This is a genomic window from Streptococcus sp. VTCC 12905 (assembly GCF_049893385.1).
GTDB lineage: Bacteria > Bacillota > Bacilli > Lactobacillales > Streptococcaceae > Streptococcus > Streptococcus suis_AA.
The window spans coordinates 57672-147922 of sequence record NZ_JBMVJC010000002.1 but is presented as its reverse complement, the minus strand read 5'-3'; the positions used below and the strand labels follow the sequence as shown (position 1 = coordinate 147922).

Below are 90251 nucleotides of genomic sequence, written 5' to 3'. Positions count from 1 at the left end.
AAAATCTAAAAAATTCCTCCTTAATGACAGATTGTAGAACGCTCAAATCCTTGATTTAACAGCGTTTTAAGCACCTGTCATTATTATGACACAATCCCCGCCAGGCAAAGACCAAAGTCCATCATTTTCCTGAACCAACAAGATTTTGTTATCCTGAAAAATGGCTGCGCGAGTATCAAGTTTCGGGGTCTGATAGCCAGATTCATTACAAAATAGCTCTTTCACTACTTCCAAAGGTTGCCCCGAAGGCTCCACTAACATTTCTGCCGCAATTTGCCGCACTTCTTCAAAACGTTCAATATCATAAACATCTTTCCCATAGGCTAAACCTGTTTGAGCGATGGCTTGTAGACGCACAGCCCAGTCCAACCACTTATCTTGCGTCATCTCTTTTCCTCCATTCAATTGTAGCTTGTGCATGAATATGCCCCTCTACAACGATTTCATGTTGGCTATGTAATGCTGTTGTAACCAATCGAGAACTCACTTGACTTGTAGGAGCTACTTCCTTGATGTATTTTAATTGAATTTTTTTAGGAACATGGCAGAGCAGAAAATCGTATCCTAGCGATTCATACATCCATTCTAAGTACTTACTATTGTTGACATGACCATTCATATCCAAATCAAAATAACGAACCGAAAACTCCTGAACAAATGGTGCATCCAGCTCATGGTATTTGGGTGCCCGTGGTAATTTTTTGACCTGTTCAGATTGAAATGGCTCAATCAATACTTCTGGAACTGGAGCTACCTTTCGAGTTTCAAAATCAATCAACACAAAATAGCAGAGAATATCGAGTAAAAGATTGCCATTTTCATCATAAATATAGAACATCCGATGGCAGAAAAATTTATTATAAGCAATCGCTTCTGTCACAATGGTGATGGTCTCATTATAAGTTGGTAAGCGATGAATGTTCAGCTCATAATCAGTCACTACCCAGATTAATCCAAATTCTTCAAAAATAAATACATCACTTCTTCCAACTGACTCTGATTGACGTCCTGACACTCCCAGACAATATGAGATAAAAGCTGGTAATTTAATTTCATGTTGCACATCACACATATCAAATGGAATAGTTACATTTTCTTGGTATTTTAATCCCATTTAGTTCACCCCACTACAACTCTTCAATAATAAACCGTTCAGCTACTGTATCGCCAAGAAATAATCCTTTTTTCGTCATTCTAAGCCAATGGTTCTCCTCCTGTAAGAGACCTTCATTTATTAAGTCTCTAACAACCTGACCATATTGTTCTTCAAATGAGATGCCAAATTTTTCTTCAAATCGTTCAATCGAGACACCCGTTTTCTTTCTCAGGCCTAAAAACATCTCTTCTTCCATCTGCTCCGTTTTACTGAGAAATTCCTCATGTAAACGTGAATGACCTTTCTCACGAATTGATTTGAGATAGTGCTGAATCGGGCCTCGGTTACGATAACGCATGCCATCCAAATAGCCTGAAGCCCCTGCCCCTAATCCATAATACTCCGCATTATCCCAGTACATGAGATTATGACGACTTTCAAATCCTGGTTTGGTAAAATTAGAAATCTCATAGTGCTCAAAACCATTTTTTTCTAACTCCCGAAGGATGTAATCAAACATATCAGATTCTACGTCCTCATTGGGCAGATGAAGATTTCCACGGCGTTGGCGATTCATAAAGACCGTATGATTTTCCAAAATCAAGCTATAGAGACTCATATGGGGTATATCCAACTCTAAGGCCTTTGCAACATTGTCTTTGACTTGCTCCATGGTCTGACCAGGTAACGCATAGATAAGATCTATGGAAATATTATGAAAACCAGCTGCTTTTAGTGAAGCAATAGTTTCATAAATTTGGGCTTGATTATGACTACGACCAATTTTTTTTAACATACGGTCATCAAAGGTTTGAACCCCCAGTGATACACGGTTACACTTAGATTTTTTTAGAACTTCAATTTTGTCTGCTGTCAGGTCACCAGGGTTAGCCTCAATAGTAAATTCCTCCAGTTGAGATAAATCCAACAAATTCTCAAGATTGGTCAAGAGATAGTCTAATTGATCTGCTGATAGAGCCGAAGGTGTTCCGCCACCAATATATAGGGTCCGAAGGGCTGGGAGGTCGTAAAACTTGACCTCTTCCATGAGGCTGGACAAATACTCATCGACAGGTTGGTTTTTGATAAATACCTTGGAAAAGTCACAATAGTAACAAATTTGAGTGCAAAATGGAATGTGAATGTAGGCTGATGTCGGTCGTTTATTCATAAAATCTATTATAGCACATTGTCAATGAAAACTTTTTTTGGAGCCACACTTTACTTCACTCTAAAATATTCGTATAATAAAGATGAAAGGAGACTTTTAATGAACAAAGACAGAATATACGATAGCATCAATCTCATCCTGTCATTTTTAGTCTGCCGCTGGATTTTTATGACTTTTCTTTTTTTCCAGTTTTCGACTATATTTATGACCTATGATGTCATTCCTACACTTGCGGCAATCCTGTTAATGACTGCGTTTTGCTTTAACATATTTCGATTAATTTATCGACCAAAAATTTCTAGACCAATTCTCTACTTTTTCTATTGTAGCTATTTTCTTATCCTCATTTATCTCCTATTTTTCAAAAGTATTGGCGTCAAAGGTTTCAACTGGAATCTCTTTTCCACCGTCACACAAGACCTTTTTCTCAACCCAGCTGTCTTAGTCTTTAACCTCTTATTATTTTTACCCCTAGGATTGCTCGTTCCTTTTTCTTGGAAAAAATTAACTCTTTTTATTGGTGCAATTCTGATAATTGAAGTCTGCCAGTACACTTTCTCATTAGGTTTCTTTGATCTTGGTGATATCCTGCTCAATACAATCGGTTTTGTCCTTGGAAATTTCCTTGGACGATCAGTAATTGGTCGATTCTTCAAAAATATAGTCATTTGAATTAGCTTTGATACATCGTCGCTTTCGCCTTGCCGTACTCGAGTACAGCCTGCGTCTCAGCTCCTTGTCTGAAAGTTAATTCATTCGACTATAAAATTCAAAAAAATAAATCTGGATAACTAGTCTTTAACATAAAAAATAGCTTAGAAGGACGTCATCAGCAACGTTGATTCTAAGCTATTTTTTTCTAATGTTGTTCAGAGTGAGATTTTTTTAGATTATCTGTCCACATTTATGCTATTTAGCTTCCAAATGCCAGATATCTTCATTGTACTGTTGAATCGTACGGTCTGATGAGAAGAATCCAGATTTGGCAATGTTGACAATCACTTTTTCAAGCCAGCTATTACGGTCTTCATAATCTGTCAACATGCGTTCCTTGGTTAAAATGTAATCTTCCAAGTCTAAGAGGGTCATAAAGTGGTCATTGTGTTTCAAATTATCTTGTAAGCGCCATAGACGTTCATCGATACCACCCGCATGACGAACGACATCACTAGTAATGAAATCAATCAATGGACGGATTGTATCGCGTTCGTAGTAAGCGGATGGGTGGTAGGTTCCATTTGCATAATGATTAATAACAGTTTGACTATCTTGACCAAAAATGTAGATGTTTTCATCACCAACCAATTCATGGATTTCTACATTGGCACCATCATCCGTACCAATTGTCAACGCACCATTCAACATGAATTTCATATTGCCAGTACCAGATGCTTCCTTAGATGCAAGAGAAATCTGTTCGGAAATATCTGCTGCTGGGATAATATAACTCGCCTCGGTTACATTGTAGTTTTCAATCATCACCACTTGCAAATGCGGGGCAACATCTAGGTCATTTTGAATAACTTGTGACAATACTAATATTAAGTGAATAATATCTTGGGCAGTTGTATAGGCTGGTGCCGCTTTTCCTCCGAAGAATACGGTTAATGGTCGGGTTGGAATATTTCCAGCTTTGATATCCAGATATTTGTAAATGACATATAATACGTTCATTTGTTGTCGCTTGTACTCATGCATGCGCTTGATTTGCACATCAAAAATGGATTCAGGGTTAACCTCTACACCTTGAGTTTTCGCAATATGACGTTGCAATTTACGTTTATTATGTTGTTTGGTTTCTTCTAACCAGTCTTTAAGTTCCTTGTTTCCCTTGAAATCCAAAAGTTTTTCCAATTCACTCGCATCATGGTGATAGCCATGTCCGATTAAGCCATCAAAGTAGCTTGCCAGACTTGGATTCGCATGCATCAGCCAACGTCGGAAGGTAATCCCGTTTGTTTTGTTGTTGAATTTCTCAGGATAAAGCTCGTAAAAAGCCTTCAATTCTGAAGTCTTCAGGATTTCTGTGTGAAGGGCCGCCACTCCATTGATGGAATAGCCATAATGAATATCCATGTGAGCCATATGAACACGGCCTTGTTCATCAATAATGTTCACCGTTGGATCGTTCTTGACAGCTTTCGCACGACGGTCCAATTCTTCGATAAATGGTACCAGATGTGGCACAACACGGTTTAAGAAATCAAGTGGCCATTTTTCCAAAGCCTCTGACAAAATGGTGTGGTTGGTATAGGCTGTCATCTTTTTCACGATCTCAACCGCTTCATCAAATGAAATGCCACGAAGTTCTAACAAACGAATCAATTCAGGAATGACCAATGAAGGATGGGTATCATTGATTTGAACGACAGCGTAATCAGGCAAATCATGCAGATTTGAACCTTTGGCAATCGCCTCATCAATCAAGAGTTGCGCAGCATTGGACACCATGAAATATTGTTGAAAAATCCGAAGGACTTTTCCTTCATCCGTCGAATCATCTGGGTAAAGGAAGAGAGTCAAATTGCGGAAAATGTCTTCTTTATCAAATTCTATACCATCATAAATGATATTATCATCTACTGAGCCTAGGTCAAACAAGCGCAAACGGTTTTTCCGTTCCATTTTATAACCTGGTACATCAATATCATAGAGCTTTGAAGTCAGTGTGAAGTGAGCAAATGGCACCTGATAAGAAATCGGTGATTCCTTTAACCATGAATGTGGAGTAATCCACTCATTTGGAACGGCAGTCTGTTGATGGTAGACAAATAATTGACGAAAGAGACCAAAATGATAGTTGAGGCCAACACCATCACCATTTAAACCAAGACTTGCAATCGAGTCTAAGAAACAGGCAGCTAAACGACCTAAACCACCATTGCCAAGTGACGGTTCTAGTTCCATATCTTCAATGGTAATCAAATCTTTGCCAGCTGCAATCAACTGACTTTTCACTTCATCATAAAGTCCAAGATTGATTAGGTTATTAGATAATAATTTACCAATCAAGAATTCAGCTGAAATGTAGTAAACTTTTTTCTTCTGATCGTTGGTATACTTGGCTTCACTTTGTTGTTTAGTAAAGGCTAATAAAGCATAATAGAGTTCTTGGTCTGTGCAATCTTCGATACGTTTGGCATACATAGACTGGACAAAGTTTTGTAAGTTGATCATTCTTATCCTCCTTTTGGAAACTTATTTTTGTAAGTATCCACGAATGTTTCTGTTAAAAAACGTAACCGCTTTCTGTATTATACCTTATTCAACAAAAAAAAGACAAGCCAAGTTCCGTACAAATAGAAATTGGTTCGCCTTTCAAACGATTGCGTTTTATAGCAATCTAGATTTTTTATCATTCATCAGCAATCAGAGTTTCCAAACCAACCTTCATCATATCAGTGAATGTGTTTTGACGCTCTTCAGCTGTAGTGTCTTCTTCTGGATTCACCAAACTATCAGAAATTGTCATAATGGCAAGGGTTTGAACACCAAACTTAGCACCCAAATAGTAAAGTGCGGCTGCTTCCATTTCTACAGCTTTCACACCCAATTTCCCTAATTCTAAGTTCCGACTGAATAGCTTTGGAGAATAGAAACTATCTGATGACAAGACATTGCCGACATGGATTGTCAAGTTAAGTTCCTTAGCAATATGATAAGCCTTATCCAACAATTCAAAATCGGCAATTTGGGGCAAATCATATTCTGGCCAGTCAATATTAATCATTTTTGAATTAGTAGCTGCCCCTTGAGCAAGTACCAATTCACGGACATGAACATCCTTATTTAAAGAACCGGCTGTTCCCACACGTATCAATTTTTTTACGCCATATTCGGTAATCAGTTCATGTGCATAAATAGAAATAGATGGCATACCCATTCCTGTTCCCATCACAGAAACACGATGACCTTTGTACGTACCTGTATAGCCAAACATATTGCGGACTTCATTGAAACAAACAGCATCTTCAAGGAAGTTTTCAGCGATAAATTTAGCACGAAGTGGATCACCAGGCAGTAAAATCTTATCAGCGATTTCATCTGGTTTTGCGGAGATATGGATAGACATGTAGAGCCTTACCTTTCTTGATAATTATTCTTCTTATTAGATTGGAAAACGATAAAAGTACTGAAGTAAGAGTGTGAAATGTGATCATTGTACTCTCACTTACACCAATTTACAACTCAGCCAAGATAGCTTTCACCAAGCCCTTGAAGTTGTCCTTGATTTGCTCGGTTACTTCTACAACTTCTTCGTGATTGAGTTCAGATTGGAAACCAGCCGCAAAGTTTGTAATAGCAGAAATTCCCAAGACTTTCATACCTGAGTGAGCAGCCACGATAACTTCTGGTACTGTCGACATACCGACTGCATGTGCACCCATAGTCTTGAAGGCCAAGATTTCAGCAGGTGTTTCATAGGTAGGACCTGTCACACCTAGATAGACACCATCGTCCAACTTGATGCCCAATTTTTCCGCAATGGCATGCGCTTTTTCACGGTATTCTTTAGTGTAGGCATTGGACATATCTGGGAAACGTGGACCAAATTCTTCCAAGTTTGCACCAATCAATGGGTTTTGACCTGTCATGTTGATGTGGTCAGTAATTGCCATCAAGGTACCTGGACCATAGCCGATACCGCCTGCGGCATTTGTCACAATCACTCCTTCGCAACCGAGAGCTTTCATGACACGGACAGGGAAGGTCACGACCTCCATAGGATTTCCTTCATAAAAGTGGAAACGACCTTGAAGAGCTAAGACCTTACGTCCTGCCAAATCACCGTAAACCAACTTACCAGCATGACCAACAACCGTTGATTTGCCCCAGTTCGGAATATCTGCATAGTCGATGACAATGGCGTTTTCAACTTCTTGAGCTAATTCACCCAAGCCAGATCCCAAGATCAAACCGAATTCAGGTTTCACTAGACCTTTTTCTTCCAAAAACGCTTTTGTTTCATAAATTTTTTCTACTAATGTCATAAGTTCAATGATACTGGACTGTCGTCCAAATTCAATTAGCCTAGCTAATTAAACTTCCTTTCTATAATCTTTAAAAAACCCATAGAATATAAACTTTTATAGAGGCAAAACTACTTCACCATCTTCTTTAACATAGGGTGTTTTCATTGGTGGCAATAATTCCAAAACTGTCTCTGAAGGACGACATAATTTAACACCCTTTGAGCTTACAACAATTGGTCGATTGATAAGAATTGGTTCAACAACCATTGCCGAAATGATAGTATCCTCAGATGCACTCTCCCAATCAATCCCCATTTCATGATATGGTGGTACATTGGTTCGTAACAAATCTCTAGCTGTTATTCCCATTTTGGACAATAAATCATGCAATTCTTCCTCACTCGGTGGGGTATCCAAATAATGAACAATTTCAGGTTCAATTCCAACATGTCGGATAATAGCAAGGACGTTGCGCGATGTTCCACATGCAGGATTATGATAAATCACAACTTTTTCCATTAAACTAAAGCTCCTAAGAAACTTTCACCTATCATGGCTGTCTCCACACCAAAGTTTTCAGCAACAGTGGCTGAAATATCCGCAAAGTGACCGACTGGCAAGACACCATTTCCTTTGAAAGCCTTGCTGTATGCCAAGAGAGGCACATATTCACGTGTATGGTCTGTCCCAACATAAGATGGATCATTGCCGTGGTCTGCAGTAATCAAGAGCAGGTCATCTTCACGCATATTGTCAATAATCTCTGGAATACGTGCATCAAACTCTTGCAAGCAGTCGCGGTAACCTTCTATATTGCGACGGTGACCATAGACAGCATCAAAGTCAACTAAGTTTGTGAAGGAGAAACCTTCCTCGAAGTCTGATAACTTCAGAGTATCAATCAACACATCGACACCGTGCTTGTTGGACTTGGTGTGACCCATATCATTTGTAATACCTGAACCATTGAAAATATCACTGATTTTACCAACTGAGTAAGTTGGTACACCCGCATCTGCCAGTTTGTTGAGGACTGTTGCTTCAAACGGTGACACCGCATAGTCATGACGGTTTGCAGTCCGTGAGAAATTCCCTGGTTCACCAACATATGGACGTGCGATTATACGACCTAGAAGAGCAGGGCGTTCAAGGGTAATCGAGCGAGCATATTCACAGATACGATACAACTCATCAAGTGGAATAATGTCTTCATGGGCTGCAATCTGAAGCACAGGATCTGCGGAGGTATAGACGATTAACTCCCCTGTTTCCATTTGGCGAGGTCCAAAGTCATCAATAACAGCTGTACCTGAATACGGCTTGTTTGCTTCGCGAATGATTTTACGACCTGAGAATTCTTCGATTTTTGTCAAAATCTCTTCAGGGAAACCATCCCAGAATGTATCAAATGGCTCAGTAATATTGAGACCCATAATTTCCCAGTGTCCTGTCATGGTGTCTTTCCCAAGCGAAACCTCTTCCAATTTGGTTACATAACCAGTTGGATGGCTTTCAGCAGGAACTGTCGCAAGCGGTGTATCACGAGGAATATTGCCAAGACCAATTTTTGCCATGTTTGGCACATCAAGCCCAGCTTTTTCAGAAATGTGACCGAGTGTATCAGACTCTGTATCTGCTACACCTGCATTGAAAAATTTATCTGAGTCTGGTGCTGCGCCGATTCCGACAGAATCCATGACAACCAAGTGAACACGTTTAAATTTAGGCATAATTGTCTCCTTTTTTGAATCATGAGTTACAGAAAATTAATTTCCAACCATAATACCAGTAAAATATCTGGAATTTCATCTTTTAATAAATGCATTATCTGCTACCTTCTTCGAGCTCGGATCATCCCCAAACACCTAGAGCATAGATCCCATTCTAGAAAATCTATACTCATTCATAGGGTTTGAAAGCAATGGATAGCAAAGACAACTATAAAATTGGAAATGAATTCTCATTAACTTCAAACGTTCGTGTTTTCATTATACCATAAAAACGCCTCTCATTGTTAGTAATTGAGAAGCGTTTTCACTTTACTTATTTTTCAACTATTTGAGGACCGTCAGGCGTACCAACGATTACCTTGGAAATCAAACCAATAAAGAGACCATGTTCAACAACTCCCACTGTCCGATCCAATTCTTCCGCCAATGCAACTGAATCTTCAATCCGATGTAAATCGAGGTCAATAATATAATTTTTCATATCCGTCACAAGTTTTTCACCATCACTCATTCGGAAACTTGGGCGATATCCTTTTGATTCGAACAAGCGAAATAGATTTTCAGAACCGTATTGAACCACTTCTACTGGCAATTTAAATGCTCCTAGCGTTTCAACTACTTTGGATTCATCAACAATCCAGATGCAATCTTTACTATTGACCGCAACAATTTTCTCCATTAATAAGGCTGCACCGCCACCTTTGATTCCATTAAAGGCTCCATCTACTTCATCAGCCCCATCTACCGTTAAGTCTACGTACTCAACTTCATCAATATTTTTTAGTGGAATCCCAAGGGACGCAGCATGCTCTGCCGTAGCATTCGAGGTCGTTACACCAATAATTTGTAACCCCTCCTCCGCAACCCGACGGCCAATTTCTTTAACAAAATAGTAGGCTGTAGACCCAGTCCCTAGACCAACAACCATACCATCCTTTACAAATTCCGCCGCCTTAATACCAACCTGCTCTTTTAAGTTTGACATTTCATGCTCCTTTTAAAAACTCATATAACTATTATAGCATGAAGTGGGGAAGTTATTATAAGAAAATTTAAAAAAAAGGGGAAGAAAAATTAGAAAATATTACCGAAAATAATAGAAGAATCATATATTTTTCTCTGAGGTCTCTGACAAAAGATTTTATTGAGGAAACGATTATTAGATTATCACTTTATAATCCACGCACCCATGTGGGGTGCGACTCAAATCACCAACTGAGGTTAGCTGTGACTTATAATTTCAATCCACGCACCCATGTGGGGTGCGACGAGCTATCTATCAAGAATGGCTGGCATGACAAAATTTCAATCCACGCACCCATGTGGGGTGCGACGGTTGAACAAAATCTTTTAAAAAAGGTCACGCAAATTTCAATCCACGCACCCATGTGGGGTGCGACCAAATGGTTTAGTTGGATATTTTGCTGTTTCAAATTTCAATCCACGCACCCATGTGGGGTGCGACATGTGTTGACCACCGTTTACACTGTCACGAATAATTTCAATCCACGCACCCATGTGGGGTGCGACCTTTCAACTCTTTTGGTATCATGCTCTTCTTGGTATTTCAATCCACGCACCCATGTGGGGTGCGACTGGCTTAGACTATGTGATTTGCTACAAGGGTAGGATTTCAATCCACGCACCCATGTGGGGTGCGACTAGACGTGAATTATTTCTATTAGTATCAAGATAAATTTCAATCCACGCACCCATGTGGGGTGCGACAAGCTAGACTAGATGCAGAAAAGCAAAAGCAAGCTATTTCAATCCACGCACCCATGTGGGGTGCGACTTACAATTGCTGATGCTTGTTCAGACAGTGTCAATATTTCAATCCACGCACCCATGTGGGGTGCGACCAAATGTACGCCAGAGATAGAGAATAGAGATAAGAATTTCAATCCACGCACCCATGTGGGGTGCGACGAGACATCGTTTAGACTTGGCGGCGTGTCCGGGAAATTTCAATCCACGCACCCATGTGGGGTGCGACACGCTATCAATGCGATAAAAGGTTTCTTTAACTTTATTTCAATCCACGCACCCATGTGGGGTGCGACTGTCTATCTGGGGTACATTGGTTGCCTGGTGGACCATTTCAATCCACGCACCCATGTGGGGTGCGACATTGACGTTCGAGATTTCGGATTTGCAGATTTAATTTCAATCCACGCACCCATGTGGGGTGCGACTTTTCCAGAAATACTGTGGAGCATCCACAATCTTATTTCAATCCACGCACCCATGTGGGGTGCGACAACAGACCCAGACAAACATGATTACGCTTTGGATATTTCAATCCACGCACCCATGTGGGGTGCGACTGAGGACACTCTGAGCCAAACGAGGACCCAATACATTTCAATCCACGCACCCATGTGGGGTGCGACGAAATGGCTAGGAATGGAGATAGTCATGCTGGTATTTCAATCCACGCACCCATGTGGGGTGCGACCAAACCAACAATGACCAACAGCAAGGCAGCGAAATTTCAATCCACGCACCCATGTGGGGTGCGACAAAGCCGTCAAGGTAAAAACAAGCCTATCACTCGTATTTCAATCCACGCACCCATGTGGGGTGCGACGCTACGCTTTCTAGTGCAGTTACTGCTCCTTTTATTTCAATCCACGCACCCATGTGGGGTGCGACGGGCCTGGCAGAGCTTGACACGGTGCCCGTTATATTTCAATCCACGCACCCATGTGGGGTGCGACAGTAGGCCGAGGCTTTAACAAAGGCGGAGTCCACGATTTCAATCCACGCACCCATGTGGGGTGCGACCTGTCACTCGTGAAAGGGCCTATCAGATTATTCATCACGATTTCAATCCACGCACCCATGTGGGGTGCGACCAGACTGTCATGAGTATACTTGGTCCGCTTATTATTTCAATCCACGCACCCATGTGGGGTGCGACTCAAGGTTGATTATGTGCCAATGGTTGACATCAATTTCAATCCACGCACCCATGTGGGGTGCGACACAAAGCCGTCAGCAAGTAAAACATGCCACTAATATTTCAATCCACGCACCCATGTGGGGTGCGACAGTATAGACTCCGAGCTATACAGGGCTTTAATCATTTCAATCCACGCACCCATGTGGGGTGCGACCTTGAGAAAATTGACCGTCAAATAAAGCAAAATATTTCAATCCACGCACCCATGTGGGGTGCGACTCTACCAGTTATGCTACGTGTGTCAAATTCAAAACGATTTCAATCCACGCACCCATGTGGGGTGCGACGTTTTTATTAGTGTATAATAAGATTATAAAATAAAATTTCAATCCACGCACCCATGTGGGGTGCGACAAAGTCATCCAATGAGTTGTTCCTCGTTGTTGTCCATTTCAATCCACGCACCCATGTGGGGTGCGACGCCACTTCTCCGAACTCATTCAACGATTCTTCAAACATTTCAATCCACGCACCCATGTGGGGTGCGACATTCGAATGTATTTAACCAATCTTGCACTTCAAATTTCAATCCACGCACCCATGTGGGGTGCGACCAGGGCTGTTCGATGTCAACGGCAAGGAGATTTTTATTTCAATCCACGCACCCATGTGGGGTGCGACAAATGTTTCGTAGCTTTTTTCTTGTCCAATAAATATTTCAATCCACGCACCCATGTGGGGTGCGACGAGGCTCTGATATTGACTTAGGAGCAGACATGTAATTTCAATCCACGCACCCATGTGGGGTGCGACCGTTTGTTTTCTCACTTATGGAGCTAGAGGAGGACATTTCAATCCACGCACCCATGTGGGGTGCGACCAGACGCCGGGCCAAGATAGCCCCGTTGAAAGTATTTCAATCCACGCACCCATGTGGGGTGCGACCAAAAGGGGACCAAGGTTTGCCAGGTCCAAAAGATTTCAATCCACGCACCCATGTGGGGTGCGACGCAGTTAAGTTCACTACACCAGCTGGTTAAATAATTTCAATCCACGCACCCATGTGGGGTGCGACCCTTCGGATAAGTCATTTTTATCATCAGAAGTATATTTCAATCCACGCACCCATGTGGGGTGCGACAACTGGAATACCTGTCAATTCACTGACTATTTCTATTTCAATCCACGCACCCATGTGGGGTGCGACCATCCGTGACGGTCTGTTTATCAAACTTATCCAATATTTCAATCCACGCACCCATGTGGGGTGCGACAGTGCCATTTGACACTGTTTTGTAAAAATAAAGTTTCTATAGATATAGAATATATCACAAATTCGCTGTATTTTCACTGTTTTTCATAAGTTTTTCAGGCGAATCTCCCCACATTTAATGAGTAAGCCCGATTCGCAGAGATAATCTATAACAGGAGGACTCCTTGATCAGGATCATAACTAGTATCTCGTCCAATCGTTTCCACACGATTTTGCCAGTTTTTTCCTAGCAAATAAAAGCGGATACTATCCTGTTCCTTGTCAATGATTTCCAGCAACTTATTCTTTAACTCAACAAATTCTGCTGGAGCGACTGAACATTCGAAGACAGAATGTTGCACACGTTGACCAAAGTCAACGCACAGCTTGGCTACTTGTCTCAATCGCTTTCGTCCAGTTACTGTTTCTGTATTGACATCATAGGTCACTAATACCATCATAATATAGCCCCTATATCATAAACGGAGGATAACTGTCCAACTCGCCTCGAACAGCCTTTGCAAGCAATTGTGCCTGAACGTAAGGCAATAACATCAATTTGACTTTTTCCTGCGTAAATGGATGTTCAACTTCTGTATGTTTTCGCTTTTGCCAGGCTTCAATGAAAACTGCTCTGCCTTTTTCAGTCAACAAAACACTTCCATTTTCTTTGATATCAAAATGCTTTTTCGTTAACTGTCCTCTATTGATTAAGGAAAATACAAACCGATCAACAATGAAGGAACGAAATTCCTCAACTAAATCCAATGCCAGACTCGCACGACCAGGACGGTCTGTGTGGAAAAATCCAACATAACTATCCAGACCAACCGTTTCAAGTGCTGATTGGCATTCATAGGTCAACAGACTGTAGCCGAAGGAAAGTAAGGCATTCACACAATCCAACGGAGGCCTTCTACTGCGACCATTGAATTGAAACGTCTCCTTATCAGTCAAAACCATTTCGTTGAATAGGCGGAAATAGTGATTTGCTGCCTGCCCCTCAATTCCAAGTAGCGTCTCCTTATCTGAAGCTGTTTGAACCATTTCCACTGCCCAAGTCAGCTCTGTATTGACCTCTTCAAACAGATTCCCATCCACCCTATCTTTATGATCTCTACGAAATCGCAATAGGTATTTTCTGGAATTAGAGATTTTAGACAGAATAAAACGTTTGGCAAATTCCAGAGACAAAGCATCATCAGCTAAGCGATACTGCTGCCGTCTTAACAGAACATTTCCATTCGTCGGACCTACAAACCGGCCACAAAATCGCCCTTGAGGTGTATGGAAGGAAAGGTTAATCTGATGTTCCGCACACAGTTCAATTAATGACGGAGAGGCTCCTAGATAGGAAAAACACACAATACCGTCTATAATGCGATAGGGAAAGCGGTGAACAGCAACGCCATTTTGCTTAATGACAATGTTGTCCCGCTCTCTAGTCAAATAAAAATCTTCCTGAGTCAGATAGAGTGTATTCAGCAGTTTCTTCATAACCCCTCCTCGCTTGCCATGGATTGTTGGATATAATGAGCAACACTACGCGATTTTTTACTCAATCTAGGCATACAAATATCTACCAGTGAGCAAAGTTGGCAGTTCTTAAAATACTCAGCCTTTGGCAAATCTCTTTTCTGATACAATTCATGCATTTGTCTAGCTAATTCAACAACCAGCTGCCTTAATTCAGCACTAATGCTAATTTCTACTTTTTTATTGACACTATGATAGTACAGATAGCCCTTATCAATTTTGCAAGCCAGTGTTTCCTCTAAACACATGGTCTGTGCCACCAATTGAACAATATCCCGTTCATCTTTCTTCGGCTTACCACGCTTGTATTCAACGATAGTTGGAATCCATTTACCACGTTTTCCACTCAGTGAAATACCTTCCTCATCTTTATGGAATTCCACAACATCCAAAATCCCGTAAAGCCCTAACTCCTTAGACGATACCTGCATCGCCCTAGAAATCAAGAAATCCTTACGTTTTTCTTTGATATAGGGATTGTCAGCTTTTTGATGAAGAAACTGACCGTGAGTGGTAGCCTCATTTTCAGCCCATTCTTGATAAATATGGATTAAGGCCCATTGACGTTTGCAGAACTGAAAATGTTGAATACCAGACAACATCAAATAATCATCTTCTGCATAGGCCATCTTACAATCCTTCTAAAATCTCAACTTTCAATCCCTTAGCCTGAAACTCAGCCAGCTCTTTCTGCTTCAGTCCAATCGCATACTCTTCATAGCTTGACTTGTCTTGCTTTTTCTTATCAAATTCTAACAAGTCGAAGATGCGTGCACTAGAAACATTGCCCAGTTTATTGGAATGAGTGAACCAGAAAACTTCACGAACACGCATTGAACCTTCTGGGCGAGCTGATGATGCATCATTTTCAAACAGGGTAATTAGAGTTTCTTTCAAGACCTCCGCATCTTCTGCCGTAAAGCCTGTCTTCTCTGCAAAATAAGCATTGATAGAACCTTTGACAACATATACACCATAGTCTACAAAATGCTTGGTCCCCATGGTATCAGAAGAACGACCTCCTGCTTTCTTAGGTTCCACACCATTTGTACTTCTAGTAATCTGCAAACTAGAAATGATAATAGGTTCTAACGAATGAGCCATGCTAACAGAAACTGGTCCACGGATAGCAAAAGAGCGATCCTTCAAATACGTGAAGACCTGACCAAATGAGCGTACATCTAGCCAGATTTGATTAGCTTTTTCATTGATTTCCTCATCTGATTCTTTTCCAGAAAATTGAGCTTTGAAGCGTTTTTCTAAAGAATTTAAGCCATCATCAATCCGATCATTTGCCTGGACAAAAATAGAATGCCCCATATCCTGCATACGATTGCGAATTTTTCGCTTAATCGCAACATCACTAATAATCCCTTGGTTATTTGCATTCGTACGTGGCATATTTCCTGATAAGGGATCGCCATTAGCATTGGCCTCACGCACCTCAATGGTTACCATAAAATCAATTTTCTGTTCCAACATTCTTTATTCCTCACTTTCAATTTTTTCTTGTTTTGTGTAGAAGTATTGCTTCTCAGCATAATAACCAAATATAAAGCGATAGTCTAATGGGTCATTGATTCCACGTTCTTGCATCAAAGGCCCTAATAACACCATGATTTCTTCCCGTTCTTTTTCCAATTTATTAAAAATACCAGGTCTGTTTAACTTTACTGCTTCTTCGTAAGGTTTGATTTTATTGGTTAAATTCATCATCAGCTTAGCTGGCTGACTTGTATAGGCAGTCCAATAACGTTCCGCATTCGTGATGCGATCATTTTTTGAACCGTCTAACTGATACCGTTGAAGCTCTAACAATTCAAAAATCGCCAATAATCGTCCAAATAAATAGGAACGATCCTTATTCTCGTGGTCTAACATCGGTGTAAACTCCTCCTTATTGGTTTTATGTAAAAGGGCCAAGGAAACAAATAATACCTTGTTCCATGTGTTCCCATATCTCTGACGTTGCTTGATATTGTCTTTTAATTTACCAAGAATCGTATCCGAAATATCTTTCCCATCAATCATGCTAGTAGCTAACTTTTGGAACTGATCACTCTTGAACTTGTCGTTGTCTAGTTCCAAGAATCGACCTCTATCTACACCATAGGCCGCTAAAACAATATCCTGGTAACTCGGTGGACACTCCGCATACTCTCCATTTTGCTTCTTAAATTGCCAAGAATACCTGCCCTGCCATTTATTGAGATTATCTAGTAGTTGAGAGGCAGCTAGCTGTCTAAAGTATTTAAGGGCAACACGACCATCATTGGTCTTGTTAACGATAGCAACATAGTAAGTCGCTCCGTCACCAAATTCTTTTTTACCATGGATAAAGGCAGAGCGGATTTTCTTATTTACCTCTGTTACTTGAAATTTTGGGCTATCATCTGAAGACGTTTCTCCAAAATCAAACATTCCATTATCTTCCACTTTTGGAGTGGTGATATCTAATTGTGTCTCATTGGTCAAATCATCACTAAACCAGTTGATTAAATACTGTCCTGACCCTAGCCATGCGTGGGTATGTTCATTCTCCAACAAAAATTTTGCCATTAAATGAATTTTTTCCGAAGTCTGATTCCCAACGGTAAAGACATCCTCTCGTTCCTTGAAGCGTCCTTTATAGGTTTCAATGTTATTGCTGACGGAAATCAGTTTGGCATTTCCTATCAATCCGCGGTGCTTGGCCGCCAGCACTTCTTGTTTCCCACTAATATTACAGATGATATCTGCTTGCTGATTCGATTCCACATAGGAAATGTAAACCTTATGTAAGTCCAAATAGTTGGTAACAGAAACGGTTTGATACCCTATGAATTGATCAATTTTAAATTCCAGAAAAGCAGTCGATAGGTCAATAGTCTTTTCACTATCATCACTGTCCAGAAAAGTTACTTTTAATCCCTCTCTACTGGTTACTCTACCATAGAGGGACTGGACAATCTTCTCTATAAAGTCATCCTGTAACAGAAAACGCTGGATATGACTCAAAAATCTTTTAACTTCTTGTTCCTGACACTGGGAAATCCATTCATCTAACTGACGATGATAGGCATCATACTGTCCTTGGTCTATTTCTGAAAGATAGTAAGTCAATTTATCAACCAACGGGTGCGGAGCTGGATTTTTCCCCGAACGAGCCACCGAGTCAGAAGTCACAGGAAAAATAATGCTCTCACCATCAGCCATAAAATCTGCCTTCATGAAGTTTCCTTCATTGTCTAGTAGAACAGCTATCGTGTTCTTCCCATTTGAACGACGACTAGTATGGTAAATCGGTAGGAGGGGACTGGTTGATTTTTGAGCATTGTCTACCCAACCTGTGTCCTCAGCTGCTTCATAAGCCCGTAAAAGTGCTGTAAAGAAATCCATTAGCGACCTCCTTCCTCATTTTCTTGATCTCGTGAGTATATCTCAAATTCTTCTTCTACTAACTTGATATCTCCCGAAGTCTTGAAAACATAATTTGAAAGTGTGTTCACAATCTCGCAGTCTTCTTGCTCCTTAAACCTTATGACACTGTTTTCCATAACGGTCTTTGTAAAGTAGGAACGAAGCGGTTGATTAGACTCTGTTGGATAGGCAAATGAATGAAACATAATTCCAAGGTCAATGGTGACATCTCCATATTTGACATCAGCTGTTTCATAATCTTCCTGGCTAATGGCTTCAACTAAACCAAGACATTCTCTGGTTCCAAGAAAGACATCTCGTCGCCCGCCTTTTTTGATAGACCTTTCCATAATCGCCTCATGTTTATTGGGCAGACGATCATGCACTAAATCTGGGCGATTTTCATTCCAGATAAAGTGAAATTTGACCAGGTATTCCACATTGCTGAGGTAAGAGACATAACTTATGTCAGCTCCATAATTAGCCAACAAGGCTCGGACTCCATGAAGTTCCGTTTGAATTTGATTGACAATCTTCACTTCTGTCACAACATTTGTGATGGTTGGTTTATAGTAAACCGCATCCACCACACCTTTTAAAGCCTGTCGAGTAGGAACGGCATAGCTTGACCTCTCTCCACCACCCTTGGTCGCAGGATTCGTAAAGAGAGCCAGATCACCCTTCACCCGCAGGTAAAAATTCCTTGAACGATACAAAATCGAGTTCCTCCTTTTCTTTTTTTATCATAGTAAAGATAGACTACAACAGAAATGAACAACCTAACTAACAGGATAGCTAGCTGTGGTCACCATAGCATTCAACTACAGTAACCACTGACTAACTCGTAAAAGTAGTTTTTTAATGACAAAAACTACTTGTTCTTATTTCCTGATTGAAAGGCAACAACCATATAAGCTCCGGCCGTTAGAATATCAGGTAATCGCTCCAACAATTTGTCTATTAGTTGAATCATATACTTCTATAAAAGTTCCTCCTTAATGTTATATCTATATCTTACCACTTTTACTATTCATAGTAAAGTGTTATTTTTATTATTAAAGGTCTTTATTTTTTGAAAGGGACTATTATCTGTGGTATAATCAAGTCATCATGGTATGTGTCCATGTGGATTGAAATATAGTTAAGTGTTATAGCACAAAGACTGGCAGATCTTTCTATCTTACCTTACAAGATAGGAAGGTTTGCCTCTTTTTTTAATCCAAGCTTTTCGTCATCATAACACTCTTCTTGCAGTATTAAGACCTTTCCCTCCAAATAATATCGGATAGCTTGTAGCCGACTGTCATACTTTCTCAGATTGACTGTAAAAGGCTGCAAACTCTTGAGAATTTGTTTAATCTCAACTAAATCCTGGCCTCTTGGATAGGGAGTATCTACCAAACGTTCTTCCAAGTCAGCGATTATACCCACTCCGTCACCATATGGAACTAGGACACCAATACTATCATCTTTGATTAAATCCATTTTCTGCCCTGCCGTCTTGAACGACTGTCTGACTTTGCAGTTCGGACTTCCTTTGAAGCTACTTAAGCTGAGATAGTCATAGACAGATTCATTGGTAGACAGTGGGTAATCAAATTGTTTTGTATTGTCGGCATAGTAACGTTCAAAAAATAGACGATTTAAGGCCCCAACATCAATTGGTGACATTTCTTTTATCAAAATATTCTCAGTCGCCTCTTTTTTATGCTTAATTTCTTTAAGATAGGTGAGGCTTTCTTCTTCCTTGGATAAATTTATCAATGTTACCTGACCTAAATCACGTTTGCCTTCACGGTTACAACGGCCAGCTGCTTGAACAATCGAGTCTAAACCTGCATAAGATCGAACCACTCGCTCAAAATCAACATCCACTCCTGCTTCAATCAATTGCGTACTAATACAAATTATAGGAACATCGTCTTTCAACTGCTTTTTGATTTCTTGGATAACATCGAGACGGTGCTGGGCACACATATTGGTTGAGAGGTGATAAAGTGGTCTGTCTGTTTGGAATTCTAATAGGCTATATAGTTTTTCTACTGCTGGTTTGGTATTGAGAATGACAAGCGTAGAAGTTTCTTCTTCCAAGATAAAACTTGCCAGGTCAGTCAATCGGGAAACTGCATTGCTTTCATCGAACTTGCGGAGTTCTGTCCTCTTAAAGACCTCTTGTTCTTCAGCGGTTAAGGTGACAATGTCTGCCTGCTCTGCTATTTCCCCACCATATAATAGTCGGTGGCTTATGGAAACCGAATCATAGGCAGGTTGAGTCGCAGTACAGAGAACAACTGTAGCCCCCATGACACGACTCAAAAAATTCATGGTCAGATTAAAAAGCGTAGTGACCTCAATGGGGAGGGATTGGACTTCATCTAAAATCAAGACGCTGTTTGCTAAGTTGGAGAAGCGTCTGATATTAGCTGACTTGGTCTTAAAGAGGGTTTGAAAGAACTGAACCATGGTGGTAAGGACAACTGGGCTATCCCAGGTATCAATCAGGTAATCTGTCATTAGACTATTGACAGTTTCCTCTCCATACTCCTCATTTTGAGGTGTGGCATCTTGTTGTTCTCTGACTAGATTAGAATGGTGCTCCAAGACACCTTCTTTGCCAATAATCTCCTGAATCGCTGCTGCATTTTGTTCTAAAACGGACAAAAAGGGCGTCATGTAGAAGAAACGATTTTTACCTTTCTGTGTCAGTTGATGAACAGCGTAACGAAGGGACAGATTAGTTTTACCTGCACCCGTCGGAAGATTGAGACGATAAATGCCTGAAGAATCCGTAGCACCACGATGTTTAACACGCTCTCCCAAGGCCGTTCGAATACGGTTAAGTTCGGTGGTTGGATTTCCAAAACCTGCATAAACTTCTTCTACTGATTGAAAATACTTCTGAACAAGTTCACTATTTTCCTCAGTAGTTTTTGGCTCGATAACAAGGTCATAGGCATTAATCGTATCCAAAATATCCGCATTCTTCAAATAAGACAGGTAGAGCCGAATAAAACAAGAACTATAAAAAGCCGATTCGCTATCATCATTGATGCATAACTTCGCCCAAGCGGTTTGAAAATTTTCAAATGATTTCATCACTAAATCATCTACATTTTGATAGCCAAAGCTAGGTAGCTGTTCTTCCAATAACTTGGCATAGGCCTTTATATCTTCTTCATAATGATAGTCTGCTCGTGGCTGGCCAATCCGATAGAATAACTTACTATACCGATATCTACCTGCTCCTTCCATATCCTCAGGTAGAGGGACGTCATACACACCGTGGTGGGCAGATATAATGTAGGCTATTATTTCACGAAAAAGCTGGGCATCGTTTGTGTTTCTCCCCGAGCGTTGAAAGACTTGCTCAATCTCTTGAAATAGGTAACGGGCTCCTGCATACGAATGATCGACGTGTAGACTTGGCTTCTCTTTCATTTTTTTCTGAAAAAGTCTTTCACTCTTGCCCAAATCATGATAAAGTCCTAGTAAGAACAAAATATCCCCTTGGCCAATCGTATCTGTAAGGACTTTGGCCCCCATCGCAACATTGAACAGGTGGTCCTCTAGATATTGAAACCGACTTTCTATTTCTCTTTTTTCAAGATGTGCTAACCTCATCTATTACCTCCTGTTTTTAGTAATATTCTACCATTTTTCAATAGCTTTAGAAAGCGTTTTCTGTCTTTTTTTGTCTCATTTTTACCATCGAATATTACACAACATGCTATAATAGTTTTATTATAATCCTACAGAAAGCCAAACTCTATGATCACAAAAGAATTCGATACAATAACTGCTATTTCTACTCCTCTCGGAGAGGGGGCAATTGGGATTGTTCGTCTGTCTGGTACAGATGCATTTTCCATTGCAAGCAAAGTTTTTAAAGGAAAGGACTTAGCGACTGTGCCAAGTCATAGTCTGAACTATGGCCATATTATTGATCCAGCAACTGGACAGGTACTGGATGAAGTGATGCTAGGTGCCATGCGATCTCCAAAGACCTTTACGCGCGAAGATGTGATTGAAATCAATACACATGGGGGTATCGCCGTCACGAATGAAATTCTTCAATTGTTGATTAGACAAGGTGCCCGAATGGCTGAGCCTGGTGAGTTTACCAAGCGGGCCTTTCTCAACGGACGTGTGGATTTGACCCAGGCAGAGGCTGTCATGGATGTCATCCGTGCCAAGACCGACAAGGCTATGCACAACGCAGTCCGTCAGTTGGATGGCTCTCTCTCCCAACTGATTAATGAAACACGTCAGGAAATCCTCAATACTTTGGCTCAAGTCGAAGTGAATATTGATTATCCAGAGTATGATGATGTCGAAGAGGCAACCACAGACTTAGTCCGTGAGAAGACTCTCCAGTTTCAAGCTCTTTTGGAAAATCTCCTCCGAACCGCTCGTCGAGGTAAGATTTTACGTGAAGGTATCGCAACAGCTATTATCGGTCGACCAAATGTGGGAAAATCCAGCCTACTCAATAATCTCCTCCGTGAGGAAAAAGCCATCGTTACAGATATAGCAGGGACAACTCGCGACGTTATCGAAGAATACGTCAACATCAAAGGCGTCCCCCTCAAGCTGATTGATACCGCTGGTATCCGTGAAACAGATGACATCGTTGAAAAAATCGGTGTGGAACGGTCTAAAAAAGCGCTTGAGGAGGCCGACCTGATCCTACTTGTCCTCAACGCATCTGAGCCACTTACCGAACAAGACCGAAATCTATTAGCCATTTCAAACATGGCTAATCGAATTATCTTGCTCAATAAAACAGACCTAGAAGAAAAAATTGAAGCTGATCAACTACCTGAGGATGTCATTCGCATCTCTGTCTTAGAAAACCAAAACATTGATCAAATCGAAGAAAAAATCAATCAACTTTTCTTTGAAAATGCAGGTTTGGTGGAACAAGATGCTACCTACTTATCTAATTCACGACATATATCCTTGATTGAACAAGCTGTCCAAAGTCTTCAGGCAGTTAATGATGGATTGGAAATGGGTATGCCTGTCGACTTGTTACAGGTAGACCTAACACGTTGTTGGCAAATACTGGGCGAAATCACAGGAGATGCCGCTCCAGATGAATTAATCACACAACTCTTTAGCCAATTTTGTCTTGGAAAATAAATATAGTCATGCAAAAATATTTGCATGACTTTTATATACAAAAAATCAAAAAATACTTGTTGATTGCTGTAAATTATATTATGCTAAAAAATAGAAAGGAGACACTACGATGAAAAATTGAAAGAATGTCTCAACTCCTGACCTTTGACACATCAAAACGGACATTTTCATCAATTACATTAGAACATTCTTCACCGAGCGCAATCTATCCACTAAAAGATAAAAATTTGCTTTTTATCGAACACACTGATTACCAATTCAGTCCCATCTCATTTACCATTTACAATACAGAAACTGGTGAACAAGTTTTTCATTCATTGACGGAGTTAAATCCTCGACCCCACTATCTTGAACATGTCCGCCAAATGGACAATCGTCGTCTGATGATGATTCTTCGGATACTCTTATCATTTATGATTTGCAGACTAAGAAGATAACCAATAAAACGACCTTATCAGAAGATTATGTGAGTGGTATTTGGGTCAATCCATAACAAAATAGAACTCGGTTTTTTGCCGAGTTCTATTTTGTTATTTCTAATCTAATGAAAACAAGAATCTTATTCTACTCTTCGTCACTCAAATCAACACTTGGCACAGTCGTTGCTGCATCATTTGTTGCTTGGAAGAGTTCAACTTTTTCATATCCGAATAGACCTGCATAGATTGATGTTGGAAAGCGTTTGATTTTTTTATTGTAAGATGTTGCCACTGCGTTATAATCTTTACGGGCAACTAAGATTCGATTCTCGGTACCTTCAAGCTCTGTAATCAAGTTTGAAACCTGTTGATTAGCTGTCAATTGTGGATAGTTTTCTGCCACTACCAATAGTCGAGAAACTGCAGAATCCAACTGACTTTGAGCTTGGTTATATTCATCCGTTCCCTGTTGACTGGAGCCAATTTTAGCACGCGCTTCTGCAATAGCAGTAAATATTTCTTCCTCGTGTTCCATGGCTCCTTTGACAGCTGCGACTACATTAGGTATCAAGTCATAGCGTCGTTGCAACTGTGTGTCTACATTGGCTTGCGCCTTTTCAACTTCAGCATAACTGTCCACCAAGCCATTGTATTGCCCGACTGCTCCCAATCCTAAAAATAGCAGAGCTAGGACTGGAATGAGGAGAACCAACCATTTCTTTTTCATATGATTTCCTTTCTAACAATGATTAAACATTCTAAAAAACGAATAGCTATCAGAATCATTACAAGATTCCTTACCAATCGGAAGAGGCACCTCCACCTCCTCCGCCACCACCGGACCAATCACCGCCACCGAAGCCGGACGATGAGGAATTAGACGAGTGATGATTGCGGTAGTGATACTGATTATCCACCAACATCCATAGCAAATTGCCTGGTCCACCACCTCCACGACTGGATTTTTCAATTATCACAAAAATAATAATCACAACGACAACAGTTAAGAAAGCGAAAAAGCCCTCCTCCTCTTCAGATGTTCTCTCTTCTAAGGTGGCTAACTGGCGCTGACCAACGCTGGTACCATAAAACTGATCACCAATGGATTGAACAATATAGGTCACACCGCCATTGTAATCTTCCTGTCGAAAGAATTCTCTTGCATTTTCGAGAATTTCTTTTGCTTCTACATCTGTCAAGACTGTCGCAGCATTATCTGACGTTTCAATCCGAAATTCCCTATCTTCTATTGCAATAACCAGAAGTATCCCATTATTTGTGCCTGATAATCCAACTTGCCACTGACGAAATATCTCATTGGCCAAACTTTCGATATCTGTCCACAGCCTATTCGTCATATAGACACCGACCTGTAAACCTTGTTCCGTTGTTGACCAATTGAGATTAAGCTGATCAATTTCAGCAATAGTCTCGCTAGAAAGTAATTGAGTATCATCTACTACTGTTGTATCTATCGGTCGATCGGGAATCTGGTTTGCATTTACGAAGGTAGGTGGAATTAACAACCAAACCGCTAAAATAGTTAGACAAGTGACAATCAGTGTTTTCCATTTTCTCATCAGACACCTCCTTCGATGAACAAAGATAAGAAAAATTTACTAGGTAAATATATACAATTATATCATGTTAGTTTTGCTTTATCAATATATTTATGTTGTTTTTCAGCAGTGGCAAAATCTCTTCAACAAACCATGGATGTTTAGCTTGCCATATATTGTTCCTTGGCGATGGGTGAGGTAGGGGAAAATAGGTGGGTAGGTAATCAGCTGCATTCTCCACTCTCTCGGTCAAAGTCCTATGGGATTCTCCTAAATAATAGTCCTGGGCATACTTACCGATCAACAAGGTCAGCTCAATCTGGGGTAGTTGCTTCATAATGAGTGGGTGCCATTTGGGCGCAAAATCCTTGCGAGGCGGCAAATCCCCAGACTTCCCTTTTCCTGGATAATAGAAATCCATAGGAAGAATAGCAAAATGACCAGATGCATAGAATAATTCCCTATCTACTCCCAACCATTTCCGCAGATTCTCTCCACTAGCATCATCAAATAAGCGACCTTTTTCTTGTGTTTTTAATCCCGGTGCCTGTCCAATAATAAGAATTTTTGCGGTAGACGGTGCTTGGAAAAGCGGCTTTATCCCTTTTTTCGTAAAAGCTTGATTGGTTAAATCCTCCATAATCGCCTGACGAATATCAGCAAGTTCCATGATGTCCTACTTTCTTGACCATTGTTACATCTGCTTCTAGAGCATGAAAACCACATTTTTTATACCTGAATCCGTGATAAGTCATCAGAAAATAGGTTTTCTAAGTGGATTTTTTAACATTTGCACCTCATGGTTTATTAATAGGCTTTGAGGTACTATATAATGACAGTTATACAAAGTTTTCGATGGTTTTTAAGGTATGCTTAAATACACCTGCGTCTAACTATTTTTAAAAACAGGTGTCATAGTAAGTGCTTTTCCTAATTTATGAACAAATAATCAACATAAAAAGGCTGTATAAACGCGTTTGAAAGTAAGAAACCACGGGCTATTATTACCGAATTTTAAATAGTGTTTACGTGCGTGTCTCACCATCTTCGAAGCAAGTGTAATTAAGTTTTGAATAACTGTTTTTACACGGCGTCGAAAGACTTTTTTCTTCACGGGTGCATCGTTTTTCTTAAGGCTTTCTTGACCAATAAGTCGTAAGAGATTATAGGTGAAACAACCTAAATGTAAGATTAAATCACATGCCGACACCTCTCTTTTTATAAATTATTCCTTCCTCGACTAACTGATTAATACCTTTAGCAGCTGTTGCAGGATTAATCTTGTGATATTTTGCAAATTCATTTGTTGAGGGGACTCGGCCAATTTCTGAAATAGTGTCGTTCACAATCATATCTTCAATTTGTTCTTTGATCTGTTAAAAAATTGGTATACTGTTGTCTATACTTTGCTTCACATTTCATCACCTAACTTATTTGGTTAGTTACTTATGTAATTAACTATATAACCATTAGTTAAAAAAGTCAATGTATTTTTACATATTGAAGCTGGGGCAAAGGCAAATAAGATATTAAAATAACCGAACCATAATTGACTAACGCCAATTATGGCCCGGTTATTTTTTTGCTAGGAAGCCTAAGTTAGCAACTGAAATATGCGAGACTCCTGTGGGAACAACGAAAGTTTCTGTTGGGGCGAGTAATTGCAGTCCCTTGAGCTAAAGATCCATTCAGAAAGCGAGTATATTTCAGTTACGGTGATCTTATTCTTATTTAGTGAAAAAATATTCACATTTTGAGAAAATGGATTTTTTTATCCCAGTCTCTTTCTCCCTATTATTTTTAGCTCATCTGAGTCTTGATGTATTATGCCCACCACATATCAGCTGGTTGGTCATAAATCAACACAGATTTTAAGTTCTCAACCGCACGCATAAACCCTTCATCAATCGACATAATGGGATCCTCATGTTCAATACTAATGACATGATCATACCCATACGTACGCAGAGCGCTAATAATATCACTCCATACTTTCACTGAGTGACCATAGCCAACAGAACGGAATGTCCAAGCGCGTGATTGCACCTCACTATATGGCTGCATATCCGTTAAACCGTACATATTCACATGTTCCTGGTCAATATACGTATCTTTTGCGTGGAAGTGATGAATCGCATTGGCTTTTCCAAGGATCTTAATGGCCGCGACAGGGTCAATCCCTTGCCACCATAAGTGACTTGGGTCAAGGTTGGCTCCAATCGCATTCCCTGTCTGTTCACGTAATTTTAACATCGTATGCGGCGTATGAACTAAGAAGCCCGCATGCAGTTCTAATCCAATCTTAACGTTATTTTCTTCTGCAATCGTGTTTATTTCTTTCCAGTAAGGCACGAGTTTTTCTTCCCATTGCCACTTAAGTACGGTACTGTATTCTTCTGGCCACGGTGTTACGGGCCAGTTTGGATATTTACCATCTTCCGAATCTCCCGGTGTACCAGAGAAGGTATTGACCACTGGAATGTTTAATAGTCCTGCAAGTTTTATCGTTTTGACTAACGTTTCGTGTGAGTCTTTTCTAAAAGCTTCATCTGGTGAGACGGGATTCCCGTGGCAACTAAGGGCACTGATTGTTAAACCACGTGAATTGACCTTTTCTAAAAAGGTTTGTCTTTCTGCTTCGCTATTTAGTAACACATCGAGTTTTAAGTGCGCATCACCTGGATAGCCACCTGTACCAATTTCAACCGCATCTAACCCTGCATTTTTCACATAATCTAACATCTCTTCGAAATTTTTATCCGCAAATAATACGGTAAAGACACCTAATTTCATTCTATTCGCTCCTTTTCATTCACTATTCATAATCATCACACCGATTCTAATCATACACAATCTGATTATTTAGTTTAATTTAATCGTTCGACCTGTTTGACTTGATTCCATCGCCGCAAGAATAATACCTAATGACTTCTTACCTTCCACACCATCGATTAAAGGCTTTGTATTCGTTCTCACCGATTCAACAAAGTGACTTACGACACCCGTAGATGTTTGTTGACCTTCTTCGTTCGTTTGGATTTTTCCAAGTTCATAGTTGACTTTACTGCCATCCGTATACGTGGCAATCAAGCTATAATTTGGATCATCTTCAAGACGTAACACACCTTTTTCCCCGTAAATAACAGTGGCATTACTTTCGTTAACTTTATATGCCCAACTCGCTGTTAATGTGCCAATCACACCTGAAGTACTCTTTAAGAGACACACAGCGTTATCATCGACACTGATATTCTCTTTCGCATTCGTTTCAACCATCGCTGATACTTCAGTAAACTCTTCACCTAAAATATAGCGAATCAGGTCGGCCTTATGGACACCTAAGTCACCCATTGCCCCGATTACCGCATCGTCTTTTCTAAAGAACCATGAGTTTTCGCCGTCAACACTCCAGCCTTCTGGTCCACCATGACCAAATGTCGTACGGAAGCTATATACTTTTCCGATTGCTCCTTCTGCGATCAATTCTTTTGCCTTTTGGTGTGAACGTACAAACCGCTGATTATGCGCGATCATTAACGTTTTTCCGCTTTTTTCGCTTGCTTCAATCATCGCTTCTGCTTCAGCTTGTGTTGTTGCCATCGGCTTTTCACATAACACGTGAGCACCACTTTCAAGTGCAGCAATTGAGACCGGCGCATGGAGCGCGTTCGGTAGGCAGACACTCACAAGGTCAACCGTTTCATTTTTTAAAAGTTCCTCATAATCTGTATAGACCGCACCACCATAAAGTTCTTGCATCGCTTCAGCACGTGAAGCGACAATATCGCACAGGGCGACAATTTCTACTGCCTCATTTTGATGATATTCAGGTAAGTGACGATATTTACTAATACTCCCACAACCAATGACTGCTACTTTTAATTTACTCATCTTAAATCACTCCTTCATTTTTTAAAAACGTCATACTTGTTTGAATCGCATCAAACGGATCACCATCGGTTTGGTCTTGTTCCACAATCCAGTAAGCAGGTGTCGCTCTATTTAGAATCGTTGATAAATCTGTACGCCCTGTCCCTAATGGCGCAAAGGTCGCTCGCTCATCTTTCGTCATATCTTTTAAGTGAACAAGTGCAAGTTGGTCTTTATACTTATTGATCCACGTAATCGGATCTTCCCCAGCTTTTTGAATCCAGTACACGTCTAACTCTAGTTTTAAACCATCAACTGTTCTGAGTAGGTACTCAAGCACATTTTCATCATCACTATAAGGTTCTAATTCAAAATCATGGTGATGATACAGTAAGTCCATTCCATGTGATTGAAGTTCTATTTGAATCGACTGTAAGACAGACGGTAAATCTTGATAAAATTCATGCGTCCGGTCTTCTGGTAAGATAAATGGACATACCACCCGTGTATTACCTAACAATTTTTGTTCGTTAATTACCTCATCTAACCGGTTAATTAAGTCTGTGAGTGGTACATGACTACCGGCGACGGTTAAATCAAGCACATCTAGGATAGCTCTAACTTCCTCCACCGTTAAATTGCCATAGCCGGCCAGTTCAACACCTTGAAAGCCGATGGCTTTCACTCGCTCTAATGTTTGTTTCATATCTTGTTGACACGCTTCACGTAAAGTGAAGAGCTGAATCGCTACTGGTATCATATCTTCATCCCTTATTTGAAATAGTTTCTAGTGGCCCGCTATTGCCGTAGGTCGGCTGATTTGTTTGGGTTACTTTTAACCAGTTAACCGCATTTTTAATCACCGTTTGAATCTCTTGATTATGATACGTTGGGTACGTTTCATGACCTGGTCTAAAGTAAAAGACTTTCCCGCGTCCGCGTTTATATGTTGCCCCACTTCTAAAGACTTCGCCGCCTTCAAACCAACTGACAAAGACCAATTCATCAGGGGCTGGAATATCAAAATGTTCCCCGTACATTTCTTCCTTTTCAAGCTCAATACAACTCCCTAACCCAGAAACAATCGGGTGAGTCGGATCAATAACCCATAAACGTTCTTTATCATCCGCTTCACGCCACTTTAAATCACAACTGGTTCCCATAAGCTTTTTAAAGATTTTAGAGAAGTGCCCTGAGTGAAGGACTAATAAGCCCATACCATCTAATACACGTTGTTGAATCTTTTCTACCCACTCATCTTTTACTTCATCGTGCGCCAGGTGGCCCCACCAAATTAATACATCGGTTTGATTTAATAAATGATCAGATAGACCATGGTTTTCTTCATCCAAGGTCGCCGTTGTCACCTCGTGACCTGCCTCTGTCAAAAAGCTTTTAATTGCCCCATGAATACCTTTTGGGTAAATCTCACTGACTTTTGGATTTTTTTGTTCATGTCTGTTTTCGTTCCACACTAAAATATTCATTCTAATAGCCTCCCTTTATCTCCTCTTGCTTAATATTGTACAAATGATTGTCTTTAGAAATGTACACGTTGTTTTTCTTTTCCTGATTGATAGACAGCATTAATCATTTGTTGGGTTTTAAGTGCTTCTTCAGCTGGGATATCAAGTGCGTCCACTTTACCTTGAAGTACGTCATAATAATTATTGATTTGTTTCGCATGACTCACACCCCAGTACCCTTTCACTCCTGAGTCATAAGTGAATGTTTCAAGCGGGTTATGATCCGCAATAAAGGTGCGCCCGTCATTTAATGTAACCGTCGCTTTGTCTGCCACCATCTTCGCCAGTCCATTTTCACAGTGTAATTCAATTTCGACTGGGGCATCATACGTATAGTAATTAATCGCATGGAAGGCCGTTACGACACCATTTTTATAAGCAATCACACCTTCGGCTGCATCTTCTACTTCAATGATTTCGTGGGCACGGTTACTGATTGAGGCATCGACATAGTTTAACTCACTATCAACGAACCAGCGCATTAAATCCATTGTATGAATTGCTTGGTCAATAATGACACCGCCGCCTTCTTTATCCCAAGTCCCTTTCCAATCACTGTTTTGATAGTATTCATCTGATCGGTCCCATGTGACTTGTAATTTACCCGACTTCACGGCGCCTAGTTCACCTGAGGTCAACATATTCTTAATTAATTGTGAACCTGGATTGTAGCGGTTTTGGAAAATAACACCTAGTGTCACGCCATTTTCCTTTGCGCCGTCAATCATCGCTTTGGCATCATCATAGTTAATCGCCATCGGTTTTTCTGTCATCACGTGAATCTGTCGTTTCGTTGCGGCCGCTGTTGCTGGTGCGTGTAAGTAGTGCGGTAAACAAATATGCACAACGTCTAGCTGTTCTGTGTCCATCATCTCTTCGTAATCATAATAAGATTTTGTATCTAATTGCTCTGCTTTTTCATCAGCACGATCTTTCTTTACGTCACAGACAGCGACGAGTTCAGCATCGTCTCTTTCCATAACACTTGCCGCGTGCATCGGAAAAATATTCCCGCAACCAATGATGCCTACTTTTAATGTTTTCATGTGTATTTGCTCCTTTTTTATTAAACGTTTTCATTATCTTATTTGACTTACGTTTTATTTGATTAACTTTATCTTACCGTCTCTTTCTCTTTTTTAAAATAGATGATATAATGAATTCATATCCTATCTTGCTACAGATGGAGGAAGCTTTTAATGAACATTGATCACTGCAATTACTCATCACATACCTATGGTTATCACGACTTACGTCGTAACGGGTTTAATCACTTTTTAATTCGTGTACAAATTGAAGGAAGAGGTAAAGCGACTATTCAAAGTAAAACATATCAATTAGAACAAGGATCGATTATCTTCGTCCCTCCAGGCACACACTATGAACTGACGATTGAACCGAATCAATTAAGCGGGGATTATCATTTACTTGTCACCGGGGATTGGTTAGAGGATTGGTGGGAAAAACTTGATTGTCCCGATTTTGCCGCGCTTTCATCAACCGATACGATTGTGACATTGTGGCGACTATTATCAACAGAAAAGCTCCGTCCCAGTCATGAACAAAACCATGACTTGAACACGCATCTATTGAAAAGCATTATGTTGATGATTGAAGCAGAAATAAATGCCCGTCACTCAATTCAACGCCCCTTCATCGTGACTCGAATGATGCGTTATATTGAAGAACATGCACTCGAGCGGCTAACACTTGAAGATGTTGCGAATGAAGTCGATTTAAGTGTCTCCCGTGCGAGTCATTTGTTTAAAGACCATACCGATAAGACGATGATTCAGTACGCTCAGCACATCAAATTAGAGGCGGCTATCAATCAAATGAAATATACCAATATGACCCTCGAACAAATCGCATTTACGTGCGGCTTCGGTAACTATCCTTATTTTCACCGCCTATTCACCCGAGAGTATCAGATGTCACCGAGTCAGTATCGTAAAATTAATTAAAAAGACATGGAGCGGGTTTTTGCTTACTCCATGTCTTTTGGTTGTTATTTTTTTATTCATCACCACACTTTACTTCACAGCACCATCGGCCACACCTTTAATAATGTGTTTTTGGGCAAAGAAGTAACTGAGAGTGACCGGAATAATCGCAATCGTTAAGCCCGCAAGTGCTAAGTGCCACTGTTTCGTATATCGTCCAAAGAAGAAGAACATACGAAGTGGAAGATGAGTGGAAATCTCCAGCGGAGGTTTCCAGCCTGTCACTTGACAATAATAAAGTGACAGAGTTCTATCTGCACCTGCGTCGCATAAACTGATTTTTATTTTCATTGACTGTAAATACAGATAAGAAGAGCTGTTTGACCATTTCCAAACCTGCAACTGTGAGTTCTCTCAGTTCCATTCCCCCTCCTAAAAAAGATGGGCGAACCCATCTTGATAAGGACCTGCATTTACAAGTAAAGTACTTTGATATATGAGATAGTTTTTCAGCTAATCAAGGCAGTTTTTTGAAGGAATACCGACTGTATTTTGAAAAAAAACGAACGATGTGTAGCTGAAAAACTAGCCTTAGATAAAAGTGCTGTACTGTAAATATGGGTTCGTACTATTTGATTAATTCATAGATAGCTTCTGCGTAAATGGCAGCTGCACGGTAGAGTTGCTCCACTTCGATAAATTCATTGGCTTGGTGCATGGTATTGACATCGCCTGGGAACATAGCTCCGTAGGCAACACCACGTTTGAGCAAGCGGCCGAATGTTCCACCACCGATTACTTGTTCGTGACCTTTCAAGCCTGTGTGTTTTTCATAAACAGACAAGAGGGTTGCGACCATTGGGTCATCGATCGGGCAATAATGTGGAGTATGACCGTGCTCAGACAGGCTAACAGCTTCCACGCCCAGTTTTTCCAAACCAGCCTTGATGGTTTCTGGGTTGGTATTTTTTGGATAACGGAAGTTGAGGGCAATGGTGTTATCAGATGAGGTTTCATCAAACTTAAAGACACCAACGTTCATAGAAAGAGCTCCCATTTGCTCATCGTAGATGGCTACGCCGAGTTTTTGTCCATCGTGGTCTTCCAGAAGGACTTGACCAGCAAGATCAAGATAAGCTTTAGCTGCTCCGTCAAAGGCGAATTGGCTGAGGAATTTTGCCAAATAGGTTGCTCCGTTGACACCTTCTTCTGGGGTTGACCCGTGGGCTGATTTTCCGATGACTTTTACTTGAACTTGACCATTTTCAAGAGTTTCCGCGTCAGCATTTAGGCCATAAGCAGCTGTGAATGCTGCTAACTTGCTGTCCAGATCTGCTAGGTCGCCAGAGATAATAGCTGTCGCAGATTCAGGCACCATGTTCTCACGCAAACCACCAGTGAAGGAATGCAGTTTAGCAGCTCCGCTATTTTCCCCCGCAAAATGAAGATAAGCTGTGATATTGCCCTTTTCCCCGTTGATAATTGGGAACTCAGCATCTGGAGAAAATCCGAAATCTGGCAAAGGAAGGCCGACGTGCTCGAAGTAGTAATCCATGTCCGCCCAGCCAGACTCTTCATCGGTACCAACGATGAAACGGACTTTTTTAGAGGTCGGAAGACCCAACTCCTTGATGATTTTCAAGCCGTAGTAACAAGCCATGGTTGGTCCCTTGTCGTCAGAAGATCCGCGAGCAAAGAGCTTACCATCGATGATTTGTGGCTCGTATGGGTTAGTATTCCAACCGCTTCCTGCTGGCACCACGTCCAAATGACCGAAAATACCAAGGACTTCGTCGCCTTCACCAAACTCAAAGTGACCTGCATAGTTATCGACATTTTTAGTCGGATAGCCGTCACGCTCTGCGATTTCAAGGAACTTGTCCAAGGCACGCACTGGTCCAGGTCCAAATGGATGCTGGGCATCTGCTTGGCTGTCGTCACGCTCAGAATTGATGCGTAAGAGGTCAAAGAGGTCCGCTAAAAACTCATCTTTGCGTTTGTCAAACTCTGCTCTAAAATCTACTGTCATATGTTCTCCTTTTCAGTATCAAAGTAAGTCTATTCTATCATATTTTCGCGAACTTCACCGATAAAAAATGACCTTTCACACAGAAAGATCATTTTCCTTATTCAAAATCTAACTGCGTCCTATCTGTAAAATAAGTCTTATAGGCCGCATATGAGGCTATAACAGATGCGAGACTGGTTGCAGATAGCAGCATGAACATGACCATAATCTGATAGCGAATGGCTTGGACAGGGTCTACTCCTGCAAAAATCAGTCCAGACATCATTCCTGGTAAACTGACTAAACCAACAGTTTTGGCTGAGTCAATTGTCGGTTGCATACCTGTCCGAATGGATTCTCGCAAAATTTCCTGTGAAGCCAATTTACTCGTTGCCCCTAGACTTAATTTTTCCAACACCTGTTGGCGGTTATCAGAAAAGGACCGGTACATTGCTCGATAGGATAGACCGATTGCTGTCATTGCATTACTAGCCAACATCCCTGAAATTGGAATGACTTGAGAAGGTATTAATTGGATGGCACCTGATAACAGTAACAATCCTAAAGTGATACTGGTGGAAGTGAGCAAAGCAAGAAAAGGATAAATCAGCTTTTTGTTCTTGTTTGGATTGCGTTTATTTGCTTGTACACTGGCATTATAAAGAATAATCAACACCATACCCAAACTGAGGAAAATATTCGAAACTTGAAAAATAAATTTTTAAATATAGCCAACAACGAATAGCTGAACAATCGTACGGACAACCGCTACCAAAATATCTTTTGTCAGCCCTAGTTTCTCTTTTTGGCTTATCCCCATCGCAAGTAGAACCAAGCCGAAAATTAAGACTAGGGATAGATTATCTACTGAAACAGAGTTCATGCTTGCATCCTCCCATCTTTCAATCTCAAAATATGCTTAGCCCCATCAATTTCTGATTGGTCATGCGTCACTTCAATTAATGTTTTTCCAGAAATGTGGTAATCAGTAAGTAATTGATTCACAATAGCTTTGGTCTCCGCATCTAACCCTGCAGTAACTTCGTCTAATAGCAAAACTTGAGGTTCAAAAAGTAAATTGCGTATAAGAGCGACACGTTGTTTTTCACCACCTGATAATTCTGTAATCCTTTGGGTAAGAAAATCTTCACCTAAATTTACATTCTTTAAGGCTGTAATCGCTTTTGATTTATCAAATTCTAACTGTCTCACTGTGAATGGAAAACGCAGATTGTCTTCGACTGTATTTCCAAAAAGTACAGGTTGTTGAAAGCAATAGGAAACCTCTCTTCGATAGGTGGGCATATCCAGCTTCTCTATTTCTTTTCCTCTAAAAAGAATCTGTCCTTGAGTCGCTGAAGTAAGCCCTGCTAATAGTTTTAAGATGCTACTTTTTCCGCTACCCGAAGGCCCAACCAAAGTTAGACGCTCACCTTCGCTAACAGAAAAATGAATATCAGTCAAAATCGACTTACCTTTATCAGATAAGCCGACGGATTTTAGTTCAAAAATCGGTGTATTAGTGACCATGTTCTTCAGCTTCTTCCGCAGCAAGTGCAATAGCTTGTGTTTCATGAACTGTACCATGAGCGTGATGGGCTGGTCCATAGATAGAATAGATTTTGAGGTCTTCTTGGCCAATATTGATGACATTATGGTAGGTACCGTTTGGAATCAAGATAACATCTTCTGGTCCAACTTCTCTATCCAAGGTAATCTTTTCAGCAGATTCTCCCATGATAACTCGGCCATGACCTTGTTCAATGCGGAGGAACTGATCATTTTCATTGTGCACTTCCGCACCAATATCTTCTCCGACTGGAATGGACATCAAGGTCACTTGAAGCAATTCACCAGTCCAAATTGCTGTTCGATAGTTTGTATTTTCTAGCGTAGCAGTTTCAATATTGGTTACAAATGGATCTTTTCCATAATCTTTCATTGTCATAGTTATCGCCTCCAATTTATAATGATTCTAATGTTTGTTTAGAATAATTCTAATTATACTCCTATCTATCAATATGTCAAGTAATTTGAAACTATCTAATAAAATTCAGACGATACTCATAATTGAGAAATAACCTACATAAGGCAGGTCATTCTTTATTATATGAAACTATTTCTTTTTGGGTTTCTTCATTGACAAAGGTTATCTTTCCTAAATTAGCAATCAAGTCAAAAATGGAGTTACTATTCTGCTCTAAATCTAAATAGTCAGAGTCAGGCATTTCAGTTACTTTCAAATAGATGATAAGCTCATATGGTTCTTCATCTGAACGTATTTCAATATGATCATACGTGTAACCTGTCGGGTAATCCTGTAAACTTGCAATCTTAATTACATTGTTATTATCTCCGATATATTCGGTCCTATACTGCTCAAGAGAATCCATTTCGTTTTTAGCTGGCTGGCATGCAGATAAGAATATGGTAGTTAGAATTGTCAACAACATAATCCGTTTAAATTGGTACTTCATGATATATCTTCCTTTCAATCCTTTATTATCAGTTACATTACTATCAAATATATAATAACATATTTTGATTAATCGGTCAAAATATCTGAGATCTCATTGTGAAACACTCAATCATCTATAAAAAAACTACCTTTCGGTAGCTTAACTCTATAATTTTATTGACAAATTCGCCAGATAATCTGAACCAAATTGGGACAGGCGATTGCGATGATCCTTTGATTCGTAAAAATCAATCATGGCAAAACCAGCTCGAAATTGCCCAGCAATCTGTTCTTCTAAGGTGTGGCTAAATTCATAGCCATATTCTGGGTCAATCGCAATTTGTCCTGCTTCTTCTAATTTTCGTGCGTTGAAAGGCAGGCTGTACTTCGGTATCAAGGTCTTGTCTGGCTGATCCCAGACCTCGTCAGCATCAAAGACATAAATCCAAGGATTCATGTAGCCCACCATGAGTAGTCCGCCCTTTTTCAAGATCCGATAGGATTCCTGCCACATATTGGTTAGGTCTTCAATATAGACATTTGAAACAGGGCAAAAAATAATGTCAAAAGTTTCATCCTCAAAAGGAAAAGCTTGTGTCATATCTGCCTGAATCGTCTGTAAATCTAAATTTTCTCGCTCTGCAACGAACCTATCTTTTTCCAACTGTTTCAGAGAAAAATCCATTATAGTCGTTTCATAACCATGAGCTGCAAAAATCGGTCCCTGTTGACCACCTCCACAAGCTAGTCCCAATAATTTTTTTCCTCTAGCCTTTTCAAACCAGTTAAGTGGAACTGTCTTTCCAACTGTCAAAGCGACGGTGAGGGAATTTGCCTTTGCATGTTCAAATTCCTCATGACTAAGAGGAATTGTATAGGGATTACCTTGTCTACTCGATACCCTATTCCATCTATCTTGATTGAAGTCTACATATTTAGTCATTCTTTTTTCCTCTGGAGAGGTCTAGCCAGTGTGACCTCGTTCTATTCTTTTCATGTTTTTACCTCCTTTACTATGCTCATTCTATTATAGTATGCATACAAAGAAAAAGCTACCTTTCGGCAGCCTATACTCTTCGAAAATCAAAATCAGACGTTGTTGACTTAATTTGATGACTGTAAAGCGCTCCTGAGGAGGTTTTCAACCTGTTCCCTTGAAATAGAAAAGGAACAGAGTTCTATCTGCATCAGAGCGAAACGAACTAGGTTCGCCTATTTCCAACCTTCAAAGGTTCTCCGGACAATTGGAGCAAGTCGGATTTTGGTTTTCATTGAGTATTACTTCTTAAGTCAGGTCATTAAAATCCCAAACATCGTCAACCCAGCCCTCATAGAAATCAGGCTCATGGCAGACCATGAGAATAGAGCCCTTGTAGGCTTTGAGAGCTCGTTTAAGTTCATCTTTGGCATCCACATCTAAATGGTTGGTCGGCTCGTCAAGTATAATTACATTGTTTTCACGGTTCATAAGCAAACAGAAACGAACCTTAGCCTGTTCTCCACCTGAAAGGACTTGAATCTGGCTTTCGATATGTTTAGTGGTTAAACCGCAGCGAGCCAAGGCAGCACGGACTTCCGCTTGATTAAGTGCAGGAAAGGCATCCCATACCGCTTCAAGTGGCGTCTGACGATTACCAGCTGCAACTTCCTGTTCAAAATAACCTAATTCTAAATACTCCCCACGCTCAACAGTTCCTCCTAGCGGTGGAATAATGCCTAGAAGACTTTTGAGAAGGGTGGATTTACCAATACCGTTGGCACCGACAATGGCAATCTTTTGGTTACGCTCAAAGGTTAAATTGAGCGGTTTACGTGTTAAAACGCGATCGTATCCTATTTCTAAATTATTGGTCTGGAAGATAAATCGACTTGGTGTGCGTGCCATTTTGAAGTCGAAGGATGGCTTTGGTTTTTCGGATTGAAGTTCAATAATCTCCATCTTATCCAACTTCTTCTGACGAGACATAGCCATATTTCGAGTAGCAACTCGAGCCTTATTTCGATTCACAAAATCCTGCAAATCAGCGATTTCTTTCTGTTGACGTTCATAGGCCGCTTCCAATTGTGCACGCTTCATGGCATGGACTTCTTGGAATTGATAATAGTCACCGGTATAGCGAGTTAAAAGTTGGTTTTCAACATGATAAACAATATTGATCACATCATTCAAGAATGCAATATCATGGGAAATTAAAACAAATGCATTTTCATAGTTCTGCAAATATCGTTTGAGCCAATCAATATGCTCAGCATCCAAGTAGTTGGTTGGTTCATCCAAGAGCAAAATATCTGGCTTCTCTAAAAGCAACTTAGCCAAGAGTACCTTGGTCCGTTGACCTCCAGACAATTCCGTCACATCCTTGTCCATACCGTATTCCATGACACCAAGAGCACGAGCTACTTCATCAATTTTAGCATCTAAAGTATAGAAATCACGACTTTCCAAGCGATCTTGGAGTTCTCCAACCTCTTCCATAAGAGCATCAATATCAACCCCATCTTCAGCCATTGACATATATATATCATTGATACGAGCTTCGGTTTTGAATAATTCATCAAAGGCTGTGCGTAAGACGTCACGGACCGATTGACCCTTTTCTAATTTAGCATGCTGGTCTAAATAACCTGCCGTTACATAACGTGACCATTCAACCTTACCTTCATCTGGCTGCAATTGACCTGTCACGATGGACATGAAGGTCGATTTCCCTTCACCATTGGCACCGACAAGTCCGATATGTTCCCCTTTCAAGAGACGGAAGGAGACATTTTCAAAAATTGCACGGTCACCAAAGCCATGGCTCAAATTCTTTACTTCTAAAATACTCATAAATTCCTCACAAAAGAGGCTGGAAATGCTTCCAGTCTCTGTTTACTCTTTTAATCTAAACCGATTTCAGCACGAACCACATCTACGATTGTATCTACATAGTAGTCAACCTCAGCATCTGTTGGGGCTTCCGCCATAACACGCAATAGTGGCTCAGTCCCACTTGGACGAACTAAGATACGGCCATTCCCTGCCATCTCTGCCTCCATCTTTTCAATGATAGCTGCGATAGCAGGAACCTCCATAGATTTATCCTTCATGCTGTTTTCAACACGAATATTGACTAATTTTTGTGGATAAATCGTAACTTCTGCTGCCAACTCTGACAAGGTTTTACCTGTTTCTTTCATGATTTTAGTCAGTTGCACAGCGGTCAATTGGCCATCACCTGTGGTATTATAATCCATAAGAATTACGTGACCAGATTGTTCACCACCAATATTGTAACCTTCTTTGCGCATTTCCTCGACCACATAACGGTCTCCAACTGCGGTCACAGCTTTTTCAATTCCTTCGCGATCCAAGGCCTTATGGAATCCGAGATTGGACATAACTGTGGTCACAATTGTATTTTTGGCCAATAGACCACGATCAGCAAGGTATTTACCAATGATATACATGATGCGATCGCCATCTACTAAATCACCATTCTCGTCTACAGCAATCAAGCGATCGCTATCTCCATCAAAGGCAAGGCCAATTTGACTACCGGTTTCCTTAACTAATTCTTGCAATTTTTCAGGATGCGTAGAACCAACGCCCTCATTAATATTCAAACCGTCTGGATTTTCAGCGATAACCGTCAAATCTGCGCCTAGGTCTGCAAAAATTTGGCGAGCAGAAGTTGCCGCTGCACCATTAGCTGTATCCAAAGCAACTTTCATACCTTCTAATTCAGTACCAGTTGATACTAAAAATTGTTGATACTTGCGTAGACCTTCTGGATACTCCACTACATCACCCAAACCTTGAGCAGACGGACGTGGTAATGTATCTTCTTCCGCATCAAGAAGAGCTTCTATCTCTGCTTCCAATGCATCATCTAATTTGAAACCATCACCAGCAAAGAACTTAATTCCATTATCCTGTGCTGGATTGTGGCTTGCAGAAATCATAACCCCTGCGCTAGCTTTTTCTGCTTTGACTAAGTGGGCAACACCAGGTGTTGCGAGCACACCAAGTTTATATACATGAATACCTACTGATAAAAGACCTGCAACCAAAGCAGACTCAAGCATTTGTCCTGAAATACGTGTGTCACGCGCCACGAAAACTCGAGGTACATCCGTTTCATGTTGACTAAGGACATAGCCACCAAAACGACCTAGTTTAAATGCCAATTCTGGCGTCAATTCTACGTTTGCTTCTCCACGGACACCGTCCGTACCAAAATATTTACCCATTTTTTTCATTCCTTATTTTGTTTTTGTAACAACGACTTGAATATTTGCTTCTGTTTCAGATAAAACCACTGGCAAGACATTTCCATCACTATCAACTGCTTGTAGCTTGGCTGTACCACTATAATTTGAGTCTAAATTACTAATATCAACTGCAACTGCTTCCACATGATCAATTTTTGCCATGGTTTCTTCATCAGTAGTCACCTTTACAGAGCTGACATCCACAGTGACTTTAGACACACTGTATCCACTTGCCAATTGATTGCTATAAATGACCCCTTCAACGGCAAAACTCTGACTAACTTTTTTCCCGATTTTAACAGTAATAGCATCTGGTGCCAATGTGGCACTGATACCCGCTGGTAGATTAGCTAATTGTAATTTAACTGTTCGCGTGCCTTCCGTATGCTCTCTTAAATCTGCAATAACTTGAAAAGTGCGAGTCGATTCATCAGATTCTCGTTGTAGAAGTACACGGTTGGATCCTCGTAACTCGACATCCACAGTTGAGGAGAAACCAGATATAAAATACTTATTCGTGTCGTATTCAATGTCAATTGGGACGCCACTTAAAGTATGAACATAGGTTTCTGATTCGGTATTACTCGCAGATGACTCTGAATTTTTATAATTGGTTGTCGTAGCATAGAAAAAGAGTAAGAGGGCTAAAAAAATAGATAGGGTGAGATGACCAACTATTCTAAACTTTTTATTCATTCTTGCCTCCCCTCAATCGTTTCCATACAGTTTGTTTGATATCAGGTTCTCGAATAAAAGTAGCCCGTAACTCTGCTTCAAACTCTTCTAAGGTCAGATCATGTTTGAAAATGCCATTATGTGCAATAGAGATACTGCCCGTTTCCTCTGAAACAATAAAGACAAAGGCGTCTGACACTTCCGATAATCCAATCGCAGCGCGGTGTCGTGTCCCAAATTCCTTGGAAATCCCTGCACTTTCTGACAAAGGCAAATAGGCACAAGCTACTGCGATTTTGTCCTCCTTAACGATTACTGCCCCATCATGCAAAGGAGTATTGGGAATAAAAATATTAATTAAAAGTTCCCTGGACACATCTGCATTTAACGGAATTCCGGTAGATCGATACTCCTGCAAGGTCTGAGCTTGCTCAACCGCCACTAAGGCTCCGATTTTCCGTGGGGACATGTAAGCAACCGACTTAAGAAAGGCAACTATTAATTTTTCTTCCGCACTGACGGTATTTGTCGTAAAAATCTGAGTTGTTCGCCCGAGCTTTTCCAACATAGCTCGAAATTCAGGAGCAAAGATAACAACTGCTGCAATGACCCCATAAGTGATGACTTGGTTAATCAACCAAGCTATCGTTTGTAAGCCAAAAATACTTGCTACAATTTGAACAATAATAAAAAGAAATACTCCTCGAATGAGGGTCATAATCTTAGTACCAGCGATGGCCTTACTAAAATTATAAATCAAATAAGCAACAATACTAATATCTATTAGGTGAAGAAGAGCAGTCCATGGACTTGCTATCAAACTTGACCAATAGCCTAAATCAAATAATTGGTTTAAGTTTAACATGTATACCTCACACTTTCTAAAGTATAACACAGTAGTGTTTCTATTATATCATAAATTAGGCACATATATGAGTCCGAGCTCTCTTTAACGGATAAAAAAAATGACATATCATTGTGAAGTATCTCATAGTTCCATAATAGATAAACAGTTTATTTTATGTTAAAATAGTTCCATGAAAATAAATACATTACTAGGGATTGCAGCAGGGAAATCCAGTCAATTTATCTTGAAAAAACTTGGACGAGGAACGACCCTTCCTGGCAAAATCGCCCTCAAATTCGATAAACATATTTTAGACAATTTAGCTAAGGATTATGAAGTTGTCGTCATTACCGGAACAAACGGCAAGACGTTGACAACCGCATTAACAGTTGGAATTCTCCAAGAAGCATTTGGAGAAATCACAACCAACACTAGTGGTGCCAATATGATTACCGGGATTACAGCCACTTTTTTATCAGCTAAGAAAAATAAGAATGGCAAAAAAATAGCTGTCTTAGAAATTGACGAAGCCAGCCTTGCTCGTATTACAGATTTTATTAAACCTAGCTTAATAGTCTTCACCAATATCTTCCGTGATCAAATGGATCGCTACGGTGAAATTTATACCACCTATCAGATGATTTTGGACGGGGCATCCAAAGCTCCTCAAGCAACTATATTGGCGAATGGTGATAGCCCGCTCTTCAATTCAACTTCTGTTATCAATCCAGTTAAATACTACGGTTTTGCAACGGAAGAACATGAACCACGACTGGCGCATTACAATACTGAAGGCATTCTTTGCCCACATTGCCACCAGACTATCCAGTACAAGCTCAATACATATGCTAACTTAGGGAGCTATATTTGTACCAACTGTGGCTTTAGCAGACCTGAGCTGGACTACAAGTTGACTGAGTTGAAGGAAATTACCAATACTTCTTCTACTTTCGTGATTGATGGCCAAGATTATAAAATCAATATCGGTGGTCTCTACAACATTTATAATGCTCTTGCAGCAGTCAGTGTCGCTGAATTCTTCGGAGTTTCACCTGAAGTAATCAAAGCCGGTTTTGATAAATCTAAGGCAGTTTTTGGTCGCCAAGAATCCTTTAAAATAGGGGATAAGAATTGCACACTTGTCCTTATCAAAAATCCAGTAGGTGCAACTCAAGCCATTGAAATGATGAAATTGGCTCCATATGACTTTAGTTTGTCAGTCCTACTTAACGCCAACTACGCTGACGGTATTGATACCAGCTGGATTTGGGATGCAGACTTTGAGCAAATAACCCAAATGGACATTCCACAAGTGTTTGCTGGTGGGGTTCGTTCATCAGAGATTGCCCGTCGCCTTCGTGTGACTGGTTTCCCTGAAAACCAGATTGTTGAAACATCTAAACTGGAGGACATCATGAGCTTAATAGAGCAATCTAGCAGCCAACACGCCTATATATTGGCTACATATACAGCTATGTTGGAATTTCGTGACTTACTCGCTCAGCGTCAAGCCGTTGGAAAGGAGATGAAATAATGGTCTATACCTGTTTAAAAAGCCCTGATAAAGACTATCAATACGATCTCCATATCGCTCACCTTTACGGCGACTTGATGAATACCTATGGTGATAATGGCAATGTCCTTATGCTCAAATATGTTGCTGAAAAGCTGGGGGCGCGAGTTCAAGTCGACATTGTTTCGCTGACAGACCGTTTTGACAAAGACTTATATGACATCGTCTTTTTCGGGGGCGGTCAAGATTATGAGCAATCTGTTCTAGCCAAAGATTTGCCAACAAAAAAAGAAAATCTAGCTGACTACATTGAAAATGGAGGTGTTATGCTAGCCATCTGTGGAGGATTCCAATTACTTGGTAAATATTATATTGAAGCAGGTGGACGTAAAATTGACGGTTTAGGCATTTTAGGTCACTATACACTCAACCAGACTAATAACCGCTATATTGGGGATATCAAAATTCACAATGATGAATTTAATGAGACCTACTATGGATTTGAAAACCACCAAGGCCGAACTTTCTTGGCTGATAATCAGAAACCGCTAGGTAATGTTGTCTATGGTAATGGGAACAACAAGGAAGATGGAGGAGAGGGTATGCACTACAAAAATACCTTTGGTAGCTACTTCCATGGTCCCATCTTGTCTCGCAATGTCAACTTAGCGTATCGGTTAGTCACAACAGCTCTCCGTAAAAAATATGGTCAAGACATCCCACTTGCAAGCTACGCAGACATTCTCAGTAAAGAAGTTGCTGAAGAATACGGCGATGTTAAAAGCAAAGCAGAATTTGAAAAGTAATGGGAGTGGGAAAGAACTCGACTAAGATAAAAAGAGTTCGTCTTCCCACCCCCGCACAGTTGATTAGGTTAGATTTGGAGTGTAAAACACGAACAAATCTGCCAATCAACCACTGCGCTGAGATGTTGACGCGAACTCTGAGAAGCGACCCTGGGCTTTATGCCCAGCCTCCTTTAGATATTAGACTCGAGAATTTTTTTCAACTAAAAAAATCAGATGCTCACATTACAATGAACATCTGATTTTTATTTCCATCAACATTCTAATACTTTTTAATACTCAATGAAAATCGAAAGCACCCTAGCTTCAACTATCTGATAGATAGTTGAAGTCTAGAAATATTGCAATCTGTCTTCGGGACATGAAGCCGAAGATATTACTATGTTACTTTCTCATTCAACTACAACAAGCTGAGGCTTGCCTCAAGCCCAGGGCCACTTCTCAGAGTTCGTGTCAAAATCTCAGATTACTCTAACAATCTGGGATATTATTAGCGGTAGGAAAAAACAAACGAAATTTGTGTCAAAATAGTCCAGTGGAGTGGATTAAAACAGTCAGGGAAGTGACTGTTTTAACCCGAGCTAAAAAATAAAAGCGAGGTTTGTTTGGGAAACTGTTTTAGCTGGCCACCGTAAAATTAGAAGGTGACCACAGAAGCCCGAACCTACATATTTGGAAGTGAGGGGAACTCTTTTTGACCTGGTCAATGTCTTTCCCACTCCACTCATCAAGGCTCTTGTCAACGGATAATTTTGATTTTCGAAAAGTGTAAGTCAAAGATTTACTACCCTACCCTAGCCTAACTTAAACATATTGGTTAACTGGAAGTAACGGAAATCAAAGATATTAATTTCTTTCGATTAGTTACCCTAAATTCACTAGTAATTGGTGATTTCTTTTCTGTCGGTTGTTTTACTTATTTTTCCTTGACGTTCAATTAATACAGCTTCTACATCTTGAGGTGATACTTCTGTTTCCACTAAAAGTACTGCTAAATGGTAGAGCAAATCAGCAACTTCTTGAGAAATTTCATCTTTATCTGCATTTTTTGCAGCGAGTACAACTTCTGTCGATTCTTCTCCGACTTTTTTCAAGATTTTATCCAAGCCTTTGGTATAAAGGTAATTGGTATAAGAACCCTCTCTGGGGTTGGTTTTACGATCTAGAGCTTCTTGATATAGGGTATTGAGCATCTTTTTTCCTTTCATTACAAAATATCATTAAAGAAACAACTGTATGCACCTGTGTGGCAGGCAGCAACTGTTTGTCGAACGGATACCAGGAGAGTATCATTGTCACAATCCGTTTTTATGGAGACTACCTCTTGAAAATGTCCACTCGTTGCGCCTTTATGCCAAAGCTCCTGGCGAGAACGACTCCAGTAGTGCATTTGCCTGGTACTTAGTGTTTTTTCATAGGCATCTTGATTCATGTAAGCGAGCATGAGGACCTGACCTGTTTGGTAGTCTGTAACAATCACAGGTATCAGTCCCCCCTGCTTTTCAAAATTTAACTGTACCATCACACTCTTACCTCTATTCCACTTTGTCGCATAGCCTGCTTAGTATCAGCAATGCTCACTTCACCATAGTGAAATATAGAAGCAGCCAACGCTCCAGTAGCAGGAGTTTGTTCAAAAACCTCTAAGATATGTTGGCTATTGCCCGCACCACCTGAAGCAATGATCGGAACCGTCACTACATTAGCCACAGCATTGAGCATTTCGATATCAAAACCAGACTTGGTGCCATCCTTATCCATGCTGGTTAAAAGGATTTCACCAGCACCAAGGGAAACTACCTTTTTGGCCCAGTCAAGTAGGTCAATACCTGTATCTTTTCTACCACCTGCTACAAAGACATGCCAGGAACCATCCTCTACTTTTTTTGCATCTATTGCCACCACTACACATTGATTACCAAACTTTTCTGCACAGTCCGCAATGAGTTGTGGATTTGCAACAGCTGATGAATTTACAGAAACCTTGTCGGCACCAGCCTTTAGCATCTTATTCATATCTTCGACCGACCGAATACCTCCACCAACTGTAAAAGGAATAAAAACCTGCTCTGCAACTCGGCGTACCATATCAACAGTCGTATCTCGTTCTTCATGGGTTGCTGTAATATCAAGGAAAACTAGTTCATCACAACCAGCTTCATAATAGGCTTTGGCAGCATCAACAGGATTCCCCACATCAGTTAAATTGACAAAATTAACACCTTTAACCACTCGGCCGTCTTTGACATCAAGGCAAGGAATAATGCGTTTCGCTAACATATTATTCCTCCACTTCAACCAGTTCAGCAAGGCTAATTCTTCCACTATAGTAAGCCTTGCCTACGATCGTACCGTAAACACCAATTGCTTTTAATTGTTCCAAATCACTGAGAGCATGAATACCACCAGAAGCAATTACTTTGGCACTTGTGAGTTTTGCAATTAACTCTTTGTAATGAGCAAAGTTGGGACCTGCTAGCGTTCCATCGCGATCTACATCTGTATAAACAAATAAGCGGACACCAATTTTTTCCATTTCTAAAGCAAGCTGAACAAAGTCTACATCACTGGTTTCAAGCCACCCTTCCGTTGCGACACGACCAAATTTTGCATCAATCCCTACAACGATTCTATCACTGCCAAACTGAGCTAGTGCCTCTTGCACAAAAGAAGGATTTTTGACAGCCATAGAACCAATAATCACACGATCAATACCAACTTCCAAATAGTCCGCAATCTGCTCAATGGTGCGAATTCCCCCACCAACTTGTATGTTCAAATCGGTCTCCTGTTTTAACTGAGCAATTAAATCACGGTTGGCAGCCCGCCCTTCCAAAGCTCCATCCAAATCCACAACATGGATAAAATCAATACCAGCTTCTTTGAATAGTTTAGCTTGTCCAATCACATCTGGATTAACAACTGTCTCTTGACGAAAGTCTCCTTTGAACAGACGAACAGCGCGACCTTCTCTTATATCTATGGCTGGATAAATCTTCATATCCCACCTCTACTTTCTAGTTGACAAACTTGAGCAAAATTCCGCAAAATGCCTAGGCCAATCTCCCCCGATTTTTCAGGGTGAAATTGCGCACCATACACTTTTTCTTTGGATATCATAGCTGGAATTTCTTGGCTATAAGAGGCAGTTACATCCAAATATTCATTGGGAATATCTGTAAAATAACTATGGACAAAATAGACAGATTCTCCATCTAAATCACTAGTGAGTGGATTCTGTTGTCTCGTTTGCAAAACATTCCATCCCATGTGGGGGACAGGAAATCCAGCCTCTGGTAGGATTGGCCGACACGTTCCAGGAATCAGTCCTAATCCTTGAGTTGGCTTGTGTTCCAATCCTTCTTCAAGAAGCAACTGCATCCCAAGACAAATTCCCAAGAGGGGTGTTCCGCCAGCTACAGCCTCCTTAATGGCTGGGATGAGTTGGCGTTTTTCCAACTCCGCCATTGCAGAAGGAAAGGCTCCTACTCCAGGCAATATTAATCCTTGGGCCTTCCGAATTTTCTCTGGATTTGCAGACAATACTGCTTCTACTCCAATACTCTTTAAAGCTCGCAATACATTTGCAGTATTGCCAGCATCATAATCAATTACAATCATCATCTTACAAGATCCCTTTTGTTGAGTTAACCCCTTGAATCTCAGGGTTTATCGTGATTGCTTCTCGTAAAGCACGACCAGTAGCCTTGAATAAACTTTCTGACTTGTGATGACTATTCTTTCCATGTAATATTTTTAAGTGGAGGTTCATTTGTAGATTGAAGGCCAACGCTTGAAAGAATTCTTCCACTAATTCAGTATCAAAATCTCCTAATTTTGGATTGTCAAAATGAGCATCAAAAACCAGGTAAGAACGACCAGAAAGATCAAGACTAGCCATTCCAAGCGTTTCATCCATGGGTACAAAGCTAGTTCCATAGCGGTTTATACCTTCTTTTTTACCTAAGGCTTCTCTTATAGCTTGTCCTAAAACAATTCCCACATCCTCAACAGTATGGTGACTATCCACCCAAGTATCTCCATCTACAGTAACAAGGAGTGAAATGCGGCTATGACGGGCGAAAAGCGTCAGCATATGGTCAAAAAAACCTACACCTGTTGCAATCTCAACAGGTTCTTGTTGATCCAGATTTACCGTCAACTTGATTTTGGTCTCAAATGTGTTACGTTCAATACTTGCTTGTCTCATGCACTTACCTCATCAATAATTTCAATTGCCTTATAGAGATTTTTTTCGGTGATACGGTAAGGAGCGGCTTGTTCAACAATTGGTTTCGCACAAAAAGCAATTCCAATACCCGCCTCCTGAATCATAGGTAGGTCATTGGCTCCATCTCCCATGGCAACCGTATCCTTCAGTTCTAAGTCATTGTCTAAAGCCCAAGCTTTCAACTGAGCTTTTTTTACATCCTTAGTCACAATTTCACCAAGAACACGACCTGTTAATTTACCATTGATAATTTCCAAGTGGTTAGCTTTAACATAATCGAGATTGAGTCGCTCCGCTAGGATATCCACCGTTTGATGGAAGCCGCCTGAAACAACTGCAACCTTATAACCTCGCTTGTGCAACTCTGCTACCAGTTCTTTTGCCCCAGGTGTGAAATGAATACGTCCTAAGATAGTATCCAGAACTGTTTCTGGCAAGCCCTTTAACAGGGCAACACGTTCCCGAAGTGCTTCTTCAAAATCTAACTCACCCCGCATGGCACGCTCGGTAATACTTGCAACCTGTTCGCCTACCCCTGCTTCCTCGCCTAATAAATCAATTCCTTCTTCCATGATCAAGGTGCTATCCACATCCATGACCAATAATCCTTTAACTTTCTTCATTTCTCACCTCAATTGCACGTGCATGAGCAGCCAAACCTTCTGAATATGCCAAGGTTGTAATGGCCTGACTGGCTGCTTGTACAGCTTCCTTACTATATTGTGTATACTGAATACGCTTGATAAAATCATGAACTCCCAATGCTGAATAAAAACGGCTGGTTCCAGATGTAGGAAGGACGTGATTGGTCCCTGCAAAATAATCTCCAATAGGCTCGCTAGTAAAATGTCCTAAAAAGATAGAGCCTGCATGTTTGACAAATGGTAGATATTCATAGGCATTTTCCATTGCAATTTCCAAATGCTCTGGAGCAACCAAATTCATCAGCTCAAACATTTCATCTACTGTTTCTGTGAGGATAATCCGTCCATTATCAGCAATTGATGCTGCTGCAATTTCCTTTCTCGGTAGTGATTCAAGCTGCCGTTCAATTTCTTGTTCTACTTGTTGAGCCAGTTTGGCCGAATTAGTCACTAAAATAGCTCGTGCCAATTTATCATGTTCAGCTTGTGATAATAAGTCCGCAGCAACATAAACAGGGTTAGCTGTTTCATCTGCGATCACCCCAATTTCGGATGGTCCAGCTATCATATCAATCCCAACCAAACCATAAACTAGTTTTTTTGCCGTTGCTACATAAATATTTCCAGGACCTGTTATCTTATCTACCTTTGGAATAGACTCCGTTCCATATGCAAGAGCAGCAATGCCATGAGCCCCACCCACCTGATAAATCTTATCTACACCAGCTAGTTTTGCTGCAACCAATATAGCTGGATGATAGGTTTCCTGTGGAGGAGTAATCATTACAATTTCTGAAACACCAGCAATTTTAGCTGGAACAACGTTCATTAGAACAGATGAAGGATAGGCAGCAGTACCACCTGGGACGTAGACACCAACCCTCTCCAATGGACGAATCAACTGACCACGGATAACACCAGGTGATGGTTGATCTTCAAATCCCTTTTCAACCTGTTGCAGATGGTAGGATTCAATATTCGCCTTCGCTTTTTGTAAGGCAGAAAGGATTTGCGAATCAATAGCCGCAAAGGCTTCATCAATCATCTCATCAGAAACAGCCAGTTGTTCCACATGAATACCATCAAACTGTTGATTGTAACGTATAAGAGCCTCATCACCATTTTGAGCAACATCGGCCACGATGTCTTTAACAACTTCCTCAACCGATACAGTTTCTGCATTTAGTGCAATCTGTTCTTCATAGAGAAGCTGTGCAATTTCTTGACTTTTTCCACTTAATCGTTTCATGTAAAGGGTACCTCCTCATTTCCAACAATAGTTTCCAATTTTTCAATAAACTCACGAATTTGGGGCTTGTTCTTAATACTTGCCTTATTAACAATCAACCTTGTCGAAATACGACAAATATCTTCGAAAACTACGAGACCATTAGCAACTAAGGTATTTCCAGTTTCCACAATATCCACAATAGCATCTGCCAACCCTAATACTGGAGCAATTTCCACACTGCCTTGTATAGAAATGATTTCAACATCTTCACCTTTTTTATTAAAATATTCCATGGCAACAGTTGGATATTTGGTTGCAATACGCTTGCGCTTATGGTCACTTGGATTGTATGTAGGAATGGAAGCTACTGAAAATTTACAAAGTCCAAAATTTAAATCTAACATTTCAAGAAAACCAGTTGGGTGCTCAATCAGCACATCCTTACCAACAATCCCTAAATCTGCCACCCCATGTCGAACATAGGTCGTTACATCAGGAGCCTTGACCAATAAAAAACGAAACTGCCCATCTGGACTTTCAAAAATCAAGTTTCTCCCTTTTTCCATCATAAAGGACATGTCAAATCCAGCTTTTTCAAGTAAAGCAAGCGTTTCTTTCTCAATCCGCCCTTTGGTTAGAGCAATGGTTACTTGTTCCACCATCTTACTGGCCCCCTTCATAATCAATATTCTTACGGATTGCTTGATAAACCGCATCAATCTCTAAAGCCCATCCAACCGCTGTCAGTTTCTGAGCACCAAATCGTTCAAACAATTTATCATATCGCCCTCCAGATAAGAAGGCATCCGGTACCTGTTGATCAAAAACCTTGAACATCATACCGGTATAGTATGGAACTGTTGGAAGTTGCGCTAAATCTACAGTTACGATACCTAAGTCTTTCTCAATCAAGGTAATCAATTCTTCTAATTGATCAAAGGTCTTGAGTAATTGAGAATTGGTCACCACTTCCCGAGCTTGTCTCAAGACCGTCTCACTCTCTCCAAATAAATAAGGAAGCCTACGAATAAAGCCATCAAATTCACTAGGGTTTCGCTTGGTAAATTCATTTAACTTAGTGATGTTTTTATCCCGAATATGGAGAGAGAGTTCATTTGCAAGTTCACCAGTCAATTCAAGATGATCGAAGATGGTCCTTAAAATTGCCGCATGAGAAAACTCAAATTTATATCCCTTTAATCCAAGCTTATCAAGAGCTTCCTTCGCACTAGAAATGGCATGCTGATATGCTACTTGAGCAGGAAAGCCAATAATTTCGATACCAGCCTGAGTTCGCTCATTTTCCAACCCCCGCATCAACTCCTGACTTTGAAAAACCTTGCCAGAGTATGAAAATTTAATTGGTGTGTGCACCCGTGTTGAGGCAATAACTCTGGCAATTTGACTGGTAATATCTGGGCGCAGGCTAAGTAATTGACCTTCTTTATCAAATAAATGGTAATTATCTCTATTTACCTGATCAGAAAAAACTTCAAAATGTTCCAATGTTGGTGTCTCAATCCGATGAAATCCTCGTTCCATTAAGAGATCACTAACAGTCCTTTCAATTTCATAAGTTGCTTTGGCCCGTTTAAACAGTTTATCATGTAAGCCCTGTGGCAATGTTCGTTTGTTCATGACAATATTCCTTTATTTTTAATAGGACAGTTTCCATTTCCTTCTGCGTTCCAATGGAAATACGAAGCCAATCCTGAATTCGTTCCTGGGAAGGAAAATAGCGAATATAAATATTTTCTTTTTCTAAATAGGCAAACAGCTCCTCCGCCTTAACCAATGAGGGTTTGACTAAAAGAAAATTTGTTGATGAAGGTAAGACATCGAAGTTTAAGCCCTCTAATTCATTTGCAAACCAATCACGTGTTTCCATAATGGCTTGGCAAGACTGTTGATAATATGACCAATCTTCCACTGCTGCAAGTGCAAGTGTTTCTGAAATCGCATCAACATTATAGGGATTGATCGAATTGCGAACGGCTTGAATCACACTTATGAGTTGCTTAGAACCTACACCGTATCCAACTCGCAATCCTGCTAGAGAAGCATCTTTAGAAAATGTACGAGTAATAAATAAATTCGGATATTTATCAAGAAGCCCCAATGCTGACTGTCCACCAAAATTGACGTAGGCTTCATCAATTATAACCACTACATGTGAATTGGCTTTCAATACAGCCTCGATCTCATCTAAGGTCTGAAAACGCCCTGTCGGTGCATTTGGATTGGTTAGAATAATACCTCCACATTCCCTCTGATAGTCAGCTACATGCCAGCTAAAATCAGTTCTCAAAGGAACCTCCTCATAAGGAACACCATAGAGTTGAGCCCATACCTTATAGAACCCATAGGTTAGATCTGGAAATAACACAGGCGATTCGGTTTGAAAAAAAGCAAGGAAAGCCATGGAAAGAATATCATCTGAACCATTTCCTATCACAAACTGCTCCGGATCCAATCCATGCTGATGCGCAAGTGCCTGACGCAAATCAGCCTGATCTAAGCTAGAGTAGCGCCGGAGGTGTTTTCCTTCAAATTTCGCCAATGCATCTATGACAGCCGGACTTGGACCATAGGCATTTTCATTTGTATTAAGCTTAATCATATTTTTTACCTTTGGCTGTTTTCCAGCTATGTAAGGTTCAATCTTTCTCAGTCCTTTTAGTTCCATTTTATCCTCCAAAATCAAAAAACCACATGCGAAGTCCTCGTATCAGGACGTTTGCACGTGGTTCCACCTTCATTCAGATATATGTCGCCACATATCCCTCAGGAAGTCTAAGACTTCAGCTCGTAACGTGAGCAGACGTCAATTGCTATTGAGTCTTTCAACCGTTCACAACTGCACTCAAGAATGTGTGCCCAAATCATTGTATCCTTTCAGCAACTAGATACTCTCTGCAAGTGATTTGGGATTGTTTCTATCTTCGATTTTCTATTTTGTACTATTTTACCAAATTTTTAAGAAATTGCAAGAATTATCAGAATTATTTATGATAATCCTAACCTTCGCCTTTAAAGTAAGTCTTGCTCAAGATTCTAGCTTCTGTTACAATAGAAAAAAAGGAGGTTTGCCATGCGAGATAACCATTTGCACACTCATCATTCCTATGACTCAGAAACAGATTTTAAAGATTATTTGGATCAGTACGATGGCGAAATTGTGACAACAGAACATTTTGACTTATCCAACCCTTACAGCAAACAGGACGATGTACCCGACTATGAAGCCTATTCTAAAGAAATAGCTGAGCTAAACAAACAATACAATAACCGCATCAAAAAAGGAATTGAAATTGGCTACTTCCAGCCACGCGAAGCAGACATTCTTTCTTATCTGGCTGATAAAGAGTTTGATCTAAAGCTACTTTCCGTCCACCATAATGGAGTAAATGACTACTTAGACGATGAAGTAGCTGACATGGATATGCATACCATCATAAGTGACTACTTAGATCGACTAGAATACGCTATCGGACGCGTTGAGGCTGATGTTCTTGCCCATTTTGACTATGGATTTCGTCTCTTCGACTTATCTGTCAAGGATTTACAGATATATGAACCACAGTTAATTCGTATTTTTCAAAAAATGATCGAGAATAATCTTGCATTTGAATTAAATGCAAAGAGTATCTACCTCTACCATCACGAAGACCTTTATCGTTATGCACTTTCTCTGGTTCAACAATTGGGGTGCCATCGCTATTCAATTGGATCTGATGGTCATAAACTGGCCCATTTCAGATTAGGCTTTGATCAGCTCGAATCCTTATTAGAAGAATACTCTATTTCTAAAGAAGAAGTCATCAATTACCGATAGGACTTACAAAAAAGACCAGTATATCGCTTTTCCTAATGCGATATACTGGTCTTTTCGTCTTTGTTTAATAGCGAATGGCTTCACGAGTTTTTTCATATGAACGAACGAAACGTTCTGTTACACCAGGCTCAACTGTCTCCAATGCAAATGAAATTTCTTCAAAAGAGGCTTGATAATCAAACTCTTTTTCAAAAATAGCTAAAGAACGATTAAAAGCTTTTTGAACATTCTCATCGAATGAGCGGTAACGGTTAGAATATTGTAAGAGTTGCTCTGTCAAAGTTGCATTTTGTACAATTAAATAAGCTAACTCTTCCAGTTGATTCATATCGTAAGTAGCATTTTCTAATAAACGGTTAACCACTTCGATGTTAATTCGTTTATAGTCCAATTCAGAAATCAATGCCTCAACATGATCGCTTGTTCTGAAGAAACTTGTTAAGAACTCACCAGGAATGCCTGGCATATTGCGTTTTTCCATGTAGCGTTTCAAGGTATGAAGCTTATTGATATAAAGTGTAGCTTTTTTACGCGCTGCATTTTCTGAAATTTCTTGTGACTTCAGATACTCTGCAAGTACCAATTGCTCTTCTTCGATTTCTTTCAATGTTGATAAAGCATGTTCTAGACGCTCTTGTAAAATTGAATAAGCAACTTGTGGAGTCTCAATCTCATCAACACTTTCAGTCACAACTATTTCAATGGACTCCAAACGTTTTTTCAATTGATTAATACGAGACAATTTACTTTCTGCCAGTAAATAACTTGCATTTAAACGAGAAGCTTCTTCGTCAAGTTTCGCAGTATTTTCTGTGACATGTGCCAAGAATTTTGGCAAGGTATTACTAATCTTCACAACTGCTTTATGTGCTTCGACTTCACGAGTGAACAATTGATAAAGGTTTTCCAGTTTAGCTTGAATCTTTTCATTTTCAACTTCAGCTGCATCCAAATCAAAAGATACAACCAAGGCTGTATTTTCACGAATAGAGACACGAATATTCTGGAATTGAGATTCTATATCATTATCTGTAAACAAATAGTTTTGTTCTACTAATTTGCGATAACCAGTCTCCAAATCATCTAATTGATCTGGGAATGATTTTTCGAGCTTTTCAATCAAATTAGGAATACGATCCATAATTTGACTCAGGGCAATCATATGCTCTTCCGTCTTATCAAGAATTTCAGACGCCTCGATTGGGTCCCCAGATGAATTTAACATGACAAACTCAGAGAATTCGACTTCAATATTCTTCAACTGTTTCTCTAATTCTGGCAAGGTTTCCCCAAAACTATCAGCATTATCTCGAACTGTTTCCTGTAAACTATCGAAGAGATTCAATGCATGTTTCACGCGACCTGAATTTTTCTCCTCTTGTTCTTTTAACTCAACAAGTCCGTGGCGAATAGCTTCAATATCTTCCTCAACCAAATTAATCTGGCTTTCAATACTATCAATTGCATTTTTTGCGCTAATGAATCGGAAAGAATTGTTAAAACCTTCAGCTTCAAAAATATGATTTTCAATATCAGCAAATGAGTTGAGTGATAAATCCACCCATTTTTGATTCCACTCACGGAATGTAACTTGGCTTTGACCAATCAAATGAAGCGCCTTAACGGCCTCCACTTCCTGATTCACTGGCAGATTAAATAAATCTTCCTTGCGCTTCTCTAATGCAACCAAAAGGTTTTCATTACGTTTGCGAACAATCAGACAGGCTACATAGGCAATGATTAAAATAATAACAATCGAAATGATTAAAATGATTGTTCCAGTAGGCATGTAAATCTCCTTAGTTTCATAATGATTACGAGTAAATATCGCTTAATTATACCATATCTTACTAGCAATTGCACTATTTTTTTCATTTTTACACATCTAGTGTTGAATACACGGCATTTTCTTCGATAAACTCTCGACGAGGTTCGACCTTATCCCCCATCAGCATATCAAATATCTTGTCAGCTTCTGCAGCATCATCAACTGAAACACGCGCCATTAAACGGTTTTCTGGATTCATAGTTGTCTCCCATAATTGATGATCATCCATCTCTCCCAAACCTTTATAACGCTGAATAGTTGGCTTAGAGCGTCCTGTACTATGTCTCTCTAAAGCTTCTTGTAATTCCTGCTCTTGATTGACACCTGGTTGAATATACTCTTTAATATCGCTTCCAACCTTAACACCATAGATAGGTGGTTGTGCAATGTAGACATATCCTGCTTCAACAATCGGACGCATGTAGCGGTAGAATAAAGTCAAAAGGAGAGTACGAATATGAGCACCATCGACATCGGCATCCGTCATGATGACTAATTTTTGGTAACGAGCCTTGGTAACATCAAAATCCGCTCCAAACCCAGTCCCCATAGCAGTAAATAAGCTACGGATTTCTTCATTAGCCAAAATCTTATCCATGCTCGCTTTTTCAACGTTCAAGATTTTACCACGAATTGGCAAGATTGCCTGAAACTCACGATTTCGTCCAGATTTTGCTGATCCACCGGCTGAATCCCCCTCAACGATAAACAACTCTGTCTTTGTTGGATCATTCGATGAACAATCAGCTAACTTACCAGGAAGGTTGGAAATCTCAAGACCTGATTTCTTACGAGTTACTTCACGCGCACGTTTGGCTGCAATACGAGCCTTGCTCGCCAGAATCCCTTTCTCAACAATCCGTCGAGCAATCTGTGGATTTTCCAACAGAAACTCTGCAAAAGCATCAGAAAAGAGGCGGTTTGTAATCTTTACAACTTCGCTATTTCCAAGTTTTGTCTTTGTTTGTCCTTCAAATTGCGGTACAGGATGCTTAACAGAAATGACTGCTGTCAAACCTTCTCGAACATCTTCACCAGTTAGATTGTCTTCATTTTCCTTTAAGATTTTGTTCTTTTTAGCGTAATCATTGATGACACGAGTCAGTGCTGTACGGAAACCTTGTTCGTGAGTACCGCCTTCATGAGTATGGATATTATTGGCGAAACTGATGACATTTTCATGATAACTTGTTGTATATTGCATAGCAACCTCAACAGTGATATCCTCCATCTCACCCTCAGTGTAAATTGGTGTCTCAAAAATCACATCTTTATTTTCATTGAGGTATTCAACATAAGAGGCAATCCCGCCTTCATAATGGTATTCCTTGGTTTGTTCCAAGCCCTCCCGTTTGTCAGTAATTGAAATATTTAAACCACGGTTTAGAAATGCAAGTTCTTGAATTCGCTTGTTTAATTTAGTAAATTCAAATTCAGTTGTTTCAGTAAAAATCTCAGGGTCTGGTGTGAAATGAACAGTTGTACCAGAACGGTCTGTTTCACCTATTACTTTCAAATCTGCAACAACTTCACCTCTTCGGTATTCTTGGTAATAAACCTGACCGTTTTTATAGACTCGTACATCCAATTGAGCAGACAAAGCATTTACAACAGAAGAACCAACGCCGTGCAAACCACCAGATACCTTGTAGCCACCTCCGCCAAATTTACCTCCGGCATGGAGCACTGTGAAGACCGTCTCAACAGCTGGGCGACCCGTTCTTTCCTGAATATCAACAGGAATACCGCGTCCATTATCAATAACGGTAATAGAATTATCTTTCTCAATGATAACTTCAATTTTATTCGCAAATCCCGCCAACGCCTCGTCAATCGAGTTATCGACAATTTCCCACACCAAATGATGTAAACCTTCTTTAGATGTGGAACCAATATACATCCCTGGACGCATACGAACAGCTTCAAGACCCTCTAGAACTTGGATTTGACTGGCATCATACTCTTGAGCTTTTTCTTGTAAATCTTTGATTTCTTCTGTCATTTTTCTTCCTTTATCGCTATTAAAAACATTCTAGTGAATACCTTTCATTATAGCATATTTTTTACTAATTTAACAGTAAAAAAGAAAGGTAGATGACTCTCATTCTACCTTTCTCGTTCTACTTAATTACGGCGATAAACCATCTTCTTAGCTAATTCATGCCCATCATTGCCAAACATATCTACCAACGTATAAGCAAATTCCAGACTAGTTCCTGCCCCACGACTTGTAACGATTGGACCATCAACTACAACTACTTCTTCAATATGATTCCCTGATTGAATATCCTGTTCCATACCTGGATAGCAAGTGTAGTTTCTATTCTCCAATAAGCCTGCTCTGTCCAGCACAATAGGAGCAGCACAGATAGCAGCAACAAATTTACCAGTGTCAACAACAGCCTGTAAGTCCGCGATCAATTCACTATGATCACGAAGGTTTGTAGCACCTGGCATCCCCCCCGGCAATACAACAAGATCATAGGAAGTTAATTGTCCCGAAAACCTTGTATCAGCTTCCACACGAATTCCATGAGAACCTTCAACGGTTCGATCCAGCAATCCTATCATATGACAGTCAAATCCAGCCCTACGAAAAATATCAACAGGTGCCAAAGCCTCGATTTCTTCAAAACCCGGCGCCAACATTACTGCAACTTTTACCATATAAAACCTATCTTTCTAAACGTTTGATCGTAATTTTTTTAAATTTACGTGAATGATCATTGTCTCTTTCATTCGACAAATGATACTGGTAACCCATGGACAAAATCAATCCTATACCAATTAAGTTGGCTACCATTGATGATCCACCTTGTGAAATAAAAGGTAAAGGAATACCTGTCAAAGGCAATAATCCAGTTGCTGCACCAATATTCTCAAAAACGTGGAACAAAAGCATCATGATATAGCCTGTAGATATGTAGGTATAGTATTTGTTGTTCGATTTCAAGGTAACCCGTAACATTCTATAAATTAACAATAAATATAGACCAATCAACACACTACTACCTATAAAACCAAAATTCTCAGCAATAACAGTAAAAATCATGTCACTTTCACGAACTGGGATGAATAAATTAGTCTGATTAAATCCAATCCCTTTCAAACCACCACTTCCAATCGCAATGAGACTTTGTGCCTGTTGATAGGTCGTACTTTGAGCATTTTTAAAAGGATCCAACCAAGCGGAAATCCGGTTGATTTGATACGTGTCCATTCCCAAATTATGCAATAGAGTTGTTCCACCAGGTGAAATAAAAATCAACATAAAGCCAGTCACCAAAATGAATGCAACAAGGCTAATGGGCACCAATATTTTCCATGATACTCCTGATAAAAGAACCATTCCGCAAAAAATAGCAATGAAAACCAAAGATGTACCCAAATCACTTTGTAAGGCCAATAATGTCAAAACAGGAATCGTAAAGAGTGTCAAATATCCTATTAATTTGAAATCATTCTTTATGGACTGTTCTTCATGGTACTTGTGAAATGTAACAATCACTCTTGCCAACATGATGATGTATGAGATTTTCACAAATTCAGAAGGTTGAAACAGCGTTGTATCTCCAATCGTAACCCAGTTCTTAGCACCTGTTGAAGCAACTAAATCCGGACTGTAGAAAAATAATGGAAGAACCATCAATCCTAAACCCAAAACATAGAGAAACGGTGTAATTTGCCATAAGAACTTGGTAGAAAAAAACATAACGATTAAGGCAGCAATAACTCCAATTCCTATCCATGCAACCTGTTGCCCAACCATCTGAAGTACAATATCAGGATAATCCTGACTAACTGCAATATACAATGAGAGTATGCCTATAACTAGTAAAAAAAAGACGGGTAGAATAAGTGAATAATCTATTCGACTATCAATTGTTCCTCTGTTATTCATGAATGACCTCATACTTTCAACTCAAATACTAACTCTTACCATTATAGCAAAAAAAGACTGGTCATTGAAATCAAAAGTTGAAATGTATAGCCAAAATCGTATAAGTACAAACTAGTTCAATCTCATCAAGGCATTATAAACAATTGATGGAACAACCACTACTTTAAATAGTAATACATCCATAAAACGAAAATACAAAAGAAAAGCGGCTGAAAAGTTTGCCCAATTTTTGGGAATGTAACGCCCAGCCGTTACTTTTTCCGTTACCATTTCCGTTACCATTTCAAAAAGAAAGCCATTCCCAAGGCTCGGGAATGGCTTAAAATCAACGTTTCTAACGGTTTTATAACGCTGATTATTTGAGACCGTATTTTTTGTTGAAACGATCCACACGTCCATCTGCTTGAGTGAACTTTTGACGTCCAGTATAGAATGGGTGTGAGTCTGATGAAATTTCCACACGGATCAATGGGTATGTTTCACCTTCGAATTCAACTGTTTCGTTTGATTTCTTAGTTGAACCACTAAGGAACTTGTAGCCAGTAGTTGTGTCCAAGAAGACAACAGTGCGATATTCTGGATGGATATCTTTTTTCATTATAAAAATTCCTTTCTGCCATGGTCTCTTTTTCGAGCCATAGATTATAACCATTTAATTCTACCAAAAATTTTTCCTTCTGGCAAGTCTTTTAAACCAATTTTTAACTATTTTAGGTTATTTCAAAAACTCCCAAAAACTAAAGTGCTGATGCACCCGAAGCTACATCAGAAGTGACCCTTGCCCCAAATCCCCCTCTTGAAGGACTGCCCAAGCTATCAGAAACCCTTTCTTTACCGGCAAGAACTTTCTCAGAAAGCCCTGAAGTCACTAGAATCCTGCCATCAAGCCCAATCAAAACCGCCTCGATACCATCAGTTTCCTCTACCATCTTATAAATCCGAGTCATTTCTTGACCAAACAGTCGAGTTGTCCAAATCTCACCATCAATGGATCGTTTGGACACAATGGTCAAACTAGCCAGCTGCGACTCGATTGGATAGCCAGTCTCAGGACTCAAAATATGATGATAGGTCTTTCCATTCACGGTTAGGGTTCTTTCGTAAATACCAGAGGTGACAACCGATTCTTCTCGTATTTTTAGGACGAGGGCATTTTCACCACGTGGTTTCTGAGGATCCTGTATACCAATTCGCCAATAACCATCTGGATTGTGAGGAGCTTGACCAAAGGTCAGGACATTGCCACCCAGGTTAATCAATCCAGCTTCCACACCTATTCTTTTCAAGAAGTCGACAATCTTATCTGCTACATATCCTTTAGCAAGAGCACCCAAATCAATCGCCATGCCTTCTTTTCTCAAATAGACTGTGTGCTCTTGGTCATCCAATTCAATGTCCCTTGGATTGATGAGTTGGAGTTTTTTACTGATCATTTCTTGAGTTGGAAGTTTGGCATCGCTAAAACCAATCCGCCAGCTTTGCACAAGGGGACCAATGGTAATATTCAAAAAAGATCCCTGAGCCAGACTATGTTCTTTGCCCAATGTAATCAATTCATACAGGTCATCGGCAACAGGAACCGCCTGAACACCAGCATTGAGGTTGACCTCCATTAATTCAGAGGTCAAGTCATTAGCAGAAAACCGATCCTTGTAGAGATAGAGAAGCTCTTCTACCTGATCCAAAATCGGTTCTGCCTGAGGATGCCATATTCTGGTTTCAATGATGGTTCCCATAAGCCGAAGGGAGCGACTACTTGCTTGCATTCCTCACTACCTCTTGGATTTCTTGGTATATTTGCTCATTTTCGGAGAGTGAATAAGAGTTAGCACCACTTGCTAGTGGGTGGCCACCGCCATCGTGGCGTTTGGCAATCTCGTTGATTGGAAGATACTTACTGCGCAAACGGACTCTGTAATTTCCGTCAGTTTGTTCCACAAAAATCCCCCAAGATTGAACGACTCCAATTCGTCCTGGTGCACCTACGATAAAGGAAGTGTCCGCATCGGTCACCCCATATTTTTCGAGAATATCCTGTGTCAAAACGACACGTGCCGCACCATGTTCATCCACTTCCAAGTTGTCGTATACGTAACCTGTCAACTTGGCAATCTTGAAATCAATGGTATCCATCTGGCGAGACATCCTTGCAAAGTCAAAATCTTCTTGGCGGAGACGAGCAACAATCTCAAAGGTGCGCGAGCTGGTTGCTGGATAGAGAAAGCGGCCTGTATCGCCCACAATTCCTGCATAGAGTAGACGTGCAATCTCTCCATCGAGTTCAAGTTGGCTTTGGATGGCTAGTTCCGTAATCATTTCACTGCATGAGCTGGCTTCCGTATTGACCCAGAGCAGGTCACCATAAGGCTCCTCATTGGGGTGATGATCGATTTTTATCAAGAAATCTCCTTGAGTATAACGGTCGTCATCCACACGCGCAGTATTGGCAGTGTCTGTCACGATTACTAAGGCTCCTTGATAGTCTTGGTCTGCAACTACGTCCATTCCTGCCATCCAAGCAAGATTTGGTTCCTCAAAACCGGTTACCTTGATAGTTTTTTCAGGAAAATTCTTCTGCAAGAGTTTCTGTAAGCCAACTTGACTACCAATCGCATCCGGATCTGGTCTTTTATGTCGATGAATAATAATCGTGTCATATTCGTGAATTTTTTCAATAATTTTACTGTAAATTGTCATAGCAACTCCTTTTCATCATTTTAGCATAAACTTCCCCTTTTGAAAATGATGGGAGTGTGGTATAATTGAATTACTATGTAATTTGGAGGAAATTATGGCACTAGCAAAAATAGTTTACGCTAGTATGACTGGTAACACAGAAGAAATTGCTGACATCGTCGCCAGTAAGCTAGAAGAGTTGGGCGTTGAAGTACAGGTACATGAATGTACGACTATTGAAACAGAAGATATTTTGGATGCAGACCTTATTGTTGTAGCTAGCTATACCTATTCGTATGGTGGTGATGGTGAACTTCCAGATGAAATTGTTGATTTCTATGCTGACCTAGCTAACTTAGATTTGACTGGTAAGGTCTACGGTGTTTGCGGTTCTGGTGATACCTTCTATGATGACTTCTGTAGTGCAGTAGATGACTTTGATGTCATGTTGGGTTCACGTGGTGCAACTAAGGGTGCTGAAAATGTCAAAGTAGACCTTGCAGCTGAAGATGAGGATATTGTTAATCTTGAGCAATTTGCAACAGACCTTGTTGCAAAATTAGATACTCTGAATTAATTGATAAACAGACTGGCTTATCAATAGGTCTGGTCTGTTTTTTTTAGCCTATTAATAAGATTGTACACCTATTGTTTGCAATCTTTATTTTTTTTAATTTAATTAACTGGTTAGGTATTAGGAAAAGGAGAATTTTATGGCTAAAAAATCAAAAATGGCCCGCTATCAGAGGTAGTTGGAACTAATCGAACGTTATGCAGATTTGCGAAAAAGTCTCAAAGAAAAAGGTGACTACCAAGCACTCAGAAAATTGCTTCGCGACTCAAATCCTAATCGACTGAAATACCGAGACCGGACAGAGATGGCCGTCCGCATGCTTATATGCGAAAATTCGGTGTGAGTCGAATTACTTTCCGTGAATCAGCTCATCTTGGTCAACTCCCTGGGGTTAAAAAAGCAAGTTGGTAAACATTCTCAACAAGGCTAGTTTTTCGCCTTGTTTTTTGCTATACTAAAAACCAACTGAAACAATCTCTGGAGGAGTAAATAATGGATTTAGACATGATTCGTTCACAAATTAATCAGCTTGATGAGGAACTTGTTGCACTATTGGAAAAACGTATGGAGCTTGTTGATCAAGTCGCAGCCTACAAACGAGCAACAGGTAAGCCTGTTTTGGATACCAGCCGAGAAAAAGCTGTTCTTGAAAGAGTTGGAAAATTAGTCCAAAAGGATGATTACCGCTCTGCTATTCAAGCGACCTTTAGTGATATGATAGCCCAATCAAGAGCATATCAATCTTCCAAGTTAGCGAATCATGAGTAATAAGATGAAACATACCATCCAACTCCTTTTCTTTTCTTGCTTAATTGGAGTCGGTGCAGGAATTATCACCACACTTTTTGGGAAAATTCTACTAGGGGTTGGAGACTTACGATCTGAATATTTTATATATCTAATCCCCTTTCTGCCACTTGTAGGGGTGTTGATTATTTTCATTTATCAAAAATGGGGGAGGGAAGTCCAAGCAGGTATGGGCTTAGTATTCAAAGCTGGACAAGGGGAGATAGTACAAATTTCTCCAGTTCTCATTCCGCTCATCATCTCTACAACTTGGATCAGTCATCTTTTTGGCGCTTCCGTTGGTCGCGAGGGGGTAGCTGTCCAACTTGGAGCCAGTCTCTCACACTGGTTAAAAAAACATGGTTTCACACACTTGCCCAAAGACATGATAACAAAGATTGGTATGGCCGCAGGTTTTGCAGGGCTATTTCAAACACCATTGGCTGCTGGTTTCTTTGCTATTGAGGTTTTAATCGTTGGCCAATATGCTTGGACTAGTCTCCCCTATTGTCTAGTTGCGGCTTTCACAGCTTCTACTACTTCCCATTTATTGGGATTAGAGAAATTTTCCCACACTATTTCATCTTTTTCATTCCAGTTTACAGATAGTTTCAAATGGCTATTTATTGCCCTTTGCTTCGGTTTCATTGGCAATTTATTCGCCTGGTTTTTGACGCAATCAAAAAGCATCTCAGCTCGATGGCTTCCAAATCCTTACATTAAAATAGCTATCATGGGAGTTGGACTGACCGTTCTACTATTTTTCTTCCATCAAGGTCGTTATACTGGTCTAGGAACCAATTTGATCGATGCAAGTTTAGCTGGGGAACAAGTGTTTGCTTACGATTGGCTACTAAAACTCCTACTCACCTGTCTTTGTTTGGCCGCAGGTTTTCAAGGGGGCGAAGTTACTCCACTCTTTGCGATTGGAGCAAGTTCTGGGGCTGTTTTAGCAGGATTACTAGGTCTACCAACTGAGCTTGTTGCAGCCCTTGGGTATTGTGCCGTATTTGGAACAGCCACCAATACCTTACTAGCTCCTATTTTTATTGGATACGAAGTATTCGGAAGTAGTATCATCCAATACGCAATACCCGTACTTATCATAGCGTATTTTGTCAATCGAAAGCAAACCATTTATGGAATGCAAGTGAGATAAATGGAAGAGAACACATATTATATGCATAAACACCAAATATGCATAAACACCAAGTTCTCAAAATAAGCTGATATTGCCATGAAAAGTAAAACGCATAAAATCGTCTTCCAAATAAGCTTGATTTTATGCGTTTTTTGTAGTTTTATTATATATATAGTATTATGAATTCGCTTCAATGGTAACCTCTAGGTGGTTAACCACTTTTTGAATATTTATTGTGCCCTTGTAAATGCCACAGCCAATGATTAGCATTCCTGAAAGACCTAGTATGACCAAAGTAATACCAACTAGTAAGGTTAAAAGTTGACCTCGTTGATAATAGAGTAGCATCCCACCAATGCCAGTTATAGCAAAAGCTAGACTCAACCATTTACCAAGATTCTGAATCATCCTTTTCTGATAGGCAATCTCAACATGATATCCGTTAATTATCTCATCATTTGACATACTAGGACTTCCTCTCCATCAATATTTTGTCATCCTAATATGATAAGCCTGGATCAAAAATTCCAAGAACAACACCGATAAAGGCAATAACAACGAGTAGCAACATAGTTTTAATCGGAGAAAGATTTTTCTTAGCCATCAGCCACCAACAAAAGACGATGACACTTGCTGTCAACAAACCCGGGTAAACAAAGTCAAGTTTTTCTTGGGGTACCAAATAAGGAGCATCTTTTGAACCAAGAAGGCATATACAACAAGCGTGCGAACATGATTGCAGTTGACACCTACTTGGATGAATTCCAACACAAGAAGGTCATCTACCACGAAATTGGCCACGAAGACCACGACCCGTCGCAATATGACCGAAGGCGTGAATAGTACGAACTGCAAGCGGATAGAAATATGATTCATTATCTGGTCAAAGAAGAATTGACCTTAGTGGACGATGTCAGAAAGTTTAATTACGTTCGCTTTATGGAAAAATACGACTTAAAAACCACAGTCAACGAGACTATTGTAATTGAGGAGTATACTAATTTAGCAGGTATATAGAATGAAAATCGGATACAGAAAACCAAGTGTGAAAAAAAGTTTGTCTGCTAGAACAACAGGCAGAGCGAAAAGAATGTTAAAAAGCTCTATCAATCCTACATATGGTAAAAATGGAATGGGGTTGATTAATAATCCAAAGAAGGCGGTTTATAATAAAATTTATAATCAAACGACTTCAGGGTACCAAGAGTTTTTGGGCCACAACAAAGAGCAGAATTTTTCGGAAACTACAGGCGGACTTTTTGCTCTTGGATGTATATCAGGTATGGTTGTCGTTGGAATACCATTCTTAATATTGTGGTATATCATTGAAGCTATTATCGGTTAAAAATAAAAAATCCCCACACTTCCAACCGACCAAAGCGAAAGCGCAGGAGTATACAATGAAAAAAATTACCACTATAAGCCTACTGATTTTATCTGCTGCAAGTCTGGCATCTTGTTCATCATCATATCCCACAACCAATGTCTCAACAACTAATTACTAACTATTTCCCTGAAACGAAACTCTCAAAGATAAATGCTACTTCCTATCAAAACATTATAAACGAACTGGCAAAATGTTATGTGAAAGATAGTGTCAAAAGGTTCAATTCGCATATAAGGGCATCAATTAAAGTTGCTTTCCATCAAGGTATTTTAAAAAAAGATTTTACCGAAATTGTCAAAGTTTTCTCCGATGTCGAATCCAAAAGAGAAGAAGACAATTATTTAGAACTAGATGAATATGAACAATTAATCACAGATTATCGAAAGACAATCAAGTACCAGTCCCACTTCTTCCTGTACACAATTGGAAAGACGGGTTTGCGATTTTCGGAAGCAGCCGGCATTACTGAACCTATCGTTGACCGCGAAAATATGTGTTTACGAATCCGCAGGACTTACAAGGTTTACGGAAAGAAGAAAGGTTGGAGACCTACTAAGAATCCGCAATCAGAACGAGATGTGCCGTTTGATAGCGAGTGGCTGAAAGCATACGACGAGTACATGAAAGTTGGATATATAGACAATCCAGATAAAAGATTATTTACCAAATTGACCGGGACTGGCGAAAATAAAATTTTAAATAAAAAGACACGTCAAACATTTAATGTACATGGCTTGCGTCATACCTACGTTAGCTGGCTAATCTATCATGATGTGGACGTTGTGACCATTGCCAAGTTAGTTGGACACAAGGATGCAACTGAAACATTGAAAACATATTCGCACTTATTTAAGGCCAAGCAAGAACAATCATTCGACAAAGTCAGAAATTTAATGGAAAAATTTGGGGCGAATTCGGGGCAAGAAAGTTAAAAACCCTTGTGTATCAAGGGTTTTTTCTGTATTTCTATCTCCCCTGCAGGAATCGAACCTGCAACTAATTCTTAGGAGGAATTTGTTATATCCATTTAACTAAGGGAAGTCTGCCTTTCTATTGTAACTCAGAAAAGGACAGAATGCAAGACTGAGACTGTTTTAGTCCGCTGCATGTTTACGGTATTTTTCCATTTTTCCTTTGAACAATTCCCCATTACTTGGGGCGGTATAGGTGATGGCATTTGCTCCAGCTGCTATAACTTGACGAATGCTTTCTTCGGTTGGTCCACCAGTTGCCATGATAGGAAAATCGGGATACTCTTTCCGAATTTTTTCTACAACTTTCGGGGTTTCAACACCACATGAAACATTCAAGATATCAATCCCCGCTTCAATCCGAGATTTGATATCAGATTTATCTGAAACGACTGTATAAATAATGGGAATATCGATGACCTTATTGATTTCCTCAATTGTTTCAACAGTTGTTGGGCCATTTACAACAACAGCATAGGCTCCCTCTGATTCAGACAATAAGCTCATATTAGCCGAACGCACACCAGTTGTTAAGCCACCACCCACGCCAGCCAGAACAGGTACAGAAGCAACTATCATGATACTCTTAATAATGGCAGGAATTGGAGTAAAGGGATAAACCGCTAGAATGGCATCCGCATCATGATTCGCAATAATTGAAACATCGGTGGTAAATAAGATGGAACGAATGCGACGACCATAAATGCGAATGCCACTACATTCTTTTATGACTTTGGGCATTTGAACAATATCTTGTCGTAAATCAGACATGACTGATGGGATATGTGGTTGAGTCATCATAATACCTCCTACGGTGGTTTAACAATTTAATTACCGTGCCAATTGGCCAGCCTGAAGCTCATACATCCGATGATAGGTTCCCTTGAGGGCTAGTAATTCTTCATGGCTACCTGATTCAATAATTTTGCCTTTATCTAAAACGTAAATGCAATCTGCATCTTGAATCGTTGATAACCTGTGCGCAATTGCAATGGTTGTACGTCCTTTTCTCATTTTTTCAAGTGAATGCTGAACAGTCTGTTCTGTTTCAGAATCAATATTAGCAGTCGCTTCGTCTAGAATCAAAATCTTGGGCTGGCTTGCCATGGTTCTTGCAAACGCAAGTAACTGCCGTTGCCCAGTTGAAAACGAAGAACCCCTCTCTGTAACAAGCTGTTGGTAACCATTAGGTAATTTTTCAATAAATGGTGCTGCATCAACAAAACGAGCAGCTTCAATGATATCATCCTGACTGATATCTTGATACATTTGAATGTTGGAAGCAATGGTTCCATGATACAAGAACGGTTCCTGCAATACAAGCCCAATATTAGAACGCAATTCGTGAGGTGCGAATTGACGTATATCTTGTCCATCAATGAGGATGCGGCCCGATTGAAATTCATAAAAACGCATAAATACATTTATTATGGAAGATTTTCCAGAACCTGTAGCCCCAACAAAAGCAATAGTTTGTCCTTTTTTTACTTCGAATGAAACATGATCCAAAATTTTCCGCTTGCCATCATAAGAAAATGACACATCTTCAAAGACAATATCACCTTTAATGATTCGCACATCCGTACTCTCTTGCCTTGGCTCCTCAATCGTTTGATCCATTAGAGTAAACACGCGCCCCGCAGACACCATAGAAGTCTGAAGGGTTGAAAAGTGTTGGGTAACTTCTAAAAGAGGATCAAATAAACGATTAACATATTGGATAAAAGCATAAATGAGGCCTGCGGAAACCGGTGCATCTGACCAATCCAAGCCAAAATAGGTCATTAGAAAAGCATAGGCTAGTATTTTTATCAGCGAAAGAGCAGGTCGCAAAAACAGGCTATCCAAAGCCATTGACCGACTGGCAAAGGCTAGATGTTCTTGATTAATAGCTTCAAACTCATCAGATAAACGTTCCTCTTGTCTAAAGGCCTGAATAATCCGAATTCCCTCAATACTCTCAGCAAGTTTACTATTGATTTGACTCAATAAACTCCGTGTTTTTTCCACAACGGGTGCTGATTTTTTTCGATACATATTCACCAATATAAAAATGATTGGTAAAAAGAGGACAATGAGGCTGGTTAATTTCCACTCAAGAGCAAACATGGTATACAAAGTGACAGCTACGACAAAAATAGCGGAAATGAAGCTGGACAGAATCCCAGAAAACATCTCTGAAATACTCTCCGTATCATTTGTCAATCGAGATACAATCGAACCACTCGGTGTTTGATCAAAATAGGCCATCCCCAAAGATTCCATTTTAGAAAAGGCATCCTGGCGAATATCTCGAACAATACTGTAAGAAACCTTCGCAAACCAAAAATTACCAATATACTGAAACAACATCTGGAGGATATACAGACCAAAATAGCCACCTAAAACCAACAAAACCCCATCTGTTACTTGATGGACATAATGATCAATGAAATAAGATGCCAGCAAGGGAATGATACTACGAATAACTGTGGTTAACAATAAAAAACTTAAGGCAGCGATGGTTAGAAATAGATAGGGTTTGACATAGGACAATAGCCGCCAAAAGACATTTTGTGGTGCTTTCTTATTCATCATACTCCTCCATTTCCAATTGCTGCATCCTATATGTATTATAGTACCAACCTTTCTTCTCAAGTAATTCTTGGTGACGTCCCCGTTCAGTAATACGCCCATTCTCTAATACCAAAATCATATCTGCATGGACTACTGCCGATAAACGATGGGCTGTGATAATGGTTGTTTTACCTCGTCTGCCCTCCTTGACATTTTCAATAATAGCATGTTCCGTCTTGGCATCAACTGCTGATAAGGAATCATCTAACAATAGGATTTCTGGATTTAAAATCATTGCGCGTGCCATAGCCAATCGCTGCTTTTGTCCACCAGATAAGGCAATACCTTTTTCTCCCACAACGGTGTCAAATTTTTCAGGCATATCCATTATATCATCATACACATGAACAATTTTAGCAGCTTCCTCAATCTCCTCTTCTCTCAAATTGGGATTTCCAAAGCGTATATTTTCTGAAATACTTGTTGCAAATAGAAACTGATCTTGGGGAACATAGCCCAGCAGACTCCTCAAATCTGCTAAACGATAGTCTTTTACATTTTCATTGTTCAATAAAATACGACCATCTTCCACATCATATTCACGCAAGATTAATTTTAATAAAGTAGTTTTCCCAGACCCTGTAGGACCTACTAGACCAACCGTCTGCCCTTTTTCAATAGTGAAATAGATGTCTTCAAGTGTCGGTTGTTCTTCATATGAAAATGCATCAATTTCATAACGAATGTCTCCATTTTCAGGTGCAGGTAAAGGATTCTGTGGATTTTCAACATCTGAACGAATATCTAATAATCGTTGGATACGCTCATAGGAAACAGCGCCACGTTGTGTAATATTAAATAAGAATCCTATCGCCATTAATGGCCAAACCAGTAAATCCAAATAGGTCATAAAGGTTACGAGTTGCCCAACTGTCACCTGACCTTGTCGAATAAATCGAGCACCAACGAACAAGGTCAGTACGTAAGAAAGACCAACAAAGAATAAAACGGCTGGATCAAACATGGCATCATACCGCATGGTCTTAATATTTTGTAAATAGGCTGCTTGATTGACTTCTTGGAATGCCTGAGTTTCCTTTTCCTGATAACCAAATGACTTGGTCACTTTGATACCTGATACTGATTCTTGAACCTTGTTATTTAATTCTGAGAAAGCTGCCTGAGAAGCCTTAAAATTCTCATGTGTCCTTCTGCCCAAAAAACTAGTTGTCATGGCCATAAAAGGCAAGGGCAGAATGGCAACTAGGGTCATTTTCCAAGAAATCATGAAACACATGGTCACCAAGGTCATGATAGCCGTTACCGTCGCGTCGACAAATGACATCACTCCTCCACCTGCTAATCGTGTCAAAGCATTGATATCGTTAGTAGCGTGCGCCATCAAATCACCTGTTCGGTGATTTTGAAAAAAGGGTGGAGACATTTTCATAAAATGTTCAAATAGCCTAGCACGCATAATTTTGCCAAGCCGAAAGGAAGTCGCTAGAATATTCATTCTCCAAATATAACGCAATACATACATACCGATTGCAGAGAGAACCAAACCAGCTACCCCAATCAGAAGTTCATTGCCTGATAAACGGTTCCCTGCAATCTGATCAATAATTTCTCCCATGATATAGGGCGGAAGCAAGTTCAATGCACTTACCAAGCACAAGGAAACAATCCCCATTACATACCGTTTTTTCTCTAGCCTAAAAAACCACCAAAGTTGTTTTATTATTTTCATTTCTAACTTTCTAAAAGATGAAACAAGTATTGGCAGTATTAGAAAACTGCCAACCATATGATATTATATTTAGTTTATCACAATTGATGATGAATAGAAAGATTGCGAGACGTCTGTCTCATATCTTTCCAGATATCTCTTCTCAGTATTCTACCAAACCGCCCGTCTTTTTCGATATCATCATAGACTGTTGCCGAATAAATGTCTAGAACGAAAAAAGACAGCTAAAGCTGCCTCTTCTCATTCCGACTACGTCAGTCCAAGGGACTATTTTAACGACGGATTTCTTTGATACGTGCTGCTTTACCTTGCAATGCACGTAGGTAGTACAATTTAGCACGACGAACTTTACCGTAACGAACGACTTCAATCTTATCAACACGTGGAGTGTGGATTGGGAAAGTACGCTCAACACCAACACCACCAGAAATTTTACGTACAGTGTACATTTCTGAGATGCCTTGGCCTTTACGAGAGATAACAACACCCTCGAAAATCTGGATACGTTCGCGATTACCTTCGACAACCTTAGCGTGAACACGTACAGTGTCACCAGGACGGAATGAAGGAATGTCAGTACGAAGTTGACCTTCAGTCAAACTTTGGATTAATGGATTCATTTTATTCTCCTATCTTTGTCAATCTTAGGTGCTTTTAAACCCAGCGGATAAACTGTATTTTCGTGTGTCCATTACACACGGACTATATTATACCCTAACTAACCACCTATGTAAAGCATTTTGATGAATTTTCTACCGTGGCTAAGGTAGGGCTACAGACTATTTACATAAAAAACTCTCCCCAATGGAAGAGTAAATAGCTTATTTTGCAGCTTTATAAAGTTCGTTAACCTTGTTCCAATTTATCACTTCAAAGAAGGCTTTGACGTAATTTGGTCGAACGTTGCGGTATTTTAGGTAGTATGCATGTTCCCAAACATCGAGAGCCAAGATCGGCTTCAAGCCTTGCATGATTGGTGTATCTTGGTTAGCGGTTGAAAGAATTTCTAATTTTCCTTCTTTATTAACTACCAAAAAAGCCCAACCTGAACCAAAGCGTGTTGTTGCAGCAGTAGTAAATGCTTCCTTAAAGGCATCAAAAGAGCCGAATGTCGCATCGATTTCTGCAGCCAACTCTTCAGAAATTTCAGTTTTCTCTGGAGAAAGTAATTCCCAAAAGAGAGCGTGGTTAAGATGTCCGCCACCATTGTTGATCAAGGCCTGACGAATATCTGCTGGAATTTGTTCAACATCTGAAAGGAGAGCCTCTAGATCTTCGCCAATTTCAGGATGCTTTTCAAGTGCTGCATTGGCATTTGCTACATAAGTTGCATGGTGCTTATCATGGTGCAAAGTCATTGTTTCCGCATCAATATGTGGTTCCAAAGCGTCATAAGCATAAGGTAAATCTGGTAAAATAATCGCCATAATTCTGTTCTCCTATAAATTTGATAGTTCTATTGTAACCCTTTTTGAGAGCCTTTTCAATTTATTTGTCTGAAAATTACGATGTTGCGATTCTTAGCAAGGCAATGTCAAATAGATAATCTTTATCAAATTGTCCTGTTTTAATTTTGTAATCTGTTTCAATTAATAGCTTGACGACCTTTTTCAAAAAACCAACTGACAGATTTCTTGAATCACGCAAGGCATATTTTACCTGATAGGGATTAATCTTGCGACCAGATAAATCTGACAACGCAGTAACAATCTGCTGTTCACCACGACCTTGCTCATGTAGTATTTGCACTTGAAGATAGGTGCGAAACTGAGTTAACATAATCGCAATCAACTTGATTTCGTCCTCTCCTTGCAATCGTAAATCCCGAACAAGATGGCTTGCTTCATCCATTTTAGTTTGAAGGACAAGTTGAGTTAAATCGAAGATATTATCTTGAAGAGTTTTTGGGATTGCCACATCTATATCGGCCAGCGAAATTTCATTTTGTCCTCTATAGGATTGTAGAAAGACCAAATTTTTACTAACTTCTGCAAAATCGAAGTTGGATTTTACCATAAGATAGTGAAAAACATCTGGATCCATCCGCAACCCAAGTCGACCGACTTCATTCTGGAAATGATTCTTCAGCTCCATTTCCTTTAGAGGATTTGCTTCTAAAACCAATCCATCTCTTTTCAGAAGTTTGACAAGTCGACGCTTACTATCCAACTTACCAGGTGCTAGAATAATCAAGCGCGTGGTCTCAACTGGATTTTCCAAATAAGACTCAAATTGCTTCAGTTCGTCATCCGTCAAGTAGCGCTTCTTATCCGTTGTTAAATCTGCGAAATAATCAAGAATCACTACTTTTTCATCAGAAAAGAAAGGAAGAGAAACTAAATCCAAATCCACCTGATGATAGTCAGCCTCTGACATATCAAAATAGGCAAAACCCAAGTCCGAAGTATCAAATTCCAGTTGCTTCATCAATAAGTCTTTCGCAATGTGATATTGACCAACATCTTCACCACACAAAATGGTCAATAAACCTAAGTTCCCTTTTTTTATTTGTTCAATCTGTTCAATTACTGTCATAATCTCTCCGTATTCTTCTCTCCATTATACCATGCAAAAAAGAAAACAGCTACAGAGAGAGCGTCACTCTTTTACCGTTTCAATACTCCACTGTTTCCAACCTCGGAAACGGATTGCTCCTTGCAGATCCGTTCGGTAAACCTGCATATTTTGACTGTCAAGACGTTCCAGAGTTTCCTTATGTGGATGTTGATAGCGATTATCTTCACCAGCAGAAATCAGAGCAATTTTTGCTCCAATATGGTCTAAAAATTCTGGATATGAAGAGCCCTTGGAACCATGGTGACCTGCTTTCAGCACATCGACTGGTAGCTGCGGATAAGAAGTGATTAAATCTAATTCCCCTTGCTCCAAGTCACCGGTAAAGAGAAAATTCATTTTTAACAAACGACCATAGAGTACAATTGAGTCATTATTGCCTCCATCTCCGATTCTATTGGGATATAGAACTTCTAGATAGGAATCAAAAATGGGCAATCGATCTCCAGGATTTACAACATGAACAGGGACATTTATTTTCCTCAAAGTCGCAACAAAATCTGGTACAGTCAAACTACCTGGAGAAACGTAAATCTTACCTATTTGAATCTGCTTAGCCACTTCTAGCACATCACCCACATGATCTGCATCGGTATGGGTCAGAACCAAATCATCAATCCGATCCACACCTCGACTATGCAGGTAAGGAATCAGTGTTCGCTCCGCATTTGCTTCCCTAGCCCGCTCCCGCCAAGCTTCCTTTGCAGCAAAGTCAACCCGACCACCCACATCAATCAGAACCGTCCGCCCCCGAATGTCCCGCAAAAAGATACTATCCCCCTGCCCTACGTCTACCACCGTCACCTCATTTTCCAGCGGGTGTTTGGTTATGAAAAATAGCAGAGCAAGGATCAGACTCAATCCAAGGAGCCATTTCTTCTCTCTGTGAAAATCATAAAGCAAGAAAAGGGAGAACAGCAAGAGCAAAAAGACAAGGCCCGTAGGTTTTCCTAAAATCCAAGGTCGAATCCCCAATTCTGCCACCCATACAATAATCTTTTCCATAAGGATAAAGAATCCGTTGACCCACGTAATTTTAATGAAGGGCGATAGTAAAAGAATGACAGATAGCCCAGGTAACAACAACACATCAAAAACAAAGGAAAAAACAAACGTTAAAAGGATAGATAAAGGCTGAAAGGCAAAAAAATAGGTCATCAAGACCGGTAAAATTCCAAGAGAAATACTCAGACTCTCCACTGCTATCTTCTTTAGCTGCCCTAGCTCTTCAAAATCAAAGACTGTCAATAACAAAGCATAGGTAAATGTCAGCACACCTCCTGCTGTCAGAAGAAAACGTGGCATAAGCAAGAGACAAACAAAGACAGTTGCTGCAAAATTATCCAATTTTCGTAGCCCGAGATTACCAAGAATTTTCTGGACTAAGGACCGCACGACTGATACTGAAAATCCTGTTAATCCTGCATAAATAAGAGAAAACGGAATTTGAAGCTTATCGACAGTTTCCTTTGTTAAACCCAAACGCAATAAAAGCCAGCGAAATTTGTCAATGAAAAAACCAACCTGCATCCCAGACAGGGCAAAAAGATGAATGATCCCTAAACTAGAATAGAGGTCACTCATTTGGTCAAAGTCACTATCTAACTCTCCCAATAGTAATCCAGTCATGTAGTGGCTCATGGGAGCAGGAAAATGAGATTTGATATAAACGAGAGCCTGCCTCCGCCAGGTTGACAACCAGTCAAAGATATTCCAAGAATGAACAGGGAGAATATTGTTTATGGTACTTATTTTTACTGTCCGATAGATGCCCTGGGTTTTGAGATAAGCCTGATAATCAAAACCATTGAAATTACGTTGACCTGCTGGTTGGCAAACTTCTGCATCTACCTCTAACTGCACCAAGTCCGTAAGCTCATGAAAGTAGGTTTGTTCTTCCTGACTTGCAACTTTATAGAAAACCTGAAAAACTTGACCTTCAGCCCGACCACGAAATGATAGACTGTCTCCGTTGACATCAATGGTATCAGGAATAACCTGCACAGTTGTCACTCGCTCTGGAGCCCATTGATTTGTCTGCTCCCATTGTATCTTCTGACATCCGAAGAAGAGACCACATAAGGCTAGAAGCGGTAGCGTTTTGATGAAGACCACCTTTCCTTGCCGAAGCCTAAAGACTGCTAGTAACAGACTCAGCAGGCTCATTGTCAAAAGGGAAAAAGAGTGAACGGCAAAGTAGGCTAACACCGCCAAAACTGCAAAGTGAATGGGCTGACAGGGGAGTCTAATCAACCGTGACATATGGTCGGATACTTTCCATCGTTTTATCACCAATTCCTGAAACATTATTGAGATCATCAACCGATTTGAAACCACCATTGGCTTCACGGTAAGCAATGATATCCGCCGCTCTCTTTGCACCTATACCTGAAATGGTTTGTAAATCTGCCTCGGTGGCAGTATTTAAATTGACCAAAGAAGATTGGCTCTCCTCTTGAGTTTGAGTAGCTACAACACTTGAATTTGGTGCTGTTATTACTGAAATATCCTCATCCTTGTGTGCGACGTAAATAATCTCTTCATCTGCCAATTTTTGAGCTAAATTGACTGATTTTTGATTTGCTTCTGCTGTAAAACCACCAGCCGCAACAATCGCATCATTGACGCGACTCTCGAACTTAAGTGTGTAAAGTCCAGGTCTCTCAACTTCTCCTTTAACATCTACCACAACCAGTTGGATTTCTTGTTCAGTATCTCTTGTTTTGCTTTCTGTACTGGATTCTTCAACCTCTTCTGGAATACTACTTGCTTGGTTATCCTGTGAAAATGCTGCCAAACCCGTTTGATCTGCAGGCTGAGAAGGCTGGTTGAGCAATAGAACACTCACAACCACTACTGTCATCATACTTGCAATTACACAAAACCACTTATGTTCCTTTACTATGTTTAACATTTCTTCCATAAATTTACCTCCATCCTTTTATTCGAAAATAAAAAAGAAAAACCCGCAGAAACGAGTTTTTCAATTCATTTTTTTAATTCTACCGATGGATTCCAAAAGAAGCTTGCTATGTAACTAAAAACATAGGTTAATCCTAAAATAATTGCTACTAGGATAAGGATAGGGAGACGGTAAATATAAGTTAATATATTTGGTTTTTTCTTAGTTTGGAAGGATGCTGCGTAATCATTCAAACGTTTAAATTCAGTTTCGATTCGATGAGTTACTTCAGCCGTCCCTGCATCATCCAAGCGCTTGATGTCTGAAACATCGATAGGATTTCCAAAAGCCACATCGATTCGCTCACCAGCCAAGAGCCCCTTGATGCTCATCGGTCCCACATAGGTTGCAGGCATGAGTTTAACCTTGGCTGACTTGGCAATGACCGCTACACCACCTTTTAGTTCTGAAGAATGACGACTTCCAGAAGGAAACATGACCAAAGAACGATTGCTTTTTTTTAACATGTTGACAGGGTATTTAATAGCTGCCATCCCAGGATTTTCACGATCAATTGGGAAGGCTCCACATTTGCGAATCCACCAGCCAAAACCGCGATCCTTGAAAAGTTCTTTTTTAGCCATAAAAATAAACTGTTTTGGCGCAGCAGCAAATCCTAAAAAAACAGGATCCCAGAAGGTCTTATGTGGAGCGATTAAAATATAATTCTCCTCTTGTGGCAATATTTTTTCTTTATCATGATAATGGATATTTCCATTAATTGCCCAAAGTAAAAAAGATAGTAAGGTACGTAAATAGGCGTAAAACATAGTCATCTCCTTTTCAGTCCTTACATTATACCATATTTTATCTCCGAAAAAAATCTGAAGTTCTGTTCTTACAATATGCTATAATTATCATATGCATAAAATAGAATTACAAGATGGGGAGCGGATTGACCAGCTCTTCTCAACAGATGTTCAAATTATTCAAAATCGGGAAGTTTTTAGTTATTCAGTTGATAGCGTCCTCCTATCGCGTTTTCCGAAAATGCCAGCTAAAAAAGGATTGATTGTCGACCTTTGTAGCGGAAATGGGGCGGTGGGCCTCTTTGCCTCCACACGTACAAAGGCTCAGATTGTCCAGGTTGAATTACAGGAACGCTTAGCGGACATGAATCGGCGATCCATCGAACTCAATGGTTTAGAGGAACAGTTAACAGTGATTAACGACGATTTGGCAAACTTACCTCAATATGATTTACGATCAAAAGTTGATTTAATGCTCTGCAATCCTCCTTACTTTAAAGTAGATGAATCTTCTAACCTCAATGAAAGCGAGCATTATCTTTTAGCCAGACACGAGATTGCGACCAACCTAGACAATATTTGCCAGGTAGCACAACAAATACTCAAATCCAATGGTCGCTTGGCCATGGTCCATAGGCCAGATCGATTTTTGGATATTTTAGATAAGCTACGTATCTACAAACTGGCTCCAAAACGCATCCAGTTTGTCTATCCCAAGGCCAGTAAGGAAGCGAATATGTTACTGATTGAGGCTATCAAAGATGGTTCTGTAGATGGATTACATATCCTGCCACCTCTGGTTGTTCACGAGGAAAACGGCGACTATACTCCTGCAATTCATGAGATTTATTATGGAAAATAAAGCCTATTTTTATGTTTTAGAATGTGCTGATGATAGCCTCTATACCGGTTATACAACAAATGTGGAAAAAAGACTCGCTACTCATAATCGTGGAAAAGGTGCTAAATATACACGTGGTCGTTTGCCTGTCAAACTACTCTATCAAGAAGTTTTTGCCAGTAAGCAGGAAGCCATGTCTGCCGAAGCCTCGTTTAAAAAACGTAGCCGGCAGAGCAAGTTAAATTATATTGCAGAAATGCAAAAAAGGCCATGCTCCAAATGAAGCGTGGCTATTTTTTATTAGAAATGTAGTAAAATATTATCAATTTTCCCCATAGCTTCTTCAAATATCGCTTGAGCCTGGCTTGGATCAGCTGATTGTCCTTCGATGAAGACTTGCTGAATGTCTTTAAAGCCTAAAAACTCAAAGATAGACTTTATGTACTGGGCAGCTGGATCTTGACCTGCATAAACACCACCATTGGACTGGATGTGCAGGAGCTTTTTGTCCTTGATCAATCCGATAGAGCCTTCTGGGCCATACTTAAAGGTCAGGCCTGCTACATTAATTGTATTTATCCATGAAACAAGCTGACTTGGTACATTGAGGTTCCAAAGGGGATTGACGACCACAATCTTATCCGCCGACAAAAACTGCTGAGTAAAAGCATTGTACCGTTCCAACCGCTCGGCTTGTTCAGATGCAATCTCCTCCCCCTTCTTTGCAGCTGCCATCGCTTCCAACAAAGGTTTATCTAGGGTAGGAATCTGGTCTTCAAAAACATCTACTATTTCAATCCGATCTTCTGGATGCAAACTGGCGAATCGAGTTTCAAATTCTTCCAATGCCCTCAAAGCATAGGACTTTTGTGGGTCAAGGGGGTGGGCCTTTACAATTAATACAGTTGCCATTGTTCATCTCCTTTGTTACTAATTATTGATAAATATATTCTACTCTTTTTAATTTGAAATTCAAATCATCTGCTCAAAGCAGAGGCTGGTCAACCAGCCTCTGCTTTTCTTGTTTGTTTCTTATTTTAAATAAGTATAAGCAACACAGCCTAAACTATCAACAGCCGTAAAACCGAGTGCTTCATAGAATGACCTTGTTTTCTCAGCATTATCCGTCAAAAGATGAAGCTGATAAATACCTGGAAAGTGTGAAATGGCTTGCTCTAAAAGATTTCGACCAATTCCCTGACGCTGATAGGCGGGGAGGACCAAAATATCCTAAATGAAGATGATAGAATAACCATCACCAACTGCCCGCAAAAGACCAACTAGACGGTCACAGTCAACGGCACAAGAACGAGCAGACTATGTTTCAAGGCCTTCTCTAGCATTTCTGGATGGCTACTATAGCCTGTCCAACCCACAGAAGCATAGAGGTCTAGGACAGCTTGAAAATCGAGTTGAGGATTTTGTTTGTAAGTAATCATGATGTTCTCCTTTGTATTGTTTTTTAGAATACAAAGGCTTTGTCCATTGTTAAAACACCCATGGTCTTACCTCCTGTTTGCTACTTCTAGTATAACAAAAACCGCTCCAATTATGAAGCGGTTTTGCAACGACGATAAAAATAATAGAGACTCAAGGTTATGACAGATATACCAAACAAAATCAGCACAAGGATAGATAGGGATGGAGAGCCTAACAAGCTAACTAGCAACAATAATCCACCAATAATGAAGAGATAGCCTGCCTGCTTTCTTCCCTTTCGTTCTATTTCATTGGTCTTGCTATCCAATTCCTCCTTGGGTAAATAATTCCCTATTATCATATAGCCGATAGCCAGCAGCCCAATGACAAGCCTACGGTACTCCAATTCTCCGCCTAAATAATACCAGAGTAAAGAAACTTGAATGATGAGAGCCAGCAGCGGAAAAAGCCATTTGACCACTCGAATGACTGGTATTCTCCCTATCCCTTTCACATCATAAAGTACACAAATGAATAGGTGAACACAAAAGAATAGTAGCGGTGTCAAAATCATCATATACTTGGCCATAGAGCCATTTGGCTCACCATTTACCCCAAAATGAGTTACCATGGTATCTGGCAATGCTTTATAGTAACAAATCGTCAATACAGCTATTAGTAGAAATATACTAGAAGTTGCTAATAAGGTTTTTATGTCAATTTTCTTCATCTTTTTGCCCTCCAAAACTTGCAATCCAAACCAAGACTTCTTCAAAGACCGTATAGTTTAGACGATAATAAATAAAATTTTTCTGCTTTTCCTCCAAAATTAATCCAGCTTTTTTCAAAGTGGATAAATGATGAGAAACTGTTGCTCCAGTTAATTGAAATTGTTCTACAATTTCCCCAGCAGACTTCGGCCCCGACTTAAGACTATCTAGAATTTGCCTACGAATAGGAGCAGAAATTGCCTTCAAGGTTTCAGACAATCCCATAATATGCCTCCTTGTCCATCTATTTAGAAACATTTCTAAATAGAATTATACTCTATTTTTATTGTTTGTCAAGAACTATTTCGATTATTTTCTAAATAGATTTCAAAAAAACAGACCACTCTTTATGGTCTGTCAAATAAGGTTTATCTCTCACCCTTATTTCGGATAACAAATCCTGTTTTCTTTTCACTTGATGTACGTTGGTGTGATTTTTTATTGTCCTGACGGTGGTTGTCACGTTTAACCTTGTCATCACGACGGTCGCGGTCAGTGCGGTCAGTGCGGTCACTACGGCGTCCTCCACGATCACGATTGCGGTCTCCATCACGACGGCCACCACGATCACGGTCGCGGCTACCACGATCACGGGCACCACGTCCACCCTTGCCCTTGGCTTGTCCAGGAGCAAATTTAAATGGCAATGGTTTTTCACGCGCAATTTCTACCTCTGGCAGGCTATCCGGATCTTGAACAGTCAAAGTTAATACATAAAGTGCTAATTCTTCAGGGGTAAATTCAGCCGCTAACTGCATAGCATCTTTCTTGAACTTGTCAAAATTGCTACGGATGGTGTCGTCAGCCATATCACGTTCAATCTTTTTCAAAGCAATTTTTTTCTTAGCTTCAAAAGCTTCTTGTGCAGTCGCAGAGTTGAGCCCCTTCATACGCTTCTTGGTTAGATCTTCGATGATAGCTAAGTAGCCCATCTCATTTGGCGAAACAAAGGTAATAGATTGACCTGATAAACCCGCGCGCCCTGTACGGCCAATACGGTGAACATAGCTTTCTGGATCTTGAGGAATGTCGTAGTTATAGACATGAGTTACACCTGATATATCCAAACCACGGGCTGCAACGTCTGTCGCAACAAGGACATCAATCTGATCATTTTTAAAATCACGAATGACACGGAGACGTTTATTCTGGTCCAAATCACCATGAATACCTTCAGCACGGAACCCACGCAATTTTAAGCCACGGGTCAACTCATCGACACGGCGTTTGGTACGACCAAAAACAATGGATAATTCTGGCTGGTCAACATCCATCAAACGTGTCATCGTATCAAACTTTTCATGCTCTTTAACACGAACAAAGTACTGTTCAACGTTGACATTGGTCAATTCCTTGGATGCAATCTTAACATGCTCTGGTTCTTTCATGAACTTGACACCAATGCGCTTAATTGGTTCAGGCATAGTTGCAGAAAATAGAAGTGTTTGGCGACTCACAGGTACACGTTCGATGATTGCTTCAATATCATCTAAGAAACCCATGTTGAGCATTTCGTCAGCTTCATCAAGAATAAGAGTTTCAACTCCATCCAAACGTAAAGCTTTACGTTTAATTAAATCTAATAGACGTCCTGGTGTACCGACAACTATGTGAGCACCTGATCGAAGGGCCTTTATTTGCTTATCAATACTAGAACCACCGTAAACCGAGCGAACTTTTACGCCTTTATCACGACCAAATTTGAATAACTCTTCCTGACTTTGAACTGCCAATTCTCGCGTAGGAGCAATAACTAAAGCTTGAACAGTTGGATTACTTGTGTCGATTTTATTTAGAGTAGGTAGCCCAAAGGCTGCAGTTTTTCCTGTACCTGTCTGGGCTTGACCAATCACATCTTTTCCCTCCAAAGCAAGCGGAATCGTTTGCTCTTGGATTGGTGATGGCGTTTCAAAACCTGCCCTCTCAACAGCAAGTAAAATATCTTCGGATAAGTTTAATTCGGTAAATTTCAATGTTTTCTCTTTTCTAAAAGGCAGTGCGAAGCTACCTTATCTCACGTTATTTGTAACAATTATTTCCACTGGCAGCGAACTAACCAGTATCAGACTTGCAACTTACCTAGTATAACATAATCTAGGAATAATCGTTAGTAAATACTTTTAAAATAAAAATAATACGTTTTCATAAAAAGCAGATTCAACTACTCTACTTTTTTAATATGTCATTCAATAAAAAATTTATTTCTAAATTCATTTTTCAAAACGAAATACCATCTATTACAATCTTCGAATTAGTAACTATTTTTCTAAAACGGCAGTAGCTAAGGCTTTTTGAATGGCAATCACACTTTTATCACTCTTAAATTGAAGAATTTCAACAGGTTCTGCAGCTGAAGAAATCCAAATTTTGAGCTCGGCATCCAAATCAAAATGTCCTGATGTTTCTACTGTAAAGCGCGAAATAGAGCGATAAGGAATAGACTTATAGGATACTTTCTTCCCAGTAACTCCTTGTTTATCCACCAAAATTAAACGATATTCCGTAAACACAATCAAGTCACGAACCAAGCTGAAAGCCATCTCAACCTGTTCATTGTCCAACAATACATGTTCTAATTCCTGCTCAATTTTGTCATTATTTAATTGCGAAGCATTACCAAGCAAACCTGAAAATAGTCCCATTATTTGACTCCTTTGTTGATTTTTATCTATTTTACCTAAAAACTGGTAATAAAAAAAGCAAAAACCTCTAGGAAGTTTTTGCCATCATATATAGTAAGCTAGTTTTATATAAACGCAAAAGTTTGAAATTAGGTAAGCCGACTCCCGTTGGCTCTCATCTCCAACCTTTCACCTCGCTTTATCATCTATGGGCTCGGGTTTCTATGGTCACTTTTTCGTTTTAAGGTGACCAGCTGAAACAGTTCCCCAAACTGTTTCACTCCTCCCGGACTGTTGTTACATCTTCTCTTTCAACTCCACATCAGGATATTTGTCCGCGAACCAGCGGAGGGCGAAGTCGTTTTCAAAGAGGAAAACTGGTTGGTCAAAGCGGTCTTTGGCCAAGATGTTGCGACTTGATGACATACGCTCATCTAGGTCTTCTGGCTTGATCCAGCGGACAGTCTTTTTACCCATTGGGGTCATGACTACATCAGCATTGTATTCACCTTCCATGCGGTGTTTAAAAACTTCAAATTGGAGCTGTCCAACGGCACCCAGCATATACTCGCCTGTCTGATAGTTCTTGTAGAGCTGGATAGCACCTTCTTGCACTAGTTGCTCGATTCCTTTGTGGAAGGATTTTTGTTTCATGACGTTTTTGGCAGAAACTTTCATAAAAATTTCAGGTGTGAAAGTCGGTAGCGGTTCGAATTCAAACTTGTTCTTGCCTACGGTCAAGGTATCCCCTACCTGATAGGTTCCTGTGTCGTAAACCCCAATAATGTCACCGGCAACTGCATTTTCTACATTCTCACGGGACTCGGCCATGAACTGCGTCACGTTGGACAACTTAGCTCCCTTGCCTGTACGAGGCAGGTTAACCGCCATACCGCGTTCAAATTCACCTGAAACCACACGGACAAAGGCAATACGGTCGCGGTGACGCGGGTCCATGTTGGCTTGAATTTTGAAAACAAAACCTGAAAAGTCTTTGTTGAGTGGGTCAATAACCTCCCCTGTCGTTGTCTTGTGACCATGTGGCTCTGGAGCAAATTCCAAGAAGGTATCAAGGAAGGTCTGAACACCAAAGTTTGTCAAGGCTGAGCCGAAGAAAACAGGTGTCAAATCACCGTCCAAAATGGCCTGCTCTGAAAATTCATTTCCAGCTTCCGCCAAGAGCTCGATATCGTCCAGAACTTGGGCATAGAACGGGTTAGATCCAAAGAGCCTGTCACCCTCGTCCAAACTTGCAAAACGCTCTTCACCACGGTAGAGCTCCAAACGTTTATTGTGAAGGTCATAGAGTCCCTCAAAGGATTTTCCCATTCCGATTGGCCAGTTCATTGGATAGCTGGCAATTCCCAAGACTTCTTCCAACTCCTGCAATAAATCAAGTGGCTCTCGGCCATCACGGTCCAACTTGTTGATAAAGGTGAAAACGGGAATATTGCGGTGCTTAACAACCTCGAAGAGCTTTTTGGTCTGGGCCTCGATACCTTTGGCAGAGTCCACCACCATGACAGCCGCATCCACCGCCATCAAAGTACGATAAGTATCTTCTGAGAAGTCTTCGTGCCCTGGTGTATCCAAGATATTGACACGCTTACCTGCATAGTCAAACTGCATAACAGAGGAAGTAACAGAGATACCACGTTGTTTCTCAATATCCATCCAGTCAGACTTAGCAAAGTTACCAGTCTTTTTCCCCTTGACTGTACCTGCCTCACGAATCTCTCCACCAAAATAAAGCAATTGCTCGGTAATAGTGGTTTTACCAGCGTCCGGGTGAGAGATAATCGCAAAGGTGCGGCGTTTCTTAATTTCTTCTTGTAGTGACATCTTTTTTCCTTTTCATTTTCTTTTTTTTGATACATAGCAGAGCTTGGCCCTGATTTTATACAGTCTACATTGGATAATCCTCATTCTTTGATTGAGCAACTCTAAAGTAAAAGAGCTGCTACTGCAACTCTCTTATTATATCTGAAATAAAAGGAATTTTCAAATCAAGTCTATTTAACTTCCAATGCCTCCACCACTTTTCCAAGTTTCATGGAATTGGAGCCTTTAAAGAGGATTTGGTCTTGTGCTCCTAGGACCTCCTTGACTTGTTTCACCAGATCTTCAAATTGGTCCTGCTCAGCATTTTTCCTAAAGAAATAGACTTTTCCAATTGGAAACATCTGACTAGCCAGCTGAGCTAACTCTTCAATATCCTGACCGTAGAAAATGACGGTATCTAGCACATCAGGCGATAGGCTTAGAATCATCTGATTGTGGAGATTGACGGACTGGCTACCCAGTTCTTTCATATCTGCTAAAACTGCGATTTTCTTGCCACCTTCATTTGCTGGAATGCTAGAGAAGGTTTCCAAAATCAATCGCATGGCAGTTGGATTGGCATTATAGACATCACTGAGAATGTCTGCTCCGTTTCTTGCCTTCTTCCATTCGGTGCGGTTGCGGGTCAAGTTAAGACTTGCTAGGGCTGAGGTGATTGCCTCATCAGACACACCCAAGATTTTGCCCACATAGCTTGCTACCATGGCATTGGTGGCATTGTACTTGCCCGTTACTGGGAGGAAAATGTCTCCGTCCATAAAGTTTACGGTGAAGGTCAGGCTATCCTTCGATTCAACCAAACTTGTTACTTGCAAATCTCCCTGTTCACCAAAACGAACGAGATCCACATGGCTCGGCAAGAGCTTATCCGCAATCGGATCTGCTGGGATCAAGAGTTTACTACCTGGCTCCATTCCATCCGCAATCTGTAATTTTCCTTTGGCAATCTCTTCTCGTGAGCCGAAAAATTCCAGATGGGCTTCTCCAAAAAGGGTAATAACTGATAGAGTTGGTTTGGCAATTTCAGATAGGAGATGAATGTCTCCCAAGTGGTCCTGCCCCATTTCCAATACCAGTTTTTCTGTATCATCTGGCATATGGAGAACAGTGTAAGGCAGACCGATTTCGTTGTTATAGTTGCCTTGTGTTTTGTAAGTCTTGTATGTAGTTGCAAGGATATCATGAATCATATCCTTGGTGGTTGTTTTACCGTTTGAGCCTGTCACAGCAATGACTTCTACCTCCGTTTTCTCTAGGTAGTAGGCCGCTAATTGTTGAAGCGCAGCCAAGCAGTCCTCTACTAGAATGTGAGGAACATCAAGGCTGACTTCAGACAAGGTTGCCGCACAGCCATTTTCAAAAGCCACAGGAATAAAGTCATGACCGTCACGCGCTCCCTTGAGGGGAACAAAGAGGTCACCAGTTGTGACGAAACGGCTATCGAACTCGACCTTGTTGAGTGCTGTATCGGGATAAAGACTAATATCGTTTTTTGCGCCCAAGACCTGAGCAACTTCGTGTAGGGTTAATTTCATGGTTTTCTCCAATAAACTAAAAAAGAGCTTTCGCTCTTTCCATTATACCACTTTTTACCGAACTTGAGTGAGGATACCATCTTTCATCTCATATACCTTGTCGCATTTTTCTATCATGCGCTGGTCATGTGTCACCATGATGATGGATTTATTTCGTTCCTTTGCTTCTTTAGCTAGAAGTTCCACTACTTCAAAGGCCCGGTTACTATCTAGGCTGGCCGTCGGTTCATCGGCTAGAATCAAGGCTGGGTCATTGTAGAGTGCACGTGCAATTGCTACCCTCTGACGTTCTCCACCTGACAAATCCTTAGGGAACTTGTTTTTAAGATGGGCCACTCCCAAATCTGCCAGAAGTTCTTGATGTTTGTTTGGGTTGGCTTTCTTATTGACCTTATCAACCAAGGTTAATTGCTTTTCGACTGTCAAAAATGGAATCAAATTAGAAGCCTGCAAGACAAAGCCAATATCCTTATAGCGTAGTTGAGCACGTTTCTTTTCTGGTAGATCAGAGTAGTCTGATTGATTGATTAACACACGACCTGTTGTTGGTGTTTGTAGACCTCCTGCCAAGGTCAAAAAAGTTGATTTCCCAGACCCGGACGGTCCGATGATTGCAACAAACTCACCTTCTTCAATACTAAAATTAGTTGGTTTGAGAGCTGTAATAGTTTGACTACCGTCTTGGAAGGTTTTACTAATATTTTCAAAAATAAGTGTTTTCATAACAACCTCCTAAGATAAATTTTGTAATGGATCTACCTTAAAGATAGAACGTACAGAGAAACTAGCACCTAATAGGGCAAATACTACAAGAGCTAGACCGATTACGATATAGAAGGTCCAGTTATTTTCAAATGGCACAGCGCTTGGCAAGACAAGGGATGACAAATACGTTCCAGCCAATCCAACGACAGTTCCCAAACCAGCCAGAAGGAAGGTTTGAGCCAGTACAGAACCTGAGATATAGCCATTTGAAAGACCTTGAATTTTCATCAAACCAAAAATCGGAGATTTCTGTGTTGTCAAAACAAAGATAAAAATACCAATCACAATAGCAGAAATGACGACCAAGAAACCAATCATAAAGCCGAATGTCATATTTTGAGCCTTATATCCTGGCAGATTTTCAATGAAATCTTTAATGGCAACTTTTTCCAACTCATCCGGTACTGAGGAGGCATCTCCACGAATGACAATGGCACTGGCCAGACTACTAGTAGCTGCCTGTTGCTTATCTGCCTGCATTAATTCTGAAAATGCATCAAAATCCATATAAACGACAGGTGCCACGCCAAAATAAGCATTATCTGTATACCCAACAATAGTCACTTTTTCATCAGAACCTGACAGATAGATTTGATCTCCAATTCCAAAACCTTCTACCTCTGACATAGTTTTGTCTACAACGACTTCTCCAGTTTTTTCATACAAACGACCTTCTACAATATTCGGTACGATAAAACTATCTGTTTCAACCGCAAAGATATTGACATTCTCTTTTTCATCAGTTGCAGCATCTTTATCCACATATGCAACTCCTGCCTGTTGGCGAATCAAGGCCTTGTCACCAGCATCTACTTGGTCAAGCAAAGCTGTATCAATTTTTGACGCTGTAATCAAGCGATTGCTTTCTGAATTAAGCAAGACATAATCCGCCTGCCATTTATCAACTGCTGTTTTATTTTCCTGCATGAGACCATAAGCCAAACCAGTCAGGAAAAAGACAAGGTAGAAAATTAGAATTAACAATCCTAAAATCAAGCCATAACGCAGTTTATTCTGCCGCATCTCTTCAATTGCTAAAAACATCTTACTCCACACTTTCTAAGACATAAAATTTTGCCTCAAATATAATACTTTCTTTTAAAAGAGCTTTAACTTTACACTTTTGTTCAACGTATGCAAGAATCTTTTCCTGCTTTTCCGAAGAGACCTCCTCTCCGATTCCAACCAACACTTCAATGTGCTCATTATCCAAACGACTCTCCACCTGAACAGGCATAGTTTTATTGCCTTCTTTGCTGGCATAATAACCCTGGACACACATGGTGACGCAGGCAGCTAAGCCAATGTTGACTAGACTAACGGGAGTCTCCCCCTTCTCCGTCACACCAAAGGTATGAACCGGTTCACCATAACCTTGAGAAATTGCCTGAAACAGACCTTTCCCTTTTACTGTCGTTTGATACATAAACACCTCCAGAACATGTTCCATTTTATTCCTTTTTGCAACCCTTTGCAAGAAAAAGATTTAGAAAATGAAATAAAAAAAGATTGGTAAAATTTCCAATCTTTTCCTTGTTTTATATTAAATGACTTTCACGTTTTTCAAACATTTCTTTGGC

The 90251-nt window shown here is 40.2% G+C and carries 87 protein-coding genes, 1 tRNA gene, 7 pseudogenes and 1 CRISPR repeat array (1 of these 96 only partly in view); of the genes and pseudogenes, 16 read left to right on the top strand and 79 right to left on the bottom strand.

The window, feature by feature from the left end; translation table 11 throughout:
• Positions 1–90: 90 nt before the first annotated feature.
• The 3 genes and pseudogenes from ACPC58_RS01615 to hemW form a co-directional block, all read right to left on the bottom strand.
• Positions 91–387: pseudogene (locus ACPC58_RS01615) on the bottom strand (NUDIX hydrolase); the annotation flags it as partial.
• On the bottom strand, positions 374–1114 hold the full coding sequence (locus ACPC58_RS01610; RefSeq protein WP_217374925.1) for an acyl-ACP thioesterase domain-containing protein: 741 nt from the start codon (positions 1112–1114) through the stop codon (positions 374–376). The pseudogene ACPC58_RS01615 and the gene ACPC58_RS01610, both read right to left, overlap by 14 nt.
• Before the next feature lie 13 nt (positions 1115–1127).
• Entirely contained in the window at positions 1128–2267 is a 1140-nt protein-coding gene (hemW, locus tag ACPC58_RS01605; RefSeq protein ID WP_434065035.1) for a radical SAM family heme chaperone HemW, read from the bottom strand.
• Between the two features lie 24 nt (positions 2268–2291).
• On the opposite strand from hemW, the gene ACPC58_RS01600 reads away from it, so the two are divergent.
• Positions 2292–2939: a VanZ family protein gene (locus ACPC58_RS01600; RefSeq protein WP_434065034.1), complete on the top strand. Its 648-nt coding sequence runs from the start codon at positions 2292–2294 to the stop codon at positions 2937–2939.
• A 237-nt stretch (positions 2940–3176) separates the two neighbouring features.
• Here ACPC58_RS01600 and glgP read toward each other — a convergent pair whose 3' ends face one another.
• The 13 genes from glgP to cas3 all read right to left on the bottom strand — a co-directional run bounded on the left by glgP (position 3177) and on the right by cas3 (position 21683).
• Positions 3177–5444 carry a glycogen/starch/alpha-glucan family phosphorylase gene (glgP, locus tag ACPC58_RS01595; RefSeq protein ID WP_434065033.1) on the bottom strand — a complete coding sequence of 756 codons (2268 nt, stop codon included), beginning with the start codon at positions 5442–5444 and terminating at the stop codon, positions 3177–3179.
• A gap of 178 nt (positions 5445–5622) precedes the next feature.
• Entirely contained in the window at positions 5623–6339 is a 717-nt protein-coding gene (deoD, locus tag ACPC58_RS01590; protein ID WP_434065032.1) for a purine-nucleoside phosphorylase, read from the bottom strand.
• 109 nt (positions 6340–6448) lie between these two features.
• On the bottom strand, positions 6449–7258 hold the full coding sequence (locus ACPC58_RS01585) for a purine-nucleoside phosphorylase (protein ID WP_434065031.1): 810 nt from the start codon (positions 7256–7258) through the stop codon (positions 6449–6451).
• 96 nt (positions 7259–7354) lie between these two features.
• A complete protein-coding gene (gene arsC, locus ACPC58_RS01580) occupies positions 7355–7759 on the bottom strand; it encodes an arsenate reductase (glutaredoxin) (RefSeq protein ID WP_130555028.1) in 405 nt (134 codons plus the stop codon).
• Positions 7759–8970 carry a phosphopentomutase gene (locus ACPC58_RS01575; protein ID WP_130555029.1) on the bottom strand — a complete coding sequence of 404 codons (1212 nt, stop codon included), beginning with the start codon at positions 8968–8970 and terminating at the stop codon, positions 7759–7761. The genes arsC and ACPC58_RS01575 overlap by 1 nt, the downstream gene beginning before the upstream one ends.
• A gap of 313 nt (positions 8971–9283) precedes the next feature.
• Positions 9284–9955 carry a ribose-5-phosphate isomerase RpiA gene (gene rpiA, locus ACPC58_RS01570; RefSeq protein WP_434065030.1) on the bottom strand — a complete coding sequence of 224 codons (672 nt, stop codon included), beginning with the start codon at positions 9953–9955 and terminating at the stop codon, positions 9284–9286.
• Between the two features lie 186 nt (positions 9956–10141).
• A CRISPR array of direct repeats spans positions 10142–13149; the repeat unit is 32 nt; unit sequence ATTTCAATCCACGCACCCATGTGGGGTGCGAC.
• Positions 13150–13294: 145 nt separating this feature from the next.
• Positions 13295–13588, bottom strand: a complete 294-nt coding sequence (gene cas2 / locus ACPC58_RS01565; RefSeq protein ID WP_434065029.1) for a CRISPR-associated endonuclease Cas2 — start codon at positions 13586–13588, stop codon at positions 13295–13297.
• A gap of 10 nt (positions 13589–13598) precedes the next feature.
• A complete protein-coding gene (cas1c, locus tag ACPC58_RS01560) occupies positions 13599–14624 on the bottom strand; it encodes a type I-C CRISPR-associated endonuclease Cas1c (RefSeq protein ID WP_434065028.1) in 1026 nt (341 codons plus the stop codon).
• Positions 14621–15292 (bottom strand): CRISPR-associated protein Cas4, encoded by a 672-nt coding sequence (gene cas4 / locus ACPC58_RS01555; protein ID WP_434065027.1) that lies wholly within the window; start codon positions 15290–15292, stop codon positions 14621–14623. The genes cas1c and cas4 overlap by 4 nt, the downstream gene beginning before the upstream one ends.
• A gap of 1 nt (position 15293) precedes the next feature.
• On the bottom strand, positions 15294–16145 hold the full coding sequence (cas7c, locus tag ACPC58_RS01550; protein WP_434065026.1) for a type I-C CRISPR-associated protein Cas7/Csd2: 852 nt from the start codon (positions 16143–16145) through the stop codon (positions 15294–15296).
• Between the two features lie 3 nt (positions 16146–16148).
• On the bottom strand, positions 16149–18041 hold the full coding sequence (gene cas8c, locus ACPC58_RS01545) for a type I-C CRISPR-associated protein Cas8c/Csd1 (RefSeq protein WP_434065025.1): 1893 nt from the start codon (positions 18039–18041) through the stop codon (positions 16149–16151).
• Positions 18041–18778 carry a type I-C CRISPR-associated protein Cas5c gene (gene cas5c, locus ACPC58_RS01540; RefSeq protein ID WP_434065024.1) on the bottom strand — a complete coding sequence of 246 codons (738 nt, stop codon included), beginning with the start codon at positions 18776–18778 and terminating at the stop codon, positions 18041–18043. The genes cas8c and cas5c overlap by 1 nt, the downstream gene beginning before the upstream one ends.
• A gap of 469 nt (positions 18779–19247) precedes the next feature.
• Positions 19248–21683 (bottom strand): CRISPR-associated helicase Cas3', encoded by a 2436-nt coding sequence (gene cas3 / locus ACPC58_RS01535; protein WP_434065023.1) that lies wholly within the window; start codon positions 21681–21683, stop codon positions 19248–19250.
• A gap of 147 nt (positions 21684–21830) precedes the next feature.
• Between cas3 and mnmE the strand changes: the two genes are divergently transcribed.
• Positions 21831–23204, top strand: coding sequence for a tRNA uridine-5-carboxymethylaminomethyl(34) synthesis GTPase MnmE (gene mnmE, locus ACPC58_RS01530; protein ID WP_172036661.1), 1374 nt, complete (start codon positions 21831–21833; stop codon positions 23202–23204).
• Between the two features lie 125 nt (positions 23205–23329).
• A complete protein-coding gene (locus ACPC58_RS01525) occupies positions 23330–23641 on the top strand; it encodes a hypothetical protein (protein WP_434065022.1) in 312 nt (103 codons plus the stop codon).
• Between the two features lie 127 nt (positions 23642–23768).
• Here the strand turns inward: ACPC58_RS01525 and ACPC58_RS01520 are convergent, their stop codons facing one another.
• The 9 genes from ACPC58_RS01520 to ACPC58_RS01480 form a co-directional block, all read right to left on the bottom strand.
• A complete protein-coding gene (locus ACPC58_RS01520) occupies positions 23769–24350 on the bottom strand; it encodes a LemA family protein (protein WP_434065021.1) in 582 nt (193 codons plus the stop codon).
• A 70-nt stretch (positions 24351–24420) separates the two neighbouring features.
• Complete coding sequence (locus ACPC58_RS01515) at positions 24421–25203, bottom strand: TPM domain-containing protein (protein WP_434065020.1); 783 nt, start codon at positions 25201–25203, stop codon at positions 24421–24423.
• A 67-nt stretch (positions 25204–25270) separates the two neighbouring features.
• Positions 25271–25852, bottom strand: a complete 582-nt coding sequence (locus ACPC58_RS01510; RefSeq protein WP_130554764.1) for a uracil-DNA glycosylase family protein — start codon at positions 25850–25852, stop codon at positions 25271–25273.
• Positions 25853–26378: 526 nt separating this feature from the next.
• Positions 26379–26528 carry a hypothetical protein gene (locus ACPC58_RS01505; protein ID WP_434065019.1) on the bottom strand — a complete coding sequence of 50 codons (150 nt, stop codon included), beginning with the start codon at positions 26526–26528 and terminating at the stop codon, positions 26379–26381.
• A 478-nt stretch (positions 26529–27006) separates the two neighbouring features.
• Positions 27007–27975, bottom strand: coding sequence for a sugar phosphate isomerase/epimerase family protein (locus ACPC58_RS01500; protein ID WP_434065018.1), 969 nt, complete (start codon positions 27973–27975; stop codon positions 27007–27009).
• Positions 27976–28044: 69 nt separating this feature from the next.
• Positions 28045–29073: a Gfo/Idh/MocA family protein gene (locus ACPC58_RS01495; protein WP_171988587.1), complete on the bottom strand. Its 1029-nt coding sequence runs from the start codon at positions 29071–29073 to the stop codon at positions 28045–28047.
• A gap of 1 nt (position 29074) precedes the next feature.
• Positions 29075–29812 carry a sugar phosphate isomerase/epimerase family protein gene (locus tag ACPC58_RS01490; protein ID WP_434065017.1) on the bottom strand — a complete coding sequence of 246 codons (738 nt, stop codon included), beginning with the start codon at positions 29810–29812 and terminating at the stop codon, positions 29075–29077.
• Positions 29813–29816: 4 nt separating this feature from the next.
• On the bottom strand, positions 29817–30539 hold the full coding sequence (locus ACPC58_RS01485; protein WP_434065016.1) for a ThuA domain-containing protein: 723 nt from the start codon (positions 30537–30539) through the stop codon (positions 29817–29819).
• A gap of 53 nt (positions 30540–30592) precedes the next feature.
• The gene (locus ACPC58_RS01480) at positions 30593–31624 is read right to left on the bottom strand and encodes a Gfo/Idh/MocA family protein (protein WP_217374908.1); all 1032 of its coding nucleotides are present in this window, start codon (positions 31622–31624) and stop codon (positions 30593–30595) included.
• A gap of 153 nt (positions 31625–31777) precedes the next feature.
• Here ACPC58_RS01480 and ACPC58_RS01475 point away from each other — a divergent pair, with 153 nt between their 5' ends.
• Complete coding sequence (locus tag ACPC58_RS01475; protein WP_277843356.1) at positions 31778–32542, top strand: AraC family transcriptional regulator; 765 nt, start codon at positions 31778–31780, stop codon at positions 32540–32542.
• A gap of 69 nt (positions 32543–32611) precedes the next feature.
• Here ACPC58_RS01475 and ACPC58_RS01470 read toward each other — a convergent pair.
• The 11 genes and pseudogenes from ACPC58_RS01470 to cdaA form a co-directional block, all read right to left on the bottom strand.
• Positions 32612–32767: pseudogene (locus ACPC58_RS01470) on the bottom strand (carbohydrate ABC transporter permease); the annotation flags it as partial.
• A 382-nt stretch (positions 32768–33149) separates the two neighbouring features.
• Positions 33150–34550, bottom strand: coding sequence for a dipeptidase PepV (gene pepV, locus ACPC58_RS01465; protein ID WP_434065015.1), 1401 nt, complete (start codon positions 34548–34550; stop codon positions 33150–33152).
• Positions 34551–34647: 97 nt separating this feature from the next.
• Positions 34648–35412 (bottom strand): annotated as a pseudogene (locus ACPC58_RS01460) (ABC transporter permease).
• Positions 35409–36059 carry an ABC transporter ATP-binding protein gene (locus ACPC58_RS01455; protein WP_434065014.1) on the bottom strand — a complete coding sequence of 217 codons (651 nt, stop codon included), beginning with the start codon at positions 36057–36059 and terminating at the stop codon, positions 35409–35411. The pseudogene ACPC58_RS01460 and the gene ACPC58_RS01455 overlap by 4 nt, the downstream one beginning before the upstream one ends.
• Complete coding sequence (locus tag ACPC58_RS01450; protein ID WP_434065040.1) at positions 36049–36483, bottom strand: cupin domain-containing protein; 435 nt, start codon at positions 36481–36483, stop codon at positions 36049–36051. Before ACPC58_RS01450 ends, ACPC58_RS01455 begins: the two co-directional genes overlap by 11 nt.
• A 142-nt stretch (positions 36484–36625) precedes the next feature.
• Positions 36626–37006: a DUF4825 domain-containing protein gene (locus ACPC58_RS01445; RefSeq protein ID WP_434065013.1), complete on the bottom strand. Its 381-nt coding sequence runs from the start codon at positions 37004–37006 to the stop codon at positions 36626–36628.
• Positions 37007–37153: 147 nt separating this feature from the next.
• Positions 37154–37930, bottom strand: coding sequence for a class I SAM-dependent methyltransferase (locus tag ACPC58_RS01440; RefSeq protein ID WP_239604655.1), 777 nt, complete (start codon positions 37928–37930; stop codon positions 37154–37156).
• 342 nt (positions 37931–38272) lie between these two features.
• Complete coding sequence (locus tag ACPC58_RS01435; protein WP_274504729.1) at positions 38273–39817, bottom strand: ABC-F family ATP-binding cassette domain-containing protein; 1545 nt, start codon at positions 39815–39817, stop codon at positions 38273–38275.
• 50 nt (positions 39818–39867) lie between these two features.
• Positions 39868–41220, bottom strand: coding sequence for a phosphoglucosamine mutase (glmM, locus tag ACPC58_RS01430; protein ID WP_217374900.1), 1353 nt, complete (start codon positions 41218–41220; stop codon positions 39868–39870).
• A gap of 12 nt (positions 41221–41232) precedes the next feature.
• Complete coding sequence (locus ACPC58_RS01425; protein ID WP_434065012.1) at positions 41233–41937, bottom strand: CdaR family protein; 705 nt, start codon at positions 41935–41937, stop codon at positions 41233–41235.
• Positions 41930–42781, bottom strand: a complete 852-nt coding sequence (gene cdaA, locus ACPC58_RS01420; protein ID WP_217374898.1) for a diadenylate cyclase CdaA — start codon at positions 42779–42781, stop codon at positions 41930–41932. Before cdaA ends, ACPC58_RS01425 begins: the two co-directional genes overlap by 8 nt.
• Before the next feature lie 172 nt (positions 42782–42953).
• Between cdaA and murT the strand changes: the two genes are divergently transcribed.
• Positions 42954–44297 (top strand): lipid II isoglutaminyl synthase subunit MurT, encoded by a 1344-nt coding sequence (gene murT / locus ACPC58_RS01415; RefSeq protein ID WP_434065011.1) that lies wholly within the window; start codon positions 42954–42956, stop codon positions 44295–44297.
• A complete protein-coding gene (gatD, locus tag ACPC58_RS01410) occupies positions 44297–45082 on the top strand; it encodes a lipid II isoglutaminyl synthase subunit GatD (RefSeq protein ID WP_277836745.1) in 786 nt (261 codons plus the stop codon). Before murT ends, gatD begins: the two co-directional genes overlap by 1 nt.
• An 878-nt stretch (positions 45083–45960) precedes the next feature.
• Here gatD and hisE read toward each other — a convergent pair.
• The 11 genes from hisE to hisC are packed head-to-tail and all read right to left on the bottom strand — an operon-like array spanning position 45961 to position 53874.
• Positions 45961–46275 carry a phosphoribosyl-ATP diphosphatase gene (gene hisE / locus ACPC58_RS01405; protein ID WP_434065039.1) on the bottom strand — a complete coding sequence of 105 codons (315 nt, stop codon included), beginning with the start codon at positions 46273–46275 and terminating at the stop codon, positions 45961–45963.
• A 14-nt stretch (positions 46276–46289) separates the two neighbouring features.
• Positions 46290–46604 carry a phosphoribosyl-AMP cyclohydrolase gene (hisI, locus tag ACPC58_RS01400; protein ID WP_160864561.1) on the bottom strand — a complete coding sequence of 105 codons (315 nt, stop codon included), beginning with the start codon at positions 46602–46604 and terminating at the stop codon, positions 46290–46292.
• The gene (hisF, locus tag ACPC58_RS01395; protein ID WP_434065010.1) at positions 46604–47362 is read right to left on the bottom strand and encodes an imidazole glycerol phosphate synthase subunit HisF; all 759 of its coding nucleotides are present in this window, start codon (positions 47360–47362) and stop codon (positions 46604–46606) included. Before hisF ends, hisI begins: the two co-directional genes overlap by 1 nt.
• Before the next feature lies 1 nt (position 47363).
• On the bottom strand, positions 47364–48083 hold the full coding sequence (hisA, locus tag ACPC58_RS01390; protein WP_237396101.1) for a 1-(5-phosphoribosyl)-5-[(5-phosphoribosylamino)methylideneamino]imidazole-4-carboxamide isomerase: 720 nt from the start codon (positions 48081–48083) through the stop codon (positions 47364–47366).
• Positions 48080–48706, bottom strand: a complete 627-nt coding sequence (gene hisH, locus ACPC58_RS01385; RefSeq protein ID WP_318150860.1) for an imidazole glycerol phosphate synthase subunit HisH — start codon at positions 48704–48706, stop codon at positions 48080–48082. The genes hisA and hisH overlap by 4 nt, the downstream gene beginning before the upstream one ends.
• A 1-nt stretch (position 48707) precedes the next feature.
• Positions 48708–49292, bottom strand: coding sequence for an imidazoleglycerol-phosphate dehydratase HisB (gene hisB, locus ACPC58_RS01380; protein WP_024392395.1), 585 nt, complete (start codon positions 49290–49292; stop codon positions 48708–48710).
• Positions 49289–49936 carry a phosphoserine phosphatase SerB gene (gene serB, locus ACPC58_RS01375; RefSeq protein WP_434065009.1) on the bottom strand — a complete coding sequence of 216 codons (648 nt, stop codon included), beginning with the start codon at positions 49934–49936 and terminating at the stop codon, positions 49289–49291. The genes hisB and serB overlap by 4 nt, the downstream gene beginning before the upstream one ends.
• Entirely contained in the window at positions 49923–51206 is a 1284-nt protein-coding gene (hisD, locus tag ACPC58_RS01370) for a histidinol dehydrogenase (RefSeq protein ID WP_434065008.1), read from the bottom strand. Before hisD ends, serB begins: the two co-directional genes overlap by 14 nt.
• Positions 51203–51850 carry an ATP phosphoribosyltransferase gene (hisG, locus tag ACPC58_RS01365; RefSeq protein ID WP_172036684.1) on the bottom strand — a complete coding sequence of 216 codons (648 nt, stop codon included), beginning with the start codon at positions 51848–51850 and terminating at the stop codon, positions 51203–51205. Before hisG ends, hisD begins: the two co-directional genes overlap by 4 nt.
• A 1-nt stretch (position 51851) precedes the next feature.
• Positions 51852–52826 carry an ATP phosphoribosyltransferase regulatory subunit gene (locus tag ACPC58_RS01360; RefSeq protein WP_277836749.1) on the bottom strand — a complete coding sequence of 325 codons (975 nt, stop codon included), beginning with the start codon at positions 52824–52826 and terminating at the stop codon, positions 51852–51854.
• The gene (gene hisC, locus ACPC58_RS01355) at positions 52792–53874 is read right to left on the bottom strand and encodes a histidinol-phosphate transaminase (RefSeq protein ID WP_217374889.1); all 1083 of its coding nucleotides are present in this window, start codon (positions 53872–53874) and stop codon (positions 52792–52794) included. Before hisC ends, ACPC58_RS01360 begins: the two co-directional genes overlap by 35 nt.
• Before the next feature lie 405 nt (positions 53875–54279).
• On the opposite strand from hisC, the gene ACPC58_RS01350 reads away from it, so the two are divergent.
• Positions 54280–55023, top strand: coding sequence for a PHP domain-containing protein (locus tag ACPC58_RS01350; protein WP_217374888.1), 744 nt, complete (start codon positions 54280–54282; stop codon positions 55021–55023).
• Between the two features lie 64 nt (positions 55024–55087).
• Here the strand turns inward: ACPC58_RS01350 and ezrA are convergent, their stop codons facing one another.
• The 8 genes from ezrA to ACPC58_RS01310 all read right to left on the bottom strand — a co-directional run bounded on the left by ezrA (position 55088) and on the right by ACPC58_RS01310 (position 63449).
• The gene (gene ezrA / locus ACPC58_RS01345; protein WP_274504721.1) at positions 55088–56812 is read right to left on the bottom strand and encodes a septation ring formation regulator EzrA; all 1725 of its coding nucleotides are present in this window, start codon (positions 56810–56812) and stop codon (positions 55088–55090) included.
• An 88-nt stretch (positions 56813–56900) separates the two neighbouring features.
• Complete coding sequence (gyrB, locus tag ACPC58_RS01340) at positions 56901–58853, bottom strand: DNA topoisomerase (ATP-hydrolyzing) subunit B (protein ID WP_217374886.1); 1953 nt, start codon at positions 58851–58853, stop codon at positions 56901–56903.
• A 122-nt stretch (positions 58854–58975) separates the two neighbouring features.
• On the bottom strand, positions 58976–59518 hold the full coding sequence (locus ACPC58_RS01335; protein WP_217374885.1) for a DJ-1 family glyoxalase III: 543 nt from the start codon (positions 59516–59518) through the stop codon (positions 58976–58978).
• Between the two features lie 7 nt (positions 59519–59525).
• The gene (locus ACPC58_RS01330; protein ID WP_434065007.1) at positions 59526–60764 is read right to left on the bottom strand and encodes an FtsW/RodA/SpoVE family cell cycle protein; all 1239 of its coding nucleotides are present in this window, start codon (positions 60762–60764) and stop codon (positions 59526–59528) included.
• A 99-nt stretch (positions 60765–60863) separates the two neighbouring features.
• Positions 60864–61151, bottom strand: coding sequence for a hypothetical protein (locus tag ACPC58_RS01325; protein ID WP_434065006.1), 288 nt, complete (start codon positions 61149–61151; stop codon positions 60864–60866).
• Positions 61108–61350, bottom strand: coding sequence for a type B 50S ribosomal protein L31 (locus ACPC58_RS01320; RefSeq protein ID WP_172036431.1), 243 nt, complete (start codon positions 61348–61350; stop codon positions 61108–61110). The genes ACPC58_RS01325 and ACPC58_RS01320 overlap by 44 nt, the downstream gene beginning before the upstream one ends.
• Positions 61351–61489: 139 nt before the next feature.
• The gene (locus ACPC58_RS01315; protein ID WP_434065005.1) at positions 61490–62518 is read right to left on the bottom strand and encodes an FAD:protein FMN transferase; all 1029 of its coding nucleotides are present in this window, start codon (positions 62516–62518) and stop codon (positions 61490–61492) included.
• Positions 62505–63449, bottom strand: coding sequence for a DHH family phosphoesterase (locus ACPC58_RS01310; RefSeq protein ID WP_312950388.1), 945 nt, complete (start codon positions 63447–63449; stop codon positions 62505–62507). Before ACPC58_RS01310 ends, ACPC58_RS01315 begins: the two co-directional genes overlap by 14 nt.
• A gap of 94 nt (positions 63450–63543) precedes the next feature.
• On the opposite strand from ACPC58_RS01310, the gene ACPC58_RS01305 reads away from it, so the two are divergent.
• The 4 genes and pseudogenes from ACPC58_RS01305 (at position 63544) to ACPC58_RS01290 (ending at position 65947) form a co-directional block, all read left to right on the top strand.
• Entirely contained in the window at positions 63544–64005 is a 462-nt protein-coding gene (locus ACPC58_RS01305) for a flavodoxin (RefSeq protein WP_217374881.1), read from the top strand.
• Positions 64006–64180: 175 nt separating this feature from the next.
• Positions 64181–64413, top strand: a pseudogene (rpsN, locus tag ACPC58_RS01300) (30S ribosomal protein S14).
• An 81-nt stretch (positions 64414–64494) separates the two neighbouring features.
• Positions 64495–64770 carry a chorismate mutase gene (locus tag ACPC58_RS01295; RefSeq protein ID WP_130554325.1) on the top strand — a complete coding sequence of 92 codons (276 nt, stop codon included), beginning with the start codon at positions 64495–64497 and terminating at the stop codon, positions 64768–64770.
• Positions 64763–65947, top strand: a complete 1185-nt coding sequence (locus tag ACPC58_RS01290) for a chloride channel protein (protein ID WP_434065004.1) — start codon at positions 64763–64765, stop codon at positions 65945–65947. Before ACPC58_RS01295 ends, ACPC58_RS01290 begins: the two co-directional genes overlap by 8 nt.
• Positions 65948–66106: 159 nt before the next feature.
• On the opposite strand, the gene ACPC58_RS01285 is transcribed toward ACPC58_RS01290, so the two are convergent.
• Both ACPC58_RS01285 and ACPC58_RS01280 read right to left on the bottom strand, forming a co-directional pair.
• The gene (locus tag ACPC58_RS01285; protein ID WP_434065003.1) at positions 66107–66394 is read right to left on the bottom strand and encodes a hypothetical protein; all 288 of its coding nucleotides are present in this window, start codon (positions 66392–66394) and stop codon (positions 66107–66109) included.
• Positions 66395–66428: 34 nt separating this feature from the next.
• Positions 66429–66635, bottom strand: a pseudogene (locus ACPC58_RS01280) (PTS system mannose/fructose/sorbose family transporter subunit IID); the annotation flags it as partial.
• Between the two features lie 161 nt (positions 66636–66796).
• Here ACPC58_RS01280 and ACPC58_RS01275 point away from each other — a divergent pair.
• From ACPC58_RS01275 to ACPC58_RS01265, 3 genes and pseudogenes are all read left to right on the top strand, one after another.
• A complete protein-coding gene (locus ACPC58_RS01275; RefSeq protein ID WP_434065002.1) occupies positions 66797–66946 on the top strand; it encodes a hypothetical protein in 150 nt (49 codons plus the stop codon).
• A gap of 1 nt (position 66947) precedes the next feature.
• Positions 66948–67130 (top strand): annotated as a pseudogene (locus ACPC58_RS01270) (hypothetical protein); the annotation flags it as partial.
• A 383-nt stretch (positions 67131–67513) separates the two neighbouring features.
• Positions 67514–68248 carry a site-specific integrase gene (locus ACPC58_RS01265; protein WP_434065001.1) on the top strand — a complete coding sequence of 245 codons (735 nt, stop codon included), beginning with the start codon at positions 67514–67516 and terminating at the stop codon, positions 68246–68248.
• A 37-nt stretch (positions 68249–68285) separates the two neighbouring features.
• Here ACPC58_RS01265 and ACPC58_RS01260 read toward each other — a convergent pair.
• From ACPC58_RS01260 to ACPC58_RS01215, 10 genes are all read right to left on the bottom strand, one after another.
• Positions 68286–68357, bottom strand: a tRNA-Arg gene (locus ACPC58_RS01260).
• Between the two features lie 53 nt (positions 68358–68410).
• A complete protein-coding gene (locus ACPC58_RS01255) occupies positions 68411–69085 on the bottom strand; it encodes a hydrolase (RefSeq protein WP_434065038.1) in 675 nt (224 codons plus the stop codon).
• 33 nt (positions 69086–69118) lie between these two features.
• Positions 69119–70864, bottom strand: a complete 1746-nt coding sequence (locus ACPC58_RS01250; protein ID WP_434065000.1) for an ABC transporter ATP-binding protein — start codon at positions 70862–70864, stop codon at positions 69119–69121.
• Positions 70854–72593 (bottom strand): ABC transporter ATP-binding protein, encoded by a 1740-nt coding sequence (locus ACPC58_RS01245; protein WP_434064999.1) that lies wholly within the window; start codon positions 72591–72593, stop codon positions 70854–70856. The genes ACPC58_RS01250 and ACPC58_RS01245 overlap by 11 nt, the downstream gene beginning before the upstream one ends.
• Before the next feature lie 272 nt (positions 72594–72865).
• Positions 72866–73213: a 50S ribosomal protein L19 gene (gene rplS, locus ACPC58_RS01240; RefSeq protein ID WP_011921928.1), complete on the bottom strand. Its 348-nt coding sequence runs from the start codon at positions 73211–73213 to the stop codon at positions 72866–72868.
• Between the two features lie 201 nt (positions 73214–73414).
• A complete protein-coding gene (gene sodA, locus ACPC58_RS01235) occupies positions 73415–74020 on the bottom strand; it encodes a superoxide dismutase (protein ID WP_217374836.1) in 606 nt (201 codons plus the stop codon).
• A gap of 76 nt (positions 74021–74096) precedes the next feature.
• Positions 74097–75128, bottom strand: a complete 1032-nt coding sequence (gene holA, locus ACPC58_RS01230; protein ID WP_277836755.1) for a DNA polymerase III subunit delta — start codon at positions 75126–75128, stop codon at positions 74097–74099.
• A 63-nt stretch (positions 75129–75191) separates the two neighbouring features.
• Positions 75192–77429 carry a DNA internalization-related competence protein ComEC/Rec2 gene (locus ACPC58_RS01225; RefSeq protein ID WP_434064998.1) on the bottom strand — a complete coding sequence of 746 codons (2238 nt, stop codon included), beginning with the start codon at positions 77427–77429 and terminating at the stop codon, positions 75192–75194.
• Positions 77413–78090 carry a helix-hairpin-helix domain-containing protein gene (locus ACPC58_RS01220; protein ID WP_434064997.1) on the bottom strand — a complete coding sequence of 226 codons (678 nt, stop codon included), beginning with the start codon at positions 78088–78090 and terminating at the stop codon, positions 77413–77415. The genes ACPC58_RS01225 and ACPC58_RS01220 overlap by 17 nt, the downstream gene beginning before the upstream one ends.
• 65 nt (positions 78091–78155) lie before the next feature.
• Positions 78156–78899 (bottom strand): lysophospholipid acyltransferase family protein, encoded by a 744-nt coding sequence (locus tag ACPC58_RS01215; protein WP_217374832.1) that lies wholly within the window; start codon positions 78897–78899, stop codon positions 78156–78158.
• A gap of 91 nt (positions 78900–78990) precedes the next feature.
• Between ACPC58_RS01215 and ACPC58_RS01210 the strand changes: the two genes are divergently transcribed.
• Entirely contained in the window at positions 78991–79740 is a 750-nt protein-coding gene (locus ACPC58_RS01210) for a tRNA1(Val) (adenine(37)-N6)-methyltransferase (RefSeq protein ID WP_434064996.1), read from the top strand.
• The gene (locus tag ACPC58_RS01205) at positions 79730–80002 is read left to right on the top strand and encodes a GIY-YIG nuclease family protein (RefSeq protein WP_130554336.1); all 273 of its coding nucleotides are present in this window, start codon (positions 79730–79732) and stop codon (positions 80000–80002) included. Before ACPC58_RS01210 ends, ACPC58_RS01205 begins: the two co-directional genes overlap by 11 nt.
• A gap of 17 nt (positions 80003–80019) precedes the next feature.
• Here the strand turns inward: ACPC58_RS01205 and ACPC58_RS01200 are convergent, their stop codons facing one another.
• The 12 genes and pseudogenes from ACPC58_RS01200 to ACPC58_RS01145 all read right to left on the bottom strand — a co-directional run.
• The gene (locus tag ACPC58_RS01200) at positions 80020–80631 is read right to left on the bottom strand and encodes an FMN-dependent NADH-azoreductase (protein WP_216807031.1); all 612 of its coding nucleotides are present in this window, start codon (positions 80629–80631) and stop codon (positions 80020–80022) included.
• A 120-nt stretch (positions 80632–80751) separates the two neighbouring features.
• Positions 80752–81158: pseudogene (locus ACPC58_RS01195) on the bottom strand (N-acetyltransferase family protein).
• A gap of 110 nt (positions 81159–81268) precedes the next feature.
• Positions 81269–81868 (bottom strand): DUF1648 domain-containing protein, encoded by a 600-nt coding sequence (locus ACPC58_RS01190; RefSeq protein ID WP_434064995.1) that lies wholly within the window; start codon positions 81866–81868, stop codon positions 81269–81271.
• On the bottom strand, positions 81855–82133 hold the full coding sequence (locus ACPC58_RS01185; RefSeq protein ID WP_105136884.1) for an autorepressor SdpR family transcription factor: 279 nt from the start codon (positions 82131–82133) through the stop codon (positions 81855–81857). The genes ACPC58_RS01190 and ACPC58_RS01185 overlap by 14 nt, the downstream gene beginning before the upstream one ends.
• Positions 82134–82276: 143 nt before the next feature.
• The gene (locus ACPC58_RS01180; RefSeq protein ID WP_434064994.1) at positions 82277–83881 is read right to left on the bottom strand and encodes a DEAD/DEAH box helicase; all 1605 of its coding nucleotides are present in this window, start codon (positions 83879–83881) and stop codon (positions 82277–82279) included.
• Positions 83882–84166: 285 nt separating this feature from the next.
• The gene (locus ACPC58_RS01175) at positions 84167–84550 is read right to left on the bottom strand and encodes a PH domain-containing protein (protein ID WP_434064993.1); all 384 of its coding nucleotides are present in this window, start codon (positions 84548–84550) and stop codon (positions 84167–84169) included.
• 276 nt (positions 84551–84826) lie between these two features.
• A complete protein-coding gene (locus tag ACPC58_RS01170; RefSeq protein WP_434064992.1) occupies positions 84827–86371 on the bottom strand; it encodes a peptide chain release factor 3 in 1545 nt (514 codons plus the stop codon).
• A 170-nt stretch (positions 86372–86541) separates the two neighbouring features.
• A complete protein-coding gene (locus ACPC58_RS01165; protein WP_434064991.1) occupies positions 86542–87906 on the bottom strand; it encodes a UDP-N-acetylmuramoyl-tripeptide--D-alanyl-D-alanine ligase in 1365 nt (454 codons plus the stop codon).
• Between the two features lie 54 nt (positions 87907–87960).
• Entirely contained in the window at positions 87961–88629 is a 669-nt protein-coding gene (locus tag ACPC58_RS01160) for an ABC transporter ATP-binding protein (protein WP_434064990.1), read from the bottom strand.
• 9 nt (positions 88630–88638) lie between these two features.
• Positions 88639–89715, bottom strand: coding sequence for an ABC transporter permease (locus ACPC58_RS01155; protein ID WP_434064989.1), 1077 nt, complete (start codon positions 89713–89715; stop codon positions 88639–88641).
• Position 89716: 1 nt separating this feature from the next.
• Positions 89717–90097, bottom strand: coding sequence for an OsmC family protein (locus ACPC58_RS01150; RefSeq protein WP_171988533.1), 381 nt, complete (start codon positions 90095–90097; stop codon positions 89717–89719).
• A 112-nt stretch (positions 90098–90209) separates the two neighbouring features.
• Positions 90210–90251 carry the 3' end of a D-alanine--D-alanine ligase gene (locus ACPC58_RS01145; RefSeq protein ID WP_277836762.1) on the bottom strand. Its footprint extends 1005 nt past the window's final position, so the window shows 42 of its 1047 coding nt (coding positions 1006–1047); the start codon falls outside the window, past its right edge — the gene reads right to left on this strand; it ends in the stop codon at positions 90210–90212.

Coding starts and splice junctions, on each gene's coding strand:
- ACPC58_RS01610 (WP_217374925.1), bottom strand. CDS start 1,114: ATGGGATTAAAATACCAAGAAAATGTAACTATTCCATTTGATATGTGT.
- hemW (WP_434065035.1), bottom strand. CDS start 2,267: ATGAATAAACGACCGACATCAGCCTACATTCACATTCCATTTTGCACT.
- ACPC58_RS01600 (WP_434065034.1), top strand. CDS start 2,292: ATGAAAACTTTTTTTGGAGCCACACTTTACTTCACTCTAAAATATTCG.
- glgP (WP_434065033.1), bottom strand. CDS start 5,444: ATGATCAACTTACAAAACTTTGTCCAGTCTATGTATGCCAAACGTATC.
- deoD (WP_434065032.1), bottom strand. CDS start 6,339: ATGTCTATCCATATCTCCGCAAAACCAGATGAAATCGCTGATAAGATT.
- ACPC58_RS01585 (WP_434065031.1), bottom strand. CDS start 7,258: ATGACATTAGTAGAAAAAATTTATGAAACAAAAGCGTTTTTGGAAGAA.
- arsC (WP_130555028.1), bottom strand. CDS start 7,759: ATGGAAAAAGTTGTGATTTATCATAATCCTGCATGTGGAACATCGCGC.
- ACPC58_RS01575 (WP_130555029.1), bottom strand. CDS start 8,970: ATGCCTAAATTTAAACGTGTTCACTTGGTTGTCATGGATTCTGTCGGA.
- rpiA (WP_434065030.1), bottom strand. CDS start 9,955: ATGTCAAACTTAAAAGAGCAGGTTGGTATTAAGGCGGCGGAATTTGTA.
- cas2 (WP_434065029.1), bottom strand. CDS start 13,588: ATGATGGTATTAGTGACCTATGATGTCAATACAGAAACAGTAACTGGA.
- cas1c (WP_434065028.1), bottom strand. CDS start 14,624: ATGAAGAAACTGCTGAATACACTCTATCTGACTCAGGAAGATTTTTAT.
- cas4 (WP_434065027.1), bottom strand. CDS start 15,292: ATGGCCTATGCAGAAGATGATTATTTGATGTTGTCTGGTATTCAACAT.
- cas7c (WP_434065026.1), bottom strand. CDS start 16,145: ATGTTGGAACAGAAAATTGATTTTATGGTAACCATTGAGGTGCGTGAG.
- cas8c (WP_434065025.1), bottom strand. CDS start 18,041: ATGGATTTCTTTACAGCACTTTTACGGGCTTATGAAGCAGCTGAGGAC.
- cas3 (WP_434065023.1), bottom strand. CDS start 21,683: ATGAGGTTAGCACATCTTGAAAAAAGAGAAATAGAAAGTCGGTTTCAA.
- mnmE (WP_172036661.1), top strand. CDS start 21,831: ATGATCACAAAAGAATTCGATACAATAACTGCTATTTCTACTCCTCTC.
- ACPC58_RS01525 (WP_434065022.1), top strand. CDS start 23,330: ATGTCTCAACTCCTGACCTTTGACACATCAAAACGGACATTTTCATCA.
- ACPC58_RS01520 (WP_434065021.1), bottom strand. CDS start 24,350: ATGAAAAAGAAATGGTTGGTTCTCCTCATTCCAGTCCTAGCTCTGCTA.
- ACPC58_RS01515 (WP_434065020.1), bottom strand. CDS start 25,203: ATGAGAAAATGGAAAACACTGATTGTCACTTGTCTAACTATTTTAGCG.
- ACPC58_RS01510 (WP_130554764.1), bottom strand. CDS start 25,852: ATGGAACTTGCTGATATTCGTCAGGCGATTATGGAGGATTTAACCAAT.
- ACPC58_RS01500 (WP_434065018.1), bottom strand. CDS start 27,975: ATGAAATTAGGTGTCTTTACCGTATTATTTGCGGATAAAAATTTCGAA.
- ACPC58_RS01495 (WP_171988587.1), bottom strand. CDS start 29,073: ATGAGTAAATTAAAAGTAGCAGTCATTGGTTGTGGGAGTATTAGTAAA.
- ACPC58_RS01490 (WP_434065017.1), bottom strand. CDS start 29,812: ATGATACCAGTAGCGATTCAGCTCTTCACTTTACGTGAAGCGTGTCAA.
- ACPC58_RS01485 (WP_434065016.1), bottom strand. CDS start 30,539: ATGAATATTTTAGTGTGGAACGAAAACAGACATGAACAAAAAAATCCA.
- ACPC58_RS01480 (WP_217374908.1), bottom strand. CDS start 31,624: ATGAAAACATTAAAAGTAGGCATCATTGGTTGCGGGAATATTTTTCCG.
- ACPC58_RS01475 (WP_277843356.1), top strand. CDS start 31,778: ATGAACATTGATCACTGCAATTACTCATCACATACCTATGGTTATCAC.
- pepV (WP_434065015.1), bottom strand. CDS start 34,550: ATGACAGTAGATTTTAGAGCAGAGTTTGACAAACGCAAAGATGAGTTT.
- ACPC58_RS01455 (WP_434065014.1), bottom strand. CDS start 36,059: ATGGTCACTAATACACCGATTTTTGAACTAAAATCCGTCGGCTTATCT.
- ACPC58_RS01445 (WP_434065013.1), bottom strand. CDS start 37,006: ATGAAGTACCAATTTAAACGGATTATGTTGTTGACAATTCTAACTACC.
- ACPC58_RS01440 (WP_239604655.1), bottom strand. CDS start 37,930: ATGACTAAATATGTAGACTTCAATCAAGATAGATGGAATAGGGTATCG.
- ACPC58_RS01435 (WP_274504729.1), bottom strand. CDS start 39,817: ATGAGTATTTTAGAAGTAAAGAATTTGAGCCATGGCTTTGGTGACCGT.
- glmM (WP_217374900.1), bottom strand. CDS start 41,220: ATGGGTAAATATTTTGGTACGGACGGTGTCCGTGGAGAAGCAAACGTA.
- ACPC58_RS01425 (WP_434065012.1), bottom strand. CDS start 41,937: ATGAATAAAAAGTTTAGAATAGTTGGTCATCTCACCCTATCTATTTTT.
- cdaA (WP_217374898.1), bottom strand. CDS start 42,781: ATGTTAAACTTAAACCAATTATTTGATTTAGGCTATTGGTCAAGTTTG.
- murT (WP_434065011.1), top strand. CDS start 42,954: ATGAAAATAAATACATTACTAGGGATTGCAGCAGGGAAATCCAGTCAA.
- gatD (WP_277836745.1), top strand. CDS start 44,297: ATGGTCTATACCTGTTTAAAAAGCCCTGATAAAGACTATCAATACGAT.
- hisE (WP_434065039.1), bottom strand. CDS start 46,275: ATGCTCAATACCCTATATCAAGAAGCTCTAGATCGTAAAACCAACCCC.
- hisI (WP_160864561.1), bottom strand. CDS start 46,604: ATGGTACAGTTAAATTTTGAAAAGCAGGGGGGACTGATACCTGTGATT.
- hisF (WP_434065010.1), bottom strand. CDS start 47,362: ATGTTAGCGAAACGCATTATTCCTTGCCTTGATGTCAAAGACGGCCGA.
- hisA (WP_237396101.1), bottom strand. CDS start 48,083: ATGAAGATTTATCCAGCCATAGATATAAGAGAAGGTCGCGCTGTTCGT.
- hisH (WP_318150860.1), bottom strand. CDS start 48,706: ATGATGATTGTAATTGATTATGATGCTGGCAATACTGCAAATGTATTG.
- hisB (WP_024392395.1), bottom strand. CDS start 49,292: ATGAGACAAGCAAGTATTGAACGTAACACATTTGAGACCAAAATCAAG.
- serB (WP_434065009.1), bottom strand. CDS start 49,936: ATGAAGAAAGTTAAAGGATTATTGGTCATGGATGTGGATAGCACCTTG.
- hisD (WP_434065008.1), bottom strand. CDS start 51,206: ATGAAACGATTAAGTGGAAAAAGTCAAGAAATTGCACAGCTTCTCTAT.
- hisG (WP_172036684.1), bottom strand. CDS start 51,850: ATGGTGGAACAAGTAACCATTGCTCTAACCAAAGGGCGGATTGAGAAA.
- ACPC58_RS01360 (WP_277836749.1), bottom strand. CDS start 52,826: ATGAACAAACGAACATTGCCACAGGGCTTACATGATAAACTGTTTAAA.
- hisC (WP_217374889.1), bottom strand. CDS start 53,874: ATGGAACTAAAAGGACTGAGAAAGATTGAACCTTACATAGCTGGAAAA.
- ACPC58_RS01350 (WP_217374888.1), top strand. CDS start 54,280: ATGCGAGATAACCATTTGCACACTCATCATTCCTATGACTCAGAAACA.
- ezrA (WP_274504721.1), bottom strand. CDS start 56,812: ATGCCTACTGGAACAATCATTTTAATCATTTCGATTGTTATTATTTTA.
- gyrB (WP_217374886.1), bottom strand. CDS start 58,853: ATGACAGAAGAAATCAAAGATTTACAAGAAAAAGCTCAAGAGTATGAT.
- ACPC58_RS01335 (WP_217374885.1), bottom strand. CDS start 59,518: ATGGTAAAAGTTGCAGTAATGTTGGCGCCGGGTTTTGAAGAAATCGAG.
- ACPC58_RS01330 (WP_434065007.1), bottom strand. CDS start 60,764: ATGAGGTCATTCATGAATAACAGAGGAACAATTGATAGTCGAATAGAT.
- ACPC58_RS01325 (WP_434065006.1), bottom strand. CDS start 61,151: ATGGACGTGTGGATCGTTTCAACAAAAAATACGGTCTCAAATAATCAG.
- ACPC58_RS01320 (WP_172036431.1), bottom strand. CDS start 61,350: ATGAAAAAAGATATCCATCCAGAATATCGCACTGTTGTCTTCTTGGAC.
- ACPC58_RS01315 (WP_434065005.1), bottom strand. CDS start 62,518: ATGCAAGCAAGTAGTCGCTCCCTTCGGCTTATGGGAACCATCATTGAA.
- ACPC58_RS01310 (WP_312950388.1), bottom strand. CDS start 63,449: ATGACAATTTACAGTAAAATTATTGAAAAAATTCACGAATATGACACG.
- ACPC58_RS01305 (WP_217374881.1), top strand. CDS start 63,544: ATGGCACTAGCAAAAATAGTTTACGCTAGTATGACTGGTAACACAGAA.
- ACPC58_RS01295 (WP_130554325.1), top strand. CDS start 64,495: ATGGATTTAGACATGATTCGTTCACAAATTAATCAGCTTGATGAGGAA.
- ACPC58_RS01290 (WP_434065004.1), top strand. CDS start 64,763: ATGAGTAATAAGATGAAACATACCATCCAACTCCTTTTCTTTTCTTGC.
- ACPC58_RS01285 (WP_434065003.1), bottom strand. CDS start 66,394: ATGTCAAATGATGAGATAATTAACGGATATCATGTTGAGATTGCCTAT.
- ACPC58_RS01275 (WP_434065002.1), top strand. CDS start 66,797: ATGATTCATTATCTGGTCAAAGAAGAATTGACCTTAGTGGACGATGTC.
- ACPC58_RS01255 (WP_434065038.1), bottom strand. CDS start 69,085: ATGACTCAACCACATATCCCATCAGTCATGTCTGATTTACGACAAGAT.
- ACPC58_RS01250 (WP_434065000.1), bottom strand. CDS start 70,864: ATGATGAATAAGAAAGCACCACAAAATGTCTTTTGGCGGCTATTGTCC.
- ACPC58_RS01245 (WP_434064999.1), bottom strand. CDS start 72,593: ATGAAAATAATAAAACAACTTTGGTGGTTTTTTAGGCTAGAGAAAAAA.
- rplS (WP_011921928.1), bottom strand. CDS start 73,213: ATGAATCCATTAATCCAAAGTTTGACTGAAGGTCAACTTCGTACTGAC.
- sodA (WP_217374836.1), bottom strand. CDS start 74,020: ATGGCGATTATTTTACCAGATTTACCTTATGCTTATGACGCTTTGGAA.
- holA (WP_277836755.1), bottom strand. CDS start 75,128: ATGACAGTAATTGAACAGATTGAACAAATAAAAAAAGGGAACTTAGGT.
- ACPC58_RS01225 (WP_434064998.1), bottom strand. CDS start 77,429: ATGTCACGGTTGATTAGACTCCCCTGTCAGCCCATTCACTTTGCAGTT.
- ACPC58_RS01220 (WP_434064997.1), bottom strand. CDS start 78,090: ATGGAAGAAATGTTAAACATAGTAAAGGAACATAAGTGGTTTTGTGTA.
- ACPC58_RS01215 (WP_217374832.1), bottom strand. CDS start 78,899: ATGTTTTACGCCTATTTACGTACCTTACTATCTTTTTTACTTTGGGCA.
- ACPC58_RS01210 (WP_434064996.1), top strand. CDS start 78,991: ATGCATAAAATAGAATTACAAGATGGGGAGCGGATTGACCAGCTCTTC.
- ACPC58_RS01205 (WP_130554336.1), top strand. CDS start 79,730: ATGGAAAATAAAGCCTATTTTTATGTTTTAGAATGTGCTGATGATAGC.
- ACPC58_RS01200 (WP_216807031.1), bottom strand. CDS start 80,631: ATGGCAACTGTATTAATTGTAAAGGCCCACCCCCTTGACCCACAAAAG.
- ACPC58_RS01190 (WP_434064995.1), bottom strand. CDS start 81,868: ATGAAGAAAATTGACATAAAAACCTTATTAGCAACTTCTAGTATATTT.
- ACPC58_RS01185 (WP_105136884.1), bottom strand. CDS start 82,133: ATGGGATTGTCTGAAACCTTGAAGGCAATTTCTGCTCCTATTCGTAGG.
- ACPC58_RS01175 (WP_434064993.1), bottom strand. CDS start 84,550: ATGGGACTATTTTCAGGTTTGCTTGGTAATGCTTCGCAATTAAATAAT.
- ACPC58_RS01170 (WP_434064992.1), bottom strand. CDS start 86,371: ATGTCACTACAAGAAGAAATTAAGAAACGCCGCACCTTTGCGATTATC.
- ACPC58_RS01165 (WP_434064991.1), bottom strand. CDS start 87,906: ATGAAATTAACCCTACACGAAGTTGCTCAGGTCTTGGGCGCAAAAAAC.
- ACPC58_RS01160 (WP_434064990.1), bottom strand. CDS start 88,629: ATGAAAACACTTATTTTTGAAAATATTAGTAAAACCTTCCAAGACGGT.
- ACPC58_RS01155 (WP_434064989.1), bottom strand. CDS start 89,715: ATGTTTTTAGCAATTGAAGAGATGCGGCAGAATAAACTGCGTTATGGC.
- ACPC58_RS01150 (WP_171988533.1), bottom strand. CDS start 90,097: ATGTATCAAACGACAGTAAAAGGGAAAGGTCTGTTTCAGGCAATTTCT.